Origin of the sequence: Pseudoalteromonas mucoides, assembly GCF_049257175.1 — a bacterium.
GTDB lineage: Bacteria > Pseudomonadota > Gammaproteobacteria > Enterobacterales > Alteromonadaceae > Pseudoalteromonas.
Window position 1 is genome coordinate 1 of record NZ_JBMMUC010000005.1, and the last position, 115,343, is coordinate 115,343.

99 protein-coding genes and 2 rRNA genes (1 of these 101 running past the window's edge) are annotated in these 115,343 nt (G+C 39.9%); 64 read left to right on the plus strand and 37 right to left on the minus strand.

Features of this window, described 5'->3' with window-relative positions; genetic code table 11:
• The first annotated feature begins 1 nt into the window (after nucleotide 1).
• The 3 genes from rrf (AAEU30_RS06885) to glsB all read left to right on the plus strand — a co-directional run bounded on the left by rrf (AAEU30_RS06885) (nucleotide 2) and on the right by glsB (nucleotide 1,557).
• Nucleotides 2–116, plus strand: a 5S ribosomal RNA gene (gene rrf, locus AAEU30_RS06885).
• Between the two features lie 63 nt (nucleotides 117–179).
• Nucleotides 180–294 (plus strand): 5S ribosomal RNA (gene rrf / locus AAEU30_RS06890).
• 339 nt (nucleotides 295–633) lie between these two features.
• Complete coding sequence (gene glsB, locus AAEU30_RS06895) at nucleotides 634–1,557, plus strand: glutaminase B (protein ID WP_087533454.1); 924 nt, start codon at nucleotides 634–636, stop codon at nucleotides 1,555–1,557.
• An 8-nt stretch (nucleotides 1,558–1,565) separates the two neighbouring features.
• On the opposite strand, the gene AAEU30_RS06900 is transcribed toward glsB, so the two are convergent.
• The gene (locus tag AAEU30_RS06900) at nucleotides 1,566–2,870 is read right to left on the minus strand and encodes an inosine/guanosine kinase (protein ID WP_421959881.1); all 1,305 of its coding nucleotides are present in this window, start codon (nucleotides 2,868–2,870) and stop codon (nucleotides 1,566–1,568) included.
• Between the two features lie 180 nt (nucleotides 2,871–3,050).
• On the opposite strand from AAEU30_RS06900, the gene tadA reads away from it, so the two are divergent.
• Nucleotides 3,051–3,554: a tRNA adenosine(34) deaminase TadA gene (tadA, locus tag AAEU30_RS06905; RefSeq protein ID WP_421959882.1), complete on the plus strand. Its 504-nt coding sequence runs from the start codon at nucleotides 3,051–3,053 to the stop codon at nucleotides 3,552–3,554.
• A 593-nt stretch (nucleotides 3,555–4,147) separates the two neighbouring features.
• On the opposite strand, the gene mltF is transcribed toward tadA, so the two are convergent.
• Nucleotides 4,148–5,641: a membrane-bound lytic murein transglycosylase MltF gene (gene mltF, locus AAEU30_RS06910; RefSeq protein WP_421959883.1), complete on the minus strand. Its 1,494-nt coding sequence runs from the start codon at nucleotides 5,639–5,641 to the stop codon at nucleotides 4,148–4,150.
• 210 nt (nucleotides 5,642–5,851) lie between these two features.
• Between mltF and purL the strand changes: the two genes are divergently transcribed.
• From purL to AAEU30_RS06930, 4 genes are all read left to right on the plus strand, one after another.
• On the plus strand, nucleotides 5,852–9,736 hold the full coding sequence (gene purL, locus AAEU30_RS06915) for a phosphoribosylformylglycinamidine synthase (protein WP_421959884.1): 3,885 nt from the start codon (nucleotides 5,852–5,854) through the stop codon (nucleotides 9,734–9,736).
• A 131-nt stretch (nucleotides 9,737–9,867) separates the two neighbouring features.
• Nucleotides 9,868–12,309 carry an intermembrane phospholipid transport YdbH family protein gene (locus AAEU30_RS06920; protein WP_421959885.1) on the plus strand — a complete coding sequence of 814 codons (2,442 nt, stop codon included), beginning with the start codon at nucleotides 9,868–9,870 and terminating at the stop codon, nucleotides 12,307–12,309.
• Complete coding sequence (locus tag AAEU30_RS06925; protein WP_087533459.1) at nucleotides 12,302–12,484, plus strand: YnbE family lipoprotein; 183 nt, start codon at nucleotides 12,302–12,304, stop codon at nucleotides 12,482–12,484. Before AAEU30_RS06920 ends, AAEU30_RS06925 begins: the two co-directional genes overlap by 8 nt.
• A 9-nt stretch (nucleotides 12,485–12,493) precedes the next feature.
• Nucleotides 12,494–12,829, plus strand: a complete 336-nt coding sequence (locus tag AAEU30_RS06930) for a YdbL family probable chaperone protein (RefSeq protein WP_421959886.1) — start codon at nucleotides 12,494–12,496, stop codon at nucleotides 12,827–12,829.
• 32 nt (nucleotides 12,830–12,861) lie between these two features.
• Here the strand turns inward: AAEU30_RS06930 and AAEU30_RS06935 are convergent, their stop codons facing one another.
• Both AAEU30_RS06935 and waaA read right to left on the minus strand, forming a co-directional pair.
• The gene (locus AAEU30_RS06935) at nucleotides 12,862–13,422 is read right to left on the minus strand and encodes a DUF1415 domain-containing protein (RefSeq protein WP_421959887.1); all 561 of its coding nucleotides are present in this window, start codon (nucleotides 13,420–13,422) and stop codon (nucleotides 12,862–12,864) included.
• Nucleotides 13,419–14,681 (minus strand): lipid IV(A) 3-deoxy-D-manno-octulosonic acid transferase, encoded by a 1,263-nt coding sequence (gene waaA, locus AAEU30_RS06940; protein WP_421959888.1) that lies wholly within the window; start codon nucleotides 14,679–14,681, stop codon nucleotides 13,419–13,421. The genes AAEU30_RS06935 and waaA overlap by 4 nt, the downstream gene beginning before the upstream one ends.
• Before the next feature lie 153 nt (nucleotides 14,682–14,834).
• Here waaA and AAEU30_RS06945 point away from each other — a divergent pair, with 153 nt between their 5' ends.
• From AAEU30_RS06945 to hldE, 3 genes are all read left to right on the plus strand, one after another.
• Complete coding sequence (locus AAEU30_RS06945; RefSeq protein WP_421959889.1) at nucleotides 14,835–16,322, plus strand: capsule assembly Wzi family protein; 1,488 nt, start codon at nucleotides 14,835–14,837, stop codon at nucleotides 16,320–16,322.
• A gap of 61 nt (nucleotides 16,323–16,383) precedes the next feature.
• Nucleotides 16,384–16,974, plus strand: coding sequence for an SIS domain-containing protein (locus tag AAEU30_RS06950; RefSeq protein ID WP_087533464.1), 591 nt, complete (start codon nucleotides 16,384–16,386; stop codon nucleotides 16,972–16,974).
• Nucleotides 16,974–18,413 (plus strand): bifunctional D-glycero-beta-D-manno-heptose-7-phosphate kinase/D-glycero-beta-D-manno-heptose 1-phosphate adenylyltransferase HldE, encoded by a 1,440-nt coding sequence (gene hldE, locus AAEU30_RS06955; protein ID WP_421959890.1) that lies wholly within the window; start codon nucleotides 16,974–16,976, stop codon nucleotides 18,411–18,413. Before AAEU30_RS06950 ends, hldE begins: the two co-directional genes overlap by 1 nt.
• Here hldE and AAEU30_RS06960 read toward each other — a convergent pair.
• Nucleotides 18,403–19,131, minus strand: a complete 729-nt coding sequence (locus tag AAEU30_RS06960; RefSeq protein WP_421959891.1) for a 3-deoxy-D-manno-octulosonic acid kinase — start codon at nucleotides 19,129–19,131, stop codon at nucleotides 18,403–18,405. The two genes, hldE and AAEU30_RS06960, sit on opposite strands and share 11 nt — an antisense overlap.
• Nucleotides 19,132–19,258: 127 nt before the next feature.
• Between AAEU30_RS06960 and AAEU30_RS06965 the strand changes: the two genes are divergently transcribed.
• From AAEU30_RS06965 to glpG, 6 genes are all read left to right on the plus strand, one after another.
• On the plus strand, nucleotides 19,259–20,335 hold the full coding sequence (locus AAEU30_RS06965; protein ID WP_421959892.1) for a glycosyltransferase family 9 protein: 1,077 nt from the start codon (nucleotides 19,259–19,261) through the stop codon (nucleotides 20,333–20,335).
• Nucleotides 20,335–20,883, plus strand: coding sequence for a D-glycero-beta-D-manno-heptose 1,7-bisphosphate 7-phosphatase (gmhB, locus tag AAEU30_RS06970; RefSeq protein WP_421959893.1), 549 nt, complete (start codon nucleotides 20,335–20,337; stop codon nucleotides 20,881–20,883). The genes AAEU30_RS06965 and gmhB overlap by 1 nt, the downstream gene beginning before the upstream one ends.
• Nucleotides 20,884–21,038: 155 nt before the next feature.
• Nucleotides 21,039–22,235: a glycine C-acetyltransferase gene (locus AAEU30_RS06975; RefSeq protein WP_421959894.1), complete on the plus strand. Its 1,197-nt coding sequence runs from the start codon at nucleotides 21,039–21,041 to the stop codon at nucleotides 22,233–22,235.
• Between the two features lie 49 nt (nucleotides 22,236–22,284).
• A complete protein-coding gene (gene tdh, locus AAEU30_RS06980; protein ID WP_290209091.1) occupies nucleotides 22,285–23,310 on the plus strand; it encodes an L-threonine 3-dehydrogenase in 1,026 nt (341 codons plus the stop codon).
• Nucleotides 23,311–23,396: 86 nt separating this feature from the next.
• The gene (gene glpE, locus AAEU30_RS06985) at nucleotides 23,397–23,714 is read left to right on the plus strand and encodes a thiosulfate sulfurtransferase GlpE (protein WP_099295066.1); all 318 of its coding nucleotides are present in this window, start codon (nucleotides 23,397–23,399) and stop codon (nucleotides 23,712–23,714) included.
• On the plus strand, nucleotides 23,711–24,538 hold the full coding sequence (gene glpG, locus AAEU30_RS06990) for a rhomboid family intramembrane serine protease GlpG (RefSeq protein WP_421959895.1): 828 nt from the start codon (nucleotides 23,711–23,713) through the stop codon (nucleotides 24,536–24,538). Before glpE ends, glpG begins: the two co-directional genes overlap by 4 nt.
• Here glpG and AAEU30_RS06995 read toward each other — a convergent pair.
• Entirely contained in the window at nucleotides 24,519–24,926 is a 408-nt protein-coding gene (locus AAEU30_RS06995) for a flagellar basal body-associated protein FliL (protein ID WP_421960081.1), read from the minus strand. The two genes, glpG and AAEU30_RS06995, sit on opposite strands and share 20 nt — an antisense overlap.
• Nucleotides 24,927–25,085: 159 nt before the next feature.
• On the opposite strand from AAEU30_RS06995, the gene AAEU30_RS07000 reads away from it, so the two are divergent.
• Nucleotides 25,086–25,631, plus strand: a complete 546-nt coding sequence (locus AAEU30_RS07000; RefSeq protein WP_421959896.1) for a chorismate--pyruvate lyase family protein — start codon at nucleotides 25,086–25,088, stop codon at nucleotides 25,629–25,631.
• On the plus strand, nucleotides 25,628–26,506 hold the full coding sequence (gene ubiA / locus AAEU30_RS07005) for a 4-hydroxybenzoate octaprenyltransferase (protein WP_421959897.1): 879 nt from the start codon (nucleotides 25,628–25,630) through the stop codon (nucleotides 26,504–26,506). The genes AAEU30_RS07000 and ubiA overlap by 4 nt, the downstream gene beginning before the upstream one ends.
• 271 nt (nucleotides 26,507–26,777) lie before the next feature.
• Here ubiA and AAEU30_RS07010 read toward each other — a convergent pair whose 3' ends face one another.
• The 3 genes from AAEU30_RS07010 to AAEU30_RS07020 all read right to left on the minus strand — a co-directional run bounded on the left by AAEU30_RS07010 (nucleotide 26,778) and on the right by AAEU30_RS07020 (nucleotide 29,420).
• Nucleotides 26,778–27,398, minus strand: coding sequence for a 2OG-Fe(II) oxygenase (locus AAEU30_RS07010; RefSeq protein ID WP_421959898.1), 621 nt, complete (start codon nucleotides 27,396–27,398; stop codon nucleotides 26,778–26,780).
• Between the two features lie 108 nt (nucleotides 27,399–27,506).
• Nucleotides 27,507–28,394: a LysR family transcriptional regulator gene (locus AAEU30_RS07015; protein WP_421959899.1), complete on the minus strand. Its 888-nt coding sequence runs from the start codon at nucleotides 28,392–28,394 to the stop codon at nucleotides 27,507–27,509.
• Between the two features lie 618 nt (nucleotides 28,395–29,012).
• Nucleotides 29,013–29,420 carry a DUF2721 domain-containing protein gene (locus tag AAEU30_RS07020; RefSeq protein WP_421959900.1) on the minus strand — a complete coding sequence of 136 codons (408 nt, stop codon included), beginning with the start codon at nucleotides 29,418–29,420 and terminating at the stop codon, nucleotides 29,013–29,015.
• Nucleotides 29,421–29,524: 104 nt separating this feature from the next.
• On the opposite strand from AAEU30_RS07020, the gene AAEU30_RS07025 reads away from it, so the two are divergent.
• From AAEU30_RS07025 to tsaD, 3 genes are read left to right on the plus strand one after another with little or no spacing between them, the layout of a single operon-like run.
• The gene (locus AAEU30_RS07025) at nucleotides 29,525–29,854 is read left to right on the plus strand and encodes a putative signal transducing protein (RefSeq protein WP_421959901.1); all 330 of its coding nucleotides are present in this window, start codon (nucleotides 29,525–29,527) and stop codon (nucleotides 29,852–29,854) included.
• The gene (locus tag AAEU30_RS07030; protein ID WP_421959902.1) at nucleotides 29,847–30,437 is read left to right on the plus strand and encodes a YjaG family protein; all 591 of its coding nucleotides are present in this window, start codon (nucleotides 29,847–29,849) and stop codon (nucleotides 30,435–30,437) included. The genes AAEU30_RS07025 and AAEU30_RS07030 overlap by 8 nt, the downstream gene beginning before the upstream one ends.
• 28 nt (nucleotides 30,438–30,465) lie before the next feature.
• On the plus strand, nucleotides 30,466–31,479 hold the full coding sequence (gene tsaD / locus AAEU30_RS07035; protein ID WP_421959903.1) for a tRNA (adenosine(37)-N6)-threonylcarbamoyltransferase complex transferase subunit TsaD: 1,014 nt from the start codon (nucleotides 30,466–30,468) through the stop codon (nucleotides 31,477–31,479).
• Here the strand turns inward: tsaD and plsY are convergent.
• The gene (gene plsY / locus AAEU30_RS07040; RefSeq protein ID WP_421959904.1) at nucleotides 31,476–32,093 is read right to left on the minus strand and encodes a glycerol-3-phosphate 1-O-acyltransferase PlsY; all 618 of its coding nucleotides are present in this window, start codon (nucleotides 32,091–32,093) and stop codon (nucleotides 31,476–31,478) included. The genes tsaD and plsY overlap by 4 nt on opposite strands.
• A gap of 238 nt (nucleotides 32,094–32,331) precedes the next feature.
• Here plsY and folB point away from each other — a divergent pair, with 238 nt between their 5' ends.
• The 5 genes from folB (at nucleotide 32,332) to AAEU30_RS07065 (ending at nucleotide 39,066) form a co-directional block, all read left to right on the plus strand.
• Entirely contained in the window at nucleotides 32,332–32,691 is a 360-nt protein-coding gene (gene folB, locus AAEU30_RS07045) for a dihydroneopterin aldolase (protein ID WP_421959905.1), read from the plus strand.
• Between the two features lies 1 nt (nucleotide 32,692).
• Nucleotides 32,693–33,181: a 2-amino-4-hydroxy-6-hydroxymethyldihydropteridine diphosphokinase gene (gene folK / locus AAEU30_RS07050; RefSeq protein WP_421959906.1), complete on the plus strand. Its 489-nt coding sequence runs from the start codon at nucleotides 32,693–32,695 to the stop codon at nucleotides 33,179–33,181.
• Nucleotides 33,178–33,981, plus strand: a complete 804-nt coding sequence (locus AAEU30_RS07055; protein WP_421959907.1) for an undecaprenyl-diphosphate phosphatase — start codon at nucleotides 33,178–33,180, stop codon at nucleotides 33,979–33,981. Before folK ends, AAEU30_RS07055 begins: the two co-directional genes overlap by 4 nt.
• Nucleotides 33,982–34,275: 294 nt before the next feature.
• On the plus strand, nucleotides 34,276–37,923 hold the full coding sequence (locus AAEU30_RS07060) for a hypothetical protein (RefSeq protein ID WP_421959908.1): 3,648 nt from the start codon (nucleotides 34,276–34,278) through the stop codon (nucleotides 37,921–37,923).
• Nucleotides 37,924–37,980: 57 nt separating this feature from the next.
• Nucleotides 37,981–39,066 (plus strand): hypothetical protein, encoded by a 1,086-nt coding sequence (locus AAEU30_RS07065; RefSeq protein ID WP_421959909.1) that lies wholly within the window; start codon nucleotides 37,981–37,983, stop codon nucleotides 39,064–39,066.
• A 385-nt stretch (nucleotides 39,067–39,451) separates the two neighbouring features.
• Here AAEU30_RS07065 and AAEU30_RS07070 read toward each other — a convergent pair whose 3' ends face one another.
• A complete protein-coding gene (locus AAEU30_RS07070; protein WP_421959910.1) occupies nucleotides 39,452–42,355 on the minus strand; it encodes a TonB-dependent receptor plug domain-containing protein in 2,904 nt (967 codons plus the stop codon).
• A gap of 574 nt (nucleotides 42,356–42,929) precedes the next feature.
• Between AAEU30_RS07070 and mpl the strand changes: the two genes are divergently transcribed.
• Genes mpl through trmB form a run of 5 tightly spaced genes read left to right on the plus strand, consistent with a single transcriptional unit; the run spans nucleotide 42,930 to nucleotide 47,284 of the window.
• Nucleotides 42,930–44,279: a UDP-N-acetylmuramate:L-alanyl-gamma-D-glutamyl-meso-diaminopimelate ligase gene (gene mpl, locus AAEU30_RS07075; RefSeq protein WP_421959911.1), complete on the plus strand. Its 1,350-nt coding sequence runs from the start codon at nucleotides 42,930–42,932 to the stop codon at nucleotides 44,277–44,279.
• A 19-nt stretch (nucleotides 44,280–44,298) separates the two neighbouring features.
• Entirely contained in the window at nucleotides 44,299–44,922 is a 624-nt protein-coding gene (locus AAEU30_RS07080) for a flavin prenyltransferase UbiX (RefSeq protein ID WP_421959912.1), read from the plus strand.
• The gene (locus AAEU30_RS07085) at nucleotides 44,919–45,848 is read left to right on the plus strand and encodes an ABC transporter ATP-binding protein (RefSeq protein ID WP_421959913.1); all 930 of its coding nucleotides are present in this window, start codon (nucleotides 44,919–44,921) and stop codon (nucleotides 45,846–45,848) included. The genes AAEU30_RS07080 and AAEU30_RS07085 overlap by 4 nt, the downstream gene beginning before the upstream one ends.
• Nucleotides 45,849–46,616, plus strand: coding sequence for an ABC transporter permease (locus tag AAEU30_RS07090; protein ID WP_421959914.1), 768 nt, complete (start codon nucleotides 45,849–45,851; stop codon nucleotides 46,614–46,616).
• Complete coding sequence (trmB, locus tag AAEU30_RS07095; RefSeq protein WP_421959915.1) at nucleotides 46,616–47,284, plus strand: tRNA (guanine(46)-N(7))-methyltransferase TrmB; 669 nt, start codon at nucleotides 46,616–46,618, stop codon at nucleotides 47,282–47,284. Before AAEU30_RS07090 ends, trmB begins: the two co-directional genes overlap by 1 nt.
• Here trmB and AAEU30_RS07100 read toward each other — a convergent pair.
• Entirely contained in the window at nucleotides 47,214–49,151 is a 1,938-nt protein-coding gene (locus tag AAEU30_RS07100; protein WP_421959916.1) for an EAL domain-containing protein, read from the minus strand. The two genes, trmB and AAEU30_RS07100, sit on opposite strands and share 71 nt — an antisense overlap.
• Before the next feature lie 266 nt (nucleotides 49,152–49,417).
• Between AAEU30_RS07100 and panP the strand changes: the two genes are divergently transcribed.
• Complete coding sequence (gene panP, locus AAEU30_RS07105; RefSeq protein ID WP_421959917.1) at nucleotides 49,418–51,046, plus strand: pyridoxal-dependent aspartate 1-decarboxylase PanP; 1,629 nt, start codon at nucleotides 49,418–49,420, stop codon at nucleotides 51,044–51,046.
• A 36-nt stretch (nucleotides 51,047–51,082) separates the two neighbouring features.
• Here the strand turns inward: panP and argE are convergent, their stop codons facing one another.
• Nucleotides 51,083–52,231, minus strand: coding sequence for an acetylornithine deacetylase (gene argE / locus AAEU30_RS07110; RefSeq protein ID WP_421959918.1), 1,149 nt, complete (start codon nucleotides 52,229–52,231; stop codon nucleotides 51,083–51,085).
• A 210-nt stretch (nucleotides 52,232–52,441) separates the two neighbouring features.
• Here argE and argC point away from each other — a divergent pair, with 210 nt between their 5' ends.
• The 9 genes from argC (at nucleotide 52,442) to AAEU30_RS07155 (ending at nucleotide 60,379) form a co-directional block, all read left to right on the plus strand.
• On the plus strand, nucleotides 52,442–53,446 hold the full coding sequence (gene argC, locus AAEU30_RS07115) for an N-acetyl-gamma-glutamyl-phosphate reductase (protein ID WP_421959919.1): 1,005 nt from the start codon (nucleotides 52,442–52,444) through the stop codon (nucleotides 53,444–53,446).
• Nucleotides 53,447–53,453: 7 nt separating this feature from the next.
• Nucleotides 53,454–54,215 (plus strand): acetylglutamate kinase, encoded by a 762-nt coding sequence (gene argB / locus AAEU30_RS07120; protein ID WP_421959920.1) that lies wholly within the window; start codon nucleotides 53,454–53,456, stop codon nucleotides 54,213–54,215.
• An 8-nt stretch (nucleotides 54,216–54,223) separates the two neighbouring features.
• Nucleotides 54,224–55,144 carry an ornithine carbamoyltransferase gene (locus tag AAEU30_RS07125; protein WP_087533497.1) on the plus strand — a complete coding sequence of 307 codons (921 nt, stop codon included), beginning with the start codon at nucleotides 54,224–54,226 and terminating at the stop codon, nucleotides 55,142–55,144.
• 9 nt (nucleotides 55,145–55,153) lie between these two features.
• Nucleotides 55,154–56,356, plus strand: coding sequence for an argininosuccinate synthase (locus AAEU30_RS07130; protein WP_421959921.1), 1,203 nt, complete (start codon nucleotides 55,154–55,156; stop codon nucleotides 56,354–56,356).
• A 49-nt stretch (nucleotides 56,357–56,405) separates the two neighbouring features.
• Complete coding sequence (gene argH, locus AAEU30_RS07135; RefSeq protein ID WP_421959922.1) at nucleotides 56,406–58,271, plus strand: argininosuccinate lyase; 1,866 nt, start codon at nucleotides 56,406–56,408, stop codon at nucleotides 58,269–58,271.
• 293 nt (nucleotides 58,272–58,564) lie between these two features.
• Nucleotides 58,565–58,771, plus strand: a complete 207-nt coding sequence (locus AAEU30_RS07140; RefSeq protein ID WP_421959923.1) for a hypothetical protein — start codon at nucleotides 58,565–58,567, stop codon at nucleotides 58,769–58,771.
• A gap of 14 nt (nucleotides 58,772–58,785) precedes the next feature.
• Nucleotides 58,786–59,316 carry a hypothetical protein gene (locus AAEU30_RS07145; RefSeq protein WP_087533501.1) on the plus strand — a complete coding sequence of 177 codons (531 nt, stop codon included), beginning with the start codon at nucleotides 58,786–58,788 and terminating at the stop codon, nucleotides 59,314–59,316.
• A gap of 65 nt (nucleotides 59,317–59,381) precedes the next feature.
• A complete protein-coding gene (locus AAEU30_RS07150) occupies nucleotides 59,382–59,825 on the plus strand; it encodes a hypothetical protein (protein ID WP_421959924.1) in 444 nt (147 codons plus the stop codon).
• 62 nt (nucleotides 59,826–59,887) lie between these two features.
• On the plus strand, nucleotides 59,888–60,379 hold the full coding sequence (locus AAEU30_RS07155) for a hypothetical protein (protein ID WP_421959925.1): 492 nt from the start codon (nucleotides 59,888–59,890) through the stop codon (nucleotides 60,377–60,379).
• 9 nt (nucleotides 60,380–60,388) lie between these two features.
• Here the strand turns inward: AAEU30_RS07155 and AAEU30_RS07160 are convergent, their stop codons facing one another.
• Both AAEU30_RS07160 and coaD read right to left on the minus strand, forming a co-directional pair.
• Nucleotides 60,389–61,795 carry a capsule assembly Wzi family protein gene (locus AAEU30_RS07160; protein WP_421959926.1) on the minus strand — a complete coding sequence of 469 codons (1,407 nt, stop codon included), beginning with the start codon at nucleotides 61,793–61,795 and terminating at the stop codon, nucleotides 60,389–60,391.
• Nucleotides 61,792–62,274, minus strand: coding sequence for a pantetheine-phosphate adenylyltransferase (gene coaD, locus AAEU30_RS07165; RefSeq protein ID WP_421959927.1), 483 nt, complete (start codon nucleotides 62,272–62,274; stop codon nucleotides 61,792–61,794). The genes AAEU30_RS07160 and coaD overlap by 4 nt, the downstream gene beginning before the upstream one ends.
• Before the next feature lie 251 nt (nucleotides 62,275–62,525).
• On the opposite strand from coaD, the gene AAEU30_RS07170 reads away from it, so the two are divergent.
• Both AAEU30_RS07170 and thiI read left to right on the plus strand, forming a co-directional pair.
• Nucleotides 62,526–63,176 (plus strand): TetR/AcrR family transcriptional regulator, encoded by a 651-nt coding sequence (locus AAEU30_RS07170; protein WP_087533506.1) that lies wholly within the window; start codon nucleotides 62,526–62,528, stop codon nucleotides 63,174–63,176.
• Between the two features lie 112 nt (nucleotides 63,177–63,288).
• Nucleotides 63,289–64,746 (plus strand): tRNA uracil 4-sulfurtransferase ThiI, encoded by a 1,458-nt coding sequence (thiI, locus tag AAEU30_RS07175; RefSeq protein WP_421959928.1) that lies wholly within the window; start codon nucleotides 63,289–63,291, stop codon nucleotides 64,744–64,746.
• A gap of 28 nt (nucleotides 64,747–64,774) precedes the next feature.
• Here the strand turns inward: thiI and AAEU30_RS07180 are convergent, their stop codons facing one another.
• On the minus strand, nucleotides 64,775–65,677 hold the full coding sequence (locus AAEU30_RS07180; RefSeq protein ID WP_421959929.1) for a ketopantoate reductase family protein: 903 nt from the start codon (nucleotides 65,675–65,677) through the stop codon (nucleotides 64,775–64,777).
• Nucleotides 65,670–66,020 (minus strand): VanZ family protein, encoded by a 351-nt coding sequence (locus tag AAEU30_RS07185; RefSeq protein WP_087533545.1) that lies wholly within the window; start codon nucleotides 66,018–66,020, stop codon nucleotides 65,670–65,672. The genes AAEU30_RS07180 and AAEU30_RS07185 overlap by 8 nt, the downstream gene beginning before the upstream one ends.
• A 144-nt stretch (nucleotides 66,021–66,164) precedes the next feature.
• On the opposite strand from AAEU30_RS07185, the gene AAEU30_RS07190 reads away from it, so the two are divergent.
• On the plus strand, nucleotides 66,165–66,647 hold the full coding sequence (locus AAEU30_RS07190; protein WP_087533509.1) for a YajQ family cyclic di-GMP-binding protein: 483 nt from the start codon (nucleotides 66,165–66,167) through the stop codon (nucleotides 66,645–66,647).
• 103 nt (nucleotides 66,648–66,750) lie between these two features.
• Here the strand turns inward: AAEU30_RS07190 and AAEU30_RS07195 are convergent, their stop codons facing one another.
• From AAEU30_RS07195 to lptD, 7 genes are all read right to left on the minus strand, one after another.
• Entirely contained in the window at nucleotides 66,751–68,766 is a 2,016-nt protein-coding gene (locus AAEU30_RS07195; protein ID WP_421959930.1) for a methyl-accepting chemotaxis protein, read from the minus strand.
• Nucleotides 68,767–68,898: 132 nt separating this feature from the next.
• Nucleotides 68,899–69,714, minus strand: coding sequence for a symmetrical bis(5'-nucleosyl)-tetraphosphatase (locus AAEU30_RS07200; RefSeq protein ID WP_421959931.1), 816 nt, complete (start codon nucleotides 69,712–69,714; stop codon nucleotides 68,899–68,901).
• Between the two features lie 6 nt (nucleotides 69,715–69,720).
• A complete protein-coding gene (apaG, locus tag AAEU30_RS07205; protein ID WP_087533512.1) occupies nucleotides 69,721–70,110 on the minus strand; it encodes a Co2+/Mg2+ efflux facilitator ApaG/CorD in 390 nt (129 codons plus the stop codon).
• Entirely contained in the window at nucleotides 70,094–70,900 is an 807-nt protein-coding gene (rsmA, locus tag AAEU30_RS07210) for a 16S rRNA (adenine(1518)-N(6)/adenine(1519)-N(6))-dimethyltransferase RsmA (protein ID WP_058561674.1), read from the minus strand. The genes apaG and rsmA overlap by 17 nt, the downstream gene beginning before the upstream one ends.
• Nucleotides 70,897–71,889 carry a 4-hydroxythreonine-4-phosphate dehydrogenase PdxA gene (pdxA, locus tag AAEU30_RS07215; protein ID WP_421959932.1) on the minus strand — a complete coding sequence of 331 codons (993 nt, stop codon included), beginning with the start codon at nucleotides 71,887–71,889 and terminating at the stop codon, nucleotides 70,897–70,899. Before pdxA ends, rsmA begins: the two co-directional genes overlap by 4 nt.
• Nucleotides 71,890–71,892: 3 nt before the next feature.
• Nucleotides 71,893–73,188, minus strand: a complete 1,296-nt coding sequence (surA, locus tag AAEU30_RS07220; RefSeq protein WP_087533515.1) for a peptidylprolyl isomerase SurA — start codon at nucleotides 73,186–73,188, stop codon at nucleotides 71,893–71,895.
• Nucleotides 73,189–73,224: 36 nt separating this feature from the next.
• Nucleotides 73,225–75,468: an LPS assembly protein LptD gene (lptD, locus tag AAEU30_RS07225; protein WP_421959933.1), complete on the minus strand. Its 2,244-nt coding sequence runs from the start codon at nucleotides 75,466–75,468 to the stop codon at nucleotides 73,225–73,227.
• A 103-nt stretch (nucleotides 75,469–75,571) separates the two neighbouring features.
• Between lptD and AAEU30_RS07230 the strand changes: the two genes are divergently transcribed.
• Genes AAEU30_RS07230 through djlA form a run of 3 tightly spaced genes read left to right on the plus strand, consistent with a single transcriptional unit; the run spans nucleotide 75,572 to nucleotide 78,126 of the window.
• Complete coding sequence (locus AAEU30_RS07230; RefSeq protein WP_421959934.1) at nucleotides 75,572–76,576, plus strand: aminoglycoside phosphotransferase family protein; 1,005 nt, start codon at nucleotides 75,572–75,574, stop codon at nucleotides 76,574–76,576.
• A gap of 1 nt (nucleotide 76,577) precedes the next feature.
• Nucleotides 76,578–77,261 carry an N-acetylmuramate alpha-1-phosphate uridylyltransferase MurU gene (murU, locus tag AAEU30_RS07235; protein ID WP_421959935.1) on the plus strand — a complete coding sequence of 228 codons (684 nt, stop codon included), beginning with the start codon at nucleotides 76,578–76,580 and terminating at the stop codon, nucleotides 77,259–77,261.
• Nucleotides 77,251–78,126, plus strand: coding sequence for a co-chaperone DjlA (djlA, locus tag AAEU30_RS07240; RefSeq protein WP_421959936.1), 876 nt, complete (start codon nucleotides 77,251–77,253; stop codon nucleotides 78,124–78,126). Before murU ends, djlA begins: the two co-directional genes overlap by 11 nt.
• Here the strand turns inward: djlA and AAEU30_RS07245 are convergent.
• Together AAEU30_RS07245 and rluA are read right to left on the minus strand one after the other, a co-directional pair.
• Nucleotides 78,109–79,095 (minus strand): DUF3530 family protein, encoded by a 987-nt coding sequence (locus AAEU30_RS07245; RefSeq protein WP_421959937.1) that lies wholly within the window; start codon nucleotides 79,093–79,095, stop codon nucleotides 78,109–78,111. The genes djlA and AAEU30_RS07245 overlap by 18 nt on opposite strands.
• A 75-nt stretch (nucleotides 79,096–79,170) precedes the next feature.
• A complete protein-coding gene (rluA, locus tag AAEU30_RS07250) occupies nucleotides 79,171–79,824 on the minus strand; it encodes a bifunctional tRNA pseudouridine(32) synthase/23S rRNA pseudouridine(746) synthase RluA (protein WP_421959938.1) in 654 nt (217 codons plus the stop codon).
• Nucleotides 79,825–79,959: 135 nt separating this feature from the next.
• Here rluA and AAEU30_RS07255 point away from each other — a divergent pair, with 135 nt between their 5' ends.
• Nucleotides 79,960–80,187: a ribbon-helix-helix domain-containing protein gene (locus AAEU30_RS07255; RefSeq protein ID WP_421959939.1), complete on the plus strand. Its 228-nt coding sequence runs from the start codon at nucleotides 79,960–79,962 to the stop codon at nucleotides 80,185–80,187.
• The gene (locus AAEU30_RS07260; RefSeq protein WP_421959940.1) at nucleotides 80,187–80,474 is read left to right on the plus strand and encodes a type II toxin-antitoxin system RelE/ParE family toxin; all 288 of its coding nucleotides are present in this window, start codon (nucleotides 80,187–80,189) and stop codon (nucleotides 80,472–80,474) included. Before AAEU30_RS07255 ends, AAEU30_RS07260 begins: the two co-directional genes overlap by 1 nt.
• A gap of 137 nt (nucleotides 80,475–80,611) precedes the next feature.
• Here the strand turns inward: AAEU30_RS07260 and rapA are convergent, their stop codons facing one another.
• Nucleotides 80,612–83,506, minus strand: a complete 2,895-nt coding sequence (gene rapA / locus AAEU30_RS07265; protein WP_421959941.1) for an RNA polymerase-associated protein RapA — start codon at nucleotides 83,504–83,506, stop codon at nucleotides 80,612–80,614.
• Nucleotides 83,507–83,802: 296 nt separating this feature from the next.
• On the opposite strand from rapA, the gene AAEU30_RS07270 reads away from it, so the two are divergent.
• From AAEU30_RS07270 to AAEU30_RS07280, 3 genes are all read left to right on the plus strand, one after another.
• The gene (locus AAEU30_RS07270; protein WP_421959942.1) at nucleotides 83,803–85,200 is read left to right on the plus strand and encodes a PhoH family protein; all 1,398 of its coding nucleotides are present in this window, start codon (nucleotides 83,803–83,805) and stop codon (nucleotides 85,198–85,200) included.
• A 66-nt stretch (nucleotides 85,201–85,266) separates the two neighbouring features.
• Nucleotides 85,267–89,061 (plus strand): PAS domain-containing hybrid sensor histidine kinase/response regulator, encoded by a 3,795-nt coding sequence (locus tag AAEU30_RS07275; protein ID WP_421959943.1) that lies wholly within the window; start codon nucleotides 85,267–85,269, stop codon nucleotides 89,059–89,061.
• A complete protein-coding gene (locus AAEU30_RS07280) occupies nucleotides 89,027–89,944 on the plus strand; it encodes a diguanylate cyclase (RefSeq protein ID WP_421959944.1) in 918 nt (305 codons plus the stop codon). Before AAEU30_RS07275 ends, AAEU30_RS07280 begins: the two co-directional genes overlap by 35 nt.
• Before the next feature lie 5 nt (nucleotides 89,945–89,949).
• Here AAEU30_RS07280 and AAEU30_RS07285 read toward each other — a convergent pair whose 3' ends face one another.
• Nucleotides 89,950–90,333, minus strand: coding sequence for a DUF3192 domain-containing protein (locus AAEU30_RS07285; protein ID WP_421959945.1), 384 nt, complete (start codon nucleotides 90,331–90,333; stop codon nucleotides 89,950–89,952).
• A gap of 164 nt (nucleotides 90,334–90,497) precedes the next feature.
• Nucleotides 90,498–91,442, minus strand: coding sequence for a D-2-hydroxyacid dehydrogenase (locus AAEU30_RS07290; RefSeq protein WP_421959946.1), 945 nt, complete (start codon nucleotides 91,440–91,442; stop codon nucleotides 90,498–90,500).
• Nucleotides 91,443–91,535: 93 nt separating this feature from the next.
• Between AAEU30_RS07290 and zntR the strand changes: the two genes are divergently transcribed.
• The 4 genes from zntR to AAEU30_RS07310 all read left to right on the plus strand — a co-directional run bounded on the left by zntR (nucleotide 91,536) and on the right by AAEU30_RS07310 (nucleotide 94,787).
• The gene (zntR, locus tag AAEU30_RS07295) at nucleotides 91,536–91,949 is read left to right on the plus strand and encodes a Zn(2+)-responsive transcriptional regulator (RefSeq protein ID WP_421960082.1); all 414 of its coding nucleotides are present in this window, start codon (nucleotides 91,536–91,538) and stop codon (nucleotides 91,947–91,949) included.
• Nucleotides 91,933–93,153, plus strand: coding sequence for an SO_0444 family Cu/Zn efflux transporter (locus AAEU30_RS07300; RefSeq protein ID WP_421959947.1), 1,221 nt, complete (start codon nucleotides 91,933–91,935; stop codon nucleotides 93,151–93,153). The genes zntR and AAEU30_RS07300 overlap by 17 nt, the downstream gene beginning before the upstream one ends.
• A 160-nt stretch (nucleotides 93,154–93,313) precedes the next feature.
• Nucleotides 93,314–94,441: a 1-acyl-sn-glycerol-3-phosphate acyltransferase gene (locus tag AAEU30_RS07305; RefSeq protein WP_421959948.1), complete on the plus strand. Its 1,128-nt coding sequence runs from the start codon at nucleotides 93,314–93,316 to the stop codon at nucleotides 94,439–94,441.
• Nucleotides 94,442–94,541: 100 nt separating this feature from the next.
• The gene (locus AAEU30_RS07310) at nucleotides 94,542–94,787 is read left to right on the plus strand and encodes a DUF1289 domain-containing protein (RefSeq protein WP_421959949.1); all 246 of its coding nucleotides are present in this window, start codon (nucleotides 94,542–94,544) and stop codon (nucleotides 94,785–94,787) included.
• On the opposite strand, the gene AAEU30_RS07315 is transcribed toward AAEU30_RS07310, so the two are convergent.
• On the minus strand, nucleotides 94,784–95,479 hold the full coding sequence (locus tag AAEU30_RS07315; protein WP_421959950.1) for a transporter substrate-binding domain-containing protein: 696 nt from the start codon (nucleotides 95,477–95,479) through the stop codon (nucleotides 94,784–94,786). The genes AAEU30_RS07310 and AAEU30_RS07315 overlap by 4 nt on opposite strands.
• A 147-nt stretch (nucleotides 95,480–95,626) precedes the next feature.
• Between AAEU30_RS07315 and AAEU30_RS07320 the strand changes: the two genes are divergently transcribed.
• Genes AAEU30_RS07320 through AAEU30_RS07330 form a run of 3 tightly spaced genes read left to right on the plus strand, consistent with a single transcriptional unit; the run spans nucleotide 95,627 to nucleotide 100,774 of the window.
• On the plus strand, nucleotides 95,627–95,830 hold the full coding sequence (locus AAEU30_RS07320; RefSeq protein ID WP_421959951.1) for a DUF3283 family protein: 204 nt from the start codon (nucleotides 95,627–95,629) through the stop codon (nucleotides 95,828–95,830).
• A 3-nt stretch (nucleotides 95,831–95,833) separates the two neighbouring features.
• Nucleotides 95,834–96,250, plus strand: coding sequence for a GNAT family N-acetyltransferase (locus AAEU30_RS07325; protein ID WP_421959952.1), 417 nt, complete (start codon nucleotides 95,834–95,836; stop codon nucleotides 96,248–96,250).
• Between the two features lie 15 nt (nucleotides 96,251–96,265).
• The gene (locus tag AAEU30_RS07330; protein WP_421959953.1) at nucleotides 96,266–100,774 is read left to right on the plus strand and encodes an EAL domain-containing protein; all 4,509 of its coding nucleotides are present in this window, start codon (nucleotides 96,266–96,268) and stop codon (nucleotides 100,772–100,774) included.
• A 69-nt stretch (nucleotides 100,775–100,843) separates the two neighbouring features.
• On the opposite strand, the gene AAEU30_RS07335 is transcribed toward AAEU30_RS07330, so the two are convergent.
• Together AAEU30_RS07335 and AAEU30_RS07340 are read right to left on the minus strand one after the other, a co-directional pair.
• Nucleotides 100,844–101,791: an ion transporter gene (locus AAEU30_RS07335; RefSeq protein ID WP_421959955.1), complete on the minus strand. Its 948-nt coding sequence runs from the start codon at nucleotides 101,789–101,791 to the stop codon at nucleotides 100,844–100,846.
• Nucleotides 101,792–102,007: 216 nt separating this feature from the next.
• On the minus strand, nucleotides 102,008–104,683 hold the full coding sequence (locus AAEU30_RS07340; RefSeq protein ID WP_421959956.1) for a bifunctional acetate--CoA ligase family protein/GNAT family N-acetyltransferase: 2,676 nt from the start codon (nucleotides 104,681–104,683) through the stop codon (nucleotides 102,008–102,010).
• Nucleotides 104,684–104,809: 126 nt separating this feature from the next.
• Between AAEU30_RS07340 and AAEU30_RS07345 the strand changes: the two genes are divergently transcribed.
• Nucleotides 104,810–105,526, plus strand: a complete 717-nt coding sequence (locus AAEU30_RS07345; protein ID WP_421959957.1) for an SIMPL domain-containing protein — start codon at nucleotides 104,810–104,812, stop codon at nucleotides 105,524–105,526.
• Here the strand turns inward: AAEU30_RS07345 and AAEU30_RS07350 are convergent.
• Nucleotides 105,515–106,201, minus strand: coding sequence for a hypothetical protein (locus AAEU30_RS07350; protein ID WP_421959958.1), 687 nt, complete (start codon nucleotides 106,199–106,201; stop codon nucleotides 105,515–105,517). The two genes, AAEU30_RS07345 and AAEU30_RS07350, sit on opposite strands and share 12 nt — an antisense overlap.
• A 204-nt stretch (nucleotides 106,202–106,405) precedes the next feature.
• Here AAEU30_RS07350 and AAEU30_RS07355 point away from each other — a divergent pair, with 204 nt between their 5' ends.
• Complete coding sequence (locus AAEU30_RS07355) at nucleotides 106,406–106,972, plus strand: phosphoribosyltransferase (RefSeq protein WP_087533541.1); 567 nt, start codon at nucleotides 106,406–106,408, stop codon at nucleotides 106,970–106,972.
• A 121-nt stretch (nucleotides 106,973–107,093) separates the two neighbouring features.
• Here AAEU30_RS07355 and AAEU30_RS07360 read toward each other — a convergent pair whose 3' ends face one another.
• From AAEU30_RS07360 to AAEU30_RS07370, 3 genes are all read right to left on the minus strand, one after another.
• Nucleotides 107,094–109,220 (minus strand): YjbH domain-containing protein, encoded by a 2,127-nt coding sequence (locus AAEU30_RS07360; RefSeq protein ID WP_421959959.1) that lies wholly within the window; start codon nucleotides 109,218–109,220, stop codon nucleotides 107,094–107,096.
• A 152-nt stretch (nucleotides 109,221–109,372) separates the two neighbouring features.
• Nucleotides 109,373–111,307 carry a hypothetical protein gene (locus AAEU30_RS07365; RefSeq protein ID WP_421959960.1) on the minus strand — a complete coding sequence of 645 codons (1,935 nt, stop codon included), beginning with the start codon at nucleotides 111,305–111,307 and terminating at the stop codon, nucleotides 109,373–109,375.
• A 392-nt stretch (nucleotides 111,308–111,699) separates the two neighbouring features.
• A complete protein-coding gene (locus AAEU30_RS07370) occupies nucleotides 111,700–112,356 on the minus strand; it encodes a Crp/Fnr family transcriptional regulator (protein ID WP_421959961.1) in 657 nt (218 codons plus the stop codon).
• Nucleotides 112,357–112,633: 277 nt separating this feature from the next.
• Between AAEU30_RS07370 and AAEU30_RS07375 the strand changes: the two genes are divergently transcribed.
• The gene (locus AAEU30_RS07375; protein ID WP_498049583.1) at nucleotides 112,634–112,864 is read left to right on the plus strand and encodes a uroporphyrinogen decarboxylase; all 231 of its coding nucleotides are present in this window, start codon (nucleotides 112,634–112,636) and stop codon (nucleotides 112,862–112,864) included.
• A gap of 3 nt (nucleotides 112,865–112,867) precedes the next feature.
• On the opposite strand, the gene AAEU30_RS07380 is transcribed toward AAEU30_RS07375, so the two are convergent.
• A complete protein-coding gene (locus tag AAEU30_RS07380; RefSeq protein ID WP_421959962.1) occupies nucleotides 112,868–114,517 on the minus strand; it encodes an amidohydrolase in 1,650 nt (549 codons plus the stop codon).
• A gap of 147 nt (nucleotides 114,518–114,664) precedes the next feature.
• Between AAEU30_RS07380 and AAEU30_RS07385 the strand changes: the two genes are divergently transcribed.
• Nucleotides 114,665–115,343 carry the 5' portion of a methyl-accepting chemotaxis protein gene (locus AAEU30_RS07385; RefSeq protein WP_421959963.1) on the plus strand. Its footprint extends 953 nt past the window's final position, so 679 of the gene's 1,632 nt are visible here — the first part of the coding sequence; the start codon lies at nucleotides 114,665–114,667; the stop codon falls past the right edge of the window.

Sequence of the window (115,343 nt, forward strand, 5' to 3'; positions counted from 1 at the left end):
GCTTGGTGACAATAGCGTTTTGGACCCACCTGACCCCATGCCGAACTCAGTAGTGAAACGAAACAGCGCCGATGATAGTGTAGCATTTGTTATGTGAAAGTAGGTCATCGCCAGGCTCCAAATTTAGTTGAAGAACTTTAACCTTAAAAATTAATAATAAGAAAATTGAAAAGAATTTTCTTGGTAACAATAGCGTTTTGGACCCACCTGACCCCATGCCGAACTCAGTAGTGAAACGAAACAGCGCCGATGATAGTGTAGCATTTGTTATGTGAAAGTAGGTCATTGCCAGGATTTAAATTAGAGAAAGCCGTTTCAGAAATGAAACGGCTTTTTTGTTTCTAAAATAAAGTGTATCTCTCGGCTTTAAGCCGCCAGCTCTCATCAACACAGCGTCAAACTATGCACCGTAGCGTGAGTTGAGTATTTGATACCCTCGGGTAAAAGAACGCGACAACAACCTAGAGCCCAATATATCCCTTTAAACAGCATGACCTTTACGGTGGTTGTCTATCAAACTCTCCTCCTCCAGAAAAATACTAGCTCACAAATTTTTATCTACAAATGGCCTCAACTGATCTCAACTATCATGTTAGAATTTTATTTTTATCGACATAGAGAGTGAGAGCGATATTGGTGAATTCTGATTATCAAAAAGTGTTAAATGAGATTGCGGCACAGGTGCAGCCATTACTTTCTCAAGGAAAGGTCGCTGATTATATTCCTGCTCTAGCTGAGGTTGATGCAGAGCAATTTTCAATTGCTATTTATACCACCAATGGCCAGACATTCTGCGCTGGAGATTGCTCTAAGCGCTTTACGATACAATCAGTATCAAAGGTAATGACACTAACACTGGCGCTACAACGTTATGGTGATGAGCTGTGGCATCGTGTGGGTAAAGAGCCATCAGGGACTGCTTTTAACTCTCTTACGCAGCTTGAGTTTGAAAAAGGCTTACCACGTAACCCGTTTATTAATGCAGGGGCTATTGTTACTTGTGATGCTTTATACAGCCGTTTATCGGCACCTATGCATTCCATGCTTGAAACGTTTCGTGCTTTGTCAGGAAATGACACCATAGTTATTGATAAGAAAGTTGCTAACTCTGAGTATGAGTTTCGCCACCGTAATGCTGCGATGGGTCATTTAATGAAGTCGTTTGGCAATTTTCATAATGAAGTTGATGACGTGTTGTGGGCGTACTTTAATTTTTGTGCGATTGAACTTAACTGCGTGGAACTTGCAAAAGCTTATAACTTTCTTGCAAATAAAGGGGTTGATAATATCTCTGGTAAAGAAGTTCTTTCAAGTTTGCAAAACAAACAATTGAATTCGTTACTCTTTACTAGTGGTCTATATGATGCTGCGGGAGATTTTGGCTATCGAGTTGGTATGCCAGGAAAGTCTGGGGTATCAGGTACAATTTTAGCTGTATTACCTAATAAATTTACCGTTGCTGTGTGGTCGCCTGGGTTAAATAGCTTTGGTAATTCTGTGGCAGGAATAGCAGCTCTGGAGCTGCTATCTAAAAAGCTCGATATTTCTATATTCTAGTCACAAGTTTACTGTTCCCAGTAAACTTGCTCTAGGCAATCTTCTCGCTCTGGCAAGCCGCGTGACAAGCGAGGAGAGTGTTGCACTAATACTTCATAGCTGGCACGGTTAGCATACTTACTAATTTGCGCTAGCGATGAATATGTCATGGCGGGCTGCTGGTGTTTAGCTGAGTTACCCACATTAAGCTTATGATACACATTTGCTGATAAATCATGAAGTACGGCAGCTAGTGCACAATCACCGGCACCATTGGTATTTTTAATACTATCAGGACCGCCCATAAATGGGGCTGTGTGGCTGTAAGCTCGCATTGGATTTTCACAGTCAATTTTGCGCATCGCGCGTGAAAACTCATAGCGATTGAAGTCTGCTATTGCACCTGGTAAAAGTGGGTATTCAGTTTCTCGCTTGAACTTATCGTCAACGTGGCCGGCCATAAATAGGCCTTTTTCTCCTGCTGTACAAATAACGAGATCAACCCAGTCAAGGGCTTTATCAGCAGCAAGAAGTGGATCTTCAAATCCGGTGATCGCAAAGCCTTCTTCTTCATTCATGGCAAGAATATCAACATGTTCAGCAACAAAGTTAGCCCACCAAGTTGGATCTTGTTCAATTAAGAATTTTGTACCAAGAGTTAGTACGACTGGTACATCAGCGTCGTTTGCGTATTTAACCGCTTGCATGGTAGCTTCTGTCATCGTCTCATTACCTTGTGTACGCATTAAGTAGGCGCTGATAACAAGAGCTGATGAATTTTCGATAAGTTCTTTATCGATTGATTCTGGGCGTAAGTGATTCATTAACCCTGCACTGATTGCGAAGGTACGCTCACCGGTGTCATCAATTAAGGTGAAACAACGGCCGATTGGGCCATCAACAGGTTGCAAGTAATCAAGATCTACACGACTGGAGGTGTTACAAAGAAAACGATAGGCATAACTACCAATCTTAATGTTTTCGCTCATGACACCCAGTAGCACTGAACGGTCATCAGCAAGCACTGAGTAGTTGTGCATAGTGTTACCGATTGTACCGCCGGCAAACTCATAATCGATCATGTCGTTGAGCTTTAAACGGTCATAAAGTGCATTGGTGATTTCACTATCAATTACTTGCGACATACCTCGGCGCAGCTGAAACTCATCGAGGAAAGCTTGATCAACTTTTGCTTCGATATCAACTACAATTTGATCGATACCTGTGATGTAGCTGCGCTGCAACTTATCACTGGCGTTGAGTTGATTCGTTAGTGGATCTTTGGCTTCCACCGGAAAATAATGTTTATGCCTGCGGCGTCCAGGAAATTTCATTTGCTACCCGTGTGTTGTGAGCTAAATAAAAAAAGCGGGAGATTATAGCGCAAATCACACAGGCTGAGCCATGTTTAAGCGGTTTTAATTTGTTTTATTTTTGTCATTAATCAGCTTGGTAGTCATTTTTGTGCTCTAAGTGGGTATAATAAAACAATAATTAATGAAAGATTAAATAAAATGAACGAGCAATTTAGTGATCAGTATTGGATGGAAAAAGCGTTAGAGTACGCAAAAGAGGCCGAAAAGCTCAATGAAATCCCTGTTGGAGCTGTACTTGTTAAAGGTAACGAACTCATTGGGGCTGGCTATAACCGTTCGATCACAGATAATGATCCCTCTGCCCATGCTGAAATGATCGCAATACGTGAAGCAGGTAAAGCACTGCAAAATTATCGCTTAATTGATTGCACACTTTATGTAACCTTAGAGCCTTGTTCAATGTGTGCTGGGCTTTTGGTACATAGCCGAATAAAGCGGCTGGTGTTTGGGGCTTTTGATGCGAAAACAGGATCTGCGGGTTCCATTATGAACTTATTGCAAGAACCTAAATTAAATCATCAAGTAGAGCTAACCTCAGGAGTATTAGCTGATCGGTGTGGAGGCACTATTTCTGCATTTTTTAAACGCCGCCGTCAGGAGATTAAAGCGCTAAAGCAAGCAAAGCGAGAGCAACAATCCTAACTTGACGGTGTTGAATCACTCTGCTCTGACATCCGCTGCATTGCGAACATACGGCGTCGCCAAATAACTTTTTTATGCAAATTGCGCAACATAATTCTACGGCGGGTCGCGGTTGAAAAAAAGACGTTACGTTTAAATGAATGTGTGCGCCTACGCTTAAGCATGTCTTCTCCTGAATACGTGAAAGCAAGAAATAGTTAATTTAGATTATTCGTTGATACCACACATTAGTGATCAATTGATGACAAGTAAATAGATATTTTACCTGTTTAAGGGCGTGTTGACCTTTGTGGATTGAAATTTGTTCAATCTAGGGGCGATTTAATCGCGGCGCGAGGTTTGTCACCTAGCGGGCTAAGTAAAAACCGAGCAAAGCTTCCGCGTCCTGCTCACGCCCCTTACCTACAATCCATGTAGGCAACAAAGAGTTAATCGCCCCTAGGAAGAACCCTTTGGGCAGTGCATGTTTGGAATTTATACAGCGTTATCGCCTATTTATGGGGAACAACCACACTACATAGGCTCTGCCTTGCCTAAATACCAAACATACTGCTGCAAAATCAATAACGAAAGGTCAACACGCCCTAGTGTTATTACTGGTTTGTTTGCTTTTGGCTGTCTGTTTTGTCAGTTGCTTTAACCTTGTCGTCTTCTGTAGAGGGCTGTTGCTCAGTTACAGAGGCCGGTTTCATATCGCTGCTCGCTTTAGTCGGTTCAGGTTCGCTATTTGGTTCACTAATAGCATCATTTTCATCAAGCCAGACTAGCGCGTCATAGTAACGACGAATGTTATCAACGTATTTTACAGCGACATCACCACGAGAATAACCATATTTTGTTTTTCGGTAATAACGCTTTTTGATTAACAGTGGCAAACGCTTTTTCACATCAGCCCATTTATCGGGGCTGGCACCTTGTTGTTGAGTAATAATGCGCGCATCGTTCACATGACCCCAACCAATATTATAAGATGCTAGCGCAAGCCAAGTTCTATCAGGCTGTGGAACACGCTCAGGAATACGTTTAACCAGTTTTTCTAAATACTCAGCTCCCCCTTTAATGTTTTGCTCAGGTGCCAGGCGGTTAGTAACACCTACTTGTTTTGCCGTACCGCGTGTAAGCATCATGATCCCGCGTACGCCTGTGGGTGATTTTGCTGTTGGGTTCCACATCGACTCTTGGTAACTTAACGCTGCAAGTAAGCGCCAATCCAAACTACCAGCATACTGTTCAAACCAAGGCTGATATTTAGGTAAAGTTTCTTTTATTGCTTCAATATAAGCAAGGGTGTTCACATAGTTGAATTGACGCACATGACCAAAGTACTTTTCTTCGAGCACATAGAGTTGGTTATTTTGTTTTACATCGCCAAAAAAAGGCACCATTAGCGCATATAAGGAGTCATCTCCATCTTTTCGCATCAGCCAAGCAATTGGATCGTTGCGAGTAACTGAAAATCCAATACTTAAATTTGGATGGTAGCGACGAAATAGCGATAAAGTGTGCGAATCGGCGAGTGTATAATCAATCTCACCATCAATCACAGCTTGTAATAATTCTTCTTCATCAAGGTCTTCGGTTTCTTGCCAATTTAAATTTGGGTGAGTTTGTTTTATTTGTTGTAGCGCTAAAGAATGGCTGCTTTTTGATAGAACGGTTAAATTACCTGTTAAGTCATCAAAGTCTCTTGGGCGGACTCGACCTTGCTTATACACAAGCTTTTGACTAATAGTGCGATAAGTTGGTCCAAACCGATAGCGCTGAGCACGAGTTTTATCGTAAGTTAGGCCTGAAGCAATTAAATCTAAATCGCCGTTATCTAGTCGAGAAAACATGTCAGATAAATTAAAAAACGGCACCATTTCAAGCTCAACACCTAAGTGTTCGGCAAACTCTTGCGCTAATTCATACTCAAAGCCTTGCTCGCCTTGAACAGCTTGATAATAGTTACTTGCGCCAGCTAAAGTACCAACCCTTATTTTATTCTGTGTTTTTATTTGGCTTAACTGAGATGGCTGCTGTTGCATATCACAGGCACACAAAAGCATAACTAACGTAATGATTGTTATTAACTTTTGTTTGATCATAGTGCGCCCCTGTAATGCTCTAATACCCTTATATCAAAACTTTTGCATCGCGTCACTTGTCGATTAGTTTTATTGTGTTTATCCATGTTCATAGATACACGAAAAGATAATTTTACGAAAAGCGTAATTTTGAGTTAAATCTAAGCGCTATTTGCACTATAATAGCCACCTAAAATATCGTTCAATCCCTAACCCCGGATGAAAATACCTATGTTGATCCTTCGTGGTGCACCAGCACTTTCCGATTTTAGAGTTCAGAAAATTTTAGCCCGTTGCCAACAGGCGCAACTTCCAGTCACCAACGTGTACGCCGAGTATGCTCACTTTGCTGATTTAACAGCAGAGCTTTCAAGTGATGAGCAAACTAAGCTTGAGAAGTTACTTACCTACGGCCCAACGATCGCAGAACATACACCAGCAGGCACTTTGGTGTTAGTAACGCCGCGCCCTGGCACTATCTCGCCATGGGCTTCAAAAGCAACGGATATTGCGCATAACTGTGGTTTAACGCAGGTTCATCGTGTAGAGCGTGGTATTGCTTACTATGTTGAAGGTGATTTGAACGCTGAGCAAGTTGCTCAAGTTGCGGCATTGTTGCACGACCGTATGACAGAAGCGACGCACAGCTCGCTTGATGCTGCAGCACAGCTATTTCGCACTGATGCACCGAGTGAAATGTCATCTGTTGATATACTAGGCGGTGGTCGCGAAGCACTTGCAAATGCAAACGTTGAGCAAGGCTTTGCATTAGCTGATGATGAAATTGACTACTTGGTAGAAAACTTCCAAAAGTTAGGGCGTAACCCGAACGACATCGAATTGTTTATGTTTGCACAAGCAAACTCAGAGCATTGTCGTCATAAAATTTTTAATGCTGATTGGACAATCGATGGTATAGAGCAGCCTAAATCATTGTTTAAGATGATTAAAAACACCTATGAGAAAAACCCTGAAAACGTTTTGTCTGCATACAAAGATAACGCAGCAGTAATGACGGGTTCAAAAGCAGGCCGCTTCTTCCCCAATGCTGAAGGTGAATACGCTTATCATCAAGAAAATATTGAAATCCTGATGAAGGTTGAAACCCATAACCACCCAACTGCAATTGCACCATTCTCTGGTGCAGCTACGGGTTCTGGTGGTGAGATTCGTGATGAAGGTGCTACAGGTCGTGGCTCTAAGCCAAAAGCTGGCTTAGTTGGTTTTACCGTATCTAACTTACGTATTCCTGGTTATGAGCAACCATGGGAAACTGATTTTGGTAAGCCTGCTCGTATTGTTAACGCCCTTGATATCATGACTGAAGGCCCATTAGGTGGTGCAGCATTCAATAACGAGTTTGGTCGTCCAAACTTAGTGGGTTATTTCCGTACTTATGAAGAGCAAGTAACCAGCCATAATGGATTTGAAGTACGTGGTTACCACAAGCCAATTATGCTTGCCGGTGGTTTAGGTAATATTCGTACCGACCATGTGCAAAAAGGGGATATCCCAGTTGGTGCTAAGCTAATCGCTTTAGGTGGCCCTGCGATGAACATTGGTTTAGGTGGCGGCGCCGCTTCATCAATGGCATCAGGTCAATCTAACGAAGATTTAGACTTTGCTTCAGTACAACGTGAAAACCCTGAAATGGAACGTCGTTGCCAAGAAGTTATCGATAAATGCTGGCAGCTAGGTGATGCTAACCCAATTGCATTTATCCACGATGTGGGTGCTGGCGGTTTATCAAATGCATTCCCTGAACTTGTTAATGATGGTGGCCGTGGTGGTAAGTTCCAACTACGCGATATTCCAAATGATGAGCCAGGCATGGCACCACACGAAATTTGGTGTAATGAATCACAAGAGCGCTATGTGCTTGCAGTAGCTGTAGAAGACTTTGACCGTTTTGAAGCTATTTGTAAGCGTGAACGTGCACAGTACGCTGTAATCGGTGAAGCGACAGAAGAGCGTCACTTAACGGTTGCTGATAGTCACTTTGATAACAGCCCAGTTGATTTACCGCTAGATGTGTTATTAGGTAAAGCGCCTAAAATGCACCGTGAAGCGAATACGCAAAAAGCTGTGAGCGAAGCGCTTGATACGAGCAAAATTGACGTAGCTGAAGCTGCAACTCGTTTATTACGTTTGCCTACGATTGCAGAAAAAACCTTCTTAATCACCATTGGTGACCGCTCGGTAACAGGCCTTGTTGCCCGCGACCAAATGGTTGGCCCTTGGCAGGTGCCAGTTGCTAACTGTGCCGTTACAGCAGCAACTTATGATACTTACCACGGTGAAGCAATGTCGCTTGGTGAGCGTACTCCTGCGGCACTACTTAACTATGGCGCATCAGCACGCTTAGCTGTGGCTGAGTCATTAACTAATATTGCGTGTGCTAATATTGGTGGCCTTGAGAATATTAAGTTATCTGCAAACTGGATGGCTGCAGCAGGTCACCCAGGTGAAGATGCGGGCCTTTATGAAGCCGTTAAAGCAGTAGGTGAAGAGCTTTGTCCTGCGCTAGGCTTAACTATTCCAGTGGGTAAAGACTCAATGTCGATGAAAACTCAGTGGGATGAAAATGGCGAGCAGAAATCAGTTACTGCGCCGTTATCTTTGATCATCACTGCGTTTGGCCGCGTTGATGATGTACGTAAAACTGTGACTCCACAATTACGTACTGACAAAGGTGAAACATCACTTATCTTAGTTGACTTAGGTGCGGGTAAAAATCGCATGGGCGCGTCAAGCTTAGCGCAAGTTTACAAGCAACTTGGTGATGTAACCCCTGATGTTGACAGCCCTGAGTTATTAAAAGGCTTTTACAATGCAATGCAGGCGCTTGTCGCTGATAATAAGCTACTTGCTTATCATGACCGTTCAGATGGTGGTTTATTTACCACAGTAGCTGAAATGGCGTTTGCAGGTCACACGGGTGTAACTGTTGACCTTGATGGTTTAACTGGCTCTGATATCGAAGCACTTTATAACGAAGAGCTCGGTGCTGTTATCCAAGTTGCTAATAGCGATTTAGAGGCTGTGAATGCGGTATTTGCTGAGCACGGTATTGCTGCTATTAGCCATGAAATTGGTACACTTAATAACGATGATACTGTGGTATTTAACCGTGCAGGTAATGCTGTACTGAATAATACACGCACTGAGCTTCGTACAACTTGGGCGGAAACAACATATCAAATGCAAGCGCGTCGTGATAACCCGGACTGTGCTAAGCAAGAATTTGATGCTAAGTTTGATGCGAAAGACCCTGGTCTTAATGTTAAACTTAACTTTGACTTAAACGAAGATGTAGCTGCACCTTATATTGCTACAGGCGCTAAGCCTAAAATGGCTATCTTGCGTGAGCAAGGTGTTAACTCGCACCTAGAAATGGCTGCGGCGTTTAACCGTGCCGGTTTTGCTGCGGTTGATGTACACATGAGCGATATTCTTGAAGGGCGCTTAAGCCTAGAAGAATTTAAAGGCTTAGTAGCATGTGGTGGTTTCTCTTACGGTGACGTATTAGGCGCGGGTGAAGGTTGGGCTAAGTCAATCTTGTTTAATGATATGGCGCGTGACCAATTCCAAAGCTTCTTTGAACGTCAAGATTCATTTAGTTTAGGTGTATGTAATGGTTGTCAGATGTTATCAACATTAAAAGAGTTGATCCCTGGCACTGAGCATTGGCCACGTTTTGTGACCAATAAATCAGAGCGCTTTGAAGCACGCTTTAGCTTAGTAGAAGTACAAGAGAGTCCATCTGTATTCTTCAAAGGCATGGCAGGTTCTCGTATGCCAATCGCGGTTTCTCACGGTGAAGGCCATGCAGAGTTTGCCAATGATGCAGCTGTTAAAGCAGCCGTTGATTCAGGCACTGTTGCGGTTAAGTTTGTAGATAACCACGGTAACCCAACAACGCAATACCCTAATAACCCGAATGGTTCGCCTGAAGGTATTACCGGTATTACATCAGCAGATGGTCGTGCAACAGTTATGATGCCACACCCTGAACGTGTATTCCGTGCAGTTGCTAACTCTTGGCACCCAGATGAGTGGAAAGAGGATAGCCCATGGATGCGTATGTTTAGAAATGCGCGTAAAAATGTAGGTTAAGCTACATTTATACACACTAGATTCAGAATCTAGTTGTAAAATAAAAGGCTGCATTGTGCAGCCTTTTTTGTCTACACTGTTCAAGGTTCAAGGTTCAAGGTTCAAGGTTCAAGGTTTAAATTAAGGATAGTATGTTCAAACGTATCGCATGGGGAATCGTGTTTTTATTACTGAGTGTTTTAACGCTTGGTTATGTATTTCGTATGCCTATTACGCAATGGGCTATAGCCCCGTCTTTGAGCCAATCTGGCGTTGAATTACATTGTTTAGATTGGTCACTCAATTCAAATGTTAGCTTAAGCGTAAACCGATTATGTCTGACTTATCAAGGTCATCAAATTGAGCTTGGTGGCATTGTGGCTGACACAAAAAAAATAACCGTTGGTCGCGCTAACCTTCGCTTAAATAATAGCGAGAGTGATCCATCAAGTAATGAACCCTTCAAAAAACTGGCACTTAATTTACCTAAAGAACGGCCGAAAATTGAGATCAAAAGGCTGTTAATTACCCATCCACAACTTCATGATGAACTGACGGTTAGCATTGATGAGGAAAGGCTAAATACATTTGTGGTTTCAGGTGATGTTACAGCTGAGATCGCAGTTAACAATCATAAAGTTGCTGGTCGTTTTAATCTAGCTGATGGATTACTTACAAAGATAAAGCCGATACCCGCGCTTACATTAAACAGTGTGCATGCATTCACCTTTGACGGATTGACCGTTGATATAAAGTCAGATATAGATGCTGAGTTTACTCAAGCGTTTAGTCAATGCCCTGTGATGCTAAATGCTTTTGGTGATGTAAATACTCACTACCATTTAAATGATAATAAAGTGTCGTTAGATACGCAGCAATTAACGAGTTGGGTAGCGTTTGATAGTACTTGTTTGGCGCTAATAAACAATCAATCACAGCGTGAATTTATAGTTAAGCAGCTGCCTTTAAAGTGGCAAATCATGATAAGTGATACAATTAAGTTTGAAAATGAACAACTTGTTATGCCGTCAATGTTATTAAACGCTAAAAATAGTGACGCGAAGCTCAGCCTGACAAACCTAGCAATTAATCTTCAGCAGCCATTAGAGCAAGCCAAAGGCGATATCAAGTTGTTATTTATCAGTGAGGATATTGAACAGGTAGAAGTAAATGCAGCTTTGAATAACTTGGCTATAAATGGCGAGTACCAATTACGCATCGATGAACTCCCTAATTTTTTGCCCGCATCAGCTAAAAAGATAGCAAGCACGGGTCAATTTAAAATAGCGAATGTTTTACAACTTCAACAGAATGTGGATATAACCAGTGAGCTTGCTTTTGCTGAGCTTAAGTTTGATAAATTAACAGCAAAGGATTATAAAGCACAGTTCACGACTGAACTTGATGATAAACAAAATATAAAAGCTAGTTTAAATAGCCAATTAAGCTCAGTGGCTTATGAGCAATATCAATTGCTTGATGTTAATAACCATTTATCAGCATCATCAAGTTTGGCTGTTGGCGAATTGTTTGTCGATTTAAACAGTGAAACTAAACTTGCTCAATTTAACAGTGATTTTTTAAACCTGAGTAATATTCGTATAAGCTCAAAAGGACTGCAAAGTCGGGCATTGCAAGCCTCACATCACGTTTTTATTGATGGTGTTGAATTAGTCGCCAGTCATCATATATCTGCTGTGGAGCATCCATTTGAGATAACAATTGCAGAGCAAGCCGCGACTAAACTTAACCCTGTTTTACAGCAGTTTGAGCCATTAGCAACGCTGACCGACGGTAGCTTTAATGGTGTTGTTCGTGGAGATGTTAATTTACAGCAGGCTGAATTTACATTACAAGTAGAGCAGCTAAGTGGCTTATATAACGATTATTTAGCGAAGCAATTTAGCAGCCGGCTAACGGGAAATTATAATTCAGGTCAGCTTAATGTGGCTCCCACTACATTTGAACTCAATGAGTTACGTGCGGGTGCTGTTGTGAGTAACATGACAGGCAATTTAAGTGTTGATAACTCTGTTGCACGCGCTTACCAGTTAACCGGTGATGTACTGGGTGGTCGTTTCGCTTTAGATAGCTATAAAGTGACTAACGAGGCTCAGCAGTCTCTGGTGACATTTGAAAATATTGATGCTAGTAAATTAATTACCTTAGATGATAAATCAGGTATTACATTAACGGGTCGAGTGAATGGGCGGTTGCCTGTTTACTTTGATAAACAAGGTGTTTCGGTAAAGTCGGGTGAGTTATCAAACCAAGGAACAGGTAAACTAATTATTACTGATAATGCGGCTTTTGATGCAGTTAAAGCACAACAACAGGAGTTGAGCCCAATTTTAAGCTTATTGGAAGACTTAGACATTCAAGGCTTAAAAAGCAGTGTTGATTTAAATCCTGATGGTTGGCTTTATTTAGGTGTAAACTTAAAAGGGTACAATGAAGCGCAGGCACAGCAGGTTAATTTTAATTACAACCATGAAGAAAATGTATTTACACTCTTAAGAGCACTACGTTTAAGTGATGAGATTACTCAAAAGGTTGAACAAGAATATTCAACAAAAGGAACTAAAAATGACTAAATGGCTGGTAATACTTACGGCGCTGGGTTTACTTAGTGCATGTACGCACCGTGTTGAAGTGGCGGCGAAAGAACCTATCACCATTAACTTAAATGTTAAGGTTGATCATGAAATTCGTGTGAAAGTTGATAAAGAGCTAGATGATCTATTTGGCGATGATAGTGAATTATTCTAAGGAGCAATTATGCGTTTATTAAAAAATAAAAAGTTAAATGTGATTACACTTTTAAGTGCCGTTTTCTTGTCATTTTCTGCTTGGGCAATAACGTTAGATAATGCAAAAAATCAAGGGCTTGTTGGTGAAGATAGCTCAGGTTATTTAGGTTTGGTTGTACAAAATGCAGAGGCGAAAGCGGTTGTTGATGAAATTAACGCTAAGCGTAAAGCACAGTATTTAAAACTTGCGAAAAAGAACAACTTATCACTTGCTCAAGTAGAAGCATTGGCAGCAGCGAAAACGATTGAAAAAACCCAAGCAGGGCACTTCGTTGAAGTTAATGGTGAGTGGGTCAAAAAGTAACTAATAGGTTGATAACGAAGAAAGCCGAAAGTTTATACTTTCGGCTTTTTGCAATTGGCCAATAAGGCTTGCCAAAAATCGATGCCTTTACGGCGCGCTAAATTGATATTGTGTTCAGGAATAGATTCTGGCTCATTGTATTCATCTAAAGCCGCGCTCATACTTGCTTCACGTATTAAATGCAAGGTGGGGAAAGGGGCGCGATTAGTATAATTAGCAGCATCGCTTTCATCACTATCAGCGAATACATAATCAGGATGAAAGTTCGCTATTTGGTATTTACCTTCAAACCCTTGTGCGACTAATAAAGCATTGGCTAAATCTACTAAATCTAAAAACTCTTCAAAATTACTAAAGCCTTGTTCAAACATGATAAGTGTTGTTTCACGTTCAGCTAAGGAATTAAGTTGATTGCACTGTTCAAGCATTTCCATCACTGCATCATCGATGCTGACACTTTGGCTGGTAAAATAATGAATACAGTTATTCTCGACTTCTTTACGAGCGAACGGGCAGAAGTTGTATTTGACGATAACATTTGAGACCCACTGACGAGTTTGTAGTTCTGCTAACGTGATGGTTTGATTGTTCATGATTTAATATACTGATTAATTATGGTGAGTGTATTTGCAATAGCGCCTTGGTTACTCATTAGGCATTTATTGGCCTGTATACCGAGTGCTTCACATAATTGAGGTTCGTTTGCATATAAGCAAAGTTGTTTATAGAGTTCGTCGCTAGTTTTAACTTGTATGCAGCCGCCAAGTGCTATTAACTCTGGGTAAACATGGTTAAAATTATAAGTATGTGGGCCGGCTATTGCTCCAACAGAAAATGCAGCTGCTTCAAGCGGGTTATGACCACCACGTTCAATTAAACTGCCTCCAATATAACTTACATTAGCCATCCCGTAGAGGCACTGCAATTCACCTAAGGTATCCGCTAATAATACTTGCTCATTAGCATAATTCCCCTCGCTCCTGCGGCTAAATGTAAGAGAGGAGTCAGTTAATAGGTCGGCAACTTTATTAAATTGTTCTGGATGGCGTGGAGCAATAACCAATAATGCATCAGGGAACTGCGTTAGTAAATGTGAGTGAACTTGTAAAATTAGCTCATGCTCAATCGGGTGGGTCGAGCCTGCAACCCAGATAAAGCGTTGTTGATTATAGAGTGATTTTAATTCAGACACTTTTTCAAGTTGCTCTGTGTTTGGTTGAATATCAAATTTAATTGAGCCAGTTACGACTACTTGATCAGGCGTTAAGCCCAGTTCATTAAAGCGCTGTGCATCTTTTTGGTTATGACTTGCAAGGCGTGTTATTGAGCTCATTATTACTCTGGTTAGTGGCTTTATTTTATTATAACCTTGCTGTGATTTTGCCGATAAACGCGCGTTTAATACTAGTACTGGAATATCTTTATTTCGGCACTGTGCCATTAAGTTTGGCCAAAGTTCAGTTTCTAAAATACACAGCGCTTGTGGTTGTATATTCTTTAAAAAACGGGCTGTTGCCAATGGAAAGTCAAGTGGCAAGTAAAGTGCTTGCACGGAGTCTTTAAAGTTATTTTTTATTTGCTCACGACCCGTAGGCGTATTACAGGTGATAATAATTGCTAACTCAGGGGAATGTGATTGTAGTTGCTTTATTAAAGGGGTTGCAGCAAGTACCTCACCCACTGAGGCGCAGTGAATAAGTAAAGGGCAAGCCTTGTTAGTTTTTACAAACCCAAAGCGCTCTGTAAATTGATGGCGATATGCCTGATTTTTTTTACCTCTTATTGCATATAGATAAAAAATAATTAGTGGGCTTAATAGATAAAGAATAAGCGAATAACAAAAGCGTGCCATTTTTAAGCCTCAAATAATAAAAGGTAATAATAACGTGGATACCTAATAAGCTAAATATGAAATTGTTAAAAAGCGTTATTTGAGAGAGTTTTGAGTGTTTAGTTTGCCCTAATTTGGTAATATTTGGCCACTTATTAGAAAATGTGTGATGTTATGGAATTCAAATTTATCAAAGCTGCAGTAGTAGCCAGTTTTTTAGCAGGTGCTTTTCCAGCTATTGCTAGCCCCACTGCTTATTTACCAATTGGCATGGATGCGCAGCTTGATCACCAACTTGATACCTTATTTGCATTAACATCGGGCACGCCGATGGTTAAGCCATATCGCCTTACAGAAGTTGAGGCTGCGTTAAATAAACTACAAGCTACACAGCCGGCTTTAGTAAGTGCAATTCGTGCTAAAATAAAGCCTTATCAAGGCACTGATAATATCACTCGTGTCGGTGTGAAACTCACAGTGGATGGTGATAAAACAGTAAAACTTGCCAATCAACGTGGAGTTAGCTCTGATGAATGGGGGCAAGTATTTTTTGAAGGTATTTGGCGACCTAATGATTACATGCTAATGCAAGTTGGCGCCGATTACCGCGCCAAACAGAACAAATTTACCAACTATAATAGTTTTATTAGTTTTGCTGGTGACGACTTACAGCTAAATATTGGCTATAAAGAACATTGGTTTTCACCATTTAAGCAGTCAGCGCAAATAATCTCAACTAATGCCCGTACTTCGCCATCAATTTCATTAGGTATGGTGGCACCAGCGCATAATTGGTGGAACTTTGATTTTGAGCTTTATTACTCTGAGCTTGAGCATGTAGAAAAAGGTATTTTATATCAAGGTGAACTACATGATGGAACGCCAAAACTCGCTGGTACACATATTAGTATTGAACCTGTAAGTGGTTGGAAAATAGGTTTAAACCGCATGATGCAATTTGGCGGCGGTCCAAGGGAAGTTGATTTTAGTGACGTAGTTAAAGCCTTTTTTGATCCAGCAGGCAATGATAATGCAGGTTTGGTCGAGGGAGGGCGAGATAATGAGCTAGGTGATCAGTATGTCACCCTTACCAGTAGTATTAATTTTGACTGGGGCATGCCAACAGAGTTTTACTTTGAATATGGTGGTGAAGATACTAAAAACCATAAAAATTACCAGTTTGGTAATACCGTAACGAATGTTGGTTTATTTTTACCTCAACTCACCAAAGAATTATCATTTAGGTACGAATACACTAATATGCATAGTCTTTGGTATGTGAATCAAGTGTATCCAGTTTATGGGAATACTAAAGATGGGTTTAGCACAGGGCATTTTGCAGCAGACCAACGCTACCTAGAACAACATGCGGGCAGTTCTTCGGTTTACGCTGATGCACCTCCGACACAAGTTCACTCACTTGAGCTTGTGTATAATGATAATTACAATTCTCTTTGGCGTGCAAAGTTAACCAGCATAGAAAATGAAAGTAATTATTTAAATGAGTTTGGCCAAACAACGGCGGATTATGATAAAGCCATTGAACTACAACTTAGCAATAACCGACAATGGCAAGACTATAATATTGAAACTACGCTAACGTATGGCGAAGATGTATTCGGTGATGACTATACATGGTTATCGGTGGCACTTTTTTGGTAATTAATAGTCTTAATTGTTTTTAAGTAATTAAAATACCGCAATAAATTTGAGAGAAATAATTATGTCTAACACTGACTCAGTTGCAGATAGCTATCTTGAAAGCTTAACCCGTCATCAAGCCTTGTTTGAGACGATGGAAACGTATCACCCACAAGTAATGCAGTTACTTGAAGTATGCCACAGCGTGTTACAAGCGGGCGGCAAAGTAGTCTGGTTTGGTAATGGTGGTAGTGCCGCTGATGCACAGCATTTAGCCGCAGAATTTGTGGTGCGTTATAAATTGGAGCGCGGCCCGTTAGCATCTATTGCACTTACAACGGATACTTCAATATTAACAGCTCACAGCAACGACTATCATTTTGATACCGTGTTTGAACGCCAAGTACAAGCACTGTGCAAGCCTGAAGATTTAGTCATTGGTTTAACAACGTCAGGTACCAGCGCTAATATTAATTTGGCATTGGCAGCAGCAAATGAAATAGGTGCTTATACTGTTGCATTGACAGGTCGTGATGGTGGCAAAGTTAAAGATATCGCAAAATTGCCAATTATTATAAAAGATGATGAAACAGCACGTATTCAAGAAGCACATATGTTTATCGGTCACTGGTTATGTGAAGCGATTGATATGGTTGTTGCGGGGCAAGAGTAATGGATTTAGGGTTACTGAAAAATCTTACAAGCGCTAAAGTACTGGTTGTTGGCGATGTTATGCTTGACCGCTATTGGCATGGCGATTCAGGTCGTATTTCGCCAGAAGCACCAGTACCTATTGTTAAAGTGAGTAAATTTGAAGACAAAGCTGGCGGCGCTGCAAATGTGGCAAAAAATATAGCTCGGCTAGACGGTAAAGTCGGTTTGCTTGGTTTAATTGGCGAGGATGAAAGTGGTCAAATCCTTGAAAGCATTTTAAATGACGAACGTATTGATTCGCAGCTAGTCAGTGTGTGTGATTTACCCACTATTTCTAAAATGCGTGTTATTAGCCGTCATCAACAAGTTGTTCGCTTAGATTTAGAAGAAAAGTTTACCGAGCAGCACAGTCAATTGCTATTAAATCGCTTAGAACTTGTTTTAGAACAGTATGATTTTGTGCTTTTTTCAGATTACGATAAAGGCTCGCTGAGCTTAATTCAAAAAATGATTCAAGTGGCTAAAGCGGCTGGTAAAACGGTTCTTATTGACCCTAAATCATCAGATTTAAATCAGTACCGTGGTGCTGACTATATTACACCAAACTTAAATGAGTTTAAGCTCGCTGGTGGCCAAACAGATTCAGAGCAAAGCTTAACTAACAGTGCACGTCAGCTCATAAAAGATGCCGGTGTAGCAGCTATGCTCCTTACTCGTTCAGAGCAAGGTATGTCACTGATAAGCGCCAATGAAAAGTACGATTATTCGGCGCAACAGCTTGAAGTCAGTGATGTGACCGGCGCAGGTGATACTGTTATCGCAACGCTTGCGGTAATGCTAGGGGCGGGTATGCAGCCAAAAGATGCTGTTGAAGTTGCTAATCTTGCAGCAGGCATTGCTGTTAGTAAGCTTGGCGCGGCAACAGTCTCTCCTGAAGAGTTAAGTCGTAAGCTTGGCCAATACTTACAAAAAAATGGTGAGCATTACCAAACACCATTTGATGATGTATTACAGCATATAGAGTTTGCAAAACAAAATGGTGAAACAATAGTGTTTACCAATGGCTGTTTTGATATTTTACATGCAGGCCATGTCCGCTATTTAGCGCAAGCAAAAGCTCGAGGCGATCGTTTAGTGGTTGGTTTAAATAATGACGAGTCAATTGCGCGTTTGAAAGGCCCACAAAGGCCTATTAACCCGCTTGATGAGCGTGCTATGGTACTGAGTGCATTAGCATCCGTTGATTGGGTCATTCCGTTTGGCAGCATTGATGAAGATGACACGCCTGCAAAATTAATCGAAAAGATCAGCCCTGATATTTTGGTTAAAGGCGGGGATTACACCGTAGAGCAAATCGCGGGTGCTGAACATGTATTACGCCATGGTGGTAAGGTCGAAGTGCTGGAGTTTTTAGACGGCTGCTCAACCTCTAAAGTAATCAGTAAAATTAAATCTTAGGCTTAAGGGATGACTGGTACGCAGTACTTAATTGCTGCCAGTCGCTTTGTTGCCAATGCATTACCTGATTACGGCCATACTCTTTTTCAAACGAGCGTAGTAAACGCGATATATTAGCTTGCTGCCACTGCTTTTGAACAGGTTTTATCTCACCTCTATCGAAATCAATAATATACACAGCGCCCGTATTGTCGAATAAGATGTTATTAATGTTTAAATCTGCATGATAAACACCTAAGTTATGGAACTGTGCGATGGTGTTGCCAATCATTGTTAACTCATCAGCTGTTAAAGCACGCTTTTTTAATACATCTAGTAAGCTTTGTGCACCCTCTATTGCTTGAGTGATAATATCGCCGCGGTAGATTAAACCGTGCTGAGTAATTTTTGCAGTAATGGGTTTTGGTACGTTGAGGCCCATTTCACAAAGCTTCATCATCAAAGCAAACTCTTGATAAACACGGGTCTTTTCAAGGCCAAGGTACAAGTATTGATCGTTTAAAACTTTACCTACTAAACCGCCGCGCCAATAGTGTCTTAGCACGGCTGTTAATTCGTTATGACAAAAAAACCATGCGGTAGCTCGGCCTTTTTTACTGCCGACTATTTTTTCTTGCTGTTGCCAATATTCTGCATCAAACCAATTTAGGCTAATTTGAGCGCTGTACGCTGGGTGGCTCAGAATAATGTGTTGGTTGATTATTTGTTGATTAAACATGGCAAATATACTTTGTAGCAGGCAATAACGGTATCTTAACGCGTTTTAATGCCAAGCATAAGTACTTGCAATAGTGAGTGGTTAATTTAAGATCAAGCTCTAGTTAATAATAAAGTGGACAATGCCTGTGAGCCAGACTGCAAACTATTCAGATATCTGTATTTTACGACTTTCAGCAATTGGTGATGTATGCCATGCGGTTTCTGCGGTCCAAGCAATTCAAAAAGCACACCCTAATGCTAAAATTACCTGGGTGATGGGTAAAATAGAAGCCATGCTGTTGGCTGATTTACCAGGCGTAGAGCTTGTTGTGTTTGATAAAAAACAGGGCAAGCAAGCATTTGAGCAGTTAAAGCAGCAATTTAAAGGCCGCAAGTTTGATGTGCTTTTACACATGCAAGTCGCTTTACGTGCAAACCTCGTCGCACGCTGTATTCCGGCAAAGGTTAAAGTTGGGTTTGACTGGGCGCGTGCTAAAGAGCTCCATAGCTTATTTATAAACAAACGTATAGAAGCAGAACCACAAGCACATGTGCTAGAGGGATTTAAAGGGTTTGCACAAGCAATAGGTGTACCTGACTACCAACCTAGCTGGACTATGCCAGTGACAGAGCAAGATCAAACCGTCGCTGATGAGTTACTCGGGGCTGAGCGTCTTGCGAGTCCAATTTTTGTGATATCACCAGCTGCGAGTAAAAAAGAGCGTAATTGGTTACCTGAGCGATATGCAGCTCTTGCAGATCATGCTCATAGTCAAGGGTTTGAAGTCGTGATCAGCGGTGGCCCAACAGAACTTGAAATTGAGCTGAGTGAGCAAATTATTAGCTACGCTAACGCACCTATATTGAATTTAGTCGGTAAAACCAAGCTCAAACAATTACTGTGTGTGCTTAAGCGTGCTGCATTAGTGATCGCGCCTGATACCGGGCCCGCTCATATGGCGGTTACAGTTGGTACGCCTGTTATTGGTTTGTATGCCCACTCTAATCCAAAACGAACGGGACCATATTTGTACCAAAATTATGTGGTTGAAGTTTATCACCAAAATTTATTACAGCAAACAGGCAAAACTGCTGAGCAAGTGGCTTGGGGGACACGGGTTAAGGGGAGTGATTTAATGGCCCAGATAACCGTTGAAGACGTAACATTGATGTTTGATCTAGTCGTTAAAAAAGAGCAATTGCTCGCAACTAAGGTTTGCTAATGTTAAATAAAGCGCTTTTTTTAGACCGTGATGGTGTTGTTAATGTTGATCATGGTTATGTGTATGAACCTGAGAAGTTTGAATTTGTTGACGGCGTATTTTCTGCCTGTAAGGCGTTTGTCGATGCAGGCTATAAATTAATTATTGTGACGAATCAATCAGGAATAGGGCGAGGTTATTATACTGAGGCTGATTTTCATGCGCTAAGCAACTGGGTTGTAGCGCAATTTGCAGAGCATAATATCACTGTCAATGGGATTTATTTTTGCCCTCACCACCCAAAAAAAGCACTTCCTGAATATCTAAAAGAATGTCAGTGTCGCAAGCCTGCACCTGGGATGTTACTTCAGGGTATTGATGAGCATCATATTGATGCTACGCGAAGTATTATGGTGGGTGATAAGCTCAGTGATATGCAAGCGGCAAGTAATGCGAATATTGCAACTAAAGTACTTGTGCGCTCAGGCCAAGCATTTGATGCCAGCGCTATAGCAGCGGCAGATCATACCTGTGACTCTTTAGCTGATTTACCTGCATTACTGTTGTAGCTAAATATAAACTGGCAGCTTAAGTTGTCAGTCTCAATTTTTACGATGAACTACAAACAGTGCATTTAGTTGGCTAAACTTTTACAATAGCCATAATTCGTGATCAGCGATTAAATTTACGCTTGATTACCCGTTCAATTATTTGGAGATTTCAGATGAGAGCATCTGCATTTTTTAGCCAACTTCAGCAGCAAATTGATGAAGTAAAAGCCGAAGGTCTATATAAAAGTGAGCGAGTGATCACCTCGCAACAACAAGCACAAATTCAAGTTGCCTCTGGTGATAAAGTTATTAACTTTTGTGCTAATAACTACTTAGGCTTAGCTAACAGCCCTGAGCTAATTGCTGCCGCACAACATGGTCTTGATGAGCATGGTTTTGGTGTTGCGTCAGTACGTTTTATCTGTGGAACTCAAGATATCCACAAAACGCTGGAACAAAAAATCAGTGAGTTTTTAGAAACGCAAGACACGATTTTATATTCATCATGTTTTGATGCGAATGCTGGCTTATTCGAAACCATCTTAGGCCCAGAAGACGCTATCATCTCAGACTCTTTAAATCATGCTTCAATCATTGATGGTGTACGTTTATGTAAAGCAAAACGTTTCCGTTATGCTAATAACGATATGGCCGACCTTGAAAAGCAATTAATTGCAGCAGATGAAGCGGGTGCTAAAACTAAGCTTATCGCGACAGATGGCGTGTTCTCAATGGATGGCGTTATTTGTAATTTAGAAGCTGTGTGTGACTTAGCTGATAAATATGACGCATTAGTGATGGTTGATGACTCTCATGCTGTGGGCTTTGTTGGTGAAAACGGTAAGGGCACACCAGAATACTGCGGCGTGTTAGATCGTGTTGATATTATTACAGGTACTTTAGGTAAAGCCCTTGGTGGAGCATCAGGTGGTTACACTTCGGGTAAAAAAGAAATTGTTGAATGGTTACGTCAACGCTCGCGCCCTTATTTATTCTCAAACTCACTTGCTCCATCAATTGTGACTGCCTCAATTAAAGTGCTTGAAATGCTAGCTGATGGCAGTGAGCTACGTGCTAAATTGTGGTCAAATGCTAAGTACTTCCGCGAGCAAATGGAAGCGGTAGGCTTTACCTGCGCAGGTAAAGACCACGCGATTATCCCTGTTATGCTTGGGGACGCAAAAGTGGCATCAGCTATGGCTGATAAACTCCTTGCTGAGGGGATTTACGTAACTGGTTTCTCATTCCCTGTTGTGCCAAAAGGTCAGGCTCGTATTCGTACGCAAATCTCAGCTGCACACAGCATTGAACAGCTAGATACAGCAATTTCAGCCTTTACCCGCATTGGTAAAGAAATGGGTGTTATTTAATTAATTATTAAACCGCGGCATGTCCGCGGTTTTTGTTGAGTGTGTGATCATGAAAGCATTATCAAAATTAAAGGCAGAACCGGGCATTTGGATGACAGATGCACCAAAGCCTGAAGTAGGCCATAACGATTTATTAATCAAAATACGTAAAACGGCCATTTGTGGTACCGACGTACATATTTATAAATGGGATGAGTGGGCACAAAACACGATTCCTACGCCTATGGTTGTGGGTCATGAATATGTTGGTGAAGTGGTCGATATGGGCCAAGAAGTACGTGGTTTTAGCGTAGGTGATCGGGTTTCAGGTGAAGGCCATATTACTTGTGGTCATTGTCGTAACTGTCGTGCCGGGCGCGTACACTTATGCCGTAACACAACCGGTGTTGGTGTGAACAGAGAGGGCTCATTTGCTGAGTACTTAGTGATCCCTGCATTCAATGCGTTTAAAATTCCCGATAACATAAGCGACGAACTGGCATCAATTTTCGATCCGTTTGGCAATGCTGTTCACACGGCGCTGTCGTTTGATTTAGTGGGTGAAGACGTACTTATAACTGGTGCCGGTCCAATTGGTATCATGGCGGCTGCTGTTGCTAAGCACGTAGGTGCTCGCCACGTAGTAATCACCGATGTAAATGAGTACCGCTTAGACTTAGCCCGTAAAATGGGCGCAACGCGTGCAGTTAATGTTGCAAGCGAAAAGCTAGAAGATGTAATGACTGACCTTGGTATGACCGAAGGGTTTGATATTGGTCTTGAAATGTCAGGTGTGCCATCGGCATTTAACGCTATGCTAAATAACATGAATCATGGCGGTAAAATTGCCATGCTCGGTATTCCACCGTCAGATATGGCGGTTGATTGGAACCAAGTTATTTTCAAAGGCTTAGTAATAAAAGGTATTTACGGCCGTGAAATGTTTGAGACCTGGTATAAAATGGCCAGCCTTATTCAATCAGGCTTAGACCTAAACCCAATCATTACTCATCAGTATTCAGTTGATGACTTCCAAGCTGGCTTTGATATGATGATTTCAGGCCAATCAGGTAAAGTTATCCTTAATTGGGATTAATTTAATCTCATTTTAGTTAGTTTAAATAAAGGTGGCGATTAAAGCCGCCTTTTTTTATTGATTTATTCAATTTTTAAGAGGCAGCAATGGCATTTAAACATATTTCAATCGCCCAAACTCAAGAACTACTTAATAAAGAAGATGTGGTGATTGCAGATATTCGTGATCCTAACTCATATCAAGCAGGCCATATTCCCGGCTCTGAGCATTTATCAAATACTAATATTGGCGAATTTATGATGAACAAAGAGTTTGATCAGCCAATCATTATTGTTTGCTATCATGGTATGAGCTCGCAAGGTGCTGCTAATTACTTATCAGAGCAAGGGTTTGAAGACGTGTATAGTATGGATGGCGGTTTTACACAGTGGGAAGTACAGTTACCGGAGTTAGTTGAGAAATGATAGAGCTTGGCAGTATTAATAATCCTCGTGCGGCGCAAGGTTTTATCGACTATATAAAAAGCCAAGGGCTTAGTGGTGAATTACACTCAAGTGATGGCCAAAATGTGATTATTTGTATTGCCCCTGAGCACTTTCATCAAGCCCAACCTTTATGGCGAGAGTTTGTTGAAAACCCTAACCATGCACGTTATCAAGACGCATCGTGGCAAGTTGGTAACACGCAATCTCCTCTGAGCTACCAAGGCCAGTCATTAAATTTAAAAGAACGTTTTAAAGCACTCAGCTGGCTCAACCAAACGGTTACCTTATTATGTGTAGGAATTTATATCGCCTTCTTACTCGGTGGTTTTGAGTCAATTTATGGTGTTTTACAATTTAACCCTAATCAACCTTTAACTTGGTTGACGCCTGCGATAGTGCACTTTAGTGCGATTCATTTAATTTTTAATATTATCTGGTGGATCTCACTGGGCGATGGTATTGAAAAGCTTGCAGGCAAAAGCACGTTAATAGGATTGTTTTTAGTAACCGCTTTATTTAGTAATTGGGCTGAGTATTTAATGGTAGGCCCTAACTTTGGTGGTTTGAGTGGCGTAGTTTATGGTTTGCTGGGTTACTGTTGGATTTACAGAACGCTCAATCCACAGCAGCCTGCTTTGGTGAGTAATGCGGTCATTGGTTTTATGCTTATTTGGGTTATTTTAGGGTTTGGTAATATGCTACCTGTTAATATGGCTAATTGGGCGCATTTAGGTGGTTTACTTAGCGGCATGGCTTACGCTTATACCGCACAGTTTTTTAACGCTAGTGATAAAGGTATTTAGTAAATAATACTTCACGAATGATTTCTTGCCCTGTTTCTTGTTTTAGCAGGGTTTTTAATCGCTCAGCACAGCGTTTACGAATTTCTTCACGTCCTGTGAGTGACTTTATATTTTCTTCAGGCTCTTTCGATAAAATTTCTACCAGCGCATCGCGTAGCAGTGGCGTATGGTGTTCAACAACTGCAATATTTGCCATGTCTGTTAGCATTAAATCGACAGTTACGCGGACATACCCTAACTTTTTGTTGTTTTGCGCGATGTAATTGGCGATGATGTCAGGCTCAAAACCAAAGTAGCCCACGGTAGACTCTGCACGACTGTTAAAGCTTGCTAATAAACTAAATGACAATGCAACTATTAAGATGCCTGAGTAAAGCGCTTTTTTCATAGGTAAGTAGGGTGATTCATATTTCATGTTAATAGTTTATACGTAATACTGATTAATATACAGGCTGAATCAGCTATTTGTTATTGAATATCTTCAATTACTTTTTCCATAGCCTAGGCAGTGTTATCATTTACTCGGTTTTTATTAAATAGAGCTATTGTGATTACATTTCCTCTCTCCTTAACAGCTAATTGGCAACGTGGTAATACAGTTACCTCACTTTCACCGCAAGAGCAAAACTGGCTGCTTGAGCCAAACTCTCTGACGGCTAAACTTAAGAGCCATGGTCGTGATTTTTCAGTTCAGGTATTGAGTGAAAAACAATTCGCTTTAAGCAAGCACCAACAGCAACTACTTAGCTGTCAATTAACGCAAGGCATAAACCGTGAAGTGTTACTGTGGTGTAATGGTCACCCCATGGTTTATGCACAAAGTTGGTTACCTGTTTCTCAAAGTATGCAACAACAACAATTACTTGAACTTGGCAATAAGCCATTAGGTGATGTGATTTTTCAACACCCTGATTTAAAACGAACAGCAATAGAGATTGCCCGTTTTGATGAGCATCACCCTGTGCAGCAGCTTATGGAACAACCACAGGATCAGTTAAGGCCATTGTGGGGGCGTCGTAGTGTATTCTCACTGGCTCAAAGCCGCTTTTTAGTTTCAGAGATCTTTTTACCTAAGGCATTTATATACCAATGACATTAGCTGCATTAAAAACTGCAAACATTCCACACTACAAACAATTAATGCGCACCGATAAGCCAATTGGCACGCTTTTGTTGTTGTGGCCAACCTACTGGGCTTTATGGCTTGCCAGTGATGGTATACCAAGCTTATTAAACTTTATAGTGTTTAGCTTGGGTGTGTTTGTTATGCGCAGTGCAGGGTGTGTGATCAATGATTATGCCGATCGTAAAATTGATGGCTCTGTCAAACGTACTGCACAGCGCCCTTTGGCTGCAGGACTAATTACTAGTGGAGAAGCACTTAGCTTATTTGTATTTTTGATATTAATTGCATTTGGACTTGTGTTATTACTCAGCTGGCAAACCATCGTGCTATCTGTCGGTGCGCTGTTTTTAGCTTTTAGTTACCCGTTTATGAAGCGTTTTACTAATTTACCACAGGTGGTATTAGGTGCTGCGTTTAGTTGGGCTATTCCAATGGCATATATGGCTGCAAGCGGTCATGTGCCTGCAACTGCTTGGTTGTTGTTTATGGCTAATGTCATTTGGACGGTGGCTTACGATACGATGTATGCCATGGTTGATAGAGACGACGATTTAAAAATTGGGGTAAAGTCGACGGCAATTTTGTTTGGTCAAGCAGATAGAGCAATCATCTTGTGTCTTAATTGCAGTTTTATAGCTTTACTTTGTTACATCGGTTGGAGTGAACAACTTGATACACCATATTGGCTTAGTATGCTGGTTGCATCAGGGTTCTTGGTTTATCAGCAAATATTAATTCATTCTCGTGATAGAGAGCGATGCTTCAAAGCATTTTTAAATAACCACTACGTAGGTTTAGTCGTATTTGTTGGCTTAGTGGCGTCCTTGCCACTGAATTTGTAAGCTTTATACCCAAACCACCTCAAGATGCAGAATTCAGCGTTTCACAGGGGCTTAATATCAAGGCGTTACTTTGCAATAATGGCAGTCCCTTTTAAGAAGTAACAACGATGAGAGTAAGTCTCTGTGAAACGCCCAAAGGGTTGGTTTAAAAGCGGTTTATACTGCGTTATTGATTTTAACAATAGAACCACTATTACTTGCAATCAATGCCTTGCCTAAATCGCTTTTAATTCCAACGACGCTCGGACCTTGAGGTGGCTTGGGTATATTCCTAGCGCGGCGGATCAATCACGCCGCTAATCGAGGCATTCATCCTGAACCATCCGGCTATGGAATAGCGCTCATTACCTGCAGGTAACACTTCATGCATAAAGCGCTCGCTTTCAAACATAACAAGTGTGCCAGCCTGTGGCTTAATGCACACTTCGACTTGTTTACTCTTAGGTTTGTATATTATTAACTCACCACCAGAATCTGGAGTATTTAAATAAAGCACGGTGGTAAAAACGCGATTAGAGCGGCCCTTAAAGGCATCATAATGTTTCTTATAAAAGTCACCTTGTTGATATTTTGCATAATGGCATTCGTAATCAAATAAGCCTAAAAAGAAATTTCGGTTAAGCACGACTCTCATCTGTGCCATTAATGCTAAATAATCTAATTGTGCTTGGCTTGTGCCATCAAACCAAAATGTTTTATCTTTACGAATTGTTTTATTAACGTGTAAGTCATGTTTACGGCCAATACCAGCGATACTAAACTCGGGGTTAATGCGATAGCAATCAAGCATTAATTTTGCAGTTAAGCTTTTAGATATAGCGTTATTTATAATTGTATAGCCACGGCTTTCAATATCATCTAAATAGATTTCTGAAATGAAATGAGCGTTCATTTTATATACTAGGTATAGGGAGGTGCGCTAGTTTAGCCTAAAAATGATTTAAAGCGAGAATTTTATACAAATCGAAAGCCTGAATAAATCAGACTTTCGAGATTAATCTTATTCACTGGCTGACAGCGCTGTCTTTTCTATTAAGGATAGGAGCTGATTTATGTGCTCACCAGGGGATACTTGTTGGCTAGTTTGCACAATTAGCTGCTCATGAGCTAAGTCTTTATTTGTTTTTAACTGCACGAGCTCTGAATGCTCGGCAACTGAATTTGCATGTTCAATGCTTGCAATGGCAAAGTGGTTCGATTTGCACAAGCCGTCCATCACTTGTTCAATACTACCTACCTTAATACTTGACGCTTTATTTAAACCATCAATGGCCTCGTTAAGCATAGTTTGAATTTGCTTTGATTGCGAAAAACAACCATACATAGGATAGTCGATAAGATCTTGCTTACTGATATCACTTTTCTCGGCTAAGGGGTGGTTTTTAGCGACAAATAAAATCAGTTGATCTGGTAGGTGTATATCAGTACCAATACTATTTATAGCTTGCGAGCAAACACTAATATCAATTTCACCTAGTTGCAGCTTACGTAGTAACTCACTTTGTTCTTGTAGCTGCATTTCTATTTTTACATGCGGGTATTGTGCTAAAAATTGGCCACATGATACAGGTACAATTGCGCTTGCCTTAGTCGTATAACCAATTATTAACTTCTCGCTTGAGCAGCCGTTGAATGATTGAAATAAGCTTTTTTTGGTCGCTTCTAAAGCTGATAGGGTATTTTGTGCATAATCTAAAAATAATTCACCCTCGGCAGTAAGTTTAACTGAGCGAGTAGAGCGTTTAACTAATTGATAGCCAACTTCATCTTCAAGGGTCTGAATGCTACGTGTTAGCGCTGAAGTACTTATTTTGGTGGTCTCCGCCGCTTGGCGAAAGTGTTTAAGTTGGCCTAGTGCAACAAATTGTTCTAATTGTTCAAATCTCACTTTTATAGTCCTTTGTGTAAGTAAGTCGCATGAATGCGAGCATAATTGAAATTATTTTAATAGATAGTAATGTATTGTACCTAATTTGAAAAGTCTCTTTTTACAAAAATATTACAACTTTAGTCAGGTTAACGTTGATTAAACTAAAAAAAAAGTGCTAAGTTGTTGATGGATATATCAACAATTTTAGGGGGAGCTGCTTTGTGCGTTGCTCTTTTATTAATGAAAGCACGATAATAACGATCACTGATTCAGCCATCGAAGACACTTTAATGATTATTGCTGTCATCGCGAATAAACTTTTTCAGAGCGAGTCCTGCATGGTTTTTTCCATCACAACATCAATTAACCCTAGAAATGTCATTATGTTGTTGTAATAGTTCTTTTACTTTTTGGGTTTGATGAAAGCGAAGTGGTCCGCTTTCAAATTTAAAACCAGATAAAACTAACTTGGTTACTTGCTGGCTATACCTGCGCCATTGTCGACAATAAGAATATGCCAAAATGACTGTTGCGTATTCGTTTTGTGGCTCAATTACAGTCTCGTCAGAAATAAAAAGTCTGTCGCATAAATCCCCTTTTGTTTAATACTTCACCAAAAGGGTTATTGCCTGATAGTTAGTCTGCTTTATCACTTAATGGTTTTTTTTCAATGTTTTTAAGTTCAATTTCTATGGCATCGCATGATATGTGGATTTCATATAAAGAAGTTAAAAGCGATAAAGCTAAACAACCAAGGCTGATACCAAATAAAATAATGCCAATGGTTTTAAACTCAATAAATAATGCAAACATTGAAATGGTACACATTAAAAATGACGCAACGCCATATACTTGCATGGTTCTAATGAGTTTTATACGCTTTCTTAGGTTGGTGATCTGTGCAACAACCAGTGGTCGTATAGTTTCACCCTCTCGCGCATTTAATTCCCGAATTAATTGCGCTAATACTAAAAATCGGTTTGTATAGGCTAACAGCAATAATGATATTGCGGGAAAAAGTAAGCCCGGCGTGGTCAGTGTCATGATTATCCCAAAAAACAAATACTTCTCTTAGAATAGCTTAGGGGAAATTAGTTACAAAGTAAAAGTATCCGGATTGTTAAATAATATAAGTGGGAATCAATATCATGAACAATGAACCATTTCGTTGGATAACGGTTTATAGCGCTGCAGATGCTGTTGAAGCAAATATAGTGAAAGGGCTGCTAATAGGGAACGAAATAAATTGCCAGTTGCTTGGCGAGTCATTGCAAAGTGCGGTGGGAGAAATTCCTGTCGCTCAAACAGAGGTCCGTGTACAGGTTTATGCGATAAAAGAGCGCCATGCGCGTGAAATATTGGTAAACTATAACCAAGAACAGCAATCTGCTCTGGATTGGGTATGCCCCAACTGTAATGAGCACAATGGACCAACATTTGAAATTTGTTGGTCTTGTAGGACTCCTAAGAATGACTAAAGCGAATAATTTTCAGCGAATTCGAGAGCTTAATTATTTACAACAAGCCGTATTAGCGGCTGCACTGATTGAGCGCATGCTACCGAACTATGGTTTGTTTAGTGAAGCGACTGGATTTGGTGATGAAACAACGCTTCGTAGTGCATTGAATGTGTGCTGGGAAAAAATTTTACTGCCTAAAAGTAAAATTGATTTAGAAAAACAAATCGAAAAAATTGAGCCTAATGTACCCGAGCTCGCCGACTTTGATATGTTTGGTACATACCCCGCGATTGATGCCGCGACCGCTTTACTTGGGTTAATGCACGGTTTAATTGCCCAAAATGATAGTGAATTTGTCAGTATAAGCAAGATATCACAAGCAACCGTTGCTCGTTTTATTGAATATCAACTGACAGTTGAGGGGGTAGTTGCTGATAATAAAACAGTACGCGAACACCCTTTAATGCAATATGAAATTGAAGTGCTTAGTGAAATGATCGATTTTGTCGAGCAAATGGGCCGGGTGACATCACAGAGTGTTAAAGAACTGAAACAACATGCTATTGCAGATGGTCAAACGAATATTGGTTTAGCGCTATAACACGAATTTATCGGTAGGAGAAAAAGCAGTGCGAATTTTAGGCATTGAGTCATCATGTGATGAAACAGGTATTGCAATCTATGATGACGAACAAGGATTGCTGGCGCACCAGTTGTATAGTCAGGTAAAAGTGCACGCTGATTATGGGGGGGTGGTTCCTGAACTTGCGTCACGCGATCATGTTCGTAAAACCCTACCCTTGATTGATGCTGCATTTGCACAGGCAGGCTGTACCGCAGAAGATATTGATGGGATAGCTTACACCGCAGGGCCTGGGCTGGTTGGGGCACTGTTAGTTGGCACTTCTATTGGGCGTTCACTTGCTTATGGTTGGAATATTCCAGCTGTTGCAGTGCATCATATGGAAGGGCATTTATTGGCGCCGATGCTTGAAGAGGATGTGCCAGAGTTTCCCTTTATTGCACTTTTAGTTTCAGGCGGTCATACCATGATGGTTAAAGTTGAAGGTATTGGTCAATATGAAGTACTTGGAGAGTCTGTTGATGATGCCGCAGGTGAAGCATTTGATAAAACTGCAAAGCTACTTGGTTTAGATTATCCGGGTGGCCCTCGTTTAGCTAAACTTGCTGAACAAGGTGAGCCTAAACGATTTATTTTTCCACGCCCTATGACTGACAAGCCTGGGCTAGATTTTAGCTTTAGTGGATTGAAAACGGCTGCAGCTATCACGATTCGTGATAATGATAGCGATGAGCAAACCAAAGCAGACATTGCCCATGCATTTCAAACCGCTGTGATTGACACGTTAGTGATAAAATGTAAACGTGCACTGAAGCAAACAGGAATTAAGCGCCTTGTGATCGCTGGTGGTGTGAGCGCAAACGTACAATTACGCGCTCAGCTTGAACGTGTAATGCAAGGTATGAAGGGGCGAGTATATTATCCACGTACAGAGTTTTGTACTGATAACGGTGCGATGATAGCTTATGCAGGTATGCAGCGCTTGAAAGCTGGACAATTTGCTAGTCTCGATATGAAAACAAAACCGCGTTGGCCTATAGATAGCTTAGAAGCGATTTAATTAGCGCTATTATTATCCTGAGTTGGTGGTTTCTTTTTATCACCAATTTTTGGTTCTTTACCACTGAAAAGACGTTTTATATTACCATGATGGCGAATAATTATAAGCACGGTTAAAAATGTCACTGGCAAGGTATAGAGTGGCTTAATCCACCATGTATATAAAGGTGCTAAGGAAACTGCAATCAGTGCCCCGAGCGACGAGTAGCGAGTAATTGCAACAACTGCCACCCAAGTAGATATTAACAACCCACCTAAAGTGAGACCAATAGGTAACAAAGTTCCGAATGCGGTGGCAACGGCTTTACCGCCTTTAAAACGAAAAAACACTGGGAACATATGGCCTAAGCAGGCGGCCACACCTATCAAACCAAGCATAAGCGGGTCAAGCTTTAAAAAATAAGCGCCCCACACAGGTATAGTGCCTTTAAGAATATCGAATACTAGGACTAAACACGCGGGAAAGGTACCGCCTAAACGATAGACATTGGTAGCGCCGGGGTTATTTGAACCATTCGAGCGTGGATCTGGTAGTTTAAACAGCCGTGACACTAGAATAGCCGATGAAATCGACCCTAGTAAGTAGGCTAAAACTAACATTAAAACAGCTATCACACGCTTCCTTATTTTTTAATCGCGCTTTTTCGGCTATCATTGGCCGCAAATATCGAGGGCAAAATAACATTGCATACTTTTATGTTCAACAATAGAGCAGTTGTTTTTGTACCTACTGACTATTGTATGGTTAATTTTTACATAATAAAACACAGTTAAAGTGTATAAACACTATAAAAATTAATTATAGTGGGTAAAACTCGTCAATTGAGTTTAAATTTTTCAAGTTGGAGCAGTTATGGATAAAGTTTTTATATCGCAACTACATGTTGACACTATTATTGGTGTGTACGATTTTGAAAAAGAAACCAAACAGAGTTTATATTTTGATATAGAAATGCTCTGCGATATAAAACCTGCAGCTCAAAGTGATGATATTAATTTAGCTCTAGATTATGCCCAAGTAAGTGAACGTGTCATTGCACATACAACGGCAAAGCCGGTTGAACTTTTGGAAACACTAGTTGAACAACTTACAGCCATTATTTTAGCTGAGTTCAATACCTCAGAGGTTACTATCAAGGTGAGCAAGCCTGCCGCCGTGACGCAAGCACAGACAGTGGGTGTACAAATTACCCGCAAAAAGGCGCTTGGTTAACATGGCACAAATTTATATCAGCTTGGGCTCTAATGTTAATAAAGAACATTATATACGCCAGGCACTAGTTAACTTACAAAAACAGTTTACAAACCTTGAGCACTCTAGCGTTTTTGAAAGTGAAGCTGTTGGGTTTGTTGGTAGTAACTTTTATAACTCGGTTGTCGGTGCGCAAACAGATATGCCGCTTGAACAATTGTGTCAGTTATTAAAAAATATTGAGCAAGATAATGGACGCAAGTTCAACGATAAAAAGTTTAGCCCGCGTACCTTAGACTTAGATTTATTATTTTACAATGATGTAATTTGTGACTCACCAGCACAGTTACCCCGAGATGAAATAACAAAAAATGCATTTGTGCTGCAGCCATTAGCAGAAATCGCCCCTAATTTTATTCATCCTGTTGCAAACAAGACGATCGCGCAGCTATGGAATGAATATAATAACCCTAATCAAAAACTATGGAAGGTGGAGTTTACTAACCCATGAGTATTATAGAAATTATTGTTTTAGCCCTGATCCAAGGATTGACTGAGTTTTTACCTATTTCAAGTTCAGCCCACTTAATTCTTCCTTCGCAAATCTTAGGTTGGCAAGATCAAGGTTTAGCCTTTGATGTCGCAGTGCACGTTGGCACTTTAATCGCTGTTGTCATTTATTTTAGAAAAGAAGTTGTCGATATATTGAGTGCGTGGTTTAAATCATTTGGCCAACAAGGTGCAACAGATGACAGTAAATTAGGCTGGTGGATTATTGCAGCGACTATCCCTGCGCTGGTTATTGGCTACTTTTTTAAAGACTTTGTAGAAAGTTATTCTCGAAACGCATGGGTTATCGCCACTTCTACGATTGTGTTTGGTTTATTGCTTTGGTATGCAGATGCAAAAGCGAAACAAGTAAAAAATATCTATCAACTCAATTTAATGAGCGCTTTGTTATTGGGCTTTTCACAAGTTATTGCGATGGTTTTTCCTGGCACATCACGTTCAGGGATCACAATAACGGTTGGTTTATTATTGGGATTAAATAAGCAAAGTGCAGCACGTTTTTCATTTTTAATGTCTATTCCTGTTATTGCTGCGGCTGGCTCTTACTATACCTACAAACTATTCTCTGCAGGTGAAGCAATTGACTGGCAAGCTATTTTGTTAGGTGCAGGTTTGTCTTTTGTATCTGCCTATGCGTGTATTTACTTTTTCTTAAAAATCATTGAACGCATGGGTATGATGCCATTTGTTATTTATCGCTTGTTATTAGGCGCTGGATTGATTCTTTTCTTGAGTCTCTAAAATTAATTTAAATAAATTTTAAATTAAATGAGAAAAAAATAGTTAAATTACGTAGTAACGTTTATTCATTATGTGATTGGGCTTCAATATTTTCCTACCAGATTTTCTTGAAGCCTTTATTTCATTGGTCCTCCAGTTATATTTAGATAAAAAACTTCACGCAAACTAGCTCATTTCATTCCTTTTTATCCTTGCTCAATTGGCGTAAAGACATAAGCGTCGCTGTTTTTATTGTTTTTTCCAGCTATGATTATTAGGGTTTTAAAAATAATAATTTGATTAAAAGGGACGAAGATGGAATTTAAACAATCAATTCTAGCGTTAAGTGTACTTACGGTTTTAGCCGGTTGCGGTTCGTCAGATGATGCTGATGAAGGTAAAAATACTTCCCCTGTAGTAACTGAGCCAGAAACACCAATGGTCAGTGAGGCGCAAATTAATGGGGTGGCATCTAAAGGCACATTAAAAAATGCGCAGCTTACTTTCTATAAGTACGTAGAGGGCAGCGCTGTTGAGCTGACTGATGATGAATTAGGGGATTCAAGCTTAGTTACTGATGAAAATGGACAATACCAAGTTACCCTTAATGATGTTCAGGGTGTTGTTAAGGTTGAACTGTCTGTAAGTAGCGATGTAGATTCGCCGACAATCATGGTGTGTGATGCACCAATAGGGTGCGGAGTTGATGCTGATGACGTTGCCATTAAATTCGGCGAAAACGTTAATCTTACACTACAAGATCCTGAGTTTTCGTTAACTAGTATCTTATCTGTAAGTAGTGACTCAGCCGATACCCAAGATACAGCAAACATAACGCCATTAACTCATATGGCAACTGCGTTAGCTGAAAGCCGTGGTGATGTATCAGAGCAAACAATTTCAGATGCACAATCAGAAATAGCCAATACATTTGGTTTGATCGGGGCTTTGAATTCGCTTACGCCGGGTGCAATGGAAACGCCTTCTTCTTTATTTGATCAAGAAAATACAAATGCAATGCGCTATGCCTTAATCAACGCAGGTATTGCCCATGCTTTATACATTGAAGAGCCAGACCTTTCACTGAGTTCTAAATTAAGGTTCGCAATCGATGATATGGTTGCAGCAAATGGCGGAGTGTTGGTTTCTGCTGATGCAGATGATGACGATGAATTTGAACTTTCTATTGAAGATGTTCTCAACGGCTCTAAACAGGCATTAACTCAGCTTATAGACGTTATTGCAGAGGACCCTTCGTTAGTAGAACACTTAGATGATTTAGAGCAAATAGCAACAAATATAGCTAATGAAATTCAAGTTAAGCTTACTCAGGCTGATGATGATGGACGAATTAAAGGTAGTGTAAGTGATGAAACTCAAGGCGACGCGATAGCAAAAGCAAGTGCGATGGTGAATGATATTCGCTTATTTGCTAATTTATTTGATGTAACAAATTCTTCAGGAGAGCACTTTGAGTCGCAAGGGGAGCAGTTTGTAAATCTTGTTGAAGCTGCTGGTGACATGGTTGCAGAACAAGGTGATAGCTTTGCTCTTTTAAGTGATGTTATCGAAGCTGTTACAGATATTCACCAACAACTTGAAAGCGAAGAAGTAACAGGTACAGTATTTGACCTAGCAGATTATTTAAGCACAGCAGGTACAGGTAGTGTAACTATCGATGAAGAAAACCTTGTTTTTAGTGTTAATGCGCAAGCAGGAGCCGAAAAGTTAACCCTCGATATTACTATTAATGCATTAGAAGAAAATACACAGTATCAATTGTTGTTATCAGGTATGGCAGAGAATGGCGCTGTTGCATTAACAATTGCTGAAGGTAGTCACGCAACACTTAACTTAGATCGTGCTGTTACGCGAAGCCAAATTGAAAGTGGTGATGTTGATGCAGAGCCAACCAAAGGGGAGCTACAGCTGAGTGTTACACTTGCACAGAAGGCGACTGACACGGTGGCAAACCCGGTAAGTTTTACAGGTCACTTAACTGCTGAATTATTGCCACTAAGAGTTTATAGTGCAGAGTCATTGAATGGTTGGGGACAAACAGCTTGGGATTACACGCTTGAGCAAGATACGCTTGTACTACCTAAAATGGCGAGCTTAAGTGGTGAGTTTTCGTCTCTAGAAGGTGAGTTTGTAAAAGCCACTGCCACCGTTAATATTAAAAACCTTGAATCATATATACCGCCAGAGCTTAAAGGGTTTGGTGAAATGTATGAAGATATTGCACAAGTGACTATTAATGAAGCGGATACTGAGTTAGATCTGTCTATTAACAATGGTGAAACTTTCACTCAGTATGTTTATACCAAAACTGCCGAAAGCTCAGGTAACTGGAAAATCGCAGCGAGTAGAACAACGGATATCGAAGGTTACTTCCAAGGTACATTTAATCGAGAAGCTTATAACTCTGGTGAACGTCAATATTATATGTTTAACCAGAATAATATTGTTAGCGATACTCAATACTCGTGGATTGAATACATCGAATATAATGAGAGCGACGGCGTTTATAACTTGATGGCAAACTTTGATTATTTCTCAGATTTCAACCAAGGTGTGCTTACCAATAGTGAGGGAGAGCAAGTAAATATAGCTGAAATACCGTATCAAAATAACGGTTGGTTCTATTCTTTAGAAGAAGCTCAAGAGTGGCTAAGTATTGGTACTTCAGTTGACCCCGGCTCAATAAGTTCGTATTACTATGGTGTATTTGAAAGCGGTTACTCTGCATCACTGAAAGATATCGGAGACTTTAGGCTTAATACTGAAGATGTGTTGGACAAAGTAAAAGCAGATGCTTCCTTTACGGTTGATGGTTACTTAGTCTCACCACTTTTAAATGGCCAACTTGTTATTACGGTTAGCGACAATGCGACTAATCTGCAAGCTGTAGTAGAGGATGGTGCAACTCAAACTATTAGTATTGATAGGATCGATAGCACTAACTTTACTATTGTTAATGAAACCATTAACGATAAAGAGCAGTTTAATAAACGTCAAACATTGAAAGTAAATAGTGCTGATATTGCACTGGGACAAAATTTAAATGTTGAATATTACCATCAGGCTGATGATTGGAATTGGGGCCGTTTTGTAAGCTTGATGCCTATCGACTCTGACAATGATTCTCTAGTTGATTCCCTTGCCTGTAAGCAAATTGATTTTTTTAGAATTAATGAATCCGGTGAGTATTTGGATTACGATGGTTCAGTAATTAGTATTGAAGAGCAAGGCTATGATTGTGGAAGCTATTTTACTATTGATGACTTTATTGATACATCGTGGGATTTTTCTCGTTTTGCTATTACGAGTGAAAATCTAAATAGCTTCACCGCTGGCGATGTATTTATATCTGACTTGCATAGTTATCGAAGTGATAACCCAGAGCCTGTGATTCCAGGTGAAGAGTCTTCAGAACAGTTTAAAGCACGGACTTTTTACAGTTACGTTGATGGTTTAGGTCGTGTTGCTGCTGATTTTACGCAACCTGAGCACATGCAATGGTCTGCTGATGGTACTTATACGATAGATATGTATTTAGCTCAACCAGAACTTGGCACTAATGTTGAAAATGAGGAAACTTTCTTAGACGTAAATGCGGCGTTAAATGTGCAGGTTGAGGTGGGAGAATACAACCTTGAGCTTAATTTAACAGGTGAACGTACTGAACTTGAACAAGGTAAATTAGCACTTGATGTTAAATATTTACTGCCAGAGAGTGATAAACAACGCAGCTTTATTGTAAGCTATGACACTAAACTTGAAACTTTATCAGCGACGAATGCTGAAAACGTTAAGCTAGTTTTAGCTGAGTCAGATGATGAAGAAGCAGAGCAGCAAGTGCTCGGTACAATTATGGTTGGTGATGAAAAAGCCGCTGAAATTGTGAAGCGTGATTCGTTGGTGCTCATTGTTTATGAAAATGGCACAGTTGAAACATTATAATTTTGCATGAAGTTCTAGGCCTGCGCTTGCAGGCCTTTTTTATAAAAGAAATAATAAATGATAAAAAACACCTTCTTAAGCTGCTTAGGCTTAATGGCTTTGCATTGTAATGCTCAGCAAGAAGTGTCTGTATATGTTGACTCTAATAGTTTTAGTAATATCTCACCAGTATTAGAGTTAGTCGACGATGACTGGCAAAGTCCACCTCAATCAGATGCAGATAAGGGCTTTTCGCAAACAAGGCTTGGCCTAAGCTATCGACATTCACGTCTTGCAGGCTTTACCTTTCATATTGAACAGCGGCTAGATTATTTTGTTAAAAGTCATGCTGATACTGCTTTAGGCTATTATCAAGAACAGAATGATATTTCATTACTAGATAGAGAAAATTACAAAGTAAAACTTGATTACTTTGCCAATAGAAGCAAAGGATTTGCTTTAGGCTACAGTTATGAGTTTAGTGATGCTCTATTGATTGGCGCTAAAGGAAGTTACTGGCAGATTGACTATTTTCGTCATTCAGTTGTTTCGGGTAATGTGCAAGGAAGGGATGATAATAGTTTGCTAGGCGAACTTAATTATGAAGAGCACTACACGCACAACAACTTTTTAAAACGCCCTAATGAAAATGATTGGGATAGTAAAGGTAAGGGCTACTCAGTCGATTTATTTGCTGAGATAAATCTATCAGACAACCTAACTATACGTGCTGATTTAATTGATATTTATAATAGCTTTAGTGTTGATAATGTGGGCTATACTTCAGCAGATATAAACACCAAGGGCAGCTTTATTGATAACCAAGGGTTTAATAGTTTTAGACCTTTGCTCAAAGGCTTTGAAGGGCAAAGCGATTATAAATTTAAAATACCGGAACAAATAGCTTTAGCGTTTACCTATCATCATGAAAAAATTGATTATGCGTTAAACTTATTGCGCCAAGGTGATATTAACTTTGTAAAAATAGGTACTCAATTTGCTTACAAAAAAAGTATGTTTGAATTAATGTTTGATCCAATTAATTTGACGCCTCAGTTAGGTTATACAATTGATTTCTTTAAAATTGAGTTGGCGATGGATAAGTTAAACCCAAATAAAGCGATGCAATTATCGTTAAATATGCAGGTAAATTGGCTTTTCTAGGGTCTGTTGACCTTTCAGGATTAAAATTTGTTCAACCTAGATGCGATTTAATCGCGGCGCGAGATTTGTAACCTAGTGGGCTAAGTAAAAATCGAGCAAAGCTACCGCGTCCTGCTCACGCCCCTTACCTACAATCCATGTAGGCAATAAAGAGTTAATCGCACCTAGGAAGAACCCGAAGGGCAGCGCGCGTTTGGCATTTATGCTGCGTTATCGCCTATTTATGGGGAATAACCACACTACGTAGGCTCTGCTTTGCCTAAAAACCAAACGTACTGCTGCAAAATCAACCTCGAAAGATAAATAGACCCTAGCCGTTGGTCAAAAATAAGCGCCTCAGTTCAATGAACTGAGGCGTTTTATTATCAGTTAAATACAAACTTTATTAGAAAGTATATTTAGCGCCTAACGATAAGCGACGGCCTTTAACATCAAAGAACTCACCATCGTCGTAAGTGAACGGGTTACGTGGCGGTTCACGGTCGAATATGTTGTTAACACCAACACGTAACTGTAGCTCATCCATTAGATAAGTTTTGTACATGAAATCAAATGTTGTATAAGACGGGATATCATTGTAGTTATTGTCTTCAATGGTCCAGTCGTTGTCATTAACAGTTGCATGACGGTAGTTCATGGTTAGCACATAGGCTGAATCATCGTGAGAATAAACAGCATTAAAGCGGCCCTTCCAGCGAGGTGAAGCTGTTTCGCCTACATCAGAACGAAAATCTTCAGCACGACCTGTAGAGTTATTATTGTCCTCTATTAAGTAAGTTGCTGTTAGCTTTAATGCCAAATCACCAGAGAACAACTCTGTACGGTATGCAGATTCAACATCGATACCTTTAATTGCTACAGTTGCAGCATTGATAGGTCGATTGTAGAAGTTTGTGATCTCTCCTGTTTGAGAGTCTCGCTCCACGTTGTTACAGAATAGATTGTCTAGTGATGTTGATTCATAACAAAGCTTAACATTATCTCGGCCATAATATTCAATAGCATCATCAATTTCAAATGACCAATAATCAAGAGTTAAATCTAATCCTTCAATAAACTCTGGAGTGTAAATAACACCGATTGTATAATCGTTTGACGTTTCATTTTTAAGGTCTTGGTTACCTTGAATATAACCCGGTAAACTACCACCTGCTAACCACTCTTCAGAAGGCATCCAACCTTGAGGCAGGCCTGCAGCTTGGCAGTTTTTGATTACGTTATCTTTATATTTGCTGCCTGACTCAGCGATAGAATCAGCTCTACATACATCAGCACGTCCTGAGCTGAACGTTTTTGAGTTAGGAGTAAATAAATCACCTAAGTTAGGAGCGCGTACTGATTTTGAACGATTTAAACGTACGCGTAACTCATCAGTGACGCCCCAATTTAAAGCTATCTTCCAGGCATTATCTTCACCTGTAACCGAATAATCCATATAACGGAACGCTGTTTCAAGGGTTAAATCTGTTGTTAGGAAGGTTTCTTCTAATAATGGAATTGAAATTTCAGCTGAAAGTTCGTTTACATCTATTTCGCCGTCCATCGGTGAACTTGAGTTACCAAAGATCAGGCCTTTTTCCATGTTTTCAGATGGCCTAGTGATTGCTGATTCTCTGCGGTGTTCAGCAGTGAAGGCCGCAGCAACATATCCTGCTGGTAGTTCAAATAAGGCGCCATCTACAGTAACAGCAAACACGGCTTGGTCGTGCTTAGCAAAACGTGTTGCATCAGTCGCTATATAGTCTAACTGTGCTTGTGTTGCTGACGTCGCGCCCATTGTGTTAAATGGTGTACAACCTTCAATAGCACCTATAACATCGCCGTTTGCATTACGCTTGGCACACACTACATTACCTTGGTATTCAACGGCATCAATAGAGTTAGCTAAGTTTTGTGTTAATACTTCGCCAGTCCAAAGAGTATCTTGCTCGATGCGGCCAAATTGTGCGTAAGCAGAGTAGCCCCAGTCATCGCTTAAAATACCTTCAGCGCCGATTGAAGTACGAAAAACCTCACGCTCTTGGTTATATGCACGGTCGCCCCATAAGTTTTCATTAGCTTGGCGAAGTGTTACTTCTGTAAGCTCATTGTCGTCCATTACTTTAGCCATATCGTTTTTAATAAACGCATTGTCGCGACGTATCGTATGGCGAAAGAAAGAAGGTGAGCTCTCTGTTGTGGCTTCTGTATTTGAATAGGTGAAATCAAAGGTTAAAGCGTGGTCGTCATTGAGTTCATATGTGCCGTACGCAGAAGCAATTATTCTTTCTAATGGCGTTTGAAAGTAATCTTTATAGCCGTGGCCAAAAACACCATCGCCTTGATTTTGATTGTCTTGAAAGTAGTTTGACGCATCGCTTCCAACACCTGGATTAGGAATGCGCCCCAAGCCATAGTCAAACGGTTTTAGGTTACCATTTGCATCAAAGGTGTAGTGGTGATTGTCGTAACCATTATCTTTAAGTGAGTCTTTAGCGAAAAAGTCACCACCCTCTGAGTAATAAGCAAGGCCTGTCGGCTGACCTAAAACAACCCGTGAAGGGATGCCATCACTACCACTTGTATTTGCCGGGTTTGCGTATGAGTTCACTGGGGCACGGTAGAAATCACGACTCAGCTTGCCATAGCTTTTGTTTTCAGTGTAATTAAATGAGGCAATAAAAGAGAGTTTATCGCCTTCCATACCGCCAGTAATTGAGAAGTTGTTTTGCTCGCCACCACTTTGTTCTGGACGTACGGTAGAAACATCAAGTTCAATCCCATCCATTGATTTTTTAGTAATGATATTTACCACACCCGCTACTGCATCTGCGCCGTAAACGGCTGCTGCACCACCTGTAGCTATCTCGATACGTTCAATCATTGTGGTAGGAATGTTGTTTAAATCAACTGCAGTGTCACCTACAGAACCAGGCACAAAACGACGCCCATTTACAAGCACTAATGTACGTTCTGAGCCTAAACCACGAAGGTCCGTTGTGTTAAGACCTGACGCATAAATAGTGTTGGTTGTTGTTTCAGGAGAAAGGCCAACTGTTGCCTGTGGCATTTCTGCAAGTAAATCATTGACGTTAGTTATACCTTGGTTTTCCATCTCAACACCACTGATCACAGTAACAGGGGTTGGAGACGTTAGGTTAAAGCGTTTTATTTTTGAGCCGGTAACTTGAATGCGTTCAACAGGTTTCGTTTCAGTCGTTGACTGTGCAAATGTATTTAATGCACTAAATGCAGTTGTCACTAAAACTGCGTTTACGGCTGTTGCGATAAGATTTAATTTTTTCAACATAACACCTTTAATTTCGACAAGCTTCAACTAGGAGTTAAAGCATGATTGAACTAACTAGTTATCAAGGTCGGCATTTTTAACTTAAGAAGTTAAATAAATGGCAGACAATGTAACCAGATGTAATTTAGCGCTACGTTTTAACATAGTACCTAATAAGAGTCTTAAAAAATGGTAATGTGTACATTGTTTCAATAATGTGTACTTTGTTTTTGTTTTGAATATATATTGGTATCAACCTGATATTGAAGGTGAAATTATGTAATTATATATTTACAACGTCCTGTTTAGATTGTTTTTTAGTGTTTTTTTATTCCTGTTATTAACTTTATTTAAATTAAATATAAATATTTTAGTGGTTTAAATCGGCACTAATGTTAATTTTGTATAAAAAGTGGTGTTTGTTTTGTCTCCAGTTAGACAATTGGCATGGAACTTTTTGCAATAAGCTGCTTAATTAGGTGGTTTTTGGCAAAACTGTAATGCGATATGGCAATGGTAACGAGCTGTTAATTTTGGCATTATGGCAGGTAATAAAAACAGTGCTGCTTATTACTAGTGCAGCAAAGGAATAGACATGCATATTCACATTTTAGGTATTTGCGGCACTTTTATGGGTGGTATTGCCGCGATAGCTAAATCATTAGGTCATACGGTTACTGGGTCTGATCAAAACGTATATCCACCAATGAGTACTCAGCTTGAAGAGCTTGGTATCACGCTTACTCAAGGCTATGAGGTTTCTCAGCTAGAGCCTGCGCCAGATATGGTTGTTATTGGTAATGCGATGAGTCGCGGTAATCCGTGTGTAGAGTACGTGTTAGACAAAGGCTTACCTTATACTTCAGGTCCTGAGTGGTTAAAACATAACTTACTACAAGACTCCTGGGTGTTAGCTGTTGCAGGTACTCACGGTAAAACTACAACGGCAAGCATGCTTGCCTGGATACTTGAATATGCCGGTTTAAAGCCGGGGTTTTTAATAGGTGGTATTGTGCAAAATTTTGGAGTGTCAGCTCGAGTTGGCGACACCCCGTTTTTTGTTATTGAAGCGGATGAATATGACACTGCATTTTTTGATAAACGCAGTAAATTTGTCCATTACCTGCCGCGTACACTGATTTTAAATAACCTAGAATTTGATCACGCAGACATATTCGACGATTTAAATGCAATAAAAAAACAATTTCATCATTTGATGCGTACACTACCAAGTACAGGCAAAGTAATTTGGCCCAGTAATGAACAGGCTTTAACAGAGGTCATTAATCAAGGCTGTTGGAGCGAAAGTGAAACGCTTGGTGGTGATTGGAATTATAACTTACTTAAGCCTGACGGCAGTGAGTTTAGTGTTTTGCTCAATGGAGAGTCGGTAGGGACTGTTAAGTGGCAAGCAATTGGTGTGCATAATGTTAAAAATGCCATTATGGCTATTGCTGCGGCGCGTCACGTGGGCATTGCAATAGAGCACAGTATTGCAGCTTTAGCACAGTTTATTAGTCCAAAAAGGCGAATGGAACTCAAAGCGGATATTGCTGATATTAAGGTCTATGACGATTTTGCCCACCACCCAACGGCAATTAAAACCACGCTTGCGGGTCTGCGTGCTAAAGTAGGTGATGATAAAATTATCGCTATTTTAGAGCCGCGCTCTAACACAATGAAAATGGGCGTTCATAAACATACATTATTAGCGTCATTAATTGATGCCGATGAGGTTTATTTATTTGAACCTGACAACTTGAGCTGGTCTTTGAATGAGCAAGCTCAGCAAGCGGGAATGAATTGCCTATCTAGTACTGACGAAATAGTGACTCAAGTGGTTGATAAAGTGCGTCCGCATCAGCATATTTTAATTATGAGTAATGGTGGGTTTAATGGTTTACATCAACAATTGATTAGTCATTTAACGGAGAAGTTTAATTAAATTCAAAGAGAGAGCCACAGTGCAATATAAAGAAACGATCACCCTTGCGTTTAGTGGGGCGTCAGGTGCACCTTATGGCTTACGGTTGCTTGAAGTGCTTTTAGCGCAACAATTTAGAGTATATGTATTAATATCAAGTGCAGCACGCGTGGTACTTGATACAGAATCAAACATAAAACTCTCAGCCAATGAAGACAAAGCCACCGAGCAGTTGTGCACACTTTTTAACGCGCTACCTGAGCAGTTACAAGTCTTTGGTAAAGACAACTGGTTTAGCCCGGTTGCGTCAGGCTCTGCGGCACCTAAAAAAATGATAGTGTGTCCGTGTAGCGCAGGCTCTGTTTCCGCGATTGCAGTAGGTGCATCTGATAATTTACTAGAGCGTGCTGCTGATGTGGTTATTAAGGAGCGTGGACAGCTTATTTTAGTGCCACGAGAAACCCCATTTAGTGAAATTCATTTAGAGAATATGCTTAAACTTGCTCGGTTAGGGGTTACAATTATGCCAGCAGCACCGGGTTTTTATCACCAACCTGAGTCGATAAGCGACTTGGTTGATTTTATGGTGGCACGCATTTTAGATCATTTAAACATTGAGCATACCCTCACTAAGCGCTGGGGTTATGGGGAAGGTAAAAAGTGAGCGAACAAACTATAGCACTGAATATTAAGGGCCTGAAAAAGGTTTATAAAAATGGCGTAGAAGCGGTAAAAAACATTGATTTAGAAGTTCAAAAAGGTGACTTTTTTGCCTTGCTTGGGCCTAATGGCGCTGGTAAATCAACGACAATAGGGGTTATTTCTTCATTAGTAAATAAAACTGCAGGTCAAGTTGAAGTATTTGGTCATAATATTGATACCCATTTAGAAGCGGCTAAATCAGAGCTAGGTTTAGTGCCACAAGAGTTTAACTTTAGCCAATTTGAAACCTTGACCCAAATATTAGTAAATCAAGCGGGTTACTACGGCGTTCCTCGTAAATTAGCCCATGAGCGAGCCGATAAATATCTGACGCAGCTGGGCTTACTTGATAAAAAAGACAAGCAGGCGCGCACATTATCGGGTGGGATGAAACGTCGCTTAATGATTGCTCGTGCACTAATGCACGAACCTAAGTTACTTATCTTAGATGAACCGACAGCTGGTGTTGATATTGAACTTCGCCGTTCAATGTGGGATTTTTTAAGGCAAATTAACGAGCAAGGGGTGACGATTATACTGACTACTCATTACCTTGAAGAAGCTGAATTATTGTGTAAAAACATCGCGATTATTGACTCGGGTATTATCGTTGAAAATACTACAATTAAAGCCCTGCTAGCCAAACTGGATAAAGAAACCTTTATTCTGGATTTAAAGCAGCCGGTGCAGGCGGTGACACTCGATGGTTATCAATTTTCTATGGTTGATGATCATACAATTGAAGTTGAGGTTGCGAAAGCACAAGGCTTAAATGCCGTATTTTCAGCACTTACTGAGCAAGGTAATACAGTATTAAGTATGCGAAATAAGGCAAATAGGTTAGAAGAATTGTTTGTTGGTTTACTAGAGCAAGGGCGGGAGAAGTAGATGTTTAAATACGGCGTAGCCTTAAAGAGTTTATGGATAAAAGAATGTATCCGCTTTTTGCGTATTTGGGTTCAAACACTCGTACCACCTGCTATTACAATGAGCCTGTATTTTGTTATTTTTGGTAACTTAATCGGCTCTCGTATTGGTGATATGGGTGGGTTTAGTTATATGGAGTTCATTGTACCTGGCCTTATTATGATGTCGGTGATCACTAATTCATATTCTAATGTGGCATCCAGCTTTTACTCTACAAAATTCCAAAAAAGTATTGAAGAGCTACTCGTTGCACCTGTACCTAATTATATTATTGTACTTGGTTATATGGGGGGCGGGATGACGCGAGGCATGTTGGTAGGCTTAATTGTTACTTGTGTATCCTTGTTGTTTGTTGATATTCAAATTCATAACTTTTTTGTTATTATCGCGACTGTTATTTTAACCTCTGCAGTGTTTGCATTAGGTGGATTAATAAATGCAATTTATGCAAATAGTTTTGATGATATAAGCATTATTCCTACGTTTATTTTAACGCCACTGACCTACTTGGGAGGGGTGTTTTATTCAATTACCTTGTTGCCTGATTTTTGGCAAGGTGTATCGCATGTTAATCCAATAATTTACATGGTTAATGCATTTAGGTATGGTTTTCTAGGTGTGTCAGATGTTGATTTATCAGTTGCATTTGGTGTGTTATTTTTATTTATTACAGCCTTATTTACATTAGCATTGACGCTAATTAAAAAAGGTGTGGGGCTTAGACACTGATGAGTGATGCAAATTCACGTAGTATTGTATCAAACCAAGATGGCTTACATGAAAAGCTAGATGAAATAGTCAAAAAGCATTTAACCGCTGAGTTTAAAAAGCCGATTGCAGCACATACACAAACAGCATTTGATCAAGTAAATGAAAAGGTACAGGCTTTTACAGGCCCACTTATTTTAGATTCTTGCTGTGGGGTGGGTGAGAGCACAGCTAACTTAGCTAAGCGTCACCCTGATGCGTTAGTTATCGGTATAGACAAATCATCACACCGTTTGGATAAACATGAAGTTGAATACAAGCAGACTGACTCAGGCCACTATATTTTAGTGCAGGCTGACTTAAACGATTTTTGGCGTTTAGCAGTGGCTGCTAATTGGCAGCCCACACATCACTATTTACTTTATCCAAACCCTTGGCCTAAAGCGAAACATATTCAGCGTCGTTGGCATGGTGCTGCAATATTTCCATTTATTGTTAAATTAGGTGGTCGGTTAGAAGTACGCAGTAATTGGGATATATATATCAAAGAATTCGCCCAGGCTCTTCATTTGGCAGGGCAAGAGACACAGGTTGAGCTGTATGAAAACGAAGAAGCAATCACTCCGTTTGAGCGTAAATATTGGGCGAGTGGTCAACAGAGTCACCGGCTATTAATCGATTTGGATTAACGATCTGCGTGTGGGGAGATATCTGCGGAGCCGCACAGGCAAAGTAGTGTCCTTGCATTAAGTTTACCTTTGCTTTTATTAGTGCGTTGACTATCGGCTTACTTTCAACGCACTCTGCAATAACATGTAAATTTAGTTGTTTTGCGAAACTAGCAATATGTTCAATATAAAGGTAAATATCTTGGTCGTTAATGATTTGTCGTATTAAAGAACCATCTAACTTTATACCGTCTACGTCGAGCTTTAATACATTGGAGATATTAGAGTAACCAGTACCAAAATCATCAATGATCACTTTTACACCACGTTGTTTAACCATACTTATAAATGTTTTCACTTCGGAGAAGTTCGCGATTGCTTCGGTTTCTAATAATTCGAGAGTAATATTGCTTGGCTGTGGGTAGCGTTTAAGCTCGTCTGCTAAGAACTCTGTTAAGCTTGGATCTAGCATGTCTTGTGCTGTGATATTTATACTCCAGCAGATACTTGTTTTTCTAAATCGCTCAAAGCATTGACTAAGCATGGTTCTGGTTAACATACCATCCATACGAGAGCGGTTTACTACATTTAAAAATGCATCGGGCAGTAATATCTCGCCATGACAAGTGATCATACGTGCTAGGCATTCGTATTGTATAATTGAGTTGTTTTCATAGTCATAAACAGGTTGAAAATAAGGCACTATGCGATTATTTTCAAACGCTTCTCGCACATCCTTTGCCATTGCTACATTATATTGGTATTGATTTTTAACATCATGTAATGCAATAGAGTAGTTCACAACATTGAATCGACCTTGCTTAGCTTGTAGCGCAGCAATGTGCGCATTCTCAAGAAGCATGGCTTTATTACCACTGGCTATACCTGCACATAATGTAATGTAAATAAAGGGGTCGGTTAGTAATGGAGTGCTACAATTATAATTTTGAATAAGATCGCTAAACCCCGTGTGCTCTTCATCAAAAGGGGCAATCAAAACTATTTTATTCGTCGCTAAGCGAAAGATTTTACTGCTAGTAGGGCGACGTAATGCAAAGTGTTCTAGGAGGCATTTCATTACTTTGTCACCCACCTCTGTACCATAAAAACTATTAATGTCTTCTATTTCATTTACCCAAATAACTGCAACTTGCATGTGAGAGGTCGATGATTGTTTTATATAGTAATCAAGTGCTATGTGATTTGCGTAACCGCTGCTGCTATCAGTAGATAAAGCACGTTTAAGTAAATAGATATAAATGCCTGCTACCAGCAACGCAATAAAAAAGAAGAAGCTAGCAAGGGCTGCCGCTTTAGAAACACTCTCGCTCAGTTGCTCGTTTAAATCGTAGATTGTGATATCAGCACCGGTTAAATAGGTATGACCGTTTTTATCAACGTACGGCACGAATATACTTTTGAAATGACCCCATTGATCTTTGGATGTTTCAAACACCGGTTCGGTGGAATAAAAGGCGCTTATATTAGCTTTGGTGGCTTCTGGGTATAAATCAAGGAACTGTGTTACTTTACCGCTGTTTTGGTCTTCTTGTGTATAGCTAGACGCGCTGAAGTGTACATTGGAATCTTTTAATACCATTGAATACACATAGGCAACATCCAGTGCGTTGGCAAACTCTGACAATTGACGGCTTTTTAACTGATACGTTGAATGAGGGATTAAGACCCCTGCGTTTATTTGGTCGTGGTACTCATTTCCTAATATGTGCTTTACGCTGACTGCAGCATTGAGTAAACGGGCATCAACTTGGCGCATGATATCTGCACGCGTAGTATGATAAGTATAATAAACATAGCTAAGCAAACTAATTAGAAAAACCAAAAAGCCCGCAATTATCCAGTTTGTCCTCAAACTTGCACTTATCATGTTAGTCCCTTATATATTGACGTAGACATTATACAAAAAAATTTGACGGCGACTATATAATTAGTCTTTAGCGAGGTAAATAATTAATCAATTTATCATTAATCTGTCATGCAATTGTTGGCTTTTATGGCTTAATGCGAGACATTTATACTATATTGCAGTAAAGTTAGCGCATTTCGTAGCAACACTGCAGTTTGCCTTACTTATCGAATGTTAGTCTATTTGGGTATTAAGATTGTGAAAAACTGCATTTACTGGGTATCAAGATGGATCAAAAGCGTAGTGCCGTCGCCTCTAAAGAAACGCTGATGCGTATATTTACTGTACCAGAAGCCCCTGACTCAACACTGAGTAAAATCGAGCTTGAGATTTCGAGTAACTTGGCTGGCTTTTTGAATGAAAATATAGCAGCAATAGAAAAGCCATTGCATGAAATTGAAAAAGATTTTCAATCGGCAGTGATCCCTGAAGATCCCACGTTTGTTTCTGCTTATGCGCAGGACATTATGGATCAACTAGTTGCTCATTCGGTGCATACTGCTGCGCCTAGCTTTATCGGGCATATGACGTCTGCTTTACCACACTTTGTATTACCGCTATCAAAGCTCATGGTTGGCCTTAACCAAAACCTAGTAAAAATAGAAACATCAAAAGCATTCACCCCATTAGAGCGCCAAGTACTTGGCATGATGCATCATCTTGCGTATGGCCAAAATGATGCTTTTTATAGTAAGTGGATGCACAGTGCAAAAACGTCATTGGGTGCGTTTTGCTCTGGTGGTACGGTTGCGAATATTACTGCTTTATGGATTGCTCGAAATCGACTGTTGAAGGCCGATGGTGAGTTTAAAGGTATTGGTGCACAAGGGTTAATAAGTGCCATGCTACATTATGGCTATAAAGGCCTTGCTGTACTGGTTTCTGAACGTGGCCATTATTCGTTAGGTAAATCAGCTGATTTACTGGGGATTGGTCGCGACAACTTTATTGCTATTAAAACAGCTAATAATAATAAAGTTGATATAGGGGCAATGCGCGACAAAGCGAATGAGCTTGAAGCACAAGGTATTAAAGTGATGGCGATTGTCGGTGTAGCTGGCACGACTGAGACCGGTAGCATTGACCCGCTCGATGATATGGCAGATTTAAGTCAAGAGCTTGGTTGTCATTTTCATGTTGATGCTGCATGGGGCGGAGCCACTTTATTATCTGACACGTACCGTCCTTTACTCAAAGGAATTGAACGGGCTGACTCAATCACCATTGATGCCCATAAGCAAATGTATGTGCCAATGGGAGCCGGACTGGTTTTATTTAAGGACCCTGCGGCAACCGATGCAATTGAGCATCATGCAGAATACATCTTACGTAAAGGCTCAAAAGACTTAGGCAGTCATACACTCGAAGGTAGCCGACCAGGTATGGCTATGTTAGTACATGCCTGCTTACGTGTTATTGGCCGTAAAGGCTATGAGATATTGATAGATAAAGGGATTGAAAAAGCACGTTACTTTGCTGATCTAGTAGATGCTGATGAAGATTTTGAGTTAATATCAGCGCCTGAATTATGCCTTTTGACATACCGTTACGTACCTAAGCAAATTCAGCAAAAGATCGCACAAGCTGATGAAAAAACTCGCTTAGAAATTTATGCCTCGTTAAATAGATTTACTGCAAGTATGCAAAAACGTCAACGTGAAGCAGGGCGCTCTTTTGTATCGCGTACTCGTCTCACTCCAGCAAAGTACGACCATCAACCAACCGTGGTTTTTCGGGTTGTGCTGGCTAACCCACTAACATCCGAAGCTATTTTAAAAGAGATTTTAGCCGAGCAAAAAGAGCTTGCTAAAACAGACCCAGTCTTTAAAAAATTCTTAGCTAAATATATGGATTAAGAGTATTAAGTGCCTCCAAAAGAGGCACCTAATACATCAATTAAAACAACTGGCTTTAATCATTTCACTTATGATTTTTTGCGAAGGTTTAATTTTCTCCATTGCTAAAAACTCATCTGGCTGGTGGGCTTGGTTAATTGAACCAGGTCCCATCACGATCGTTTCACAACCAAGTTGTTGAATAAACGGCGCTTCGGTACAGTAATTTACAGCTACAGCTTGTTCGCCTGAGATTTTTTCGGCTAGTTTGACGAGCGCCGAATCAGTACTACCTGTAAACGCTGGAATAGGTTCATGCATATCAACTACACTGACTGCATCAGGGTATTGGTTATTTATATCTGCCGCGATTGTTAGCAGCATAGCTTGTAATTCTTGTACACTTAAACCCGGTAATGGTCGCATATCAATATGCATTTCACAGCAACCACAAATGCGATTAGCATTGTCACCACCATGGATATGGCCAAGGTTAAGAGTAGGGTAAGGGATAACAAAATGCTCTACTGAATATTTATTCTTTAATTCTTGCTTTAATACTAACAGCCTTGAAGTGACTTGATGCATGACTTCAATGGCATTTAAACCACGCTCAGGATCTGAGCTATGACCTGAGCGGCCTATTACTCTGATTGCTGTGCTCATGTGCCCCTTGTGAGTAAATACGGGAGTCATATCTGTTGGTTCACCAATAATACAGCGTGCTGGTTTTAAATTGGGGTGTTTGCATATTTGTTGCGCCCCTGCCATTGTGGTTTCTTCATCTGCGGTCGCTAAAATTAATATAGGTTGGCTCTGCTGATTTTCATCTAGCTCGCTAATCGCTTGCAATACGAAAGCGAAAAAACCCTTCATATCAATGCTACCTAAACCATAAAGTTTGTTGTCATGTTCGCTTAACTTAAATGGGTCATAATTCCAGCGGCTGTCGTCAAAAGGAACGGTGTCGGTGTGACCTGCGAGCATTAAACCACCATCACCTTCGCCACGCTTTGCTAATAAGTTAAAGCGACCCTTAGGCCCAGAAAGTTCAGTTATTTCACAGTCAAAGCCTAACTCTTTGCACCAGTTTGCGAGTAAGTCGATAACGCCTTTATTACTCATAGACAAAGACTCGTCCATAGCACTAATTGAAGGCGCAGCAATCAATTGCTGATACATAGATAAAAACGACGGTAAAAGCATAAAAAAATCCAAAATAATTATTCAATCTAATTGCATAACAATATAAAAGTATTTATGATGAATATCAATTCACTTTTTAAGCATAAATATATTTAAGTAGAGCTATGTTCATTATACGACGATAACGAAATTTCATTCCTAATTAATAGTGCATTGTTCTGCACTGAACACCTATATGAATAACAGTATTAACGATTAAAAGAGTAACGAATGAAAGTAGTCATTATTGGCGCAAGTGGTTATAGCGGTGCTGAGTTAGCCAGCTTAATAGTTAAGCATCCTCACTTAACCTTAACAGGTTGTTATGTATCTGAGCAAAGCCTAGATAAAGGCAAGTTGTTGAGTGATTTATATCCAGAGCATTTAGGTTTACTGGACACACCTTTATTACCGCTGAGCGAAATTGCTTTTGCAGAGATAGCGAAGAGCGCGGACTTTGTTTGTTTATGTACAGATCACAAAGTGAGTGTTGATTTAGCGCCTCGTTTTTTAGCTATGGATAAAAAGGTGTTTGATTTATCAGGTGGTTACCGCTTAAGTAGCAATGACGACTACCAAACTTATTATGGTTTTGAGCACCAGCATACTGATTTATTAGAACAAGCCGCTTACGGCTTGGCTGAGTGGAATAGCGAAGCTATTACACAGGCGGAGTTAGTGGCTGTTGCTGGTTGTTACCCTACCGCTGCATTGAATGCATTAAAACCTTTACAGCAAGCGGGTTTATTAGCTGATCAGCCAGTGATTATAAATGCTGTATCGGGTGTTACTGGCGCTGGACGTAAAGCAAGTGTAGGTACCCACTTTTGTGAAGTGTCACTTGCGCCTTATGGCTTATTTAATCACAGGCACAGCCCTGAGATAGAATTGCACTTGGGCCATGAGGTTTTATTTACACCACATTTGGGTAATTTTCCTCGCGGTATTTTAGAGACCATCTATGTGCAATTAAAAGCAGATGTAACGCCAGAGCAAGTGACAGATGCTTATCAGGTATTAGCCGATGAGCCGTTAATTCGTTTACTTGGTAGTAAGATCCCGTCCATCAAAGGGGTTGCAAAACAGCCTTATGTTGATATCGCATGGCAACAGCAAGGGTGCCAACTTATCGTAATGGCTGCCATTGATAATTTATTAAAAGGCGCTGCGGGTCAAGCGCTACAGTGTATTAATTTAGTTATGGGGTTACCTCATAGCACAGGTTTAAAAGGGTAGTTAAGTAATGCAAACATGGGTAATTAAGTTAGGTGGTGCAGTACTTAATACTGAAGATGCCGCAAAAGCATTGTTTGCTGCGCTTGCTTCACAAACTCAGGCGCAGTATGTCATTGTGCATGGTGGTGGGGCATTAGTAGATAGTTGGTTAAAAGAGGCTGGTTTTGCCAGTGCTAAACACCAAGGTTTACGTATTAGTCCAAAAGAGCAAATGCCTTATATTGTCGGCGCGCTAGCAGGTTGTGCAAACAAGCAGTTAATGAGCCAAGCCATTGTGGCAGGTCATATGCCTGTAGGGCTTAGCTTGTATGAAGCCGGTATTATTTCGACGCAAAAGCTAAAAGCATTAGGTCAGGTTGGTCAGTGTCAAAGTGGCGTACAAAGTGTATTACCTGAGCTTTTAAAGCTGGGTCGTCTACCGCTAGTCAGTTCGATAGGGTTTGGTGAGGACGGTCTTTGGTATAACGTTAATGCTGATGAAGCCGCTGCTGCAATAGCAAAAGAGCTTGATGCCGAAATTATTTTTATGACGGATGTAGAAGCGGTACTTGATGCAAATAAACAGCCGTTACATCAACTTGACACAAATCAGATCAATACTTTAATTGAAGAAGGAGTAATTGTGGGCGGGATGGAGGTCAAAGTTAAGACCAGTCTTCACGCTGCCCAACATTTACGACGAGGTGTGTATATTTCGAGCTGGCAAAAGCCAGATAACTTAATTGCTTTACTTAACGGTGAGCACGTCGGAACAAAAATTACACCATAGGTTTTTACATGTTTAATCATTTTTTATCTGGTCTTGAATTAGACCAAAAAGGCGCACTTAAATTACTTAATCTTGCGCAAAAAATAAAAGCAAATCCCGCTGATTTTAGCCAAGCGCTCGCGGGTAAGTCAGTCGTCACGTTATTTGAAAAGCCCAGTCTACGTACTCGCTTATCGTTTGATATTGGCATTAATAAATTAGGTGGTCATGCAGTGTATTTGGATTCACAAAATGGCGCTATGGGTGCCCGTGAGTCAGTAAAAGATTTTGCATTAAATATTGCTAGCTGGGCAGACGGAATAGTCGCGCGTGTTAATCAACACAAAACGCTGACTACATTGGCTGAGTTCTCTAGTGTGCCAGTGGTAAATAGCTTGTGTGATTTGTATCACCCATGCCAAGCCTTGGCTGATTTTTTAACGCTGCAAGAAGTGTATGGTGATGTAAGTCAGCTTAAACTAGCTTACTTAGGTGAAGGTAATAATGTGACGCATTCACTCATGTTACTGGCTGCAACGCTTGGCACTGATTTTGTGGCCGTTTGCCCTAAAGGCAGCTCACCAGATTCGCAAATATTAAAGCAAGCAGAGCAAATAGCCGCAATGAATGGTGCATCAGTAATGGTGAGTGACCGTGTTGAAGCTGCGGTAGGTGCTAATGTTGTTTATGCCGATACGTGGGTATCAATGGGCGATGACACACCGCTTGAACAAGTTAAAGAAAAGTACATGCCGTATCAATTAAATGCAGCATTACTTGAGCAAACAGGGGCTGACACTGTACTACATTGCCAGCCAGCACACCGTGAATTTGAAATTACTTCTGAGGTAATGGATGGTCCGGCGTCAAAAATTATACAGCAAGCAGAAAACCGTATGCACGCGCAAAACGCACTGCTTGTTACATTATTAAATCCAAATTTTGTTTAAGGTATACCAATGAGTTCAATTAAAAAAGTCGTACTAGCCTATTCTGGTGGTTTAGATACATCGGCTATCGTGCCATGGTTAAAAGAAAACTACGGTTGTGAAGTTATCGCGTTTGTGGCTGATGTAGGCCAAGGCGCTGAAGAACTTGAAGGCGTAGAAGAAAAAGCTATCGCATCAGGCGCATCAGAATGTTATGTAGTTGATTTAAAAGATGAGATGGTAAGTGATTACATTTACCCAACGTTAAAAACTGGCTCAATCTACGAAGGTACTTATTTGTTAGGTACTTCGATGGCACGCCCAATTATTGCTAAAGCACAAGTTGAAATTGCGCGTAAAGTAGGTGCAGATGCGCTTTCTCATGGTTGTACAGGTAAAGGTAATGATCAGGTTCGTTTTGAATCGTGCTTTGCAGCTTTAGCACCGGACTTAAAAGTGATTGCTCCATGGCGTGAGTGGGACTTATCAAGTCGAGAGTCGCTATTAGATTACTTAGCCGAGCGTGATATTCCTTGTTCAGCGTCTGCAACCAAAATCTATAGTCGTGATGCTAACGCATGGCATATTTCTCACGAAGGTGGCGAGCTTGAAGATCCATGGTGCCAGCCAAGTGATCAAGTATGGACATGGACGAACTCTCCTGAGCAAGCGCCTAATGAGCCAGAGTTAGTTACCTTAAATGTTGTCGAAGGTGAAGTGGTTGCCGTAAATGGTGAGCAATTAAAACCATATGACTGTTTAGTGAAGCTTAATGATATTGCCTCGCCTCATGGTGTTGGTCGTGTTGATATTGTGGAAAATCGTTTAGTCGGTATGAAATCACGTGGTTGCTATGAAACACCAGGCGGTACGGTGATCATGGCAGCATTACAAGCAATTGACGAGCTTGTACTTGATAAATCAAGCCGTAAATGGAAAGAAGTATTGGGCGGTGAGTTCTCACACCTAGTGTATGACGGTCGCTGGTTTACACCTTTGAAAGATTCAATCTTAGCGGGTGCAGAAGCACTATCAACACTGGCAACGGGTGAAGTTGTTCTTAAGCTTTATAAAGGCCAAGTAACAGCTGTGCAGAAAAAATCACCAAACAGCTTATATAGCGAAGATTTTGCAACCTTTGGTGAAGATGATGTGTATGACCAATCGCATGCTGAAGGGTTTATTCGTTTATTCTCGCTTTCAAGCAGAATCTCAGCATTAGCGAAGAAGTAATTTAATACGCCCCGTTAAACGGGGCAATTTCAGGGTTTGGAGATATTTCATGGCATTATGGGGCGGACGTTTTTCTACGGGTCCAGATGAAGCGTTTAAACAATTTAACGATTCACTTCCCTTCGATTATCAACTCGCAGAGCAAGATATTGTTGGCTCTGTGGCATGGGCCGGTGCGCTTAAGCAAGTTGATGTATTAACGAGTAGCGAGCATGAATCACTGGTGGCGGCACTGTATGAATTACTCGATGAAGTTAAAGCGGACCCACAAGCTGTGGCGACGTCGGGCGCTGAAGATATTCATTCACATGTTGAAGCTGCACTGATTGAAAAGGTTGGTGACTTGGCGAAAAAGCTACACACAGGACGTAGCCGTAATGACCAAGTAGCGACAGATTTTAGATTGTGGTGTCGTGATACTGCCGATCACTTACTCGAAGCATTAGGGCAATTGAAAGGTGAGTTTATCGCCTTAGCAGAACGTGAACTGGGCACTATTTTACCCGGCTACACGCACTTACAACGTGCCCAGCCATTACTGTTTAGTCACTGGTGTATGGCATACGTTGAAATGCTTGAACGTGATGAAAGCCGTTTAAGTGATGCCAAAGCGCGGATGAACTTTTGCCCATTAGGCAGTGGTGCACTTGCAGGTACCGCGTACCCAATAGATAGGCAAGCTCTTGCCGCGGGGCTAGGTTTTACCGCTGCAACTAAAAATAGTTTAGATTCGGTATCTGATCGTGACTTTGTAGTTGAGTTATTAAGCTGCGCGTCTATTTCAATGATTCACTTATCACGCATGGCTGAAGATTTAATCTTCTATAACTCAGGAGAAGCTGGCTTTATTGAGTTGGCTGATAACGTGACATCTGGCTCATCCTTAATGCCGCAAAAGAAAAACCCAGATGCACTAGAGTTGATCCGTGGTAAAACTGGCCGAGTATTTGGCTCGTTCAGTGCGATGATGATGACCCTTAAAGCGCTTCCTCTTGCTTATAATAAAGATATGCAAGAAGACAAAGAGGGCTTATTTGATGCAATGCCAACTTGGCTTGCTTGTATCCATATGGCGCAAGCATGTATCAAAGGCGTCAAAGTTAATGGTGAACGAACCCTTGCAGCAGCAAAAGGCGGGCACTCTAATGCGACTGAGCTAGCTGACTATTTAGTAGCAAAAGGGATCCCATTCAGAGAAGGTCATCATATTGTTGGTGTACTGGTGCAAATGGCTATTGCGCAAGGTAATAACTTAGAAGATTTAAGTTTAGAACAATTTAAGTCCGTGCATAGTATTTTTGAACAAGATGTATATCCTGTATTAGAAATAGACGCTTGTATTAAAGCGCGTCAAGCACTCGGTGGCACATCATTAGAGCAAGTAACCAATGCTGTGAAAGATGCCAAAAAAAAACAGCAAATAACGGTACGTGATGCAAACCTAGATGATGTTGAGTCTATTGCTAAGCTTATTCAGCACTGGGCAACAGTAGGTGAAAACTTACCGCGAGCTAAAAGTGATATGGTGCATTCAATTAATGAATTTGCAGTCACTGAAGTGAACTCAACGGTTGCAGGCTGTGCCTCTTTGTATATTTATGATACAGGCCTTGCTGAAATACGCTCACTAGGAATAGACCCTGAAACAGGCGTGACAGGGCAAGGGCGGCAACTTGTTGAGCACTTACTTGGCAAAGCCAAAAAATTGGCACTCAATCGCATCATTGTATTGACGCGAGTACCAGATTTTTTTGAAAAGCAAGGTTTTACATTCTGTACCAAAGAAAGCTTACCTGAAAAGGTAATGAAAGACTGTGAACTTTGTTTACGCAAAGACAATTGTGACGAAGTCGCAATGGAATTTATTTTGAAGCCAAGTCGAAACACGGAGATCCCGTGTAAAAACGTAGCTTAAAATCCCTGGATGTAAAAGACGTACGGTTACCCCTGTGCGTTTTTTTATGTCCTAGTATATCTGGTATGACCTCTCTTTGTGTTTTTATTTCTCTTAATGTTACTAAAAATGGTAAAAAGATCATAAATAGATCAAAACTCATTAAAAGTTGGATCGCTATTTGCTTTATAGATATTAGATGTCTCTGTAAGGGTACATCTTTGCAATACGCCAAAAAAATATCATAGCGTTATGCAATAACAATTTTAATTGCTTAAGCAATCAATTCAACATTTAATGAAAGGAACACTCTCATGCAAGTTACAGGTAACAGCCAACTACAAATGCAAGCATATAACTCTATGCAACAATCAAAGCCAGCTTTAGAACAAAGCACTAGTAATAAAACCCTACAATCTGATACAGTGTCTATATCACAAGAAGCACTAGCAGCAGCTGGTGGAGCAGAAATTCAACGCGGTGGCGGGATTATCATTGATCCAGATAAGCGACCTCAATAGCTATTGGAATATGAATGTACTTGACTGAACATTTTGGTTTATCCTTAGGAGCCCTAGTTATATGGGGCTTCATGATGGCCTTTTTCTTTAATATATTTCTTTACTTTGCGACACCTAAAAAAAATTTAACTTTATTACTTAGTTCATTTATTCTTTTTTTATCTTATTTTAGTAGTGACTATTTTTTTTCTTGGTTTTCGACTACTGAAACTTATCTTCACTGGGCTGTATGGGATCTAGTGACAGTCGCAATTTTAATGGGAATTTGGAAATTTTCAAACACAGCTACGCCTTCTTCGTTTTTATACCTCTGTACTGGTTTAATAATCAATTGTTCATTATTTCTGCTAATTTATTATGATATCTACATATTGTATAATAAAGAGCCTTGGATTCTTTGGGATATTTATTCTTTTGGTGTGAATATCATTGATTTCACAATGATCGTTGCGTTGATTGTTGATAGAGACATCTTAGGTTTAATTAAGCTTAAAAATGGAATTAAAGCATTATTTAAAACGCGTAACCTTAGCCACTCCTTGTAGTTACTATGTACATAAATGATGTAATAGGTCCTTATATCGGTGTATTTATCGAATGGGGCTTCTTAATGGCTTTCCTTTTCAAATTAGTTTCTCGGCTAAATAACCCAGATAAATCGATAGTTCAATTATGCTTTTTGATGGCTTTTTCGTACATGCTCAGTGATGCAGTGCGTTTATCTCAGTCAAATTATATGAATTGGTTTATTTATGATGTGATCACTATAGCAGTATTGATTGTATGGTTTTTGGTAATAAAAAAGCATCGCTTTTTTGTGCTCTATTATATATTTGCAGGACTAGGATTGAACGCTTTACTGATGGCAGCTACACACTATGATATTTATATAGTGCATAATCGCGAGTCATGGTGGTTATGGAGTGCATACTCTTATGGCGTAAATACGATAGATTTGTTTATGATTTTAGTATTAGTTACAGAAAAAAACTTTTTATTTTATAATTTTAAAATTAATTTAGGGGTTAGCAAAAATCACTCTAAAAGTGTGTAGTTTAGATATGGTATGGAGCTATTAGGGTTGTATTCTAGCGTGTATTTGGCTTCATTGATAATGTGGAGCTTTTTGATGGTTTTTTATTTAATTTAGTAAAGAAATCAGTTACCCCAAATAGTGATAAAACGTTGATGTGGATTTCACTATCTATATTCTTATTTTATTTATTCTCAGACCCCTTAATTATTTCAGTATTGGGGTTTGATATTTTACATAGCCAAATCACTTACCTTTTTTGGTTTTCATTTGATTTAGTTTGTTTAATTATAATTTTACTCATTAGTTGGAAGCTAAATTTAAGCCAGCTTCCTGCAAAGCTATATATCACTATTGGGCTAACAGTGAATATGTTGCTGTTTTTGGGTATGCATATCGATATTAATTACTTCTATCATTATGAGCATTGGTGGTTTTGGGGCCTTTACTCGGTTACCGTTAATATGATGGATGTTATGATGGTGGTGGCTTTATTATGTAATAAGGACTTTTTAGGGTTGGTTCGTGGCTATCAATTCTTAACGAGATCAAATAGGAACTCTGATCTCGCGTAGTTTATAAGATTAAAAACGATATTCCCAGCTGGTTTTAACCGCGGTATTTGTGTCTGAATCCTTATTAAGCTCGTCTTTAAACACAGAACCACTCACTTGCCAAAGCCCTTCAAATAATGCTTGTTGATAACCCAGCTCTAACTGTACTCGTTTAAATGAACCTATCTCTTGTGCAGAGGCTGTTTTGAGTGATTTCCCGTTTAACCAGCGTAGTTTAGCAAAACCAGCATAACCATTCATGGTATGGTATTGAGCGCCTAATACAGCTGATTTACTGTTGTAAGGTGTTGAGCTACCAATTAAGCGGTCTTTATGGATATAGCCAGCACTGATATCAGTTAGGGTATCATTGCCATAAGTGCAATCCATAGCCGACACGCACTCTTGTTGGGTATTGGTATACTCAAGGTAAGTTTTTAGTAGTTGCTTTTGATCGGCAAAAAAAGTTTCTACACCGAGTGTATAAAACGGATCATTGGGAGCAAACCCACTGTCATTTCGCCCCATTATCTCAGCGTAAAATCCAAGCGGTTGGCCTGCTATTTGCGTAGAATATTTGGCATCTAGGCTGGTAAGCTGCTGCTTTTTATTGTCAGCTTCTAATGTTGTGGTATCAATATAAGAGCTAGTTAAAAAGTCGGATCCTGATGTACTGAAGGCGATTTCAAGCCCAGGTAATGGTGTACTGGCAAAACGCATCGCCCAATAATCACCTTCATCATTATTAGTAAGAGTCGGTTTTTGTTTAGCGTAAATACCGGTAAGTTGCCAGTTACCAATAAATGAAAAAAAGCTCGGTCCATCGTATTGCGTATTGGCGCGGTTTACTCTAACGCCTTTCATTGGCGCAGCGTTATTTGATAGGAGTAGGGCATTATCATTACTTGGCCCCCACCAGTGGCTTATTTGTTCTGCGCTAATAGACCAATCGGCAATCAGTACCGCTAAATAACTTCCCTGATAATTTGTGTACTTATCATCTAGCGCTTCATCGGCATAATTAATACTGACCTTGGCACTGACTCTATTTCCTGTAATAGAGCCGTAACTGTTTACTCCGCTTTTTTGTTGATCACGGCTGCCAAAGCTCTGTTGCAAGTTTGCATCACTATTGTAGTTTGCTCTAATACCTGAGCTAGTGCTGCGCTTAGCATTTGCTAGGGCATGTTTTATATGTTGTAAGGCAAATTGACTTTGCACTGATAGCTTATCGCGATCAAGGTTATTTAGGTCTCGAGCAATACCTTGCCACATCAACGGGTAGCTATTAATTGGTTGTTTAATCACACCTTGATTAAAGAGCAGTTCAATTGAAGCACGTAAGAGTGGATCATCACTTTCAATCCAAGGTCCGGCTAGAGTCGGTAAAGGTAGTGAGAGTAATACGGCAAAACTTGCAAGCTTAGTTAACTTCATCCGTGCAATTTTTCCTCTAAAGCTTTAACAACAATTGAACTGACAAATTCACTGACATCACCTTTGTGACGGGCAACTTCTTTAACTAATGTTGACGAAATAAATGAATTTTTCTCTGCTGGTGTTAAAAATACGCTCTCTAAATCGGGGTTTAAACGTCGGTTCATATTAGCCAGTTGGAACTCGTAATCAAAATCAGAGACCGCACGAATACCTCGAATTAATACATTGGCTTTATGGTCACGAGCAAGATCTGCAAGCAAACCAGAAAAACCAATGACACAGACATTATCAATATGATTCAGTAGGCTATTTGCAATTTCTACACGCTCATCTAAGCTAAAGCAGGGCTTTTTGCTTGGGTTATGTGCAATAGCAACAATTACGGTATCAAACATTTTAGCTGCACGTTGAATCAAGTCTGTGTGGCCGTTAGTGAGTGGATCAAAGGTACCAGGGTAAATAGCTGTAACTTTCATATGATTTAGCTTAGTGTTATTTTTGTGGTTATATTATCAGTGTTTTTGCTGCAAATCAGCCTTGTTAAGGTAATCACTTGTTATTACTTAACGTTAGTATTATTCAAGGTGAGTATTGTATCAGTTAGATTTAGGATAGAAATTTTCAAGGTGGTGTTTTATTCGATTGGATTTGTATATACTGCGCGGCTAATATTATTTGCATAAACTTTGAGCATTTACTTTACTAACAACCTAGAGTAGCAGAATACATGAGTACCAAGGATAAAATAATTAAGACCAGCATAGAGCTGTTTAACCAGCACGGGGAACGTGCGATTACAACTAACCATATTGCTTCTCATATGGGGATTAGCCCTGGCAATCTTTATTATCACTTTAAAAATAAAGAAGACATTCTTCGTCATATTTTTGCGCTTTACAGTGAACATTTGCATACCCAATTTACACCAGTAAGCAACGATAGTGATGGCTTTGTACAGCTCAGTGGCTATTTAGATGCGTTGTTTGAATTAATGTGGCGTTTTCATTTTTTCTACGACAATTTAGGCGATATTCTGTCTCGCGATGAAGTACTAAAAAAAGACTACATAGAATTTCAGTCAGCCTTACTCATGCAAGTGCGTGGTATCATAATAAGCTTACGTGATAACGGCTTAATGGAGCTTGACGATGAAGATGCGACAGAGCTGGCGCACATGTTAAAACTGACCGTAAGCTTTTGGACGCCTTATATTAAGGCACGTCGACTCAGTGGTGAGTTATTACAACAAGATATCTATAAAGGTATTTTAAAAGTGTTAGCGCTGTTTAAAGCTTATGCAGCAGAGCAAAGCCTGCCTAAGTTGAATCAATTAAAAGAAAAATACACCGAACTTGCACAGCAAACTCTACCGACTTAATCCAAACTAAGTTAAGCGGTACTTGTTTATTTCCTAGACGTTAGATTTTTTGCTATAATCGCGCGCCCAGCACTTGGGTGCGTGAATTCTTAAATTGCCAAACGAGTAAACTATGCTTAAATTTATCGTCAAACTTCATCCTGAAATAGCCATTAAAAGCCGTTCAGTACGTAAACGTTTTACTAAAGTGTTAGAAAATAACATTAAAATCGTGCTGCGTAAGCTAGACGAGAAAGTACAAGTTAAAAATAACTGGGATAATATTTCAGTTGTTACGCTCAGTGACGACGCACAGATGCGTCTTGATTTTATTGATTCTCTACAGCGTATACCTGGCATAGTGCAATTTATTGAGGTAACTGAAACAAACTACGAAAACCTTCACGACATCTATGAGATTGCCTTAGATCTTATCGGCCATACTATTGCAGGCAAAACCTTTTGTGTGCGCTGTAAACGACAAGGTAAGCACGACTTTACCTCTACAGATGTAGAGCGTTATGTAGGGGGAGGTCTTAACCAACATGTTGAAGGTGCGCGTGTGCAGCTTAGTCGTCCTGAAGTGACAATTCGTATCGAAATAAAAGATGATAAAGCCTATATAGTTACGCAAACTCATTTTGGTATGGCCGGCTTCCCACTACCCACACAAGAAGATGTGCTATCACTTATGTCAGGTGGATTTGACTCTGGTGTTGCTAGCTATCAAATGATCCGTAAAGGTGCACGTACTCATTTTTTATTCTTTAACCTCGGTGGGGCGGCTCATGAGATTGGTGTAAAGCAAGCCAGCTACTATATTTGGAAACAGTTTAGCTCTACACATAAAGTTAAATTTATAAGTGTGGATTTCGAACCTGTTGTTGCTGAAATTCTTGAAAACGTTGAAAACAGCCAAATGGGTGTGGTGCTTAAACGTATGATGATGCGTGCAGGTAGCCAAATAGCCGAGAAAATGGGGGTTCAAGCTTTAGTTACTGGTGAAAGTATTGGGCAAGTTTCAAGCCAAACATTGGCTAATTTAAGCGTGATTGATCGTGTAACTGAAACCCTTATTTTGCGTCCACTTATTCAACATGACAAGCAAGAAATTATTAACATCGCCCGTAAAATTGGCACCGCAGAAATGGCTGAAACTATGCCTGAGTACTGCGGCGTAATTTCGAAAAAGCCGACTGTTAAAGCAAAAATCCAGGTTATTGAAGCTGAAGAACAAAAGTTTGACTTTGATGTACTCGATACGGTTGTTGCTAATGCTCGTATGATGGACGTGCGTGATATTGACGTAGAAGCAAAACAAGAGCTTAAAGAGGCTGAATCGGTTTCTGATTTACCTGTCGGTGCAGTGGTTGTTGATATTCGTTCACCTGAAGAAGAAGATGCTAACCCGTTAGAAATTAATGGTACTGAGGTTGTGCATTTACCGTTCTTCCGTTTAGCGACTAAGTTTGGGGATCTACCACAAGATAAAGACTACTATTTATATTGCGCGAAAGGGGTGATGAGTCAATTACAGGCGCTGATATTACATGAAAATGGCTTTGCCAATGTAAAGGTATACCGCCCATAATAGTTTAGTTGATAGGTAGAAAGCGCGATTAATTCGCGCTTTTTTTATGCCTTATCATATCGAGAAAATACTGATTGTAAGGCGTTTTAACGCCAACTTTTGCTCCCTGTTGGCAAATGTAGCCACACATAGCATCGATTTCAGTTGGGCGGTTATAGGTAATATCCTGTTGCATTGATGAGTAGTTAAATGCAGTATCTGCCATCACTTGGTATGCTGTAGCTAGTGTATCCGCTAGATTGATATTGATACCTAACTTATTGGCAATAAAACACGACTCACTGAGTAAATTAAATACTTCAGTACTGAACCTAGGTGCTGTGAGCTCCCCATTTTTAACATTGTAGTGCGCACTTAATGGGTTAATAGCAATATTTATGAGTAATTTTTGCCAACGGATTAAAGCAATTTTATCGCTATGACGAATACTGGGGATTGCGGACAGCTGTTTAACTATATACGGTAAACCTTGGGTTGCGATATCATTGCAGCTGCCTAAAATACTCTCACCATCGCCAGTATGTACTACAGTATTAGGGTCTGCTTTAAAGCCTGCCAAGCGGGTAGTTAAAAAGTAGAGAGCGTGTTGGTTTTGTAATTTAGTTAAAATAGGCTGTAGATCACTCATGCCATTATGGGATAAAACCAGCTGACATGATGGACTTAAGTAGGGGAGTAACTGAGCTAAAGCTTCATTTACTTGATATGCTTTAACCGCAAATATAACCGTGTCTATAGGTTTCAATTGTTCTAATTTTTTATTGCTTAAAACGTTAACATTGATGATTTTGCTTTTATCAGAATCTTGATAATAATATTGATTGATTACTTTAGCTTTGCGAGAAATTAAGCTGATATGATTGTTAGCGCTTAAAAAGTGACTGTAAAGTAAACCTATTGCTCCATCGCCTACAATAACAATATTATCCATGATTGGGCTTTTTACCAATATGAAAAGCAAATTTGACTATGAAGTAACTGGCAGCACCAGCAAAGTCAGCAATAAAGTCAGCCACAGATGCTTGGCGGTAGGGCAGCATATCTTGCATTACCTCAATGGCGGCACCGTAGCCTGCTAGCGTTAAGATTTGCACCCATAATGGAATTTTAAATGCTTTGTCCATTACCACTGCAAGGACAAAAAAAATGCCAAAGTGAGCAACTTTATCAACATGTGGGAACAGATTGGCAGCGCCTTTGATTTCCTTGGCAAATAAAAAGGTAAAGGCCACTATACTGACTAAAAAAACAGCTTGGTAAACACGCCTAGTCACGATATATCCTAAATCGTTTAAAAATAGAGCCATAGTATATCAAACAAATTTAGTATCGCACCTGAACGAAACACAGAAATATGTAAAGATTTATAAAATAGGCGGTATAATATATAAATTAAAAAATCTTGTTAGGAGAGACTAATGCCTTCTTTTGATATTGTATCTGAAGTAGAAATGAATGAAGCACAAAACGCTGTTGATAATGCAAAACGTGAACTAGACACTCGTTTTGATTTTAGAGGTGTTGATGCATCAATTGAGCTAAACGATAAAACCATAAAACTTAAAGCAGAAGCTGACGCTCAAGTGCTGCAATTATTTGATATTTTAGCAAACAAAATATCAAAACGTGGCATGGACGTATCTAGTCTTGAATTGCAAGATATCTCTCGTGCAGGAAAAAATGTTTTTCGTAACGTCGCCCTTAAGCAAGGTATTGAAAAAGACGTGGCTAAAAAAGTGGTTAAAGCAATTAAAGATTCAAAAGTGAAAGTACAAGCTGCGATTCAGGGCGAAGAAATACGAGTGACAGGTAAAAAGCGCGATGACTTACAAGAAGCAATGCAGGTCGTTCGTAGTGCTGAATTGGGGCAGCCATTTCAGTTTAAAAACTTTAGAGATTAATCTAAGTACTGCGACAAGTTTAGGCGCTTTAAAACCTAACGATAGGTAAAGAAAAAGCCCAGTTGAGCAATCAACTGGGCTTTTTAATACTGTTTTTATGGTTTTAAACTTTAAACTCATCTACTGATAAGCGTAATTCTTCGGCGAGTTTTGCAACTTCAGAGCTTGAGATATTAGTCTGGTTCGCTCCCTCAGCTGTTTGCTCGGCAATAGCTACGATTGACTCAAGGCGTTCGCTGATCTCTTGAGATACTTGCTGTTGCTCTTGTGCTGCGGTTGATATCTCTTCACTCACGTCATGTGCTTGCGCTACAGCTGTTGTGATTGAATCAAGTGCTGTATTTGCTAAATCTGATTGCTCAACACACGACTCAGCTTGTTGCTTGCCTTTAGACATTGCCGATACCGCCGCTTCAGCACCACTTTGTAGTGATTCGATCATCGCTTGAATTTCTTGCGTTGATTCTTGTGTTTTGCTGGCAAGTGAACGTACTTCATCAGCAACTACGGCAAAGCCTCGACCTTGCTCACCTGCGCGGGCAGCTTCGATAGCGGCATTAAGTGCAAGTAAGTTGGTTTGATCTGCAATTCCACGAATAACATCAAGGATGCTGCCAATAGAAGCGCTATCTTGATGTAGTTTGTTTATTACCTGCGATGCATCACCAACTTCACGTGCGAGCTGTTCAATAGTCGATTTATTTTGGCTCGAAATACCTTTAACGCGTTCAGCTTCCTTGTCGGCATTTTTAATTTCAGTGAGTGCTTGTTGCGCACTGTGGCTAACCGTTTGTGAAGTACTACTCATTTCGGTGGTTGCTGTCGCAGCTTGTTCTACTTGAGCTTGTTGATTGCGGATAGCTTGGCTTGATTCACCAGTAATTGCTGATGTTTCTTCTGATGCAGCTGCAAGTTGAGTAGAGCGTGAAATAATGCCTTGGATTAAGCTTCTTAGGCTATCGATTAGGGTGTTACAACTACGAGACAATTCACCAAATTCATCCTTTGCTGAGTCATCTAAGCGCTGTGTCATATCGCCGCTAGCGACGATATCTAAAATGCGATTAACTTCAGCTAATGGTGTGGTTATCCGATTTACGGTGATAAAGGCAACCACAATAGCTAGTAAAGTCGCAGTAATCATACCAATCCATGTCCATAAATTGGCAGAATTAACATCGTTACTCACGCCTTTTTGCAGCTCAAATGCCACATTACTAGCTTGTTCTACAAGTTCATTGAGTTGTTTTAGCGCGGTGGTGGTGGCTTCATCAGCTTGTGCAAGCTCTGACTTTGTCATCGCGATTACGTCTATTAAGCGCTTTTTGTTAGCCGATAGGCTGTTAGTGCCTTGTATGTTTTCGCGGATAATCACTAAGTAATTATTTAAATCAGCAAATAAGTCAGGGTTATCGGCCTCTACAGCAGGTTTTAATAAACTAATACTACGCTCGACCTCTTCTAAATAATAGAGTTGTTCGTTTTTAACGATATCTAATGTATTTTGCGTTTGAACTGTTAGCATATCTGTACTGTTGGTCACTAGAGATAAAAAGTTATTCTCTAGCATATTAGCGGCTTGATAGGCGCGCGCATCGTTTTCTTCAAGGCCATCTATATCAATAATATCTAGCACCACTGAATTTGCATCTTCTGCGGCCAACTCTATTGTTTCAAGCTGAGTTCTGAGTGTTTTGTTAATTTCAAGCTCATCAGCTTTGTCGTTCAATAAGCCATCAACAGCTTTGATGAAACTGCTGTATGTTTTTTGCACATCTTGGCTGTTGCGGTTTAATTGAGGGTGATCACCCACAATGCTTTGTAATTGTGCTTTCGATTTAGCAAAGCGTTGTTTACGTTCTGTAATCACGGTTTTGATAGGCGCTAGCTCTGCTGTTGAAGTAGTATAAAAGCTGGCTTGTGCAGCTTTACTCATTAATATAAATTCAACTTGAAGGTCTGAACTTTCTTCTAATGCGGGTAATGATAACTGGTTTACCTGTTGTGAAGAATTGTTAATATTTGCAATTCTGAACAGTGAGTTACCCCCAATCAAAAGAAGCAATAGGGTGATGCAGATAAATCCACCCCAAATACGCTGGCTAACAGTTAAGTTCATATGAATTTCCATAAAAGAGTAGTAATTAGACTTTATCGGCTAAATTGCAGATAAGTTAAGTAATTAAATTTAATTACTTTTAACAATTATTATACTAAATCTAACAGAAGAACGCCTTTTTTTCAGTTAAATTTAATTCGATTTGGCAGAAATAACACTAAAGCATTGTTTGTTTTTTAGTTCCATCAAGGTCATTGCACCGCCCCATACACAGCCTGTATCAAGAGCATGAATATTCTCGTGGTTAGTTCTCCCCTCTAAAGACGCCCAATGGCCAAAAACAATGTGGTCTTTAAACTTGTTAAAACGAGGGTGAGAAAACCAAGGTATTATTGTGTTTGAATCAGCAGTCGCCCCTTTACATTTTAGATCTAACTGGCCGTCTATTGTTAAAAAACGCATGCGGGTAAAGTAATTTACAATAAACCGAAATTGTTCATATTGGGTCAGCTGCTCGCTCCATGAAGGCGGGTGTTGGTCATACATGCGCTGAAAAAAGGTTTTGGCCTCACTGCTTTGGTAGCACTTTTGGGCAAACTGAGCATGATTTAGCGCCTGCTTAATTGACCAACCTGGGTTAAGGCCTGCATGAGATATAAATACGTTTTCTTGTTCTAGCCATAGCGCTAACGGCTGCTGTAATAATAACTCAATATAGGCAGGGAGTTTTGGGGAGTCAAAAACGCAGTCTAATTTATCTTTAGGGTTTATCGGTTTGCCAAGTAGATAACAAGCAATAAGATGCAGGTCATGGTTACCGAGTGTTACAGTAATACTGTCTTGGTTTTGCCGCAAGTATTCTAAACAATTAAGAGAATCAGGCCCTCTTGCAACGATATCGCCAACTAGATAGAGGTGATCTTTACTGGGGTTGAAATCAACCTGTTTTAATAAGGCTTGAAATTCATCATAGCAGCCTTGTAGATCACCTATTGCGTAGTTGGCCATAGTTGCTTAATGCAGAATATTAGGCTGAGCTAATCTAAATACATTGATAGGTGCATCAAACTCAGTACCAAATTCATTTTTTAAGGTGTAATAGCCTTGCATTGTACCCACGGGGGTATCAAGCACGGCACCACTGGTGTATTTATAGCTTTCGCCAGGTCCAATAGTGGGTTTTTCGCCAACCACACCTTCGCCTTGAACTTCAACTTCTTTACCATTGGCATCGGTTATCAACCAATAGCGGCTGACTAGCTTTGCACTACATAAGCTGTGGTTTTTAATGGTAATAGAGTACGCAAAAACGTATTTGTCGAGCTCAGGTTGCGATTGACCTTCTACGTAAAAAGTTTCAACTGATACTTTAATGGGCGAGCCCAAATTACTGCTTGTTGTCATAAATCCAATTAGCTATATCTATAAATTGTTGTAACGAAAGGCTCTCAGCACGAAGGGTTATATCAATGCCAATGCTTGTGAGTTCATCTGCGGTTAGTAAATTACCTAAGCTGTTACGCAATGTTTTACGACGCTGATTAAAGGCTTCTAGGCAAACCGTGTTTAAGATTTTGACACTTTTTGCTGTGCGCTGCTCTGGCTTTTTTGGGATTAAGCGAATAACTGCAGAGTCAACTTTTGGTGCTGGTTTGAAGCATTCAGGCGGCACTTCAACTACAGGCATCGCATTGCAATAATACTGCGTCATAACACTTAAGCGACCAAATGTTTTACTACCAGGGCCTGCCACCATGCGTTTTACGACTTCTTTTTGTAACATAAAATGCATGTGTTCAACATTATCTGCAAATTCAAACAGGTGAAAAAGTAGCGGTGTTGAAATGTTATATGGCAAGTTACCAAATACTTTTAGCTTTTTGTCATCACGTACTAAGCTCGAAAAATCAAACTTCATTGCATCGCCTTGATGCACGGTTAATTTTGGCCCTAAAAATGGGTGCTCAGTTAAGCGCTGGGCAAGGTCTTTATCTAGTTCAACAACGGTTAGATGACCACTTAATTCACTTACAGGCTCAGTGATGGCACCAAGACCAGGACCAATTTCTACAAGATTATCTTCAGGTTTTGGATCGATAGCGGTGACTATTTTATCAATAATAGATTCATCGAATAAAAAGTTCTGGCCAAAACGTTTACGGGCGCGGTGCCCTAAATGTACTTTATCTGTCATTGATTCTGTGCTTTTTCATGGGCGAGCTTAATTGCTTCGCGGATCGCTAATTCAAAACTACCCACTTCAGCATGACCAGTACCAGCTAAATCTAAGGCTGTCCCATGGTCAACTGAAGTGCGAATAAAAGGTAAACCTAAAGTGATGTTCACTGACTTACCAAATCCTTTGTATTTTAGCACAGGTAACCCCTGATCGTGATACATTGCAAGTACAGCATCTGCTTGAGATAGGTATTTATCTTGAAATAATGTATCAGCGGGCAATGGGCCAATTAAATTCATTCCCTGATTGTTTAATAACTCAAGGGTAGGCGTGATAGTTTCAATTTCTTCACGGCCTAAGTGGCCATCTTCACCTGCATGTGGGTTTAAGCCGCACACTAGGATTCGTGGTTTTTCAATACCAAACTTAGTTTGTAAGTCATGATTTAAAATGCCGGCTACTTTTGATAAGCGTTCAACTGTTATAGCACGTGATACATAGGCTAAAGGAATATGTGTCGTCACTAGAGCCACACGTAAACCTTCAGTTGCTAACATCATTACTACGTCGGCGGTATTTGATTGCTGAGCAAAGTATTCAGTGTGGCCACTGAATGAAATGCCCGCTTTATTAATAATGCCTTTATGTACAGGCCCGGTAATCACAGCATCAAATGTGCCGTCCATATTCTTCTCTGACGCTATGCGCAGCGTATCAAGGACATATTGGCCATTTGCATCATCTAATACACCAAGCTCGACCTGTGCACCTAAATCCACTTGATGTAAATATACTGTCCCAGCAGGGCTGGTGGTGGCAGGTGCTGATTCATCAAATTCAATTAAGTTAATTGTTAAACCAAGTTGTTCAGCTCGTTGCTTTAATAATTGGCCATCTGCAATTACAACAAGTTGAGCAGGCCAATCATGTTGGGCTAACTTTAGCAGTAAATCTGGGCCAATCCCGGCTGGCTCGCCGGGGGTAATCGCTATACGTAACGTCATTTGTTACTCATCAATAGGGAAAATTTCAACGTGGGCTTGTTCACGCATTTCTTGTTGCCAGTTAAAACTTTCTTCTTTAAATTTACGGTTAAATAGCATGCCGTGCGCACGGTTTCTCTTCGCTAGTTCTGTTTTATCCGCAACACGCTTATCAAGCAGTTGCACAATATGCCAACCAAATGTAGTTCTAAATGGGTCACTAATTTCATTTTGATCAAGTGAAAGTAATGTATCTCTAAACGCTGGTACATAGGTTGTTGGATCTGTCCAATCGTACTCACCACCTTTAAGCGCTGAACCTGGGTCTTCAGAATACTCTTTAGCTAATTCACCAAAGTCAGCTGTGCCAGCTCGTAGCTCCTTGGCAAAACCATTTAGCATGGTGCGTGCTTTTTCTTCACTTAAGATAATAGATGGCTTAATAAGGATATGACGCGAGCGAACTTCAGTTGTTTCGACCACTTGGCGACCACGAATATCTTGTACTTTTACAATGTGGAAACCTGCCCCAGAGCGAAGTGGACCAATTATCGCCTCTTTTTTCGCCCCTTTTACAGCTTCTGCAAATAATGATGGCATTTCGTTAATGCTCATCCAACCTAACTGGCCGCCTTCAAGTGCCTTAGAACCACTCGAGGAAGAGATTGCAATGCGTTTAAATTCTTTACCGTCTTGTAAAAACTCGATGACTTTATCAGCACGCGTCTTAGCACTAGCAATTTCATCTGCGGAGGCGTTATTAGGGATATCTATTAAGATATGACCAATATCGTATTCTTCCGTATTTTGGCCTTGGCTTTCCATAATCTTTAATAAGTTATCAACTTCTTGTGGGCTGATATAAATACGGCGATCGACGTTAGCACGCATAACTTGTTGCGTGGTGATCTCTTTACGAATCTCTTCACGGTATGATTGAAAGCTTTCACCTGAGGCCTCAATTGTACGACGTAAGTCAGCAATTGTACCGCCTTGCTCTTTCGCCATGCCGACTAGGGTTTGATCAAGTTGACTGTCTGAGATCTCAAGGCCCATACGTTCAGCCAATTGCATCATTAGGGTTTGATTAACCAGACGCTCCATTGCTTGGATACGTAATGTTTCATCAGAAGGAAGCTCTTGGCCTTGTTCCTTCGCTTGTGCTTTAACACGGTTAACGATAGTGTCTACTTCACTTTGTAAAATAACACCCTGGTTAACAATACCTACTACCTTGTCTATTTCAACAGGGGCTGCGATAACACTTTGACATAACCCAAAGCTTAAAAATGCTGATGCTAATAATTTTTTTAAATTCATACTTTTTCTAATACTCTTGCTAATAGTACGGTAATACTAGTTATTAAGAAAATACGGTCTACGATAGCCAAAAATACCTTGTTGTAATAATTTTTGTGCATCATAACGGCTTTTACTACCTAATCCTTTCAAGACAATGTTAAACCCAATGCTTGAATCAAATGTAGCTTGTTCTTGGCCTATAGCCTGGTTTAAATCGGTTTCAATTTGGCGACTGGCTGTTAATTGGAACGCCCAACAGCAAGACTCATATTGCAAGCCTGTAAACATTTCAATGCTACGACCTGTCTCTAAATCTCGGTGATAACTATTTACAAACTGCCATTGTTCACTAATTGGAAAGCTAGTAAAAAAGCCAACTTGTTCGATTGTATTGCCTGAGACATCATTTGCATAGCGATGGTTCAATTGTACCAGCTGATTATTATCACCTTTGTAATCTAAAGTAACGTTAGACTGGATTACTTGTTTCCCATCGGTGTCATATTGAATACCACCTGATAAATACCAGCGACGGTGCCAATGTATCATGCTTTGCGCTGCAAACAATGCATTATAATTAGTGTCGGAATTCAGTCCTTGCTCTGTCGGCTTGGCTGAATCTTCTAAATAAAAAATTTGTCCGGCACTGAAATTAAATAGCTCTTCGCTATTATCGTTAAATAATCGGGTTGTAGCACCTAAAGTAAATTGATTGGCTGCGGCAATACGGTCAATGCTTGAAAAACGACTGTCGCGAAATAAACCAAAAAAATCATCTTGTAGTTTTGTTGTATCGTATAAACCAATATCAGATTGATCCTCATCAGGTGTATATAAATATTGCACCTGAGGTTCAAGAGTTTGAATGCCGTTACTAACTAACGTTGTATCACGCTCAAAGTTTAGCTGGCTATACAAACGCACTTTAGGCAAGGTTCTGGATACTGACTCAGAATACTCGCTTCCGGCTAAATCACCTTCTTGTTTGTAGTTAGTGTGTAAAACACTAACCTCAGATAAAAATGACCATGCATACTCTTGATAGCCATAACTCGCTTTTGGCTCAATATGTACACGTGTTGCTTTATCGATGATTGCAGAGCTATTGGTAAAGTGGCTTAACTCACCATCTAGAGTTAGTTCAATATCACTGAAGCTAAATGGCGCTGTTTGAGAAAAACTAATTTGTGGCCAAGCCGCATATGACTCAACGTGATTACCCAACACTTCAAAGTTTTGCACTTTTATATCAGTACGCCAGCGCTCGCCCAAATATGAGAGTGAACCTGTACGGTACAATTGAGTATCTGTGCGGGTGGCGTAATCTGACCCTAAATCAGTTAGGTAGTTATCATCACTAACATTCGTAATATCTATATTGGCACGCCATTTCTCACCAAAATAACTTTGCTGCTGCCAGTGAAAAAGGTAGCGATCGTCCAGCTCAGGTTCTGAATCATCTTTATTTAAATATTCTAAACCTAATAAACCTTCGCTAGTCTCGCTTAAATAACGAAACTCGGTGATTAATTGCAGTCCTTTTTTAGACATATACCTAGGTGTAATAGTGGCATCGTAATTGGGTGCAATGTTCCAGTAATAAGGAGTAACAGACTCGATGCCATAACGGTCGGAAGCTGAAAAATTAGGTGTTAGTAGGCCTGACTTTCTACGTTCATCAATTGGGAATGTAAAGTAGGGTAAATACAGTACTGGCGTATCCATTATGCGCAATACCATGTCATGGGTTTCACCCCAACCCTCTTCACGGGATAGGTCAATTTCATCCGCTTCTATTGCCCAAAGGGGAACCTCTCCTGGACAGGTAGTAAAGCTTGCGTTCAGCAGGTTTAAGCCAGACTCGTTGACTGTGAGCTTTTCGGCTCCACCGTGACCTTGTTGCTGCGTTAGTTTGTAATCTGCGCCAAGCAAACTGATTTGTGAATTATTTAAATCTGCATTTAATCCAGCACTATTTACTTCGCTCACAGTGTCGCGGTAAGTAATTGGGCCAGTGGCATTAAGTAACCCACGCTGTTTGTCAATAAGTGCACTTTGTGCGGACAAACTCATAGTAAGGGTGTTAATATCAACGTTACCGGTAAATTCTGCGCTTTGGGTACCAAGCAGTTCTATATCATCTGAACGGATATCGACCATGCCCAAGTCAAGGCCAGCAAGCGGTTGCCAAGCTCTGGTTTGCATTGAATTGCCACAAAAGTTGTGTGTCAGCTCAGTTTCGGCAAGCGATGGTGCGCTAATTACGCTTAGCATCATTATGCCCCAGGTTTTGCTCATTTATTAACCTTAATATGCTGTCATTGAATATAGGTCTGACATAATAAAGGAAAACAATGGCAAATACAGTATTTGACTTAGTGAAAAATAGATATCGAGTGTAATGAATCGTTTTAAAAGTTTACAACAGTTTTTAACCCCGCACTTTAATGATGAAGAATATCAGTTAGCTGCGATCACGGGAGATGCCAGTTTTCGTCGCTATTTTCGCTTAAATCGCGGTCAAGATAGCTTTATCGTGATGGACTCAGATCCTCAAGTTCTCGATAACACACCTTACATAGAACTTAATAAAGTATTTTCAGAACATGGTTTTACTCTACCTAAAATTCTCCACGCCGACGAAAAACAAGGTTTTTTCTTATTAAGTGACCTTGGTAACACACACCTTGCAGATTTGCTCGATGATAAAGAACGTACAAATCATTATAAACATTTGATAGATCTCAGTGCGCAATGGGCAAAAATGCCCGCTGTTGAGCATATGAAGGATTTTGATCGCAACTTTTTAGAATTTGAATTAAGCATATTCTTAGAATGGCTTGTTGAAGGGTTTTTATCGTTAAAGTTAAGTGATGCAACAAAAGCTATTTGGAAAAATAGCTGTGAAGTATTAATTGAAAACATTTTAGCGCAACCTACGGTAACTGTTCATCGAGACTTTCATAGCCGCAATATTATGCGCAGCAATCAGCAGTGGGCCATTATTGATTATCAAGACGCCGTACAAGGTCCCGTGTGTTATGACCTAGTGTCTTTATTGCGTGATTGTTATTTTAAATTGCCTCATGATGAACTTGAATTCTTACTTAAGCATGCATATAAAGAGTTTGAACAACAAGATTTAATTAGCGATGTTAGCTTTTCGCAGTTTACCCAATGGTTTGATTTAACTGGCGTGCAACGTCACTTAAAAGCGGCGGGAATTTTCTGTCGACTCAATTTACGTGATGGCAAACTTGGTTATATGAATAATGTATTACCAACACTACGTTATATAGTGGATGTTTCAAAAGAACACACAGCGCTGGCTAAACTGGGTTGTTGGATAGAGCAAGAAATTATTCCGGCCACGCTTATTGCAGTAAAAGAGCAAATGGGTAGTTAGTATGAAGGCGATGATTTTAGCAGCTGGACGTGGACAACGAATGATGCCGCTTACAGCATCTATGCCCAAACCTATGTTAACAATAATGGGTAAACCATTAATTGAATACCATATTGAACGCTTAAAAGCGGCAGGTATTACAGAAATAGTTATTAACCTTGCGTGGCACGCAAACAAGATAACCGAGTACTTTGCAGATGGCCAAGCATTTGGCGTTAATATTCATTATAGCCAAGAGCCCGAGCAAGGCCTTGAAACTGCCGGTGGGATAGTTCGAGCCTTACCTTTTTTAGGTGATGACTTTATTGTTGTTAATGGTGATGTATTTACCGATTATGATGTGAATGCATTAAAAGCGCTGCACTTAGATGAAGGTGAAGGTCATATCGTTCTTGTTGAAAATCCACCTCATAACCCAAATGGTGACTTCACATTGCGTCACTTAGGGCCGCAAAGTCAAAAGTATACGTTCTCTGGCATTAGCCGGTTTAAAGCATCGTTTTTCCAAGGTATACCAGATGGTGTATTACCGTTGGGCCCTCTACTACGCGAGCGTTTAGCTTCGGCTGATATATCAACTGAACTTTACATCGGTATGTGGAATGATATTGGAACACCTGAGCGTTTAACACAGTTAAATGAGCAATTAACCGAAACACTAAAAGGAGTGCCTCATGTGGGGTAAGATTTTAGGGGCCTGTTTTGGCTTTATGTTTGGCCGAATTATAGGCTTATTTATCGGCCTTTATTTAGGTCATATGTTTGATAAAAGCCTCAAGCAAAATTTTGATAAAGCCGGTGGTTTTTCAAGTTTATTTAATGGTGATGATGATATTGACCAACGCCAGGCGCTGTTTTTTACCAGCTGCTTTGCTGTCATGGGGCATATTGCTAAATCAAATGGCCGAGTGAGTGAAACACATATTCGCGCAGCTAGCTTATTTATGGACGAAATGGGCTTGTCAGGTGAAAACCGAACAGAAGCACAAGATGCATTCAAGGCGGGCAAAGAAGCTGACTTCTCGTTAAAAGAAACGGTATATGATTTTAAAGAGCGATTTGCACGTCGCCATGATTTACTGCAGTTATTTTTAGAAATTCAAATACAAATGGCATTTTCTGACGGCGTATTAGCAGCGCAAGAAAAAGAGCTATTGCAAGAAGTAAGTAAGCAGTTAGGGATTTCTAAAACCCACTTTGCATTTGTGCTAAAACGCTATCAGGCAGAGTTTAACTTTCGCCAGCAACAACAACGTTACCAGCAGCAACAGCAGCGTCAACAAGGGCAAAGCAGTAGCTATCGAGAAGGTTCAGGCCATCATGTTCCACCAAATAATAATGGTATGAATCGCACTCAAGCACTGGCATTGTTAGGGCTTAATAATGAAGCCAGTGCTCGAGATGTTAAAGTCGCGTACCGTAAGCTTATGGCACAACATCATCCAGATAAGCTTGTTTCTCAAGGATTACCAAAGCATATGATGGAGTTGGCCGTTAAAAAGAGCCAAGATATCCAATCAGCCTACGAGTTTTTAAAAAAGGCGGCGTAAAAAGCCGTCTATTTCCTTACTTAAGCGCTCATGTTGCTGTGGCTCTGAGCGCAGACCAAAAAGCTCTCGCTGGCGGTAATCATATTTACTGTGACGTTTTACCCAGCGTTTTCTATCTGCCACGCTAAGTAATAAGTCGGGGTTATCGTTACTGTAAAAAATATCTAACAGCGGCGGACTTATTGTCGACACTAGAGTGTTTAACTGTTGGTTTCGTTCAGGATTAGGTAAATAGCTGCTCAAGCTAATGAATGCATCAATGTTGTTATTTGGAAAGCTTGCATAATGCTCCAGTAGTACGCCTGCACTCGCTCCTTGAGCAATAAGTACTATTTTACCACCTTCATCAAGCGCGCTTTGGTATAGGGCTTCAAAACGAGCCACTAAGTTTTCTTTATAATCATCTATTACATCGTCATTGATATATGCAAGTGCATCAACGTGTTTCGGTGTAACCGTGTTTTCGCTCGCATCAGTTTGTTCAGTTACGGCTTCTTTGTCAGCTTCAGGGTTAGGCTCAATGGCTGCACCTTCTTGTTCAGCTGTAGCAATTTCAGTTTCACTGTCACCTTCTTCGGTGCTTTGCTCAGCGCTTGCTTGCCAATCGATATCAGGCACCGTCATAGCTATCGTGGTATAGCCAAAGTCATTTAAATGAGTGCGTAAAAAGTTAATACCATTATTATTGGTAGGTAAATGCTGCCAATCAGGGATGATCAATACAACGCCGCGCAGCTCTGCGCTCATATACTCTCGGTATAAACTAATAAACTCTTGCTCGCCGACTTGCAGTGGCTTTATTTCACCTTGCGGCATTAATCGAGATATATCGCTACTGGTAATAGTCGACCAAGGAGTCGGTGCAATGTGATCTGCCGCAACACTGTGGTGGCTTATGAGCAAAGTACCCATTAAACCTATTGTGAAACCTAAGTGTAAATATTGCCTGAGTATACTTGCAAAAGGCATAAACCATCATTACCGATTAAAGCGAATAACTGGTTATCGGCGATGATGGATAAAAGTTTAATACAATTGGTGGGCTTAAAAATCTGGCTCTATTTCAAAGGTCATTGATTGCCCATTGCCCGGGTGTGCTAGTTCTAGCATTTGCGCATGTAGTTGTAAGCGTGGTGCGCCAGCCAATGCATCAGGATGAGCATAGAGTCTATCGCCTAAAATAGGGTGGCCTAATGACAGCATATGAACTCTTAACTGGTGTGAGCGTCCAGTAATAGGTGTTAACTCTACACGAGTGGCATTTTTTTCATATTCAAGCACCTGAAAGTGCGTTAGGGAAGGTTTCCCGTTTTCGTGATCAACCATTTGTTTTGGGCGATTAGGCCAGTCACAAATAAGCGGTAAATCAACAGAGCCCGTTGCTTGTTCTAACTTACCATAAACACGCGCAATGTAGCGTTTTGCAGTTTGGCGCTCCTGAAACTGCATACTTAAGTGGCGATGCGCAGCTTTATTCATCGCTAAGCAAATAATCCCTGAGGTTGCCATATCTAAGCGGTGAACAATTTTAGCTGTTGGAAAAACACGATTCACACGTGATATTAAACAATCTGCATGTTTCGGGTCTTTACCAGGAACGGTTAATAATTCACTGGGTTTATTTACAATCAATAAATCGTCATCTTGATACAAAATGGTTAAATACGGATCGAGCGGGGGATTGTAATTAATTAACACGGTAGACCTCAGTGATTTTTAAGTGCGCTATTTTAGTTGAGTGAGTCATTAGGCTCAAGGGAAAGGTAAAAGTTTAATTGCATGCTTTTTAATCTGGTGTAAAATTGCACCAGATTAAAGTTGCAGGAATTTATTATGGCAAGACAAAGTATTTCACTTACTGAAAAAAATGATTTATGGCTACGTAATCATGTAGAGAATATCGGTGACTACGCAAATAAAAGTGAGCTGGTGAATGATTTAATACGCCGTGCAAGAAGGGCTGAGGCGATAAATAGTAAGCTTGCTAAGTCAGAACAAAGTGGCTTTAGCGCTCAGTCCGCCGACCAAATGTTAGCAGAATTCAAATCAAATACTAAGTAATGGCTACATTTAAGCTCTCAAATGATGCGAAAGAAGACTTACGTCGTATTTATCAATACGGTTGCCAAGAGTTTTCACAGCAACAAGCAGATACTTACTTTTACAGTTTCTTCGCTATGTTTGAAAAACTAGCTGCAAACCCTTATTCCTACCAATCAGTTGACCATATACGTACAGGCTATCGGCGCGCTGTTTGCGGCTCAGACAGCATTTATTACAGAATTACAGAAACTGATGTTGAAATAATGGCTCTATTAGGTGGCCAAGACACTGATGAATGGTTGTAACTCTATAACTTGAGGTAGCAAATACCTACACGATAAGCATTTAATGTGAGCCAAACTGTAGAATTAAATATAAAAAGCGCGGTGTTTATACCGCGCTTTTTGAAATGGTTTAATAATATCTAACTAACGGCTACACCCTAGTGTGATACCACAATCAAGCGAATCGCATCGAGTTTTAACTGGGCTTTTTCAATATGCGTGGTCAATTCACTGCGCTGCTTATCGTAAAAAGTCAGTTCTTCTTCACGAATATTCGGGTTAATCTGCTTCAAAGCTGCTAAGCGCGCTTGCTCTTGTGCTAACGATTGCTGCATTTGCTCAAGGGCATTAGCACGAATAACTTCTAATTTAGCTTGTGCCATCTCTTGAGCTGATTTAATCATTGGGTGAATCGCGCTTTGCAGTGCACCTGCAAGTTTACTTGCCGTTTGACGACCCACGGCTGAAAGTTGCTGATTAAAGCCATCAAAACCTACATTATCACCTAGGTTATTGCTCGCTTTATCAAGCAAGATACGGATCGGGGTAGGAGGCAAGAAACGGCCAATCTGTAGAGATTTAGGCGCCATGGCTTCACCAACAAAAATAAGCTCAACAAAGAAAGTACCTGCAGGTAGCTTTTTGTTTTTCAACAGTGCCACAGAGGCTGTACCAAAGTCATCATCGCAAATCATATCGAGCGTGCCTTGAACCATTGGGTGATCCCAACTGATAAAGTGCACGTCTTCTTGTGAAAGCGCGGTGTCACGGTCAAAAGTAACTGTGATGCCATCATCTTTTAAACTTGGGAACGATGGGTTTAGCATGTGCTCCGTAGGCTTTAAAATAATGGTGTTTTCGCCTTTATCTTCTTGGCTTACGCCAAATGTATCGAATACGTTGATCATATAACTTGGTAATTCAAACTGATTATCGAGCTTTTCAATATCAGTAACTAATGAATCAGCAGCGCCTTGACCTGATGAATGCAGCTCGAGTAAACGGTCACGACCGCTTTCCATTTGCTTACGCAGCTTTGTGTTTTGAGCTGCGACTTGTTCAAGCAGCGGGTCTAACTCGTCTTCGTCACAGTTATGCGCGGCAATAAATTCAAGCAAGTCTTCACTGAACTCTTTATATAGCAATTGCCCAGTGGTCGAGGTTGTTTCAAATGCGTCTAGACCTTCATTGTACCAACGCAGCAGTACTTCTTGTGCTGTATTTTCAAAGTATGGCACATGAATGTTCACATCTTGCGTTTGGCCAATTCGATCTAAGCGACCGATACGTTGCTCTAATAAATCAGGGTTAAGTGGTAAATCAAATAGCACTAAGTGGTGAGCAAACTGGAAGTTACGCCCTTCTGAGCCAATTTCAGAACAAAGTAGGATTTGAGCGTTATCGTACTCATCAGCAAAGAATGCGGCTGCGCGGTCTCGTTCTATTATCGACATACCTTCGTGAAATACTGAGGCTTTAATTGCTTCACGCTCGCGCAGGATTTGTTCAAGACTAATTGCGGTTTCTGCTTTTGCACAAATCAGTAATACTTTTTCGTGCTTAAGTGTTTTAAGTGTGTCGATTAACCAATCTACACGCGGGTCAAATGCGCCCCAGCTAGCACTTTCGCCTTCGAACTCTTGGAATATTTTCTCAGGGAATAAAGCGCGTTGTGCACTTAATTCAGCGCTTTGAATACCGCTCATGTTACCGAGTACCGAGATAGCCGTTTTATACTGCTTTGGCATTGTCATTGAATAGGCGTGTAATTTACGGCTTGGGTAGCCATCAATACCGCTGCGGCTATTTCTAAATAAAATACGACCAGTACCATGACGGTCAAGCAGCATAGATAGAATTTCTTTGCGCGCCGCGTCATCACCATTTTGTGCTTGCTCTAGCACCGTGGTGATATCAGTTTCTTTTAGCAATTCAATAAGGGTTGCTTTGGCGGTGTCATCTAGTGCTTGATGTTGCAATAGCTGGTTTGCTGCTTCTGCAACGTGTTTATAATTACTTTCTTCTTCAACAAATGCATCGTAATCATAAAAACGATCCGGGTCGAGTAATTGCAAGCGAGCGAAGTGGCTACGATGACCCAGTTGATCGGGTGTTGCGGTTAATAAAATAAGCCCTGGAATATCTTGGCTTAGTTCGGCCATGCGTTGATATTCTGTACTTGGTTTACCATTATTAATACTTAAATGATGAGCTTCATCAACAATTAATAGATCCCAATCGGCAAGTGTTGCTTGTTCAAACCAGCGTTTTTTCTTGGTGATAAACTCAAGGCTGGTAAGTACTAACTGCTCTGTTTCAAATACATTTGGCGAGTCGGCGAATGCTTCGTCACAACGTTCTTCATCGAAAATAGAAAAATGTAAATTAAAACGGCGTAGCATTTCAACTAGCCATTGATGCTGCAGGTTTTCAGGCACCACAATAAGAACACGACTAGCGCGGCCACTGATAATTTGCTGGTGTAATATCATACCTGCTTCAATGGTTTTACCTAGGCCTACTTCATCAGAGAGTAATACGCGAGGGGCGAAACGTTTACCCACTTCTTGGGCAATGTATAACTGATGCGGGATCAGACTGGCACGTTGACCGATTAAGCCTTTAATAGGTGATTGCTGGCGTTCAAATTGATGCTGCCACGTTTGATAACGTAATGTGTAACGATCAAAACGGTCTACTTGACCGGCAAAAAGGCGGTCTTGTGGCTTATTAAACTTGATAAAGTGATCAAGAAAGGTTTCTTTTAATTGTGCTTGTTCACCGTTATCAACACGGGTGCCGTGATAACACAGTAGTTCACCTTGAACTTCAATAGATTCGACTTCAAGTTCCCATTCTTCAACGCTTTTGATCACATCGCCAGGATTAAATGCCACGCGAGTAACCGGCGCTTCTGTCATCGAATAAACGCGGTTTTCGCCACTGGCGGGAAATAATATGCTGACCTGACGGCCTTCAAGGGCAACGACTGTGCCTAATCCTAAATCTGACTCTGTATCACTGATCCAACGCTGACCTAAGGAAAAATTCATGTATGTCTCGTCTATGAAGAAAAAGGCGGCTATGTTACCTGTTACCTAACACCACTGCAAGGCGCTAACTAGCTCACTTTTAATTAATTTTATAACTGTGAATTATTCTTATTTCAGCGATTGCTGTGAAGACTAATTCAAAACAAATAAAGGTTTGTCATAAAACAGACTTTTATGACATCTAAGCTAAACTTAGAATATACCTTAACAATCAAATTTTACAGGGCGAGTGATCAGCCCGTTTTATTTGATTAGTTTGGTATAGCATAAAAATCATAAAACGTAAGGAAAGTGCTATGGAAAAAGCTTCGAACCTTGATAGTAAAATGTATGTGCTAGACACCAATGTATTACTCCACGAGCCCCTCGCCTATTTATCTTTTCAAGAACATGACGTTGTTATCCCCATGACAGTATTAGAGGAATTAGATCACATTAAAGACCGCAAGCACGACGTTAGCCGTGATGCGCGTGTAGCAATACGAGGTTTAGATGAGGTACTTAAAGATGCAACACCAGAGCAAATGCTAAAAGGGGTCGCATTACCGAGTAACAAAAAGACAAAGGCATCTTCCTCGGGTACTTTAATTATTGTAAACGATCATCTGTTTGCTGATTCCATCTCAGGTTTGCCAGGTAATGAAAACGACCATCGCATAATCAACTGTGCCGTTCATCTACAAAAACAGCACAGCGATGCCAAAGTTGTACTCGTGACCAAAGACATCAATATGCGGTTAAAGGCTAAAGGCGCGGGGCTTAAGTTTGTTGAAGATTACCGAACTGATCAGCTAATAGATGATATTGCCTTGCTCAGTAGCGGTTATAAAAAGATAGAAGGGGATTTTTGGCAACATGTTGGTGAATGTGAAACACAGCAGCAAGGCCGAGATACTTTTCATAAAGTGGCAAAAAGTTTAATACCTGACGTGTTTTGTAATGAATACTTATTGGATGGCAGCGGTCATTTTGCTGCACGCGTTAAATCCTATGACGATGATAACATCATGCTCAAAGACATGGGGGTTGAGCGTTTAATGCATCAATCAGCATGGGGGGTTAAGCCTAAAAATATTTACCAAGGCATGGCGCTTGACGCATTACTCGATCCAAGCATTGAGCTAGTTATTTTAACCGGCCCTGCGGGGTGTGGTAAAACCTTACTTGCGCTTGCCAGTGCACTTGAAATGATCATTGAAAAAGGTATTTACGATAAAGTCATCGTGACGCGTAATACGCCCGAGATCGCTGAGTCTATAGGCTTTTTACCAGGCACAGAAGAAGAGAAAATGGCGCCCTGGCTGGCTGCAATAACAGATACTTTAGAGGTGTTACATAAAGGGGATGAAAACCCAATATCAAGCCGTAATTATATTATGGAAAAAGCAAATGTGCAGTTTAAGTCAGTTAATTTCATGCGAGGGCGGAGCATTCAAAATGCAGTGGTCATTCTCGATGAAAGCCAAAACTTAACTGCATCACAGCTTAAAACCATCATCACTCGCTGCGGTGAAGGTACTAAACTTATTTGCTCAGGTAACCTTGCGCAAATAGACAGTAACTACTTAACACCAGTAACTTCGGGGCTAACGTATATTGTAGAGCGCTTTAAAGACTTTGAGGGCAGTGCAACGGTTAATTTAAATGGGGTGGTACGCAGCCGGTTAGCCTCTTTTGCAGAAGAAAATTTATAACTTGCGTCAACTTGTATGGCTCGATAGTCTAACCATAGATTATTGAGTCATACAACGGAACTTAGGTTGGATTTTTTACCATTAAAGCATTATTACCGCTCCCTAACGGTTGCGCTAATTGTTCCATTGTTGGTCGCTTTTTTACTTTGCTTGCACCTGTATAATATTAAACTAGAGCGTACTATTGCAAAGCGAAATGCTGATTTTAATAATTTAGCAGCGCAGCTTAGTTTTAGAATGGATTCAGCTGAAAACCTAGTAAAGACGCTGTTAGCACAGTACGAAAAACCTTTGCACTATCACTTTGATGAGCAATGGCTTCAAGGTATCAATCAACTTAGTGGCTATTATTATCGCAAAATTCCTCAACAAGGCGGAGAAATAGTCGGCCAAGGTCAGTTTTCCTCCTCCCCACGAGCAATTGCCCAATGGCAACAAGTGATTGCATTGGGGCCTGCTTTTAATACTGCACTTTCTTTAATTAAATCGTTAGCAGCCGTGGCTTACGTTAATGAGCAAGGTTTTGCTTACGTTAAACGCCGCGATGAAAACGCAAGCTTGTTTCTTACGCAAATTTTGGATAATCGGTTCGAACCTAAATTTAGAGGCGACATACTTGCTTCTAGTAATGTAGTGAAACTCGAAGGAAAAGATTATTTAGCACTTGGTCAGCGCCGAAGTGTCACCAGCCGAGATTATGTGATTTTGATATATGATTTGCAGGCCGTGTCTGCTTGGTTAGAAAAAATATCGTTAGATAGTGGAGAGTATATTTTTGTAACCGATTCACAGCAAGTCATTGCCAGCTCATCTGGAGCGATTGATAAATATTCTCAACTCAAACAATACTGGCCCATATCTATCAAACGTAATACGGGGTTCAATCATGACAGCTTAGTGATTTTTCAATCCCCTGAGCGCCAGCCTGTATACGCCGGGTTTTATGAATCTCACCAGCAGTTAATATCACCTATTCGCTACGAAGTATTTATTGAATTTATATTTTTGAGCGTGTTTTTAATCATGATGTTTAGTGGTGTTTTTTGGCTAAGTAGGCGCATTTTTGTTAAACCTATCACTCACTTAATGGCGTATTTAGAACAAAATGATGAGTATTATTCAGATTCTTTAGATTATCGAGTTCCTGTAAATTGGCAGCCTTGGTTTAGCCGAATAAAAAAAGTATTTAATAAAAATAAACAGCTCGTTGATTCACTGCAGCAATCAAACTTAGAGCTTGATAACCAAATTAAATTTAAAACCAAAGAGTTAGCCCGAAGTTACGAAGCAAAAGAGCGTCATTTAGCTCTGTTAAATACCATGTTGAACAGTGTGCCTGATTTGATTTATTTTAAAAATGTTGATGGCTCATTTTTAGGTTGTAATCGTGCGTATGAACAATATATTGGTATGGAGCAAGGGCAGTTAGTTGGATTGCAGTTGTGCGATATTAGTGATGATAGTAGTCACCTTGCAGAACTAGAACGCCAAGTTTTAAAAAGTCGTTCAAAAGCAGAGTTGCGGGTAGAAAACGGCAAGAAAAAATTTCATCTGACAGTTGCCCCTTTTTATAATGAGCAAAACCACTTATTGGGCACGATGGGAGTGGGCCGTGATATTACCTTACAGCAAGAGGCTTTAACGGCATTAAAAGCGTCAGAGTCAAAGTTTCGTAGTGCCATCGAGTATGCTGCAAATGCTGTGGTGCTGTTGTCTTTAGAGTATACTGTTTTACAATTAAACAAAGCAGCAAGGCATCTGTTTAGTATCGATAAACATCAACATTCGCAACTGTTTAGTTCGTTTTTTCTACCTGAACAGTGGCATGAGGTAGAGTCTCTACTTGGACTGTTATTGGCAGAAAAAAAGAAGGTGTACCATCTAACTCTTGCTCAACAGCAATCAAATCGCTGGTGGCAATTGAGTGTTTCTTTAGTGTGGGATGAGCAACAAGCTCCTTACTATTATGTTTTTCATATTCAAGATGTGAGTTCGCTAACGCAAGCTAAACAAAATGCTGAGCGAGCAACACAAGCGAAAAGCCGCTTTATTGCTAATTTGAGCCACGAAATACGCACACCCCTTAATGCGGTAACGGGCTTAATTGATATGATCGCCCAACAAGGTTTATCGCCACAGCAGGGGCTTCATGCATCTCAAGCGAAGCAATCGGCCCAAAATTTATTGATTATGCTTAATCGAATGCTGGATTTTGCTCGTATTGAGAGTAATCAAGTTCAGCTTGAGTTAGTCGATTTTAGTTTAGTGGAGTTAGTTGATAGCTGTGAGAGTTTGTTGTTGGGTTTATGTCCTCACAAAGGGCTGTGGTTTAATATTGAAGTCGACCCCACTATTCCAGCCTACCTCGTTGGAGATTTCATACGCTTACAGCAAGTGATTGGTAATTTACTAACAAATGCAGTGAAATTTACAGAGTGTGGTGGTGTCACACTGACAATTGAAAAATCACAGCACACTGAAACCAATTTCGAGACTATAACTTTTCGTATTATTGATACCGGAATAGGTATTGATAAAAATGATCAAAAACGTTTATTTGACGCCTTTACTCAAGGGGATGAATCGTTAACACGTAAGTATCAGGGAGTGGGACTGGGTCTTGCAATAGTAAAACATGAACTTGACTTAATGGGATCTGAGATAGAGTTACTAAGCAAAAAAAATCAAGGGAGTGAGTTTTATTTTACTATTCTATTTAATACAGTAAACGTTCAAAAAGAGCATGATTTTGATTGGCAAGATACGATTGTCGTTGCCTCAGAAGTTGAACAAAAACAATTAGAAGCAACTATGCTTGTGGTAATGGCAAAGCCTAGGTTTAGAACCCTAACGCAAATAATCCCTTGCATCAATGAAGCAGCCCAGAATAGATTAATTGTGACAGACGCTGATTTAGAGAGATTACTTTCAGCGACAGCAGTCAAAGGCATCTTAGAAGAGTGCCAGACGAAAATATTTGTTATCAAAAATAACCGCGCTACTTTGGCACAGCAAACTGCAGGGTTAAATATTCAATACATTAGCAGCTCAGCTTTAGCGCAGCGTCTATTAATTGAAGCCAAAACCACGCAACTACAAAGTCAAACTATTACACAACCAAGGGCTGACTTAAGTGGCTTATTGGTTCTGGTAGTAGATGATAACCAACTTAACCTAGATATTATATGTAATATTCTTGCGCAAGCTGGTATTAATACGTTAGTTGCAAGTAATGCTTTGCAGGGCATTAATTTAATTGAAGACATCATGCCTGATTTAGTTTTAATGGATATTCAAATGCCAGAGGTTGATGGCTTACAAGCTGCTAGGATGATCAGAGCTAAGTATAGCTCACAACAATTACCTATTTTTGCTCTTACTGCTCATTGTGAAAAAGAAGATGAAGAGCGATCGTTTGCTGCAGGGATGAATAAACATCTGACAAAACCAATAGTTGCGCACGCTTTATTACAAGCAATTAGTGAGATTGAGGTACTTCCTCCCGCTTTCTTTGATCGAACCTTTGCATTATCTCAGTTTGCAGGTGATAATGATTTGCTATTAGTAATGGTTGATAAATTAGCTGAATTATGTAAAACACAGCGTGATAAGTTAAAAAATGAACAGCAGCCTGAAACTGTGGAACGCTTAGTGCATAGCATAAAAGGCGTATCAGGAAACTTAGGTTTTATTAGACTATCCTTGAGTGCGCAACAGCTTGAGACTGCAATACGCAGCTCGAAAAATATAGAACAGCAACTTTTTAACCAGCTTATAATTGAATTAGAGCAAGTTATTGCTTTTATTCAAATACAAGGAACAGCAAATGTTGAAGAAAGCGAAAGTACTGATTGTAGATGACGATCCATTAAACCGATTAGTACTTGAAAAAACGTTAGCCGATGAGCATGAGGTTTTTCTTGTGGAGAACGGTGAAAAAGCGCTAACATTTTTAAAAACAACAACAGTTGACTTAATTATCCTTGATATAGTTATGCCTGGTATTAATGGTTATGAAGTTTTAGTGCAGCTTAAAGAAAACCCTGTTACTCAAACTATCCCGGTTATTTTTATTTCTGCAAATACTAGCCATGATGATGAAGCTAAAGGCTTTGAATTAGGTGCTATGGACTACATAGCTAAACCTTTCAGTACTGTAATTGTTCGAGCTAGAGTGCGAAATCAATTATTAATTAAGCAAAAAAATGACTTGCTTGAGATGCTCGCATCAATAGATGGCTTAACAGAAATACCGAATAGACGCTACTTAGATGAGAATCTGTCAAGAGAATGGCGAAGAAGTCGCAGAAGCTCAACATCACTGTCAGTTATTCTAATGGATATTGATCATTTTAAGCGCTATAACGATTGCTACGGTCATAGAGCTGGTGATGATTGTTTAAAGCGCGTTGCTCATGCATTAGTAGGGGAATGTCAGCGAGGGTGCGATTTTGTAGCCCGTTATGGCGGAGAAGAATTTGCTGCGGTATTACCGGGTATGGGCAAGCAAGAAGCATTGGCGTTTGCCAATAAGTTACGTGATGCGGTAAATTCGCTCAATATTCCTCATAAAGCATCACTGAATGCAGAGCATGTAACAATCAGCTTGGGTATTGCAACCACTGAGACAGGGCAGGTTTATGCTGAGCAAGTTTTACTCGAAGAGGCTGACTTGGGTTTATATCAGGCTAAAGATTCAGGGCGAGATCAAATCGTCGCCCGTACAGTATCTGCGTCAAGGTAACGAGCTTACTCACCGCTGAGTGATTTATAGATGGTATCGCCGATACCAATTAATTTATCATTTTCAAATACTAACGGAGTACACTCGTCTTTAGTCATCTTGCCATCAGAGTGGATGCTGTGGGTAGCGTAAAAAAGAACTTGGTATACTTTATCGTCTTTTTTTAGTAGCTCAGTAAAATTAGGTGTCTGTAAACGGTTTAACACCACTTGATAGTTTGTACCTAATGCTAAATTAGCAATCGTTTCACGGTTATTTTTGTGTTGTTTTTGCCAACTCGTTGATGAATCGCCTGCCCAATGAGTCTCTGCTTCACCATCTGATACGGCTATGACACAACCTGTAAGTAGTGGGGCGCTGAGTGTTGCAATCAACATTACTTTTTTCATGTTTGTATTCCTGAGTTTTAATAAGTTATTTAATTAATAATTTATTAAAAGCAAATAGCTGGCCAGTTTTTTAGTTGTTTTAAATCAGTAGGTTAATAAGTTTTATGCTTTTGGCTAGGTCATTATCGCTACTTGGTTAGCGATAATAACCAAAAAATTGTTAACTAAACCAATCTATTGCGGCTCTCGCCTTCAGCAAACGCAGTGATATTTAAACTAACTTGACTGACTAAACGCTTAATTGACTCTTCACTTGCCCATGCAATGTGCGGAGTTAAAATTAGGTTGCTACCACTGTAATTAGCAAGCGGGTTATCAGTATTCGCAGGCTCCTTTGTTAGAACATCAAACCCAGCTCCAGCAATCTGATTCTGACTCAAAGCTTGAGCCAATTGCGCTTCATTAACGATTCCTCCACGGGCGGTGTTTATTAAAATAGCCGTTGATTTCATTCGTTCTAGTTCGGCAGTGCCAATCAGATCATGACTTTCATCTGTTAGTGGGCAATGAATACTGATAATGTCAGCTTGTTCGATTGCATCATTAAATTCAGTTCTACCTTCTCGTGGAGCATGGCCTTTGCGTTCACATAGGATCACATTAGCGCCAAATGCTTTTGCTACATCTGCAACCGCTTTACCTAGAGAGCCATAGCCGATGATGGCAAAGTTTTTACCTGCAATTTCGTTAATGGTGTAATCAAGCCTGCAAAACATAGCACTTTTTTGCCACATGCCTTGCTGAGCGTCGTTAATATAATGATGCGTGTTGCCAAGTAAGTTTGTTATTAATGTGAAAGTATGTTGAACAACAGAAGCCGTGGAATAGTCAGCCACATTAGTCACAGCAATACCGAGTTCCTTTGCGGCTTTGAGATCAATATTATTAGTGCCAGTAGCCGCTACACAGATAAGTTTTAATTGAGGTAATTGTGTTAGCGTAGTACGGTTTAAAATGACTTTATTGGTAATTAATACTTGAGCACCTTCGCTATGAGAGAGCACTTGCTCTGCGCTAGTGAGTGGGTAATGCTTAAAGTTACCAAGTTGTGCAAAGGGAGCTAATGAAGCGTTTGCCAAAGTGGCTGAATCGAGCAGGGTGATATTCATATATTTCCTTAATTAAATTTAAATGCTTGACCTTGGTGTGTACTCTAAGGTTTATACTGGGCATCAGTTAAAAAACACTCATCGGAGAGCATGATGAAAATAGGTGAAGTTGCAGCTCAACTTGGTGTATCTACAGATACCTTACGTTACTATGAAAAGCATGGTTTGTTAATGCCTTCGAGACGAACAGAGGCAGGGTATAGAGACTATAGCCAGTCAAATTTAAAGCAAATGCGATTTATCTTACGGGCTAAAGATGTCGGCTTTAGCTTGACTGAAATTAAAGAGCTACTGGCTATTAAGCTTTATAAACATCAGCATTCATGTCACGAAGTTAAAAGCTTAACTATACAAAAGCGTGACTTGGTGGCTAAGAGAGTTGTTGAACTCACTCGCTTTCATCAATCATTATCAGTATTAGCCCAAAAATGCTGCGGCGGTGAAGAGCTTGCTGATAACTGTTCTATTTTAACGACCTTGGAGGATATAGATGGACTTACTAAATAACTTTTGGCAGCTATTTTTACTTTCTGCTCCTTGGTTAATGCTTGGCTTATTAATTGCTGGGTTATTAAATGTGTATTTGCCTGCCAATTTTTTAAATAAACATTTAGGTAAAGAAGGGTTTTGGACTACAGTAAAGGCCGCCTTAATAGGCGCTCCTATGCCTTTGTGCTCGTGTGGAGTAATACCTGCAGCCATAGGGCTGCGTCGTGCTGGCGCATCAAAAAGCGCAACCACTGCATTTTTAGTCTCTACACCTGAAACTGGTGTTGATTCTGTATCTGTGTCATACGTTCTACTCGGTCCATTTATGGCTATCATCCGGCCTATTGCTGCAATCTCTAGTGCCATTGTAGCTGGGGTTTTAGTTGGCCGCGACGCTCTGAAAAGTGATTATAAGGATGAACATGCAAATTTATCACAACAGAAAACGACTCGTTGTTGTTCTACTGATGAGGTCGAAATTGCTACAGCATCATGCTGCACTAGTGAAAAACTACCCTTAGCAGCTGAAGAGAGTTGCAGCTCAAATGAAAAACAACAGCCGAGTAAGACAGCATGCTGTTCTGATGTGAAACCTGAAACAACCAAATCGCCTAGCTGCTGCGCGAGTGATCACCGTGAAAAGCCGACCCAATGGCAAAAAGTAGAACAGGCGATTACGTTTAGCTGTAATAAGTTGCTCTCAGATACCATGGTGTGGTTGATGATTGGTTTATTCTTTGCTGCCTTAGTACAAACATATGTACCAGAGTCGTTCTTAACGCAGTGGGGCAGCGGTATTCTTGCAATGACAGTGGTCATTTTAATTAGTATTCCTATGTATATTTGTGCCACAGCATCAACGCCAATTGCGGCAGGCTTATTGCTCAGTGGTGTGGCTCCAGGTGCTGTACTTGTGTTTATGCTTGCTGGACCTGCAACAAATATTGCAACTTTAGGGGTTGTCGCCAAGGAGCTTGGTAAACGGGCTGTGTTTGCCTATTTAACCTCAGTGGTTGGGGTGGCAATAGCGTTCGGGTTTTTAACTGATTTTTTAGTCGCTGAGTTTGGCTTTGTTGTTAGTCCTTTATTGGGTGAAGAGCATGAGATACTGCCATATTGGTTTAGTATGATTTGCGGGCTGATTTTAATGGCGTTAATGCTCCGTTTAGTTATCATCGCAGTGCGCGCTAAGGCTGTAACAACTGGTAAGAGCATTGCGTAATAGTATGTTATAAATGTAGTTTTTTAATATAATCTACATTAAGTATCGCTTCCACTTTATCTACTTAGTTCGCATTTTTGCTTGCCTGAGTTATAATCGGCGATAGAATATAAACGGTACGTATTTTACGTGCCGTTTTTTTAACTTTATAGATGCAGTAATGAGTGAATTAGTGGATAAGTACGCCGATATACGACCTTATAATGACGATGAAGTAGCCGCTTCGGTTACGCGCTTAATTAATGATAATGCATTTATAGATGTGTTAGCTAAATATAACTTACCGCGATTTGTATCCGCTATTCCATTTTTTTCGCGCTTTTTAGTAAGACATCAATTACAAAAAAAGTGGGGGGACATCAGCTCAGTTGAGCAAGTTCAACAAGAAGTTGCCAAATACCTCAGCTTATTAGTAAAGCGAACTACTTCAGAAGTCACTTTTTCAGGGCTGGATCAACTTGATCCTGAGCAAGCTTACTTATTTATTTCTAATCACCGAGATATTGTGCTTGATCCTGCACTAGTTAACTGGGGTCTATTTAGTCATAAGATGAAAACGGTACGTATTGCTATTGGCGATAACTTATTGCAAATACCATACATTACAGAGCTAATGCGGTTAAATAAAAGCTTTATTGTAAAGCGATCAGCCAAAGCACCTAAAGAAATGTTTAAAGCGCTTTCACAGTTATCTGCTTACATTTATGACTCTTTAATTGAAGGGAACTCAATCTGGATTGCGCAAAAAGAAGGGCGTGCTAAAGATGGTTTTGATCAAACAGATCCGGCTTTATTAAAAATGTTGCAACTGCAAGGACGTAAGCAAAAGAAAGAGTTTTCTGACTATGTTCGTGAGTTAAAAATTGTACCTGTGTCGATTTCTTACCAGTACGAACCTTGCGCTTTAGCAAAGGCGAGAGAGCTGTATCATAAGCAGCAGCATGGTAAATATGTGAAGTCAGCAGGTGAAGATATTGCCAGCATTGTTGAAGGTTTTAGTGCCGCAAAAGGGCATGTACATTTAGCTTTTGGCCAACCAGTTGAATCTGGATGTGATTCGCCGGAGCAATTAGCAAAGACAATAGATCAGCAAATTGTTGACTCATTCTTTTTGCACCCAGGAAATTATATTGCTGGTGGCTGTAAGCAAGCGGTGATTGATAAAAAAGATGCTAAAGCATTTGAACAGCGCATGGCTAATGTTCCACCGGAGCTTAAGCCTTTAGTCACTGCTATGTATGCAAAACCATTTCATCGTAAAGCTGAAATAAATAGCGATGAAAGTTGAGATAAAAGTGTTTTAAGGAAAGTCGCATTGATTGCGGCTTTTTTTTTGTCGAAAAAACGGGCTATACTCAAAGTAGTGTTGAGTAAATAGCGTAGTATTAATGCAACAAATTGAAATATTTGAAATTCCTAGCCCCTGCAAAAGTATATGCGAAGTAAATAATCGGGGATATTGCAAAGGTTGCTATCGCAGCCGCGAAGAGCGTTTTGCCTGGAATTCATTTTCAAACGCAGAAAAAAAGAAGGTCTTAAGCCTTTGCCAACAGCGCTATAAACGTTATTTACAAAAACAGCACAGTGTAACCGATAAACCTCAGCACCCGGAGCAAGGTGGGTTTGATTTTTAATCTAAACTGTACTTTGCTCTTAAAAGCTGCACAGTACCATTTTCGTGTAACCTTATGAGCTCTGCTTCTAGTTTAGGTATTAAGGCACTGTGGCGTTTATGTAAAAAATGAAAGCTTTGGATGGGCACTAAAACTTCTGTTTGAAATGCTGATGTGTCAAAACTAGGGTGCTTAGAGTGCAGTATAAAATCTAGTAATACTAAACCACTTACTTTTTTTTGCGTTAGCAAATTTAGCTGTGCTGTAACGCTCTTTACTCGGACAACGTTGCCAATAAAAGGGTTGTTATCTAAATAATCCTGCGCAGCAGGGTAACCTGCTTGTATTGCGATGCTATCTAGCTGTTCAAAACTGCATTGGAGGCAGTTTTTTAATAAAATTAAGTTAAACTCAAATAATGGGAAATTGACTATTTTTAGGTTTTTATATTGCTCCGCTATTGAGCTAATACGACCTAATTGACCATCTAAAGTACCATTATTTGCGGCTGTTAATGCGCTTTGATGATTAAAGTCGGTGATATGCACCCTATAGCCGAGCTGATTGTAAGCCATTGACATTAAATCGATAACATACCTTGCTTGCGGAGTATCAGCAGGGCGGTTAAACAGTAAATGTTGACTGCTTGCCTTGCTCGTTACCGGTAGTAATAAGCTTGTCAGAAAAAGAGTAAGAAACAGTTTATTTAACAATGTGTTTCCAAAATGGGACTAAAAATCGCCACCAATTTACTCATAATTCATACATAGTGCAAGGGAAGTAGAGACTCTTTTACTTACAATAATAAATTGTTTGATATACTTAAAACTAATGTATTGTTCTAAAAATAGTTGGAAGTTATGACATACAACTTATGCGCACTACCTCGTGAGCAAAAATATCAAATTCAACTCGATTATGAAGCTTCATTTTGGGCCTACCAAATTAAGCGCGGTAAAAACACGCGTGAAAACGTGTACAGCACTATTAATAGTCGCCCTGTTGCAGAGCAAGCATTTTTGAAACAACAATTTGAACAGTATCTTGCATTAATGCAGAGCTAATTTGTGATTCGAATAGTGTGTTTAGAGTCTATTAAAACGCCTTTAGTAAATAAGTTTTACAATAAGTATGGGGCGAGAGGGCGTGCAACTAAACAAGATATTATATGGGTGGTTTATGCTGAGTTAGAAATAATTGCTGCGTGCCGCATTCAACGCCGTGATGGCTATTTATTTTTATCTACATTATTGGTTGCCCCTCGCTGGCGAAAGCAAGGAATTGCTAAAAAGTTACTCCTATCGCTCCTATTACAACAGCAAGAGGCTGTTTTTACTTTTGCATACCAAAGTTTAATTGATTTTTATCGCTCAATTGGGTTTAACTATGTGTTAACATTACCGCTACCTATATCGACACTTTTTAGAGTCTATGAGCGGCGGAATATCGTTGCTTTACAGTGTCTGCCTGAATACACAAAATAATAATTGGGATATTACATGGGTAACTGGTTAAGAATTTTTATTTTTGCGGTGTTAGCCAGCTGCACTGTAATAACTGCTCAGATAAATGCCAAAGTAAAGCGCTTATCACCAAGTGAAGGTTTATCGCAAAGTTACGTCAGTAAGATGTTAATTGATAATAATGGTTACCTTTGGTTGGCTACGGAAGGTGGCTTAAATCGGTATGACGGCTATCAAGTACTACACATTTCCGGGCCTAATGGTGAGCTTGCTGAAGTCATAATAGATCGCATTTACCAAGACCCCGAAGGTTATATATGGATAGCCTCGTTATTAGCGGGTTTATTTCGTTATGATCCTGTTACTGATAGCTACCAGCAATTTTTATCAAAACCAACCAGTGAAGAACAGATTCTGAGTCAATCAGTGTTCAGCATGGTAGCCTCGGATGATAAATCACTTTGGATAGGACGAGGCTGGGATTTTGCTCGGTTAGATATCGAAAGTGGCGCCATCGAAACCATCTTTGAGTTGCCAGAGCGCACTCGAAGCACCGTCATTAGAGATTTGTTTTATCATCAAGGGTATATTTTTATTGCTACAAGTAGTGGTGCCTATGTTTATCATGTGAGTACAGGGCAATACCGGCCACTTGAACACCTTAGCACTGAACCAGAACATATATACCAAAACTATATTAAGTCATTTGCCCTCGGTGAGAATAATAAACTGCTTGTTGGTGCGGTACGTGGTTTGTATGAAGTTGATATAAGTAATTTACCAAGTATGTTCGAACGACCTGATACACCCTTTAAAAATACCACTTTATTACCGAATTTAAATATTTGGAAAATCATTAATGAACAAGGTGTTTATGATGTAGGGACGGATAAGGGGCTATTTAAGTACGATGCAACTACAGGGGAACTAGTTAAAAATACCCGTATCCAAGAAAGTGAATATGCACTCTCAGATACCAGTATTATTGACATAGTTAAAGATAAAAATGGCGCTATGTGGGTTGCGACTAAAAGTGATGGTGCATTTTATGTACCCCTTGATAATTATCACTTTGAAAACCTTGATGCGAGTAAAATAACTGGTGATGGTTTGTCACACCCATCTATTTGGGGGATAACCGAGTATGAAGAACGTGTTTGGTTGGCAACACATAACGGCCTAACAGCTGTTGATTTAACAACACTTGAAGGTGAGGTGTTTTTAAAAGATTATCAAGTAGATTTATTTACCACTGAATTTAGTATTTATAAAATAACACCGTATAAAAATAAGCTTTGGTTACATACTAATCGCGGGGTGTTTAGCTTTGACCCACATAGTTATGAGATATTACCCGCCAAAGTTCGAGACCCAGGTCAGCAACATCTAATTGATGGTTGGGTACATGGCTCGGTGTTGATGCCAAATGGACAGCTGTTTTATGTCCATCCAGAATATGGCATGTTCATCTACAACATCGATACGCAAATGATTACCCCTTTAGTGGGTGAATTTGAGCAATTCGAGCCATTTTTAGCGTATGGCTTTTTACCCCCTTTATCGACCATGCCCGATTCACCATTATTTTATAATTCAGGTGTACTTTATCACGTTAACCCTGATACTTATGCTTTAACTAAAATTTATACTGTGCCAGAGCAACATGAAAATGTAGCGGTTAACGTAATGTCGTATGTTGTTGATAAAAATAATGTATTATGGATTTCATTATCTAACTTTGGACTGATAGGTCTTGATGCAACGAGCTATAAACTTCTGCATACTATTGATTTAGATAAAAATAAATTAGGGACATTGCTTTACGACATGGTACTTGATGAATCTGGTATGATTTGGATGAGTAGCCATAAAGGAATTTGGCGTTTAAACCCTGAAAATAAGCATTTTCAGCAATTTACTACCTCCGAAGGTGTTGTATCAACTGAGTTCAATAGTGGTGCGTTTACCCGTTTAAAAACTGGCCAAATTGTCTATGGCACACTAAAAGGGTTTACTTATTTTTACCCTAAAGATAATAGCCCTAAGCATGGCCTCATCAAGCATGTAAATGTAACCAGTATCGATATTATGTCTCGTGAATTAGCGGTTGATTTAAAACAGCCAATTGAGAGAGTGATTTTAGAGCACGATGATATTGGACTTGAAGTTGCTTTTTCAGCTATGGCATTCAATTATCAAGAACGGATTATTTATGAATATCAGCTATCAGATGGACAAAAATCCTACACCCGAAATAATAATCGCGTACTCTTTCCTAAGTTGAACCCAGGAGAATACCAGTTAAAAATTTGGGCAAAAGATCCGTTAACCGGTGACTTTACTCACCCCGCAACGCTAGATATAGAAGTAAAATACCCGCTTTGGCGCTCTCCAATATTTATGGTGCTTTACGTATTGCTATTTTTGGCTATTGTGACTGTGTGGATGATGCGTCGAAATCGAATACAGCAAATATTGTTGGCAGCCCATAGAGAAAGCCAAGAAAGTGAAGCTAGATTAAAGCTCGCGTTAGAAGGAAGTCATTCAGGGGTATGGGATTGGCAGTCATTAAGTCCAATCATTTATCAGCCACGATTAAAAAATGAGTTGGGCTATGATGTTGATACGGTTAATTTGGATGATTACCTTGCAAAAATACACCCTCAAGACAAGCAAAAATTCCGCCTAGAGTGGCTTGAGTTTTTATCAACAGAGAAAGGTTACTTCAATTGTACCTACCGTTTACGGCATAAAGCCGGGAATTGGCGCTGGTATAAAGACTTTGGCAAAGTTGTTGCGTGGCAAGGAGGAACGCCAGAGAAAGTCGCGGGCACATACACCAATATGACCCGAGAACTAGTTTTTGAAGAGCATGCGCGTTTATTTGGTGCGGCTTTTGAGCAAACTCGTGACTGGGTGTTTATACTCGATAAAAACTTACGTATTTTAGCTACAAATCAATCTTTGCAAACGGCCTTTAATTTTGCCGCTGAGTTTCATTCGAGTCGTTCACTTAAGCTCGGAATGAGTCGTACAGCACGTATGAACTATCTACGTATTATGAGAAATCAACAAGTCGGTGAACATTATAGTGCACAGGATACGGTGCGGTTAGCAAATGGTGAATTACGTCATGTACTGATAAAAATAAGCGCGGTAGCAGGAAATGATAACCGACTCGAAAGTTACGTGGTTATTCTAACGGATATTCATGCACAAAAAATGGCTGAGAGTGAGTTGTTTTTATTGGCTAATTACGATGGCCTTACAGGGTTACCTAATAGAACCCTATTTAATGACCGTGTTGTACATGCATTAGAGCAAGCAGAGTCTCATAGCAGCAAAGTTGCATTATTAAATATTAATATTAAGCGTTTTAAATACTTTAATGACTCACTTGGACACGAAGCTGCAGATACCATTATTAAAATGGTCGCAAAACGAATTAAGTCACGGTTACGTACAAATGACAGCATTGCTCGGTTCAATGGTGATGAGTTTATGTTGTTGGTCGAGGATGTAGAGCAGATTGAAGAAGTTGTATTGCTGTGCGCTAAAATAATGAACAGCGTTAGCGAAGGGATTATACTGACTCAGCAAACTGTTAATGTCAGCCTAAGCATCGGTGTGGCGCTTTACCCGGATGATGCATCGACAAGCACAAGCTTAGTTAAAGCCGCTGATGTTGCTTTATACCATGCTAAAAAGAGTGCAGAGGGCAGTTATCAGTTTTATAAACAAGAAATGAATCAACATGTACAACGAGCTCTACACTTAGAATCTCAAATAAATAAGGCTTATAAAGAGCATGAGTTTTGCAACCATTATCAGCCCATAGTGAATGCAAAAGAGCAAAAAGTAGAAGGATTCGAAGTGTTATTGCGTTGGCCGGATAACACGGTAAACAATCCCCAAGAATTTGCATTAGTTGCTGAAAGCATAGGTTTAATCACAAAAATTATGCTACAAACATTGTCACGAGCATTAATAGAGTTGAAGCAGTGGCAGCTAATTACGCCTGATTTATATGTATCAATCAACCTCTCAGCATTAGATTTTGAGTATCAGGGGCTAGTTGAAGAGATAAATACAGCTTTGCGCACTGCGGGAGTGCGCCCTGACACTGTGGTGTTTGAGATCACTGAGTCGGTACTAATGGATGACTCCGCGTACGCATTAAAGAGTATGACGAGATTAAAGCAGCTTGGTTGTCGGCTCTATATGGATGACTTTGGCACTGGTTATGCTTCTTTTACTTATTTAAAACGTTTCCCTATTGATGTATTGAAAATAGATCGAAGTTTTGTCTCTGATATCGGGGTTGATAATGGCGATGAAGCGATTATCGAATCCACTTTGACATTGGCAAAGAGTCTAGGGAAGGAGTGTGTTGCAGAAGGCGTCGAGACTAAAAAACAGCTTACTTTTCTGCGTGCACTTGGTTGTAATATGTTCCAAGGGTATTTATTTAGTAAACCTATCCCTGGTGATGATGTCACTGCATTATTAGTGAAGGATTGGAGTTCACTTTTAGCAAGGGATTAACGTAAAGATTAACGCTATAGTAAAATTATCATAGCGTTATGACCCTTACTTATTAAATCTAGCTAGCCCCTAATCTTGCCTAGCACCACAATGACGACAATATAAGTGCTGGCTGCGAGCGTTTAGTTGCTTTTTTATTATTTTATTCGCTTCTTGCTTATTTAAGCCTAATTTAATTCGCAGAGTTTCTAAGTGCTCGAGCTGATCGTCATCTAATTGCCCATCATGAAGGTTTTCGTGAACCGCATCGTTAAAATGTAAACGGCGTTTGCGTAACTGTTCAGAGAAGCTAGAGGCGAGTAAACCAGTAGGAATAGCCACCATGCCCATACTTAGTAACGTGATCACTCCACCAAAGAAACGCCCGAGGGGTGTTACGGGTACAACATCGCCATAACCTACCGTGGTGAGTGTAGCCATCGCCCACCACATGGCCGCAGGAATGGAGCCAAACTTATCTGGTTGAATATCATGTTCGATGAGGTAAATGCCACAGGAAGCTAAAATAAGTACTACAGCCATTATAAAAAAAGCAGCCATCAGGGAGCTACTTTCGTCCCGAAACGATTTTAGTAACAATTGCATTGCGCGGGAGTAACGAGTTAATTTGAATACGCGTAGCAATCTGAATACTCTTAAGAAGCGTAAATCAAAAGCAATAAAGAACATTAATAGAGTCGGCAAGATAGCAAGTAAGTCGATTAGCGCTAAAGGAGAAAACATATATTTAAGACGGCGTTTTAAGTTCCCCGTTTCTATGCTTTGATACTCAGCGCGATCAACACAAGACCATAAGCGCAGGATATATTCAATAGCAAAAATACTGACTGATGCGATTTCCAACATTAAAAATTCGTAAGTATAAGTTTGCGCAAGGCTCGCGATGGATTCCAGCACAATAGCAACTACGTTTACCATAATTAATGTGATTAAAAATATATCTATAATGTGTCCGGCTTTGGTGTACTCTCCATGTCCTTCAAGTAGTAGAGCTGTACGTTTTCTTAAGGTAGTCAAAGTCGTATCCGTATTAAGTCTATTTGGTTAATTTAAGTAACCTGAGGTCTCGATAATAAATTTATCTCCAGCGGCTACATTCAACGCTAACTGCGTTGAATTTACTTGCAATAGGCTAGCTATTGACGCGTAAATTCGCCTTGTTATCGCTAAAAGTCTCCGGCTGGAGACTAATAAATATATTTGTGATTTAATATAAATATATTAGTACATCTCTTAACCAGAGTTCAGGTTAAGTAGCATGTTTATGCTACCTTCTTCGAAGTCGCGGCTAATTTTAAAACCTAATTTACGAGCAAGCTCTATCATTCCGGTATTTTCAGGTAAGGTGATCCCTTCAATAAATTGCACTCCTTGGCTTTGGCAATACTCGATAGCAGCACGCATTAACATACCGCCTAGCCCGAGGCCTTGGCAATTAGAGCGAACAACAATGGCAAATTCTGCACGAATTTTATCTGGATCCATCAACACTCTAGAAACCCCTAAGGTAAGTTGTTGACCTTGTTGTTCCTGGGTCACAATAAAGGCCATTTCACGGTCATAATCAATTTGCGTCATCTTAGCCAGTTGATCATGGTTAAACTGAGGTAGCTCACCAAAAAATCGTTTGTAGCGGTCTTCTTTTGTGAGTGATTGATCAAATGCTTGGTGTGCTTGTTCATCCTCAGGCTTAATTGGTCTTAAAGTAGCTTGGCTATTGTTTTTTAGCGTTACGCTTTTCACAAGCTCGATAGGGTAAGGGCGAATTGATAAACGTTTGCGGTTACTTTGAATTTGATAACGGCTTAGAGTCATCGTGGCATCAAGTACCAGAAATTGCCCGTTACTCGCCAGTATTGGATTTAGCTCAACAGATGTAATATCCGGTTGATCAATAACTAACTGCGAGATCCGAGTTAATAAAGCGCATAGACGGTATTTATCAACTTTTTCTGGCAAAACACGGTCTTTTAATACGCCTTTATCATGCGCTGCAGCAACTAGGTATTTAGCTAAGTTCATATTTAATGGCGGTAGGGCGACAGCTGATTGAGCAAATTCAAGCCCCGTCCCAGCTTCACCGAGCAAGATAACAGGACCAAAATTTGGTTCAGTTTTAATGGCGATACGTAGCTCATTAGCTCCTGCGCGCGGGGCCATTTTTTGCAGCGAAAACCCTTCAATTACCGCATCTGGGTAGGTATTTTTAATTCGTAGCAACATAGCAAATGCTGTTTGCTCAACTTCTTGTGCATCATTGAGGTTTAATACAACGCCACCAACCTCTGACTTAGAAGGAATGCTTGGGCTAATCAATTTAAGCGCAACCGGAAACCCTAACTCAATTGCTTGCTCTTTTGCTTCAGTTGGTGTGTAAGCAACTTCAGTTTGAATACACTCAATACCGTAATGAGTCAGGATCTGGCTCGCTTGATGAGTTGAAAGGTAGCTTTGTTGCTCGGCTAAAAACTCATTAACAAGTTCTTTAGCGCTAAGTTTATTAATTTTTGCATCATCAGTATTTGACTCTGGCGTTTGTGTTAGATGCTTTTGATTTCTACGGTAACTCACTAAATGCATAAATGCTCTGACAGCGCCTTCGGGAGTGCGATAAGTTGGAATGGCAAAGTTACTGCAGAGCTTTCTGGCAGCGTAGGCTGCATCTTCACCCATAAAATTGGTAATCACATAAGGGCGCGCCATCTTAGGGAGTTTACTGAGTGTTTGCGCTATAATGTGTGCATATTCTTCACTCGGTGCAATCGCAGAGGGAGTATGAATAATAAGTAAGTTTTTAACTTCTTTAGCGTGCAGTAATATTTCGAGTGCTTGCTTATAGCGCGCCGGCGATGAATCTCCAAAAATATCAACCGGATTTGAAGTCATATCTGATTGCGGAATAACTTTATTAAGCGCAGCGTGTGTTTCGTCACTAAGTTGTGCTAATTTACCAGAACTTTGCAATAAGCTGTCTACAGCCATAACTCCTGGGCCGCCACCATTAGTTAAGATAGTCAGTTGTTCTACTTGTAGCAGTTTAGGGTGCATTGCTAGCGTTTGAGTTGCAGCAAATAACTCCGTTAAATCACTTACCCTCAGCATACCCGCACGTTGAAATAAGGCGTCGTAAACAGCGTCGGAGCTTTGCTTACCACCAGTGTGTATTTCTGCAGCGAGTGCGCCAGCGGCAGTTTTTCCTGTTTTTATTGTAATGACAGGTTTGCTAAATGCAGCGGCACGCGCGGCTGATATAAAATTGCGAATATTTTCGATATTATCTATATACAATAAAATCGCTTTGGTTTTGGCATCGCGTCCTAAAAAGTCCAGCAGTTCAGCAAAACCGATATCTAAACAGTCACCCACTGAGATAAAATAAGAAAAGCCAATTTCTTTGTTTTTCGCCCAGTCTAGTATAGTTGAGCACACTGCAGCTGACTGAGATACAAAGGCTATTTTTCCAGGTGTTGTTACCGTATGAGAAAAGCTGGCGTTCAAGCCAATATGAGGGATTAACAAACCTAAGCAGTTTGGTCCAAGTAATGACACATTTGCTTCTTTAGCTGCGTGTTGCAGTGCGTTTTTTTGTTCTACATTGAGTCCTGCAGCGATGACTACAGCATTTTTGCAACCAAATTCGCCCAGCTCCTTAATTATTGATGTAACTGTATGTTTGTTGGTGCAAATTACAGCTAAATCAGGCACTTTAGGTAAGGCTGCTATAGAGGGGTAAGCTAATACGCCATGCACCGCTTTATGTGTTGGGCTGACGGGCATGATAGGGCCGTTAAAACCACCTTGGAGTAAGTTTCGCATTACAATAAAGCCTGCGCGAGATGGATTATTTGATGCACCTATAACGGCAACTGAAGTAGGGTTAAAAAATTGACTAATGCGCTTTACACTCATGGCTTTTCCTTCGCTGTAAAGTGGCGGTTAAGGTGAAACACTTAAACTCTACCATTTAAATTTTAATCTAACACTTATTAGTACTAGTTTTCGAGTACTTAAGTAGATCTATATCAAGGAATAAACATGATTAACACAAAAGCTTCCCATATCGTAATCGCTGCGATAGCCATATCGATTGGCCTACTCGGGTTAGGTTTGATCCTTAAAAGTGCTGCGCTTGATGTGAAAAGTATGGAACGGACAGTTGAAGTGAAGGGGCTTGCTGAAATGGAAGTGCCTGCCGATACTGTCATTTGGCCGCTGCAATTTAGTGATGCAGACAATAACCTTGAAAAGTTGGTTGAGCGTATTGAGCGAAAAAATGATGCTGTTACTGCATTTCTAAAGTTGCATGGCTTTGATGACGATGAAATAAGTCGCGGTGCACAATCGATTGTTGATAAACAAGCTCGTGAATACTCCAGTGATAATCAGCAGTTTCGTTATATTGCCCGTGCTAACATAACCGTATACTCATCACAACCTAGTAAAGTACAAAATGCGCTTGCACATGTCGGGCAATTAGCTAAACAAGGCATCGCGATAGTTCAAGATAGTTACGAGACTCGTATTGAATACTTATTTACTGGGCTCAATGATGTTAAGCCTGCAATGGTGCAAGAAGCCACTGAAAAGGCACGGGAAGTAGCAATTAAATTTGCAAAAGATTCACAATCTAAATTAGGCAAAATTAAATCAGCTCGACAAGGTCAGTTTAGTATTTCAAATAGAGATTCAAACACACCACAACTTAAAAAAGTACGAGTGGTAACCACTATTGAATACTATTTATCGGACTAAATAGCTTTCGAGCTGCTGTGTTTTACAACGTAAATAAGCACTTGCCAGTAAAATAGTGTATTCATTGAGAGTGTTATGCAGTGTGTTTTTTAGCGCGACTAAGGCTTTTAAAAAGGCAGTGGTGTTGACCTCTTTATTTTGTGTTAACTCTACTTCCATTAAAGCGAGCAGCGCTGAAAACTCATGCTTAGGCAAATTAGTTTGCCTAAGGTTACAGGTTATATAACTAGCCACCGGTGTCAGTGCTTGATTATTATACTGCGTTAATGCCAATAGTAGAGCCTCGTTACTTTCAAATAACATGAGCGAGCGCACATAATTAAATGGCAGCTTTTCACCATCACAGCGGCTAAATAAACTGTGTATGACATTATTTCTTGAATCATTTTGTAGGGCAAAGCCATTATTGAATTTAAGCCCAGGAGTAAAAAAGCTTAGCTGATCTGTTTCTTTAAACTGGTTTATTAATAAAGTTGGAATAGGGTGTTGAGTTAAAATACGGGTCGCAATATTTTGTAAGTAGCTGTATTTTACATCCATTCTTTGTGCGCTTTGATATAAGTGAAGCAATTGCATGCTTTGCTGCTGCGCAGATAATTTAGGAAAGTCATCAACAATGGCTTGTATTTGGTGTTGCTGTAATTGCTGAATGAGTTGATTTATACATGCATCCATTGTGCTTCCCTCATAACCTTTTGAATCTATCCTAACTTAAATCACTTACGGGTCAAGCTGAGCCTGTTAATAGTGATTAAATTATTCAGAAGCAAGATTTTGCGCTCAAATTAGTATAAAATCTCGCCCCACAGCTTTTCAGGTGGTTAACTTTGTCTTGCTTAGACTACACTTGATTTAACTACTTACACTGGGGTTTCTATTATGTCTGATAAGACTTACATCACGGCGCAACAATTACTTGAAGATTCTTTTCGCGTTGCTGCGCAAGTTTACCAAGACGGTTTCCGTCCTGACTTTATAATTGGTATTTGGCGTGGTGGCGCACCAATTGGTATTGCGGTGCAAGAATACTATGACTACAAAGGTATAGAAACGGATCATATTGCAGTGCGTACTTCTTCGTATTACGGTATTAATCAACAATCAAAAGAAATCAAAGTTCATGGCTTACATTACATTATTGAAAAAGCCAATGCGGGTGATTCTTTACTGATTGTTGATGATGTTTTTGATTCAGGCCGTAGTATCTTCGCTCTGAAAGAAAAGCTTTCTGAGCTTATGCGTTTAAACTTACCTAAAGATATCCGTGTTGCATGCCCATACTACAAGCCTAAGAACACCAAGGTTGATATGAAACCTGATTACTATATCCATGAATCAGATGAGTGGTTGGTATTCCCGCATGAGCTTTCAGGATTAACGCCTGATGAGATCATCGAAGGTAAGACTGATCTTGCAAAGATTCATGACATATTGCTCGATAAGTAATTTTAATACATTTACAAATTAAGCTCGTTCTATCGTGAACTAGGTTAAATTTCGAGTTAGTAATAAAAAAGGCCTGTTAAGGCCTTTTTTATTACTTATGAGCTAGCAAACTTACTCGCTATTACTTATAAGTTTCAAACGCTTCTTTTAAGCGTGCAAGATGAGCATAAACATAGCTACTAGACATACGATCTTGGTTTAAGAAAGTTTTATCAAGGTCAATCGAAGAAGCCGGTGTTGTTGCACTTGCAGTGTTAATCAGGTTTACATCTTGGCTAATAATTGTATTTACACTGTGACTCCAACTTTGAGTCCCTTTGACCTGCCAATTACCAGCAGTCATGTCTTTACGTGGTGACAGCGGAATACTAAAGCCAATTCCCACTTTTTGTACGTCAGTATCACTATAAATGAGTGCTAAGTTAGCGTCACCAAACCAAAATTTAGTTTCAAGTTTATAACCGCTGTCTTCGTTCCAAAATTGTCCACCGGTTACATGAAATGAAACATCCTTTTCAGCCCAGAGGTAGCGATAGGATAGTAAAGAGTAATCGCGCTTGTCGGTGTTATAGTCTTTATATTCAAAATAACCGATTTCAGCCTTTAATTTATGTGCACCAGTGGGGCTTTGCCATGCAGTTTCATTGGTAATCCCCATAAAATCAAAATAATCTTGGAATAGACCAACTTGAGTTTGGTTATAAATATTAAAAGGTAGCGAGAATGTCTGATAAGCAACAACTCGCTTTATCCCGGTTTCTTGGCGTGCATTTGAGAATGCAGAGCCTTTTTCAAAGTGATCTGTATTTGCTACATTCACTTGACCAGTAATATTAACACCTGCACCTTGCCATAATGGAATATTTAAATCGGCTTGTAATGCTAATGAGTAGTCATAAACACCAAGTTCGGTAGCGTATCTAGAAGATAACGAAGGTGAAAATGTAACTCTAGGGACAAAGTAAGGGCTAGTAGTTGGCGAGTTTCCAGCCCACTTTACTGATGTTAAATCTTGACCGCTAAATTGTGTTTTTACTAATAAATCTGGCGTAATATTTTCATTAATAAAACGTCGGTAATTATCTAATTGGCCATTAACTTGTAGTAGCGGGATATCAAGTTTTGATAAACGAACTATAAAGTCATTACTTCCTTCAGGAAAGTATTCGGTAATTCGACCAAGTACAAGACCTAAAGCATCAATCTCATTACGGTTAAAAACAGAGTTTTCAAACTCAACAATGATTATATCCGTATTTGAGATGCCAACCTTTAGGTTTTCAAAACCATCGTTGGTTAAAGCAGCTTTCAAACCGTGTATTTGTTGATTGTTATTTAAGTTTGTTTTGCTTGCTTGGCGTTGCGGTTTTTTCAAAGTGTTTTGTTTTGCCAAGTGACTAGTTTGTAGTTTTTCGGTTGAGTTTGGGGTATTAATAGACTTGGTTGGCAAAGCATTAGGCTGAGGCGCAGGTTTTGGTTGTATATAATTAACTTGGGCTTCATCACTTAGTGGCATGCTAATATTCACACCCCAATATACATCATCGTCTGCAAGCTCTGTATTTGAATAAAAGCGACTATTTAAAGAAACAGTAGCTAAATCATAAAGCCACTCTTTAGGTATAGTGACTTTAGCACCCAGATTGAACGCCTCAGCATCATGTTCAGCTAAGATACTTAACCACGATAAAGGTTGATATTCAATACCCGCAAATACACCGTCTAATTGACGTTTTCCTGTGGTTGAACGCGCTTCTGATGTCCCTATACCTGCACTAAAACGAAAATCCCACCATTCTTTTGATGCAACGGCATAATACGCTTCATAATTATTTGCAGCGCCGCCTACATCTTTGGCGCCAACAGCGATACTAAGCCAGTCTTTTGGAATAAAGGGTATTTGGTATTTGGCATTAAATGATAAATCGCGAATTTGGGGCTCGGGTTGATATCCAAATAATACATCATGCATAGAAGATGAGGCAATCCTACCGCTAACTTCTAAACCATCAAAAAGCCCTGCAGAAAAAGTAAAATTATGTCCATCTACATACTCACCTCTAAGGTTTAGTTCATTACTGTAGCCTATATCGATATCCCCTTTATCCATAACTGCAGCTGTTGGGATATGAAAAATACCGGTAAAGCCATTGTAGGCAATACCATGATTAATTTTTTGTTCAGCTAAAACTGATGTACTTGTACTAAGTACACAAAGAGTCGCAAGGGTAATTTTATTATAAGTCACGTGATTAACCAATTTAGATTAGAGTAAGGTTTTAAATCCTTAAAACCCAGAATTATTTTTGCTATAAACATTATAGCAAAAATAACTCAATAACTAGATAAACAAAAGCCGCACAGATGCGCGGCTTTAATAAAGTTCAGTTTAATTTGAAATTAAGAACCAGAACCAGAACCTGAACCAGATACTGGAACAGTCTCTACTTCACACTCTACAGGGATATCAAATGTAGCTGAAGTTGCGTCAGCAGTTATTGAGGTTGGAATAAAATCACCTGTATTGATATCTTCATAAGAAGCTGAGTAAGTACCACCCTCTTCTAGTTTTAACGAGAATGTACCAGTAGAATAAAGACTACGAACAAATTTGTTATTTTGGTAAATATTAACATTTGTTGGTGTTACAACTGGTGCTGTATCAATTTCAAAGTCATCAGTGTTACTACAAACTAGCTGTGTAGTGATTTGTTTTTCAACAATGGTCACTGGAGCAGAGTTAAGTTTAATCGTCTCACCGTTTAAATCACATAAGTCATCAAACTCAACCGCAGAAGCTTCACCATCAGCGCTGGCTTGACCAACAACACCATCTAGAATATTTTTTCCATCTCTTAACATTTTTATTGTTACAGGGAATGATGGTGGGTTATAGAAAGTACCAGAAGAATAGTTGCCGCCATAGTTTCCAATTAAACTACGGTAACCTTTAGCTTCGATGAGTAAGTTTACTCTAGCCTCGTTAGGATCGTCATTTTGATCAACAACATTAAAATTTAAGATGTTATTAGGGCACTTTGAAGCACCAATACGATAAGTAAAGTAATCTAAGTTCCAGTAAGATAAATGTTCAACATCTACTTCAACGTCGAATGTTGTTGCATTACCACTGTCTTTTACAACACCATAATTCTCAAACTTCCACTTACCAGCATCTTCGTCATAGCTCCAAACAGGGAAGATATCATTTTCAGCTAAATCGCGGCTTGTAGGTGTTTCAACAGTACATACACCTTTTTTGTAACCGCCAGCTTCTGCTTGAGCAGTTAACGAGTCGGCTGAAGTTTCATCAAAAACAACTGGGCATGGATTGTTAGTGTTTTTGTCTACTTGCATTGCAACTGTTAGTGCAATTGGGTTTCCATTCTCATCTTCACCAAAAGTGCTAACCTTATTGCCTTCATCATCTACAAGCTCGATAGCAACGAAGCCACCTGAAGTAAATGAACCATCAACAGTCTCTTCGCTGTCAGGGCCTTCAACAGAAAGAGCTAAACCACCAGGAAATGCATCTAAAGATGATGATTCAGCAGCATCTTCTTCAGACTCAGTAGTATTACGAGTAGCTTCATTGGCAAAGTATGCAACAGTCATCTCAGGAACTGTTGTCATAGCAGTACCATCTTCTTTGATGAATTTTGTACCGTTTTTAAGTTTTACCGTGGTTCCACCAACTGCTGTGCTGGCTTTGTCTGCAGAAATTTCTTGCTTAAGCTCAATTTCTGATTTGTCACCAGAAATGCTAAGGCCTGTACTTTCATCATAAGCAACTTCAGTACCTTCCTCAGCTAAATCAGCTAAAGCTTTAGTTGTAGCTACAACTGCAACCTCTGATTCTGAAATCTCTCTAGGTGTTAAACGAATCTCTTGTGCGAGTGTAGTTTCATCTGCAGTTAATGAAAAAGTACCTGAATTGCTTAAGTAGCCTTCAGCAGAAACAACATAGCTGTAGTCGATACCATCAGCTGGAACAGAGCTAACATTAAAAGCAAAAAGACTGTTAGTTGTAGATTTACTTTCTTCAGACAATTCTGCTCCAGAAGACGATACTAGTCCATCTTCAGAAGAAGTAAATTTAATTGTTGCAGTCGTGTCGGCTAATTGGTTTCCATCAACATCAACCAAGCTTACTGTAATTGCACCAGCTTGAACTGGGGCAGCAGCAGGAGGAACAGCAACGTCAACTGTTTCTTCTGGTGGCGTTGGCGGTTCAACATAATCATTATTATCGTTGTCACTGAAACAAGCTGTTAAGCTCGCTGTTAGGCCAAGAGCTAGCGCTAGCTTGGTTAGCTTGAATTTATTATTTCCCATAATCGTTACCTTTCTTTCCTTTCTCTTTAAAGTAAACAGACTTAATTGCAGTTCTAAATGTATCACTCCAAGTTCCTGAAAATGGTACTCTTGCTATGATACAATAATTAGTTAATGAAGGATAAGCGCACATTATATATACGTCAAGTGAACATTATATATACTTTCATTAAATAAATAAAAAATTTGTAACCGGCGGTATTTTAAATCTGAGCTATGCAATAGCGATGTTATCGATTGCTATGCGCCGTATAAGTATATGCTAATGTAAATTGCATACCATGTAAAACTTAACATCGTCATTTTGATATATAAATGTTGCAAAACTATGTAGAGCTAATAAAGAAAAGCTAAAAAGCGTTCCCTTTTTGATAAAAGAAAAGTTAGCTTTCTCAAATTTGTGAAAAACTCTCTACGTAATCACTTAGTTTGTCTAGGTTTACTACTTTTAAACCGCCATTTGCTCTTTCAACTAATCCTTTTTCAACCAGCTCTGAAACAACTCGTCGATATGCTCGCTCAGTTGTGGCAAATCGCTCAGCTTCAGCATTAACAGTTGGGTATGCCCTAAGTAGTGTTGGGTTATTGTTTTCTGCGCGTAATAAACAGTCTTTAGCAATATTGTAGCCTAGCGGTAGTAACAGTTTATCAAGGTTTATCTTCTGATTTTCTTGAAATTTGGCGGCAATAGTTTGTGCTGTATATAAACTTAGCTCTGGTTTATCGAGCAACAATGCTCGCCAGTGTTTAAGCTCAATTAAGTTGTAGCTAACATCACTAAAACACGTAACTGTATAGATACATGGATTATTATTAAGTGCTTCAATTTCACCAATCAAAGTATTGTTACAATCTAGTTGGCCTAATAATAGGCGCCGACCATTACCCACATCATAGCTAAACGATATAGTCCCGCTTCTGACCAAAACTAATTTGCTCAGAGGTTGATCTTGATGGATCAGTACTTCTTTTTTTGATTGCTGATAGCGACTACCTGCAAATGTTAAAAGTTGATCAACCAAATAACTAGAAAAATGATATTGAAACATCAAGTATGCTCTTCGGACAATTGTCCTATTTATTACACCTTAATGACGGTAGCATTAAGACTCTAAGAATTTACGCTAACTTACTAACCTGTTTTGAGTCATTATGACCAAAATAGGTTTGATACCTTTATATCCCGTGTAATGATTATTAAAGTAAGCCTTTTGAGGTTACTTTGGGTTTTGAGTAAGTTAGCTTTTTTATACCGCGATTACACTGTTTCATAGAGTGTAAAATAGCATTACCTATAATGCTAACCTAAAGTATTGGAGAGAACAAATGAGTTGGGAATATTTAGGTTATATTGCCTCGGCTTTGCTTGTTGCCTCTCTTACTATGAGCGATGTTGTAAAGCTACGCTGGTTTAATTTAGCAGGCTGTGTTGCATTTACTTTTTACGGTATTGTGATTTCAGCTTGGCCGGTGGCAATTACAAATGGTGTACTTACTTTTGTTAATGTTTACCATTTAGTTAAGTTGAGTCAGCAAAAGTCAAAACCAGCAGAGTAGTTTTTATTCTGCTGAATCGGTTTTTTTGTATTTCAGCTCGCCGGCAATCCAGGTTTGATCAACCTCGATTTTAAATATATCTTCAATCGGTACTTTAAAGTAATCTTTATCGATTAAAATAAAGTCAGCCCACTTTCCTTGCTCTAAGCTTCCTAATTTAAATTCTTGATGCGCAGCGTATGCAGCACCTAATGTAAAAGCATCAAGTGCTTCTTCACGTGTTATTGTTTCGTCTGCACGCCAACCATTTTTAGGTAATTGATTATGATCCATTCTAGTTATGGCTGAATATAGCCCATTAAACGGGTTTGCTAACTCAACAGGGTAGTCTGAGCCAGCGGCGACTACAGAGCCCTGTTCTAAAAAGGTTCGCCACGCATAGGCGCCAGCCAGTTGTGAGTCAGTTAGCCGTTGCTCTGCCATGTGCATGTCAGAGGTGGCATGCACAGGTTGCATTGAAGGGATAATCTTTAGTGTTTTAAAGCGTGGAATATCAGTTGGGTCCACTATTTGTGCGTGCTCAATTCGGTTTCGTAACAGAATTCCGCCGGTTTTTTTAAATACATTTTCGTAGGCATTTAACACAATTTGATTCGCCTTGTCGCCAATCGCATGGGTATTTGCGCTAAAGCCACTTTCAAAGCTAAGGGTAAAAAGCTGCTCTAACTTTTGTTGATCTTCTAGCATCAAACCTTGATGGTTTTTTCTATCGGCATAATCAGCAAGTAGTGCTGCCCCTCGGCTACCAAGGGCACCATCAGCGTATATTTTTACACTGCGAATTGACATGTAATCATGCAAGTCTTTGTAGCGTCCAGCTTTAAGCATGGTTTCAAGCTCTGGGGACGCTGCACTTAACATAGCCACAATACGCAGTGGTAACGTGCCTTGCTCAGCTCGTTGTTTATAGATCTGCCATGTTTGCTTATCGATACCTGCATCATGAGTAGAGGTAATACCTAAGCTTAAAAGGTGCTCCCCAGCCATGTCCAGGGCTTGATTGGTCGATTGCATGGAGCTTTTAGGAATGACTGCATTGATTAAACTCTCTGCTTTATCGATAAAAATACCACTTGGCGAGCCTGAGGCTGTTTTGATAATTTCGCCACCTTCGGGAGTCAGTGTACTAGCCTTAATACCAGCAAGCTCCATGGCTTTACTATTGACCCATATTGCGTGCCCGTCAACGCGAGACAGTATAACGGGTTTGTTTTTAACGATTAGATCTAAATCAGCAGCCGTCGGGAATTGTTTGTTAGGCCATAATTCTTGATTCCAACCGCGACCGATAATCCAGCCTTGCTTATTTTTGGCAAAGCTTGCTAATTTAGTCTGAACACTTTTAATAGAGTCACTACCGCGTAAATCGAGTTGTGATAAGTTTTTCCCAAGACCAATAACATGGCCATGTGCATCTATCAGACCTGGCAGTAATGTTTTTTGCTGTGCATCAAACGCGGGGGCGCAAGGAAAGCTATTTTTTAGTTCATCGTTACCTGTTTTAACAACCTTGCCATCTTTTATTACAAGCGTACTAAATTGTTTTAATTTACCTTTGTAGGTCGGAGTATAGCCATTTGCGTTATAAATTACCGTCGTATCAGCCAAAGCAAACAAAGGAGTTAAAAGTACTATTGCAAGTAAGTGCTTCATTGTTAATTATCTTTTTAACGAGTGATTTATAAACACTATCAGAGAATGAACAACCAGCAAAATATTTAATAAATTATTATATAATATTCATGCTTATCGGCTATGCTTATGAATTAACGTTAAAATAATGAATAAGTCGGAACTAGCATGAAACTCAACGAACTGGCAATGCGCAGTAAATTTATTTTGTTATCTGCCATAATTTGCATTATTTTTATTATTGCAATGATATTTATTAAGGTTGCAAATAATCAAATCGCAAATGGGTTTGATAGATTTTACCAACATAATTTTATGGTAAGTAAACTTAGTGCTGAGCTTAAAGAAGCTCAAGACGGCATTATAGCCGATATTCGTGGTTTACAAGTCGTATATTTATTAGGGCTTAATGAGCAAGCACCTGAACTACTGGGTAATATAGACAATAATATCGTGAAGACAGGCCCTTTAATTGAGCAAATCAATCAGGTGTATACCGGTGATGCAAGCTTATTGATAAAGTTAAAAAACCACTCAACGCGTTATGAAGCTGCCGCTCTGAACTTTAAACAGGCAATGGAGTCATCGTCAGATAATAAGGCTGAATACTCAATTTATCGTGAATTTGTTGATTCGCACTTAGCTTTGACAGAATTTTTCGAACGCTTTGAACAGGCCAACACCGCACAAGTTCATCAGTCGCAGCAGGCGGCGCAAGACTCTATTAGTTTTGCCAATAATATATTTTACCTATCAATTGTTATTGCTATCGGCTTAGCTACTTTGTTTAGTCATATTTTGTCGCAAAAAGTTGTGCAAGGTTTAACCGTCGTAAGTCAAAGCGCAC

Excerpts from the sequence above, each read along its gene's own strand:
- gmhB (WP_421959893.1), top strand. The coding sequence starts at position 20,335 with ATGTTAAATAAAGCGCTTTTTTTAGACCGTGATGGTGTTGTTAATGTT.
- surA (WP_087533515.1), bottom strand. The coding sequence starts at position 73,188 with ATGAATTTAAAAAAATTATTAGCATCAGCATTTTTAAGCTTTGGGTTA.
- argE (WP_421959918.1), bottom strand. The coding sequence starts at position 52,231 with ATGCTTTTACCGTCGTTTTTATCTATGTATCAGCAATTGATTGCTGCG.
- mltF (WP_421959883.1), bottom strand. The coding sequence starts at position 5,641 with ATGATCAAACAAAAGTTAATAACAATCATTACGTTAGTTATGCTTTTG.
- djlA (WP_421959936.1), top strand. The coding sequence starts at position 77,251 with ATGTGGGGTAAGATTTTAGGGGCCTGTTTTGGCTTTATGTTTGGCCGA.
- AAEU30_RS07010 (WP_421959898.1), bottom strand. The coding sequence starts at position 27,398 with ATGAACGCTCATTTCATTTCAGAAATCTATTTAGATGATATTGAAAGC.
- tdh (WP_290209091.1), top strand. The coding sequence starts at position 22,285 with ATGAAAGCATTATCAAAATTAAAGGCAGAACCGGGCATTTGGATGACA.
- rsmA (WP_058561674.1), bottom strand. The coding sequence starts at position 70,900 with ATGACAGATAAAGTACATTTAGGGCACCGCGCCCGTAAACGTTTTGGC.
- hldE (WP_421959890.1), top strand. The coding sequence starts at position 16,974 with ATGGATTTAGGGTTACTGAAAAATCTTACAAGCGCTAAAGTACTGGTT.
- apaG (WP_087533512.1), bottom strand. The coding sequence starts at position 70,110 with ATGACAACAAGCAGTAATTTGGGCTCGCCCATTAAAGTATCAGTTGAA.
- AAEU30_RS07065 (WP_421959909.1), top strand. The coding sequence starts at position 37,981 with ATGATAAAAAACACCTTCTTAAGCTGCTTAGGCTTAATGGCTTTGCAT.
- glpE (WP_099295066.1), top strand. The coding sequence starts at position 23,397 with ATGGCATTTAAACATATTTCAATCGCCCAAACTCAAGAACTACTTAAT.
- AAEU30_RS07290 (WP_421959946.1), bottom strand. The coding sequence starts at position 91,442 with ATGAATATCACCCTGCTCGATTCAGCCACTTTGGCAAACGCTTCATTA.
- AAEU30_RS07190 (WP_087533509.1), top strand. The coding sequence starts at position 66,165 with ATGCCTTCTTTTGATATTGTATCTGAAGTAGAAATGAATGAAGCACAA.
- AAEU30_RS06900 (WP_421959881.1), bottom strand. The coding sequence starts at position 2,870 with ATGAAATTTCCTGGACGCCGCAGGCATAAACATTATTTTCCGGTGGAA.
- AAEU30_RS07330 (WP_421959953.1), top strand. The coding sequence starts at position 96,266 with ATGGGTAACTGGTTAAGAATTTTTATTTTTGCGGTGTTAGCCAGCTGC.
- purL (WP_421959884.1), top strand. The coding sequence starts at position 5,852 with ATGTTGATCCTTCGTGGTGCACCAGCACTTTCCGATTTTAGAGTTCAG.
- AAEU30_RS06935 (WP_421959887.1), bottom strand. The coding sequence starts at position 13,422 with ATGAACAATCAAACCATCACGTTAGCAGAACTACAAACTCGTCAGTGG.
- AAEU30_RS07055 (WP_421959907.1), top strand. The coding sequence starts at position 33,178 with ATGAGTATTATAGAAATTATTGTTTTAGCCCTGATCCAAGGATTGACT.
- rapA (WP_421959941.1), bottom strand. The coding sequence starts at position 83,506 with ATGAATTTTTCCTTAGGTCAGCGTTGGATCAGTGATACAGAGTCAGAT.
- AAEU30_RS07270 (WP_421959942.1), top strand. The coding sequence starts at position 83,803 with ATGGAAAAAGCTTCGAACCTTGATAGTAAAATGTATGTGCTAGACACC.
- AAEU30_RS06925 (WP_087533459.1), top strand. The coding sequence starts at position 12,302 with ATGACTAAATGGCTGGTAATACTTACGGCGCTGGGTTTACTTAGTGCA.
- AAEU30_RS07025 (WP_421959901.1), top strand. The coding sequence starts at position 29,525 with ATGAACAATGAACCATTTCGTTGGATAACGGTTTATAGCGCTGCAGAT.
- AAEU30_RS07150 (WP_421959924.1), top strand. The coding sequence starts at position 59,382 with ATGGCTTTCCTTTTCAAATTAGTTTCTCGGCTAAATAACCCAGATAAA.
- AAEU30_RS06995 (WP_421960081.1), bottom strand. The coding sequence starts at position 24,926 with ATGAAAAAAGCGCTTTACTCAGGCATCTTAATAGTTGCATTGTCATTT.
- AAEU30_RS07030 (WP_421959902.1), top strand. The coding sequence starts at position 29,847 with ATGACTAAAGCGAATAATTTTCAGCGAATTCGAGAGCTTAATTATTTA.
- AAEU30_RS07320 (WP_421959951.1), top strand. The coding sequence starts at position 95,627 with ATGACATACAACTTATGCGCACTACCTCGTGAGCAAAAATATCAAATT.
- AAEU30_RS07300 (WP_421959947.1), top strand. The coding sequence starts at position 91,933 with ATGGACTTACTAAATAACTTTTGGCAGCTATTTTTACTTTCTGCTCCT.
- AAEU30_RS06945 (WP_421959889.1), top strand. The coding sequence starts at position 14,835 with ATGGAATTCAAATTTATCAAAGCTGCAGTAGTAGCCAGTTTTTTAGCA.
- AAEU30_RS06930 (WP_421959886.1), top strand. The coding sequence starts at position 12,494 with ATGCGTTTATTAAAAAATAAAAAGTTAAATGTGATTACACTTTTAAGT.
- AAEU30_RS07170 (WP_087533506.1), top strand. The coding sequence starts at position 62,526 with ATGAGTACCAAGGATAAAATAATTAAGACCAGCATAGAGCTGTTTAAC.
- trmB (WP_421959915.1), top strand. The coding sequence starts at position 46,616 with ATGAGTGATGCAAATTCACGTAGTATTGTATCAAACCAAGATGGCTTA.
- glpG (WP_421959895.1), top strand. The coding sequence starts at position 23,711 with ATGATAGAGCTTGGCAGTATTAATAATCCTCGTGCGGCGCAAGGTTTT.
- AAEU30_RS07100 (WP_421959916.1), bottom strand. The coding sequence starts at position 49,151 with ATGATAAGTGCAAGTTTGAGGACAAACTGGATAATTGCGGGCTTTTTG.
- AAEU30_RS07370 (WP_421959961.1), bottom strand. The coding sequence starts at position 112,356 with ATGTTTCAATATCATTTTTCTAGTTATTTGGTTGATCAACTTTTAACA.
- AAEU30_RS07255 (WP_421959939.1), top strand. The coding sequence starts at position 79,960 with ATGGCAAGACAAAGTATTTCACTTACTGAAAAAAATGATTTATGGCTA.
- AAEU30_RS07365 (WP_421959960.1), bottom strand. The coding sequence starts at position 111,307 with ATGGGAAATAATAAATTCAAGCTAACCAAGCTAGCGCTAGCTCTTGGC.
- AAEU30_RS06960 (WP_421959891.1), bottom strand. The coding sequence starts at position 19,131 with ATGTTTAATCAACAAATAATCAACCAACACATTATTCTGAGCCACCCA.
- AAEU30_RS07125 (WP_087533497.1), top strand. The coding sequence starts at position 54,224 with ATGTTTAATCATTTTTTATCTGGTCTTGAATTAGACCAAAAAGGCGCA.
- AAEU30_RS07285 (WP_421959945.1), bottom strand. The coding sequence starts at position 90,333 with ATGAAAAAAGTAATGTTGATTGCAACACTCAGCGCCCCACTACTTACA.
- waaA (WP_421959888.1), bottom strand. The coding sequence starts at position 14,681 with ATGGCACGCTTTTGTTATTCGCTTATTCTTTATCTATTAAGCCCACTA.
- murU (WP_421959935.1), top strand. The coding sequence starts at position 76,578 with ATGAAGGCGATGATTTTAGCAGCTGGACGTGGACAACGAATGATGCCG.
- pdxA (WP_421959932.1), bottom strand. The coding sequence starts at position 71,889 with ATGACGTTACGTATAGCGATTACCCCCGGCGAGCCAGCCGGGATTGGC.
- AAEU30_RS07200 (WP_421959931.1), bottom strand. The coding sequence starts at position 69,714 with ATGGCCAACTACGCAATAGGTGATCTACAAGGCTGCTATGATGAATTT.
- AAEU30_RS07160 (WP_421959926.1), bottom strand. The coding sequence starts at position 61,795 with ATGAAGTTAACTAAGCTTGCAAGTTTTGCCGTATTACTCTCACTACCT.
- zntR (WP_421960082.1), top strand. The coding sequence starts at position 91,536 with ATGAAAATAGGTGAAGTTGCAGCTCAACTTGGTGTATCTACAGATACC.
- AAEU30_RS07020 (WP_421959900.1), bottom strand. The coding sequence starts at position 29,420 with ATGACACTGACCACGCCGGGCTTACTTTTTCCCGCAATATCATTATTG.
- AAEU30_RS07060 (WP_421959908.1), top strand. The coding sequence starts at position 34,276 with ATGGAATTTAAACAATCAATTCTAGCGTTAAGTGTACTTACGGTTTTA.
- AAEU30_RS07375 (WP_498049583.1), top strand. The coding sequence starts at position 112,634 with ATGAGTTGGGAATATTTAGGTTATATTGCCTCGGCTTTGCTTGTTGCC.
- AAEU30_RS07195 (WP_421959930.1), bottom strand. The coding sequence starts at position 68,766 with ATGAACTTAACTGTTAGCCAGCGTATTTGGGGTGGATTTATCTGCATC.
- AAEU30_RS06975 (WP_421959894.1), top strand. The coding sequence starts at position 21,039 with ATGAGAGCATCTGCATTTTTTAGCCAACTTCAGCAGCAAATTGATGAA.
- argC (WP_421959919.1), top strand. The coding sequence starts at position 52,442 with ATGAAAGTAGTCATTATTGGCGCAAGTGGTTATAGCGGTGCTGAGTTA.
- AAEU30_RS07380 (WP_421959962.1), bottom strand. The coding sequence starts at position 114,517 with ATGAAGCACTTACTTGCAATAGTACTTTTAACTCCTTTGTTTGCTTTG.
- AAEU30_RS07245 (WP_421959937.1), bottom strand. The coding sequence starts at position 79,095 with ATGCCTTTTGCAAGTATACTCAGGCAATATTTACACTTAGGTTTCACA.
- AAEU30_RS07130 (WP_421959921.1), top strand. The coding sequence starts at position 55,154 with ATGAGTTCAATTAAAAAAGTCGTACTAGCCTATTCTGGTGGTTTAGAT.
- mpl (WP_421959911.1), top strand. The coding sequence starts at position 42,930 with ATGCATATTCACATTTTAGGTATTTGCGGCACTTTTATGGGTGGTATT.
- folB (WP_421959905.1), top strand. The coding sequence starts at position 32,332 with ATGGATAAAGTTTTTATATCGCAACTACATGTTGACACTATTATTGGT.
- AAEU30_RS07305 (WP_421959948.1), top strand. The coding sequence starts at position 93,314 with ATGAGTGAATTAGTGGATAAGTACGCCGATATACGACCTTATAATGAC.
- AAEU30_RS07310 (WP_421959949.1), top strand. The coding sequence starts at position 94,542 with ATGCAACAAATTGAAATATTTGAAATTCCTAGCCCCTGCAAAAGTATA.
- AAEU30_RS07140 (WP_421959923.1), top strand. The coding sequence starts at position 58,565 with ATGCAAGTTACAGGTAACAGCCAACTACAAATGCAAGCATATAACTCT.
- AAEU30_RS07145 (WP_087533501.1), top strand. The coding sequence starts at position 58,786 with ATGTACTTGACTGAACATTTTGGTTTATCCTTAGGAGCCCTAGTTATA.
- AAEU30_RS06920 (WP_421959885.1), top strand. The coding sequence starts at position 9,868 with ATGTTCAAACGTATCGCATGGGGAATCGTGTTTTTATTACTGAGTGTT.
- AAEU30_RS07180 (WP_421959929.1), bottom strand. The coding sequence starts at position 65,677 with ATGGATAATATTGTTATTGTAGGCGATGGAGCAATAGGTTTACTTTAC.
- folK (WP_421959906.1), top strand. The coding sequence starts at position 32,693 with ATGGCACAAATTTATATCAGCTTGGGCTCTAATGTTAATAAAGAACAT.
- AAEU30_RS07340 (WP_421959956.1), bottom strand. The coding sequence starts at position 104,683 with ATGAGTGTAAAGCGCATTAGTCAATTTTTTAACCCTACTTCAGTTGCC.
- tadA (WP_421959882.1), top strand. The coding sequence starts at position 3,051 with ATGAACGAGCAATTTAGTGATCAGTATTGGATGGAAAAAGCGTTAGAG.
- AAEU30_RS07350 (WP_421959958.1), bottom strand. The coding sequence starts at position 106,201 with ATGGATGCATGTATAAATCAACTCATTCAGCAATTACAGCAACACCAA.
- AAEU30_RS07090 (WP_421959914.1), top strand. The coding sequence starts at position 45,849 with ATGTTTAAATACGGCGTAGCCTTAAAGAGTTTATGGATAAAAGAATGT.
- argB (WP_421959920.1), top strand. The coding sequence starts at position 53,454 with ATGCAAACATGGGTAATTAAGTTAGGTGGTGCAGTACTTAATACTGAA.
- AAEU30_RS07345 (WP_421959957.1), top strand. The coding sequence starts at position 104,810 with ATGATTAACACAAAAGCTTCCCATATCGTAATCGCTGCGATAGCCATA.
- coaD (WP_421959927.1), bottom strand. The coding sequence starts at position 62,274 with ATGAAAGTTACAGCTATTTACCCTGGTACCTTTGATCCACTCACTAAC.
- panP (WP_421959917.1), top strand. The coding sequence starts at position 49,418 with ATGGATCAAAAGCGTAGTGCCGTCGCCTCTAAAGAAACGCTGATGCGT.
- AAEU30_RS07260 (WP_421959940.1), top strand. The coding sequence starts at position 80,187 with ATGGCTACATTTAAGCTCTCAAATGATGCGAAAGAAGACTTACGTCGT.
- AAEU30_RS07070 (WP_421959910.1), bottom strand. The coding sequence starts at position 42,355 with ATGTTGAAAAAATTAAATCTTATCGCAACAGCCGTAAACGCAGTTTTA.
- AAEU30_RS07230 (WP_421959934.1), top strand. The coding sequence starts at position 75,572 with ATGAATCGTTTTAAAAGTTTACAACAGTTTTTAACCCCGCACTTTAAT.
- AAEU30_RS07280 (WP_421959944.1), top strand. The coding sequence starts at position 89,027 with ATGTTGAAGAAAGCGAAAGTACTGATTGTAGATGACGATCCATTAAAC.
- AAEU30_RS06950 (WP_087533464.1), top strand. The coding sequence starts at position 16,384 with ATGTCTAACACTGACTCAGTTGCAGATAGCTATCTTGAAAGCTTAACC.
- lptD (WP_421959933.1), bottom strand. The coding sequence starts at position 75,468 with ATGAGCAAAACCTGGGGCATAATGATGCTAAGCGTAATTAGCGCACCA.
- ubiA (WP_421959897.1), top strand. The coding sequence starts at position 25,628 with ATGACATTAGCTGCATTAAAAACTGCAAACATTCCACACTACAAACAA.
- AAEU30_RS07355 (WP_087533541.1), top strand. The coding sequence starts at position 106,406 with ATGTCTGATAAGACTTACATCACGGCGCAACAATTACTTGAAGATTCT.
- argH (WP_421959922.1), top strand. The coding sequence starts at position 56,406 with ATGGCATTATGGGGCGGACGTTTTTCTACGGGTCCAGATGAAGCGTTT.
- thiI (WP_421959928.1), top strand. The coding sequence starts at position 63,289 with ATGCTTAAATTTATCGTCAAACTTCATCCTGAAATAGCCATTAAAAGC.